The sequence below is a fragment of the Pseudomonas sp. Irchel s3b2 genome, from assembly GCF_900187445.1.
Taxonomy (GTDB): Bacteria; Pseudomonadota; Gammaproteobacteria; order Pseudomonadales; family Pseudomonadaceae; genus Aquipseudomonas.
Genome location: NZ_FYEB01000004.1, coordinates 115,343 through 229,057, shown reverse-complemented (window position 1 = coordinate 229,057; position 113,715 = coordinate 115,343). Strand labels below are relative to the sequence as shown.

Here is a 113,715-nt window from a genome sequence, read left to right as displayed (position 1 = left end):
CCCGACGGCGAAGAGCGCTGTGTAGCCTGCAACCTGTGCGCCGTGGCGTGCCCGGTGGGTTGCATCTCGCTGCAGAAAGCTGAAACCGACGACGGTCGCTGGTACCCGGAGTTTTTCCGTATCAACTTCTCGCGCTGCATTTTCTGCGGCCTCTGCGAGGAAGCCTGCCCGACCACCGCGATCCAGCTGACACCGGATTTCGAGATGGCCGAGTTCAAACGTCAGGACCTGGTGTACGAGAAAGAAGATCTGTTGATCTCCGGCCCCGGCAAAAACCCTGATTACAACTTCTATCGTGTTGCAGGTATGGCGATTGCCGGTAAGCCGAAAGGCTCCGCGCAAAATGAAGCCCAGCCGATCAACGTGAAGAGCTTGCTGCCTTAAGGAAGAAAGATGGAATTCGCTTTCTATTTCGCATCGGGTATCGCTGTTGTGTCCACGCTTCGCGTGATCACCAACACCAACCCCGTGCACGCCCTGCTCTACCTGATCATTTCGCTGATCGCCGTGGCCATGACGTTCTTCGCCCTCGGCGCACCGTTTGCCGGTGTACTGGAAGTGATCGCCTACGCTGGCGCCATCATGGTGCTGTTCGTGTTCGTGGTGATGATGCTGAACCTGGGCCCCGCCTCGGTTCAGCAAGAGCGCGTCTGGCTCAAACCCGGCATCTGGCTGGGCCCGGTCGCACTCGGCACCCTGCTGCTGGTTGAACTGCTGTACGTGTTGTTCAGCGATGCCAGCGGTCAGGCCATCGGCCACACCACCGTAGACGCGAAGGCCGTGGGCATCAGCCTATTCGGTCCTTACCTGCTGGTGGTCGAACTCGCCTCGATGCTGCTGCTCGCCGCAGCCGTCACGGCGTTCCACTTGGGCCGCAACGAAGCCAAGGAGCAATGACGATGCCTGCTATCCCTATGGAGCATGGTCTGGCGGTTGCCGGCATCCTGTTCTGCCTCGGTCTGGTCGGCCTGATGGTCCGGCGCAACATTCTCTTCGTGCTGATGAGCCTGGAGGTCATGATGAATGCCTCCGCGTTGGCGTTCATCGTTGCCGGTAGCCGCTGGGCGCAGCCGGATGGACAGATCATGTTCATTCTGGTGATCAGCCTGGCAGCCGCCGAGGCCAGTATTGGCCTGGCGATTCTGTTGCAGCTGTATCGCCGCTTCCACACTCTCGATATCGACGCTGCCAGCGAGATGCGCGGATGAACCTTCTCTATCTGACTTTCGTATTCCCTCTCATAGGTTTCCTGCTGCTGGCGTTCTCACGCGGTCGCTGGTCGGAAAACCTTTCGGCGCTGATCGGCGTCGGCTCCATTGGCCTGTCGGCAATCGTCACTGCTTACATCATCTGGCAGTTCAACGTTGCGCCACCTGAAGGCGGTCACTACACCCACGTGTTGTGGCAGTGGATGGCGGTAGAAGGCTTCACGCCTAACTTCGCGCTGTACCTGGATGGTCTGTCACTGACCATGCTCGGTGTGGTGGTCGGCGTCGGCTTCCTGATCCACCTGTTCGCGTCCTGGTACATGCGCGGTGAAGCCGGCTACTCGCGCTTCTTCGCCTACACCAACCTGTTTATCGCCAGCATGCTGTTCCTGGTCCTGGCCGATAACCTGCTGTTCGTGTACTTCGGCTGGGAAGGCGTGGGCCTGTGCTCGTACCTGTTGATCGGTTTCTACTACAGCAACCGCAACAACGGTAACGCGGCACTCAAAGCCTTCATCGTGACCCGCGTTGGCGACGTGTTCATGGCCATCGGCCTGTTCATCCTGTTCCAACAGTTGGGCACGCTGAATATCCAGGAGCTGCTGGTCAAGGCGCCTGAGCACTTCAAGGCCGGTGACTTCTGGATCGTTCTGGCGACCCTGATGCTGCTGGGCGGCGCTGTCGGTAAATCCGCGCAACTGCCGCTGCAAACCTGGCTGGCGGATGCGATGGCCGGCCCGACGCCGGTTTCGGCACTGATCCACGCCGCGACCATGGTGACTGCTGGTGTCTACCTGATCGCTCGTACCCACGGTCTGTTCGCCCTGGCGCCGGACATCCTGCACCTGGTGGGTGTTGTGGGTGGCGTGACGCTGGTACTGGCAGGTTTTGCCGCACTGGTTCAGACCGACATCAAACGTATCCTCGCCTACTCGACCATGAGCCAGATCGGCTACATGTTCCTGGCCCTGGGCGTAGGCGCGTGGGACGGCGCGATCTTCCACCTGATGACTCACGCCTTCTTCAAGGCGCTGTTGTTCCTTGCATCGGGTGCGGTGATCGTTGCCTGCCACCACGAGCAGAACATCTTCAAGATGGGTGGCCTGTGGAAGAAACTGCCACTGGCCTACGCCAGCTTCATCGTCGGCGGCGCGGCCCTGGCGGCCTTGCCTCTGGTGACCGCAGGCTTCTACTCCAAGGATGAAATCCTCTGGGAAGCGTTCGCCAGCGGTAACCAGGGTCTGCTTTATGCAGGTCTGGTCGGTGCGTTCATGACCTCGCTGTACACCTTCCGCCTGATCTTCATCGCGTTCCACGGTGAAGCGAAGACCGAAGCGCACGCCGGCCACGGTATCGCTCACTGGCTGCCGCTGTCGGTGCTGATCGTACTGTCGACGTTCGTCGGCGCGATGATCGTTCCGCCGCTGCACGGTGTACTGCCAGAAAGCGTCGGCCATGCCGGCGGCGAAGCCAAGCACAGCCTGGAAATCGCCTCGGGCGCCATCGCCCTGGCCGGTATCCTGCTGGCCGCGCTGCTGTTCCTTGGCAAGCGTCGCTTCGCCACCGCCGTCGCCAACAGCGGCATCGGCCGCGTCCTTTCGGCCTGGTGGTTCGCTGCCTGGGGCTTCGACTGGATCTACGACAAACTGTTCGTCAAGCCTTACCTTGCGATCAGCCATGTACTGCGCAAAGACCCGCTCGACCAGACTATCGGTCTGATCCCGCGTATGGCAAAAGGCGGTCACACCGCCCTGAGCCGCACCGAGACCGGTCAATTGCGTTGGTATGCCGCCTCGATGGCTGCTGGTGCCGTGCTGGTAATCGGCGCCGTCGTGCTGGTAGCGGTCTGATATGAACCTTGCGAACTTGCGAAAGGAAACGAGCCCGTCATGATTCTGCCTTGGCTAATCCTGATCCCCTTCATCGGCGGCCTGCTGTGCTGGATGGGTGAGCGCTTCGGCGCTACCCTCCCGCGCTGGATTGCGCTGATCACCATGTCCCTGCTGCTCTCCCTCGGCCTCTGGCTGTGGGCCAACGGTGACTATTCATTTGCTCCGGCACCTGGTGCCGATCCGACTTGGGTGCTTGAGTTCAAACACGTCTGGATCCAGCGCTTCGGCATCAACGTGCACCTGGCCCTCGACGGCCTGTCGCTGTTGATGATCCTGCTGACCGGCCTGCTGGGTGTCCTCTCGGTACTCTGCTCGTGGAAAGAGATCCAGCGTCACGTGGGCTTCTTCCACTTGAACCTGATGTGGATCCTGGGCGGTGTCGTCGGCGTGTTCCTCGCCCTCGACCTGTTCATGTTCTTCTTCTTCTGGGAAATGATGCTGGTGCCGATGTACTTCCTCATCGCGCTCTGGGGTCACAGTTCTTCGGACGGCAAGAAAACCCGGATCTACGCGGCGACCAAGTTCTTCATCTTCACTCAGGCTTCCGGCCTGATCATGTTGGTGGCGATCCTGGGTCTGGTACTGGTCAACTTCAACGACACCGGCGTGATTACCTTCAACTACGCCGATCTGTTGAAGACCAAGATGTCGATGACCACCGAGTACATCCTGATGCTCGGCTTCTTCATCGCCTTCGCGGTCAAGCTGCCCGTGGTGCCGTTCCACTCCTGGTTGCCTGACGCTCACGCCCAGGCACCGACCGCGGGTTCCGTGGACCTGGCCGGTATCTTGTTGAAGACTGCTGCGTATGGCCTGCTGCGTTTCGCCCTGCCGCTGTTCCCGAATGCCTCGGCCGAGTTCGCGCCGTTCGCCATGACCTTGGGTCTGATCGGGATTTTCTACGGTGCGTTCCTGGCCTTCGCGCAAACCGACATCAAGCGTCTGATTGCCTTCTCGTCCGTTTCCCACATGGGCTTCGTGCTGATCGGCATCTACTCCGGCAGCCAACTGGCGCTGCAGGGCGCAGTGATGCAGATGCTGGCGCACGGTCTGTCGGCCGCGGCACTCTTTATCCTCTCCGGTCAGCTGTACGAGCGTACCCACACCCGCGATATGCGTGAGATGGGTGGCCTGTGGTCGAAGATTGCCTACCTGCCAGCCCTTAGCCTGTTCTTCGCCGCAGCGTCTCTGGGCTTGCCGGCGACCGGTAACTTTGTCGGTGAGTTCCTGATCCTGATCGGTACCTTCGCCAGCGCCCCATGGATCACCGTGATCGCGACGTCCGGGCTGGTGTTCGGCTCGGTTTACTCGCTGATCATGGTCCACCGTGCCTTCTTCGGCCCGTCGAAATCGGACGCGGTTTTGCATGGCATGGACGGTCGCGAACTGATCATGGTGGTTGGACTGGCGGCGTTGCTGATCTACATCGGCGTGTACCCGCAACCGTTCCTCGACACCTCTGCCGCGACGATGCATGGCGTGCAGCAGTGGCTCGGCACCGCCTTCACTCAACTCGCTTCGGCCCGGTAAGAGCGCTATGGAATTCACGACTCAACACTTTATCGCGCTTGCGCCATTGTTGATCACCAGCGCCACGATCATCGTGGTGATGCTGGCTATCGCCTGGCGTCGCAACCACTCACAGACCTTCCTGCTGTCGGTGGCAGGTCTGAACCTGGCCTTGCTGTCGATCCTGCCAGCCCTGAAAGTCGCGCCGCTGGCCGTGACGCCATTGCTGCAGATCGACACCTTCGCTTGCTTGTACATGGCGCTGATCCTGGTCGCCACCCTTGCCTGTGTGACACTCGCCCACGCCTACCTCGGCGATGGCGGTTCGGGTTACCCGGGCAACCGTGAAGAACTTTACCTGCTGATCCTGATGTCCGCCGCCGGTGGCCTGGTACTGGTCAGCGCGCAGCACCTGGCCGGCTTGTTCGTCGGTCTGGAACTGCTCTCGGTACCGGTCTACGGTCTGGTGGCTTACGCTTTCTTCAACAAGCGCTCGCTGGAAGCCGGCATCAAGTACATGGTGCTGTCGGCCGCCGGTTCCGCTTTCCTGTTGTTCGGCATGGCGCTGCTCTACGCCGACGCTGGCAGCCTGAGCTTCAACGGCATCGGTCAGGCCCTGGCGGCCACCGGTCTGCCAAGTTCTCTGGCTCAACTAGGCCTGGGCATGATGCTGATCGGCTTGGCGTTCAAGTTGTCGCTGGTACCGTTCCACCTCTGGACCCCGGACGTTTACGAAGGTGCTCCGGCACCGGTGGCAGCGTTCCTGGCCACCGCGTCGAAAGTCGCTGTATTCGCGGTGATGGTGCGTCTGTTCCAGATCTCGCCAGCGGCGAGCAGTGGCGTACTGAGCGACGTACTGACCATCATCGCCATCGCGTCGATCCTGTTCGGTAACCTGCTGGCACTGACCCAAAGCAACCTCAAGCGTCTGCTGGGTTACTCGTCCATCGCCCACTTCGGCTACCTGCTGATCGCCCTGGTGGCGAGCAAAGGCCTGGCCGTGGAAGCCATCGGCGTGTACCTGGTCACCTACGTGATCACCAGCCTCGGCGCGTTCGGCGTGATCACCCTGATGTCCTCGCCGTACAACGGCCGTGACGCGGATGCCCTGTACGAATACCGCGGCCTGTTCTGGCGCCGTCCGTACCTGACCGCCGTCCTGACCGTGATGATGCTGTCCCTGGCCGGTATCCCGCTGACCGCGGGCTTCATCGGCAAGTTCTACATCATCGCTACCGGTGTCGAATCGCAGCAATGGTGGTTGGTCGGCTCCCTGGTACTGGGCAGCGCCATCGGCGTTTTCTACTACCTGCGTGTGATGGTCACCCTGTACCTGATGGAACCGAACCTGCGTCGCCACGATGCCCAGCTGCACTGGGAACAACGTGCAGGCGGCGTGATGCTGCTGGCGATTGCCGTACTGGCATTCTTCCTCGGTCTGTATCCACAGCCGTTGTTGAACCTGGTTCAGCAGTCGGGGTTGGCGGGTTGATCGCGTAAGCGATACTCGGAAACAAACAAAAACGGCACCTTCGGGTGCCGTTTTTGCGTTTTGGATAAGATCAAAAGATCGCAACCTTCGGCAGTTCCTACAGGGTATTGCGTACGCTTCTGATCCTTATTGCTCGCCCCCATCCTCCCCGATATCCAGAATCGCCTCGCGGGTGAATCAGCCGCGTCCTACATCCCGATCCTGCCTTCGACTTTAACGTAATGACTTGACCGAATTGGGCAGGAACAGAAGCCTTGACCTATTCGATTCTTGTGATAGAAATATACGCAGGTAACGTACAGAACATGGACGCTCTTTTTATCGAATTACCCGTATTTCAAAAGCATCGAAGTGACTATCTGGATGATGATCTGTTTCACCGGTTCCAGCAGGAGCTGCTGCAAAACCCGGAAGCGGGAGATGTCGTCGAAGACACTGGAGGCCTGCGCAAAATTCGAGTGGTGGATGAGCGGCGAAACAAGGGCAAGCGCGGTGGGCTGAGGGTGATTTATTACTGGTGGTCCGGTTTCGACCAATTCTGGCTCTTTACCCTGTATGGCAAAAACGAACAGGACGATCTGACGCCACAACAGAAAAAACTGCTTAAAGAAATACTTTATCGAGAAATCAAAGCGAGAACGAACGATGAAACGTGACATTTTTTCCGAGCTGGTAGAGGGGTTTGAAGCCTTGGCCGATGAGCGCCAAGGTAAAGTCACACTACGCACCCACAAAGTAAAACTGGCCAAGCTGGCTCCGATTACGGCAGAGGAAGTGGTTGGCATCCGCCAGCAATTGAATCTCTCCCGGCCGGTGTTTGCGATGTACTTGCGCACCAATACCCGGACGCTGGAGAACTGGGAGCAAGGACGGGCGAAACCTAATGCTCAGGCGACAACGCTGATCCGGCTGGTTGAGCGCTTTCCGGAGACGGTTCAACAACTGGCGGCGCTGACCTGAAGTGCCCGCGGTGTTTTCAATGACGTCTTCGCGCGCCTGCTCGCGAAGGCAGTGGCACAGATACAAATAAAAACGGCACCTTACGGTGCCGTTCGCGTTTCATATTACAGACGATTACTTACGCGCCGCCTCCCACGATTTCAACAGTTCGGCATAGCTCACGGTTTCGCCTTTAGGCTTCTCGTTCGCCAGTTTCGCTTTCGGTGCACCCGGCTGATCGAACCAGTACTGCGCATCCTTCTCAGGATTCATTTTCGGCCCACAGGTCGGTTGTACCTTGGAGCGCTCCAGACGGGTCATGATCGCATCCTGATCCTTGGCCAGGCCATCCAATGCCTGCTGCGGGGTTTTCTCGCCACTGGCGGCTTCCGCGATGTGGCTCCACCACAGTTGCGCCAAGCGAGGATAGTCCGGCACGTTGGTCCCGGTCGGAGTCCATTGCACGCGGGCCGGGCTGCGATAGAACTCCACCAGACCACCGAGTTTCGGTGCCAGGTCGGTCATGGCTTGCGAGTTGATATCCGACTCGCGGATCGGGGTCAGGCCGACGATGGTTTTCTTCAGCGATACGGTTTTCGAGGTCACGAACTGCGCGTACAGCCAGGCCGCGAGTTTTTGCTTTTCAGGAGTGGACTTGAGGAAGGTCCAGGAACCGGCGTCCTGATAACCGAGTTTCATGCCCTCCTCCCAGTACGGACCTTTCGGCGAAGGTGCCATGCGCCATTTCGGCGTGCCGTCGGCGTTCATCACCGGCAGGCCCGGTTTGGTCATGTCGGCGGTAAACGCGGTGTACCAGAAGATTTGCTGGGCAATGTTGCCCTGAGACGGCACCGGGCCGGACTCGGAGAAGGTCATACCCGCCGCTTCCGGTGGTGCGTACTTTTTCATCCAGTCAACGTACTTGGTGGTCGCATACACCGCCGCCGGGCCGTTGGTGTCGCCGCCGCGGGTCACGCTGGAGCCGACCGGATGACAATCCTCGACGCGGATGCCCCACTCGTCCACCGGCAAGCCATTGGGAATGCCTTTATCGCCAGCGCCGGCCATGGAGAACCAGGCATCGGTGAAACGCCAACCCAGCGATGGATCTTTCTTGCCGTAGTCCATGTGGCCATAGACGCGTTTGCCGTCGATTTCCTTGACGTCTTCGCTGAAGAATTTGGCGATGTCTTCATAGGCTGACCAGTTCACCGGCACGCCTAGTTCATAACCATACTTTTCTTTGAATTTTGCTTTCAAATCCGCCCGCTCGAACCAGTCGGCACGGAACCAGTAGAGGTTGGCGAACTGCTGGTCGGGCAATTGGTAAACCTTGCCGTCCGGCGCGGTGGTGAACGAGATGCCAATGAAGTCTTTGATGTCCAGCGTCGGCGAGGTGTAAGCCTTGCCTTCGTTGGCCATCAGGTCGGTGATCGATTCGGTCTTGCCGTAGCGAAAATGCGTGCCGATCAGGTCCGAGTCGTTGACCCAACCGTCATAGATGTTCTTGTCCGATTGCATCTGGGTCTGCAGCTTTTCCACCACGTCGCCTTCCTGCAGCAAGTCGTGGGTCAGCTTGATCCCGGTGATCTCGGTGAAGGCCTTGGCCAGCACCTTGGATTCATATTCGTGGGTGGCAATGGTTTCCGAAACCACCTTGATGCTCATCCCGCGAAACGGCTCGGATGCCTTAATGAACCACTTCAGTTCTTCCAGCTGCTGTTCAGCAGTCAAGGTGGACGGTTTGAACTCGCTGCCAATCCATTTCTTTGCAGCATCTTCGTAGGCATCGGCCCAGGCAGATGCGCTCAAACCGCTGAGTGCCAGCAGGGCTGCCAATGAAATGCTATGTCGCAGCTTATTGTTTTTATCGAACATAAGACCTCCTGTTTAAGTGGCGGAGCACGATTGCCGAGCGATTCGACTAGCCCCAACGCATCACAGCCAACAGCCACACCAGGGACAACGCGAACGCCACCCAGATGCTCCAGTCGGTGACGCCGATTACCAGCAAATGCAGGTAGGCGCTGCCGAGAAGACCGATAAACAGCCGATCGCCACGGGTGGTGGCAATCGGCAAAAAGCCACGCCGAGGGATACTCGGCGAACGCAACTCCCAGGTCGTCATGCCTGCCAGAGTCAAGGCAATGACGCTGAAGAACGCCGCCGTGGGGCCAGTCCAACTCATCCATTCCATCATCAGTTCCTCATACCCGGCCCAGGGCAAAGCCCTTGGCCACGTGGTTGCGAACAAACCAGATCACCAGCATGCCCGGCAGAATGGTCAACACCCCCGCAGCCGCCAGCACACCCCAGTCGATGCCGGACGCCGAGACCGTGCGGGTCATTACCGCCGCGATGGGTTTGGCGTTCACCGAGGTCAGGGTTCGCGCCAGTAATAGCTCGACCCAGGAAAACATGAAGCAGAAAAACGCTGTGACACCGATCCCGGAGCCGATCAGCGGGACGAAGATCTTCACGAAGAACTTGGGGAAACTGTAGCCGTCGATGTAGGCGGTTTCGTCGATTTCCTTAGGAACGCCGGACATGAAGCCTTCAAGAATCCACACCGCCAACGGCACGTTGAACAGACAGTGAGCCAGCGCCACCGCGATATGGGTGTCGAACAGCCCGATCGAGGAATACAGCTGAAAAAACGGCAGCAGGAACACTGCCGGTGGCGCCATGCGGTTGGTCAACAGCCAGAAGAACAAGTGCTTGTCTCCGAGAAAACGATAGCGCGAAAACGCATACGCCGCCGGCAGCGCCACGCTCAGGGAAATCACGGTGTTCAGGCTCACGTAGTACAGCGAGTTGAGATAACCGGTGTACCAGCTCGGGTCAGTGAAGATCACCTTGTAGTTGGCGAAGGTGAAATCCTGGGGAAACAGCGTCAGGCCACCGAGGATTTCGGTGTTGCTCTTGAAGGACATGTTCAGCAGCCAGTAGATCGGCACCAGCAGGAACAGGATGTAGATCAGCAACGGGATTAGCTTTCTCTTGCTCATGGCAGGCCTCACCGATTGGCGTCAGAGTGAGTCATGGCGGTATAGAACAGCCACGACACCAACAGGATGATCAGGAAGTACACCAGCGAGAAAGCCGCCGCCGGGCCGAGGTCGAATTGCCCGATGGCCATTTGGGTCAGCGTCTGACTCAAGAACGTCGTGGCATTACCCGGACCGCCACCCGTCAGCACGAACGGCTCGGTATAGATCATGAAACTGTCCATGAACCGCAGCATCACCGCGATCAGTAGCACGCTCTTGAGCTTGGGCAACTGGATGTGTCGGAAAACCGCCCAGGCCGATGCCCGATCAATCCGCGCTGCCTGGTAGTACACGTCCGGAATCGCCCGCAAACCGGAGAAACACAACAGCGCCACCAGCGACGTCCAGTGCCAGACGTCCATCACCAACACCGTGACCCAGGCGTCCATGGTGTTGGCCGCATAGTTGTAGCTGATGCCCATGGCATTGAGGCTCGAACCGAGCAAACCGATATCGGCCCGGCCGAAAATCTGCCAGATGGTGCCGACCACGTTCCATGGAATCAGCAATGGAATCGCCAGAATGATCAGCACCACCGACGACCATCGCCCCTTGGTCGGCATGGTCAGGGCGATGGCGATGCCCAAGGGAATTTCAATCAGCAACACGCAGCCGGAGTAAATGAACTGGCGCAGCAGTGAGTCGTGCAGTCGCGGATCGAGCAGCACCTGCCTGTACCAATCGGCACCGACGAAGTAGCGGCTGGACTGGTCGAAAATGTCCTGCACCGAGTAATTGACCACGGTCATCATCGGGATCACCGCACTGAACGCCACCAGCAGAAACACCGGCAACACCAGCCACCAGGCCTTGTTGTTCTGCACCTTGTTCATGGCAGCACCTCCAGCAGGTAATCATCGGCATAGACCATCAGCCATTGCGCCGGAAAGCTGATGTACGCCGTGCCTTCGGGCACCGGTTTGTCTTCGGCCAGGCGTACTTTGAGCGGCGCACCGTCGAGATTCAGGGTCATGATCTTGTAGGTGCCCAGGTCTTCGACGTGTACGACCTGTGCCTGCATCGCGTCATCAAAGGGCTCGTCCCACACATGAACGAACTCCGGACGGATACCGACTTTCAGGGTTTTCCATTCGGACTCGGCGATTCGTTTCTGCATCGCGTCGGACAACGGCAAATGAGTCCCGGCAAAACCGACACCGCCGGCTTGCGGCTGAACCTCGATCAGATTCATCCCCGGGCTGCCGATGAAATAACCGACAAAGGTATGGCTCGGCCGCTCGAACAATTCCCGTGGCGTACCGAATTGCACAATCTGTCCGCCGTACATCACCGCAATCTTGTCGGCGAAAGTCGAAGCTTCGAGCTGATCGTGGGTGACGTAGACCATGGTGATGTTGAACTGCTCGTGGATCTGCTTGAGCTTGCGCCGCAGCTTCCACTTCAGGTGCGGGTCGATCACCGTCAGCGGTTCATCGAAGAGGATCGCCGACACGTCATCGCGCACCAGCCCACGGCCCATGGAGACTTTCTGTTTTTCATCGGCGGTTAGATTGCGTGCCTTCTTGTGCAGCAACGCCTGAAGGTCGAGGACTTCGGCGATTTCATGCACCTTGCTGTAAATCTTCGCTTCATCCATGCCCTGATTGCGTAATGGGAAAGCCAGGTTATCGAACACTGTCATGGTGTCGTAGACCACCGGAAACTGGAAAACCTGGGCGATGTTGCGCTTCTCGGGGGTCAGATCATTGACCGCTTTGCCGTCGAACAGCACATGTCCTTGGGATGGGCTGAGCAACCCGGAAATGATGTTGAGCAAGGTCGACTTGCCGCACCCCGAAGGCCCGAGCAGCGCATAAGCACCGCCCTGCTCCCAGACATGATCCATCTCGCGGATCGCGTAATCCTCAGGGCCGGTCGGCGTTGGGGTATAGCTGTGGGCAAGGTTCTGCAAACGGATTTCGGCCATCAGGCAACCCTCGCAATGCGGCGACCGGGCGCCTGAACCAGCCGCCCCTGCATATCGAACACAAACAGTTTATGGGTCGGGATATAGATGCGAATCGGCGCATCGACGTCGTATTCGTGGACACCCGGCAAGTGCAGCACCAGCAGGAAATACTCGTTGCGCACGTGCAGGAAGGTTTCCGAGCCGCTGATCTCGGCCACCTCGACGGTTACCGCCAGTTCGAGGTCGTCGTCGTTGCTCGGCACCAGCGAGATATGGCTGGGGCGCACGCCGAAACGAAACTCGCCCTCGCCCACCGGCCGCAGATCGACGTTCAACGGGAAGTGCACAAAATTGGCGAAACTGACTTCGTTGCCGGCAATTCGCCCCGGCATCAGGTTGATCGGCGGCTCGGAGAACAACTCCGCCGCCAGCACGGTTTGCGGCTGGTGATACACCTCGGAGGACTTGCCGCTCTGAATCACCCGACCTTCATGAAGAATCGTGGTGGTGCCGCCCAGCGCCAGGGCTTCGTTGGGTTCCGTGGTGGCGTAAATCGCGATGGTGTGCCGGGCCTTGAACAGCTCGCGCATTTCCTGGCGCAGCTCTTCGCGCAGCTTGTAGTCGAGGTTCACCAGCGGCTCGTCAAACAGAATCAGCTCGGCATCCTTGACCAGCGCCCGAGCCATGGCCGTGCGCTGTTGCTGGCCGCCGGAGAGTTCCAGGGGATAGCGCTGGAGGAATTTCTCGATGCGTAGCATCTTCGCGGTTTCCAGCACTTTGCTCTGGATCAGCTCATTGGAAACGCCTGACTGACGCAGCGGCGAGGCGATGTTCTCGAACACCGTCATGGTCGGGTAATTGATGAACTGCTGATAAACCATCGATACGTTGCGCAAACGCACCGGGCGCTGGGTGACGTCGACACCGTTCATCAGAATGCGGCCGCTGTCAGGTTTGTCCAGACCTGCCATCAGGCGCATGAGACTGGTTTTGCCGGACAGCGTGCGACCGAGCAAAACGTTGAACGATCCGGGTTCGAAGTTAAGGCACGCATCGTCGATCCAGGTCTGACCCTCGACGGTACGGCTGACGTGCTCCAGGATTAATGTCATGGCTCGGCCTTTTTATTATTGGAGTCAAGCGACCTGAGCACTACAGCGACATTCGTGCCAGAAATTCCAAGGGGTTGATCTGGCTTGAAATTCCTTCAAATGAGATAAAAACCGCGTTCGTTGCTGAACAGAAATGAACAACCGTGACTGAACAATTGAACAGTTCAAAGATTGACAATGAACAAATGTGAACAACACTCTACAGACGTTTTTAGCCACACATTGCTCCCGTAGGAGCCAGGCTTGCCGGCGAAGGCGTCGTCGAAATCGCCTTCGCCGGCAAGCCTGGCTCCTACGGGTAGGTGGCGTTTGAACGTGATGCAAAAACCAATAAAAACAATAAAAGCTTGCTCAGAGATCGACCGCCATGGCCGCACCTGCCCCACCGCTCTCCCACGACGCCATCATCCAGGACTCCTGGTCCCGCTGCCGCGCGTTCGGGCTCGATCATCAGAGCGCGCCGGCGTTCGATCAGCTACCCGCCGATGGCATCGCCCAGTTGCTGGAAAGCCAGCATTCACTGGTGCAGACCACCCATCAGGAAGTCCTGCCGTATTACGAGAACATCCTCAGCAACTCCAATTGCCTGATCATGCTCGCCGACAATCAAGGCCAGGTGCTGACGTCTTGGGGCACCCAGCGTTTCATCGAACCGAGCCTGACTCGCGGTTTCAGTGCCGGCGCCAGCTGGATAGAACGTTGCAGCGGCACCAACGCAATCGGCACCGCGTTGGCCTGCGAGCAAGCGGTGCATATCGAGCACGATGAACATTTTCTCAAGGCCAACCGTTTCATGACCGGTTCCGCCGCACCGATTTTCGATGCCGAGCGCAAGGTGATCGCGGTGTTGGACGTGTCCAGCGACAGTTATCTGCCGCCGTCCCATACACTGGGCATGGTCAAAATGATGAGCCAGACGGTGGAGAACCGGCTGATTCTCAACCTGTTCCATGGCCAGCATTTCCAACTGACGTTTAACACCGGGCTGAACAACCTCGACAGCCAATGGGCCGGATTGCTGATTTTCGACGAGACCGGTCAGGTGCTGTCCGCCAATCGCCGGGCCGACAATCTGCTGGGGATCAGCCTGTCGCGAGTCAGCGTCGAGAGCCTGTTCAAAGTCTCATTGCTGGAACTGCTGAACCAGCCGGACGGCCTGCCGTTTGCCCTGCAGGCCTCGGGGCGCAACCGTTTTCAATGCCTGTTGAAGCGACCGAAACAAGTGCCGATTCAAGCCCGAGTGTTTGCCGACCCCACCGTGATGACGCCCGCCGCGATCAGCCTCAACACCCTGCATTTTGGCGACAGCCGCGTGGAAAAAGCCGTGCGCCAGGCCGAGCGCTTGCTGGAAAAGGACATTCCGCTGTTGATCCACGGGGAAACCGGGGTCGGCAAGGAAGTCTTCGTCAAAGCCCTGCACCAGGCCAGTTCACGCAGCAAACAGCCGTTCATTGCCGTCAACTGTGCAGCGATCCCCGCCGAACTGGTGGAGTCAGAGCTATTTGGCTATGAGAAAGGCGCATTCACCGGTGCCAATCAGAAAGGCAGCATCGGGCTGATCCGCAAGGCCGATAAAGGCACGCTGTTCCTCGATGAAATCGGCGACATGCCGCTGCCGACCCAAGCTCGGCTGCTGCGGGTGTTGCAGGAGCGTTGCGTGCAACCGGTAGGTAGCAGCGAGTTATTCCCGGTGGACATTCGGATCATTTCAGCGACTAACCGCTCGTTGCGAGAACAAGTTCAACTCGGCCGGTTTCGAGAGGATTTGTATTACCGCATTGGTGGTTTGACACTGGAACTGCCGCCGCTACGGGAACGCAGCGACAAGCAGGCGCTGTTCAAGCGTTTGTGGGAACAGCATCGTGAACCGTCGCAGTGGGCCGGGTTGAGCCCCGAGGTGATGGAACTGTTCAGTCGTCATCCGTGGCCGGGGAACTTGCGTCAGGTCAGCAGTGTAATGCAGGTGGCGCTGGCGATGGCCGAGGAACAACCCGTGCGGCCGGAGCATTTGCCGGATGATTTTTTTGTCGATCTGGAGATGGAACCGGTGGATTCACCGCAGACGTTGGCGGTTGATTTGAATGATGCCGAGCAATTGAATCGGCAGTTGCAGGCGGCTGGGGGGAATATTTCGCATTTAGCCCGGCGGTTGGGGGTTAGCCGGAATACCCTCTACAAGCGATTGCGCCAGGCCGAGTGACGAGTGAGCCGCACTGGCGGCGTTCGACTTGAGAACATTCGCGGGCAAGCCTCGCTCCTACAGGGACCGCGCCATTCGCCAATATCGTGAGCGACGCGATCCCTGTAGGAGCGAGGCTTGCCCGCGAAGACGTCAGCCCAGACACCGCCTCACTACGCTCAACCCACAAACAAAAACCCGCACAAGGCGGGTTTCTGTTTTTGTGAAAGGCGTAGCCAATCAAGCAATCAGTCAGCCAGACGCCAGGTCGTCCCGCCCTTGCCGTCTTCCAGCACCACGCCCATGGCGGTGAGCTGGTCGCGGATGCGGTCGGATTCGGCCCAGTCTTTACCGGCACGAGCTGCCAGACGTGCAGCAATCAGCGCCTCGACTTCGGCTGCGTCCACGCGCCCTTCGGCACCGGCCTGCAGGAAGTCATCGGCCTCGAGTTGCAACACACCCAGCACGCTGGCCAATTCTTTCAAACGAGCCGCCAAACCCGCCGCCGCATCGAGATCGCTCTCGCGCAGGCGGTTGATCTCGCGGACCATCTCAAACAGCACCGCGCAGGCTTCCGGCGTGCCGAAATCGTCGTTCATCACCTGAGTGAAACGCTCGACGAAGGCTTCGCCACCAGCCGGCGCCACATTCGGCAGGCCTTTCAACGCATGGTAGAAACGCTCGAGTGCGCCCTTGGCGTCCTTGAGGTTGTCTTCCGAATAGTTGATTGCGCTGCGGTAGTGGCTCGATACCAGCAGGTAACGCACGACTTCCGGGTGGTACTTTTCCAGCACATCGCGAATGGTGAAGAAGTTGTTCAAGGACTTGGACATCTTCTCGCCATTGATGCGAATCATGCCGCAATGCATCCACGCGTTGGCGTAGGTCTTGCCGGTGGCTGCTTCGCTCTGGGCGATTTCGTTTTCATGGTGCGGAAACTCGAGGTCGCTGCCGCCGCCATGAATGTCGAAGGTCTCACCGAGGCAGCAGGTCGACATCACCGAGCACTCGATGTGCCAGCCCGGACGTCCGTCGCCCCACGGCGAAGGCCAGCTCGGCTCGCCCGGCTTGGCGCCTTTCCACAGTACGAAGTCCAGCGGGTCCTGTTTCGACTCGTCGACTTCGATCCGTGCGCCAATGCGCAGGTCTTCGATCTTCTTGCGCGACAGCTTGCCGTAGCCCATGAACTTGGCGACGCGGTAGTACACGTCGCCATTGCCCGGTGCGTAGGCATAGCCCTTGTCGATCAGGGTCTGGATCATGCTCTGCATGCCAGCGATGTGATCGGTAGCTCGCGGTTCCATGTCCGGCTTGAGGATGTTGAGGCGCGCCTCGTCCTCGTGCATCGCGGTGATCATGCGCTCGGTCAGCGCGTCGAACGGCTCGCCGTTCTCCTTCGCCCGATTGATGATCTTGTCTTCAATGTCGGTGATGTTGCGCACATAAGTCAGGTTATAACCGCTGAACCGCAACCAGCGGGTCACCAGGTCGAACGCGACCATGCTGCGGCCATGGCCAATGTGGCAGTAGTCGTACACGGTCATCCCGCAGACGTACATGCGCACATTGTTGCCATCCAGAGGCTTGAAGACTTCTTTGCTCTTGGTGAGCGTGTTGTAGATCGTAAGCACTTTAGTTTCCTTGAATCACTGGCCCCACGAATCACGCAAGGTCACGGTACGGTTGAACACCGGATGACCGGGCTTCGAGTCCTTGATATCCGCGACGAAGTAACCTTCGCGCTCGAACTGGAAACGGTCTTCCGGCTGTGCATTGCCAAGCGAAGGCTCGGCACGACAACCGGTGAGGACTTGCAGCGAGTCAGGGTTGATGTTGTCCAGGAAACTGGCGCTGTCTTCGGCCTTTTCAGGGTTGGCCGAACGGAACAGGCGATCGTACAGACGCACTTCGCATTCGACGCTGGCCGCGGCCGGCACCCAGTGCACCACGCCTTTGACCTTGCGGCCTTCCGGGTTCTTGCCCAGGGTTTCCGGATCGTAGGAGCAACGCAGTTCGACGATGTTGCCATCGGCGTCCTTGATCGCTTCGTCGGCACGGATCACGTAGCTGCCGCGCAGACGCACTTCGCCGTTCGGTTCCAGGCGCTTGTAGCCTTTTGGCGGCTCTTCCATGAAGTCTTCACGGTCGATGTAGAGCTCACGGGCGAACGGCAGAACGCGCACGCCCATGTCTTCTTTCGGGTGGCACGCCAATTCGAGGTTTTCGACCTGGCCTTCCGGGTAGTTGGTGATCACGACTTTGAGCGGACGCAACACGCACATGGCGCGTGGGGCGCTATGGTCGAGGTCGTCACGGATGCTGAATTCGAGCATGCCGAAATCGACTACGCCGTCGGAACGGTTGGTGCCGATCATTTCGCAGAAGTTGCGGATCGATTTCGGCGTGTAGCCACGGCGGCGGAAGCCCGACAGCGTGGACATGCGCGGATCGTCCCAGCCGTTGACGTGCTTTTCATCGACCAGTTGCTTGAGCTTGCGCTTGCTGGTGATGGTGTAGTTCAGGTTCAGGCGGCTGAACTCGTACTGACGCGGGTGCGCCGGCACTGGCAGGTTGTCGAGGAACCAGTCGTACAGCGGACGGTGGCTTTCGAACTCCAGGGTGCAGATCGAATGGGTGATGCCTTCGATGGCATCCGACTGACCGTGGGTGAAATCGTAGTTCGGGTAGATGCACCACTTGTCACCGGTCTGGTGGTGATGCGCGTGACGGATGCGATACATGATCGGGTCGCGCAGGTTCATGTTCGGCGAGGCCATGTCGATCTTGGCCCGCAGCACGCGTGCGCCGTCCGGGAATTCGCCGGCGCGCATGCGGGCGAACCAGTCGAGGTTTTCTTCCACGGAGCGGTCACGGAATGGGCTGTTTTTGCCCGGTTCGGTCAGCGTGCCGCGATATTCCTTGGCCTGTTCAGGGCTCAGGTCGTCGACATAAGCCTTGCCGGCCTTGATCAGCTCTACCGCCCAGTCGTGCAACTGGTCGAAATACTGCGAGGCATAGCGCACTTCACCGGACCACTCAAAGCCCAGCCATTTGACGTCGCTTTCGATCGCGTCGATGTATTCCTGGTCTTCCTTGGCCGGGTTGGTGTCGTCGAAACGCAGGTGCGTGACGCCGCCGAATTCCTGGGCCAGACCGAAGTTCACACAGATCGACTTGGCGTGACCGATGTGCAGGTAGCCGTTGGGCTCAGGCGGGAAACGAGTGACGATCTGCGTGTGCTTACCCGAGTCCAGGTCCGCCTGGATGATCGGGCGCAGGAAATTGACCGGCACGGCAGGGCCGGTCTTGGAATTCGAGGTAGGGTCGACAGTGGGCTTGCTCATAGGATCCTTGAACGTACAAGTGCGCGGCCAGTTGGCCAAATCAAAGCGGCTGTTATAAATCAAAGGGGCTTATCATAGCCGATGCTGTCAAGTGGCTGACAGAGCAGGCCGGCAATCGGTTGCATTTAATCGGCCGGCAATGAAAAACAGCCTCGAAATTCGCGCCCGGCACGCTAAACTGCGTGCCTTGGCCGCCACTGGCCGGACTGGTTGAGGGCCAGCGCGCCCCGAAACCCACGAATTCATAGAACGAGTACAGATCATGACCCAAGTCAAACTGACTACCAACTTCGGCGACATCGTCCTGGAACTGAACGCTGAGAAAGCCCCGATCACCGTGGCCAACTTCATCGAGTACGTCAAAGCCGGTCACTACGAAAACACCGTTTTCCACCGCGTTATCGGCAACTTCATGATCCAGGGCGGCGGTTTTGAGCCAGGCATGAAAGAAAAGAAAGACAAGCGCCCAAGCATCCAGAACGAAGCCGACAACGGCCTGCCGAACGTGAAGTACAGCGTAGCCATGGCCCGCACCATGGAGCCACATTCGGCTTCCGCCCAGTTCTTCATCAACGTGGCTGACAACAGCTTCCTGAACCACAGCGGCAAAACCACTCAGGGTTGGGGCTATGCTGTATTCGCCAAAGTAGTCGAAGGCACCGACGTGGTCGACAAGATCAAAGGCGTGGCCACCACTTCCAAAGCCGGCCACCAGGACGTACCCGCAGAAGACGTGATCATCGAGAAAGCCGAGATCATTGAGTGATACTGCTGATTTCAGACTTGCATCTGGAAGAGGAGCGCCCGGACATTACCCGGGCGTTTCTGGATTTGCTCGCTAGACGTGCCCGCTCAGCGAGTGCGTTGTACATTTTGGGCGACTTTTTCGAGGCGTGGATTGGCGACGATGCCATGACGCCGTTCCAGCGTTCCATCTGCCAGGCCCTGCGCGAACTTAGCGACAGCGGCACGGCCATTTTTCTGATGCACGGCAATCGCGACTTCATGCTTGGTCAGGCCTTCTGCAAACAGGCGGGCTGTACATTGCTGAAGGACCCGAGTGTCGTGCAGTTTTACGGCGAGCCGGTGCTGTTGATGCACGGCGACAGCCTCTGCACCCGTGACGAAGCGTATATGAAGCTGCGTCGTTATCTGCGCAACCCGATCGCCCTGTTCATCCTGCGACATCTGCCCTTGCGTACTCGCCATAAACTGGCGCGCAAGCTGCGCAATGAAAGCCGCACGCAAACGCGTATGAAGGCCAATGACATTGTCGATGTCACGCTGGAAGAAGTGCCGCGGATCATGCAGCAATATGGCGTGAAAACCTTGATCCACGGGCACACCCATCGCCCCGCCATACACAAATTGCAGATTGGCGAGCAGTCGGCCAAACGCATTGTATTAGGGGATTGGGATCGTCAGGGCTGGGCGTTGCAGGTGGATGAGCAAGGGTTTGCGTTGGCGCCGTTTGATTTCACCCCGCCGCCACAACTGGCAGCACCTTCTGCCTAATCGACCCGATCGTTCCCACGCTCTGCGTGGGAATGCCTCAACGGACGCTCTGCGTTCGGCTTTGAATGGGACGCGGAGCGTCCCGGGCTGCATTCCCACGCGGAGCGTGGGAACGATCTTCCGGGCTCCGGGCCCGCCTTCGCCGCAAACGGCGGTTTCGCCAGCCACACCAGCAGAATCAACCCCATGAATGCCCACCCGAGCAACGTGAAGTAATCCACGGTGGAGAGCATGTACGCCTGACTGGTCAGCACATGATCCAGCTGCGCGTAGGCCGGGTTACCCGCCCCGCCCAGCGTGTTCAAGGCCGGCACCCGTAGGAGCTGGCTTGCCAGCGAATGGAGCGACTCGGTATTAAAGGGGAGACGGGACCTAGAAATCCCGCTTATAGAAGATGTCCAGCGAACTGGCCACGCCGCTGGCGGCTTCGAGGTAGACCTTTTTGCTCAGCTTGTAGCGCAAGGCAATGGTATTGGCCGGCTCGAACACCCCGACGCCATAACGCAGGCTGAGCTTCTCGGTGATGTTGCCACTGGCCACCACCGCGGTGCTGGCGCCGCTGCCTTGGGTATCGAGCTGGAAATCCTGAATACCCAAATTCTTGGCCAAGCCGCTGGTCACTCCGGAACTGCCCATCAAACCCAACCCGAGGGCGGCTTGGGCGAGCATGTTGTTGTCTTCACCGGTGGTACTCAGCGGACGCCCCAGCACCAGATAGGACAACGCCTGCTCCTGACTCATCGCCGGTTCGGAAAAGATCTGCGTGGTCGGCTGCTCGGCGCTGCCGCTCAACCGAATGCCGGCGATCACATCGTCGGTCTGACGAATCGCTTCGATGTCCAGATACGGCTGATCGATCGGCCCCGCAAACAACAAGCGCGCCCGGCGCACCGTCAGTCGCTGGCCATAGGCGCGATAACGCCCGTCGTTGAGCCACAGCTCGCCACGGGTGTCCATGTTGTCGCCAATGTGCACATGACCTTGCAGGTTGGCGGTCAGGCCAAACCCGGTAAAGCTCAGCTTGTCCTCCCCCACCACCACATCGATGTCCATCGCCATGGCCATCGGCGGTTTGCCCTCTTCGGTCTGCTGACCGACGATCACCGTGTCATCGGAGACCTTGACCGTCGACGGCGGTAGCTCGCGCACGGTGATTTCGCCCTTGGGCACCAGCACCTTGCCGACGATCGCCAGTCTGTCGTCTTTCATGGAGATTTTCAGGTCCGGCGCGACTTCCAGCGCAGCATAGGGCTCAACGGTGACCGGCAACTGCGAGCCCTTGAGCGCCAGATCCACCACCAGCGCCTGGCCCCAGGCAATGTTGCCATTAAGGCTGCCCTGCCCGGTCTTGCCGCTTTTCCAGCCGCCGTTCAGTTGCACGGTTTCGCCGGCAATCACGGCTTGAAGTTGCAAGGCTTCGAGCGCCATCGGCAGTTCAGGCCCGGAGATTTCACCGTCGCGCAGCGCAAGGTTGCCGTTGACCAGCGGCGCCAGCAGTCCGCCGGACAATGTTCCGCTGCCGCTCAAATGCCCGGTGAGTTTCTCGACCATCGGCACAAACGGCCGCGCCACCGACAAGTCCAGACCACTGAGGCGGAATGAACCGGTCAGCGGTTTATTCTTTGGCAGCGGGTTGATCTGCGCCTGAACCATCAGTTCACCGAGCTTGCCGCCGACAAAGTTGAGGTCGGTGTCGATGCGCTTTGGTGTGAGTTTGCTGGTGAGCTTCAGGGTCTGGTACGGGAAGTCCAGCCATTGCTCCTTCTCGCGCATACGCAAAGTGCCGCCGCTGGCATCGATGCTGATCTGGCCATTCGGGCCGCTGGCCGGCAAGTCCAGTTGCAGGTCGGCGTTAAGCTTGCCCTTCCAGGCGAAATCCTTTGGCAACCATTGCGCCAGGCTGTCGATAGGAAATTGCTTGAGGTGGTAACGCAGCTTCGGCTCGGGCATCAAGCGCTGATCTTCGCCGCACAGGCTGGCCGGGCCGGACATCCAGCAATGGGCACCAAAGTTGATTTTGCCGTCCGCCAGGCGCTCGAGCTTCGCCGGATTTTGCAGTTTCCAGTCCTGACCGCCAGCCTGGATATTGCCACTGGCCAGACGCCCACGCCAATTGCCCTTGTCCAGCGTGCCGTCGAGACCGAGCGCCAGTTTCAACTTCGGCCCTTGCAGATCGAGGGCAAGTTTCTGGTTTTTGATGTCGCCCTGACCGCTGGCGGTCAAGGTGCCCAGCGACGAATCACCGGTCTGAATGCCGCTGCCCTTGAGGTCGATCTTCGCCCGCTGAGCGCTGTCGAGGGTGGCGTCCAGATTGAGGCTTTGCAGGCGATGGTCTTCGAAGGCCAGTTGCGTGCCTTGCAGGCCGAGTTTGCCTTGTGGCGCTTTGAGCGTGCCGGCGACATCGACCCGGCCATTGAGCTGACCGCGCAGTTGCGGCCAGAGCTGGGCCAGGCGCGGCAGTTTGATGTCAATCTGGCCGGCGAGTTTCTGTTGCAGGCTGCCCTGGCCGTTGATGCTGTTGTCGCCGAGGCGAATCTGCAGTGCACTGAGGTTCCATTGCTCGCCGCCGCCATCGGCTTTGGCTTGCAACACCGCCGGTTGCCCGCGCAGTTTGCCTTTCAGGTCCAGGTCGGCGGTCAGGCTGAGCTTTTCATTCTTCATCTCGCCTTTACTGCGCAAGGGGCCGGCCAAGGTGCCAGGCAACTCCGCGAGCCAGTACGCCGGGTTGATTGCCGAGAGGTCCAGCGCCGTATCCCAGGCGATACCGTCGGCAAACTGCAGGCTCAGGTGCCCTTCGGCCTTGCCCTGCCCGGCTTCAAGTTTGAATTGCGGCAGGTGGATTTTTGTCAGGTCGCCGCTGAACGGGCTGTTCAGACTGAATGCACCGGCCGGGCCATCCAGTGAGGCCTTGAAGTTACCGATGTAGTTGCCGTCGGTGTATGAGATTTCGCCGTTGAAACTGCGCAGTGCCACTTGCGGCTCGTCGATCAACGGATAGAGACGGTGCCACGGGAAATCCAGCCAGTCTATTTTTGCATCAGCGCTCAGGCCTTTGCTCCAGTCCACTTGCCCGGTGAGCTTGAGGCTTTGTTTGTCGTTGGCCGTCAGATCGAGACCGATGATCTGCGCGCCCTTGGCGTCGACCTTGCCTTGTAACAACAGCGCGACCGGGCCTTGCTCTGCGGGTAACGTGGCTTTGCCGAGCAACTGGTAACCGTTTTTCAGGTCTCCGTCGCCGGTGAGTTCCAGTTGATTGAGTTGCAGAGTGTCCGGCAACTCGGCGCTGGGTTTGAAACTGTCGGCAGTGATGCGCATTTTGGCCGGCAGGTTTTCCACCAGCGGTTGCAACTCGCCAGTGAGTTGGCCGTTCAGATAACCGCTGCTGTCGGCTTTCAGGTTCAGGGTTTTCAGCAGATCACCGTCCACCTTCAAGGCCAGTGCCCAGGGTTCGGGGGCCGGCGACGGCAAGGTCAGTTTGCCTTCAGCGGTGAGCGGCCAGTTGCCGCTTGGTTGCAACAGACCGGACAGGTTCAGGCTCAGTTCATCACGCTGCAAGTGCACTGAGTCAATCTGCAAACCTTTCTCGGTCCAGTGCGCCGCCAGTTGCAGCCCCTTGAGTTCTTCGCTGCCATTGAACAACAGGCTGCCAACCTTGACGTCGCCCAATTCGATAGCCAGCGGCAGTTTCAAATCCGGCAGACTGATCGGGCCGCTGCTTTCCTCTTCCACGCCCGGCGGGAATTGCAGGCTGACCTGCTCGGCCTGCAGTTGCTCGATGCACAGCGTCATGCGTGTCAAACACAACGGCGACCAGGCGAAAATCGCTTTGCTCAGCTCAACCCGACTGCTGTCCTGCTGCCACACCAGATGATCGGCGCTCCACTGCCCACCCAAGCGCCCCTGGAAATTCTCCACGGTCAAACCCGGCACAAACCCGAGCGCCCAACGACTGCCCGTCGAAGTGCCCAGCACGGTGACCAGTGTCAGCACGATCAGCACCAGCAGCGCCGGAATTGCCAGCAGCGTTATTTTCAAACCGCGCTTCACAGTTCAGGCCCCATGGAAAAGTGCAGTCGAATGCCGCCGTCGTCGTCCATCGCGTGGGCCAGGTCGAGGCGAATCGGCCCCACCGGCGAGACCCAGCGTACGCCGATACCGACCCCTGTCTTGAGGTTCGGCAATTCGAGTGTGTTGAAGGAGTTGCCTTGGTCGACGAAGGTTGCGACCCGCCATTTTTCGGCGATTGAGTATTGATACTCGACGCTGCCGGCCACCATGTAGCGGCCACCGATGCGGTCGCCATCGGAGTTTTCCGGGGACAGGCTCTGGTAGTCGTAACCGCGCACGCTCTGATCGCCACCGGCGAAGAAGCGCAAGGACGGCGGCACCGATTTGTAGCCGTTGGTGGCGCTGCCGCCGACCTGCACCCGACCGAGCAAGCGGTGTTTGTCGAAAACTGTGGTCAGGCCTTTGACCAGCGCCGTGCCGTAGATCAGGTTGGTGTCCGACCCCAATCCTTCCTTGGCGACTTTGGTGTCGAATTGCAGGCGATAACCGTTGTGCGGGTCGATGCGATTGTCGCTTTTCAGGTACGAATAACTGACGCCGGGCATCAGCAAAGTGCTGAGCCCTGAGTCGTCGCCGAGTGTGTATTCCTCGTGCTGCCACTTGAGCGACACCACCCGCTGCCAGCCACTGGGCAATTTGCTGTGCCACTCGGGGCCGAGGGTCAGCAGTTTGCTGAGGGTATCGGTACCAGCGATTTCTTCATATTGATAACCACCGGCAAAGCGCAGTTTGTCGGTCAATGGTGGGTCCAGCGGAACGTCGTAAAACAGCCCGACGTTCTGCCGTGGCGCCGAAATCTCGGCCTCCCAGCCGTAACTGTGCCCTTGAGGATTTACCCAGTGGCGGGTCCAGTTGGCTTTGACCCGTGGACCGACGTCGGTGGAAAAACCCAGTCCCAGCCCCATGGTCCGTGGCTTGCGGGTTTCGAGTTTGACCGCCACCGGGATCACGTCGTCCTTGGACGCAGTCGGCGCCGCGTCCACGCGCACGCCCTCGAAATAACCGCTCGACTGCAGCGCCTGATTGAGTTCGGCAATCAGTTCGGAGTCATAGGGCGCACCGGCCTTGAACGGTACCATGCGTTGCAGCAGGTCTTCGTCGAACGGCGTGTCGCCTTCAAAACTGACTTTACCCAGCGCATAGCGCGGGCCGCTGTCGTAGATCAATTCGATGTCGGCGACGCCGGCACGCGGGTCCACCAACAGTTTCTGGCGGGTGAAGCGCCCACTGAAAAAACCGTAGCGCGAGGCCTGGTTCTGGATCAGCCGCTTGGCGTCTTCGTAACGACCATGGTTAAGCACCGCGCCGGGTTTCAGCAGGTCGCTTTTCGGTACACGAAAGGATTTGAACGAGGCCGCCGGGCCGTCGATGCGCACCGTAACATTGCGCAAATGGATCGGCTCGCCCGGATCGATGTTCAGCACCAGACGCGGCGTCTTGCCGCCCTTCACGTCGCTGTCGATTTGCGGCTGGTAATAACCCAAGGCCTGGGCGGCCTTGCGCGCCTGTTCTTCGGCGCCACGACTGAAGCGCAGCAAGGCTTCTTCATCGCGATCGCCGAGACTACCGATATAGCCCTCTATATTGGCCTTCAGTTCATCGTTGGACGGTTTGATCCGCACATCCAATTCACTTTGCGCCAGCGCCGCGTAGCTGGAGATCAGCATCAGCACGCCACTGGTAAATCTTCCTGGAAACTTCATAGGCGCGGATGCTATCACGAGCTTGGGAGCGTGATAGAGCCTGGCGTGCCGCGAAAGTTTCACCTTCACGCCGTTGCTGTTTGTAACACCTGCGGGTTGGCGTGGAAAAACACGTGCTCACGAATCGGTCCTACGGCAACTTCGCCGATTTCCTCATAGCCCTGACGCTTATAGAACTCCAGATAACGAGGATTCCCAGTGTCGAGAATCACACCTTGGGAGTGCTCATCGACCGCGCACCAGTTGTGCACCGCTTGCAGCAATTGTTCGCCAAAGTGTTTGCCTTGAAATTGTGGGTGAATCCCCAGCAACGGCAGGACATGCACCGAGTCGGACGGTACACACGCCATCACGGCGGCGTGGTAATCAAGGTAGCGTCGGGTACAGCGAAACCCGGTGCTGAGCACCATCCGCAGGCGCCAGGCCCAGCTTTCGGTGATCCCCAGGCGACGTTGCGGCGGCGCGATCAGGGCGATGCCGATCAAGCGGTCGTTGACCAGCAAGCCAATGGCCGGCAAATCCTGAAAAAAGTGTTGTTTGACCAGTTCGCGCACCGTCGCCCGTACCCGTTGTTCATACCCGGGGCGTTCGGCTTCGAACAGGTAGCCGAACGTCGGCTCGTGCCGGTAAGCCTGGTACAGCAAGGAGCGTGCTTCGCGGGAATAGCCACTGTCGAGCATGTGGATATCGGCAATGGTGGTGGAGGTTTCGGGCATGACGGTAGATCTCCCCTGGGCGCGGCTCAGAAGGCCGCGTTCTTATTGGTACGAGCCTTTGGGTAGCTTCACAGTTCCCCACACAGGTATAGACCAAGCCAGGATCTTCATCGACTGAGCAGACGCCTTCGCGGGCAAACCTCAATGCCAGTCAGTTAAGCGAATTCCTGTAGGAGCGAGCTTGCTCGCGAAAGCGGTAGGTCAGGCGAAATCAATGTTGGCTGTACTGCCGTCTTCGCGAGCAAGCTCGCTCCTACAGGGTTTCGCGGTTTAACTGACAGGCATTGGGGCGAGCCTCGCTCCTACAAGAGCGAGACTTGCCCGCGAAGAGGCCCGATCTGCCAACACATCTCTGACAGAACACAACGAATCCCCTCACCCCAAGGCTGGCCCCATTCCTACATGTCAGCTAGCATCGCACTTTTGCCAGGACTGCCGACCATGAAGATCGTCTCCTTCAACATCAACGGGCTGCGCGCTCGCCCGCATCAGCTGGCAGCGCTGATTGAGAAACATCAACCGGACGTGATCGGCCTGCAGGAAACCAAGGTCCACGACGACCAGTTCCCCCTGGCCGAGGTTCAGGCGCTGGGTTATCACGTGTATTTTCACGGGCAAAAGAGTCACTACGGCGTGGCCCTGCTCTCGCGCAAGGAACCGATCGCGTTGTACAAGGGTTTCACCACTGACGAAGAAGACGCTCAGCGGCGCTTCATATGGGGCACGTTCGCCGACGCCAATGGCGTGCCGGTGACCATCATGAACGGCTATTTCCCACAGGGCGAAAGTCGCGATCACCCGACCAAATTCCCGGCCAAGGAACGTTTCTACAGCGATCTGCAGCAGTTGCTGGAAAACCAGTTCAGCAACGACCAGCCGATTGTGGTGATGGGCGATGTGAACATTTCCCCGGAAGACTGCGACATCGGCATCGGCCCGGACAACATGAAACGCTGGCTGAAAACCGGCAAATGCAGCTTCTTGCCCGAAGAACGCGAATGGATGGCCCGCCTGAAGAATTGGGGCCTGGTGGACAGCTTCCGTCACCTGAACCCGGACGTTGCCGACCGTTTCAGCTGGTTTGACTACCGCAGCCGCGGTTTCGAGGATGAACCCAAGCGCGGGCTGCGGATTGACTTGATCATGGCGTCCCACGGGTTGTTGCCACGGGTGAAGGACGCGGGTGTCGATTACGATCTGCGCGGGATGGAAAAACCTTCCGATCATGCGCCGATCTGGCTTGAGTTGAGCTAAAAGCAAAAGATCGCAACCTTCGGCAGCTCCTACAGGATGTACGCCGACCCAGTGTAGGAGCTGCCGAAGGCTGCGATCTTTTGATCTGTCATCGTTCAGAAACCTTACTGACTTATTCTCCCGGCACTTTCCCAGGCTTATAAGGTGCCGGCATGACGCTGCGCGTGTTGTTTCTGTCGATGCTCGCCGCCCTGCTGCCGTTAACGGTATCGGCCGGCGACTTGCCGACGCCCGAACGTGGTCCGGTGCTGCGCATCCAGGGCTCCAACACCATTGGCGCGGCATTAGGCCCGGCGCTGGTCGAGGGGTTGATGCGTGAACAGGGTCTGCTCAAGGTTCATCGCGAAGCTCCGGACAAAGCCAACGAACAACGCATCGTCGGCGAAACCGTTCAGGGACGCCGAGTCGAAGTGGAAGTCGCGGCCCACGGTTCCAGCACCGGATTCAAAGCCCTGAAAATCGCATCTGCCGATCTCGCGGCCTCCTCACGGCCGATCAAGGACAGCGAACGGCTGGATCTTGAGCCGCTGGGCGACCTGAAAAGCCCGATTGCCGAGCAAGTCATCGCCATCGATGGGCTGGCAATCATCCTTCATCCGCATAATCCGCTGCAGCAACTCAACACCGTACAACTGGCGCGGATCTTCAGCGGCGAAGCGAAAACCTGGGAAGAACTCGGTGGCACCGGTGGGGCGATTCATCTCTATGCGCGGGATGATCAATCGGGCACCTATGACACGTTCAAGGAATTGGTCCTCAGCCCGCGTGGGAAAACGCTGAGCGGCAACGCGAAACGCTTCGAATCCAGCGAGCAATTGTCCGACGCAGTCAGTCTGGACCTGCAAGGCATCGGCTTCATCGGTTTGCCTTATGTACGCCAGGCCAAAGCTGTGGCCATTGTCGATGGTGACTCCCAGGCCATGCTGCCGCTCAATAGCCTGATCGCGACGGAAGATTACCCGCTGTCCCGTCGGCTGTTCTTTTACCTGCCACCGAATGGGAAAAATCCCTGGGCCAAGGCTTTGGTGAAGTTTGCCCAAAGCAGCAAAGGCCAGGCGATCGTCGCAGCCAATGGCTTTATCGCGCAGACCGTTCAGGCCATGGCCGTCACGCCGAATGCGTTGATGCCTGAGGGTTATCAGGCGCTCAGTCGTCATGCCCAGCGGCTCACGGTGAATTTCCGCTTCGAAGAAGGCAGCGCGACGCTGGACAACAAGGCCCGACAGGACTTGTCGCGGGTGCTCGACTATATAAAGCAGCACGACAAAACCAATCGGCAGGTGACGCTGGTAGGGTTTGGCGACGCCAAGAGCGACCCGGTGCGGGCCGACTTGCTGTCGAAACTGCGGGCCATGGCGGTGCGACGAGAATTGGTGAAAAGCGGCGTGGTGTTTCGCGAGATTCGCGGTTTCGGCGCCGAAATGCCGGTGGCGACCAACAGCGGGGATGAGGGGCGGATCAAGAATCGGCGGGTTGAGGTTTGGGTTTACTGAAGTGGCTGTGTTGAATGGGCCGACGCCTTCGCGGGCAAGCCTCGCTCCTACAGGGGATGGTAAATTTCTGTAGGAGCGAGGCTTGCCCGCGAAGAACGATGACGCGGTCTTACTGCCCGCTGCGCATCATCTCTTTCGGTACATATTTGCCAATCTCGAACTTGCCGATCGCCGCGCGGTGCACTTCGTCCGGGCCGTCGGCCAGGCGCAGGGTGCGTTGCATGGCATACATGTAGGCCAGCGGGAAATCATTGGAAACCCCTGCCCCGCCATGGATCTGGATCGCCCGGTCGATCACCCGCAATGCCACGTTCGGCGCGACGACTTTGATCTGCGCGATTTCGCTCTTCGCCACCTTGTTGCCGACGGTGTCCATCATGTACGCCGCTTTCAACGTCAGCAGGCGCGCCATGTCGATCTCCATCCGCGAGTCGGCGATTTTGTCGATGTTGCCGCCCAGACGCGCCAGGGGTTTGCCGAACGCAGTGCGGTTGACCGCACGTTTGCACATCAGCTCCAACGCACGCTCGGCCATGCCGATCGAACGCATGCAGTGGTGAATCCGGCCCGGGCCGAGGCGACCCTGAGCAATTTCAAAGCCGCGTCCTTCACCCAACAGGACATTTTCGTACGGCACCCGGACGTTTTCGAACAGCACTTCGGCGTGGCCATGAGGCGCGTCGTCATAACCGAACACCGGCAGCGGACGCACAATCTTCACGCCCGGGGCATCCACCGGCACCAGAATCATCGAGTGCTGCGCATGGCGCGGTGCATCCGGGTTGCTCAGGCCCATGAAGATCAGGATCTTGCAGCGCGGATCACAGGCACCCGAAGTCCACCATTTCTTGCCGTTGATCACCCATTCGTCGCCATCACGCACCGCGCGGGCGGCCATGTTGGTGGCGTCGGACGAAGCCACGTCCGGTTCGGTCATGGCGAACGCCGAGCGGATCTCGCCGCGCAACAACGGTTCGAGCCAGCGTTGCTTCTGTTCTTCGTTGGCGTAACGCACCAGCACTTCCATGTTGCCGGTGTCTGGCGCGGAGCAGTTGAACGGCTCAGGGCCCAGCAGCGAGCGGCCCATGATTTCCGCCAGTGGCGCATATTCGAGGTTGGTCAGGCCGGCGCCGAGTTCGGATTCAGGCAGAAACAAATTCCACAGGCCTTCAGCCTTGGCCTTGAGTTTGAGTTCTTCCATGATCGCTGTTGGCTGCCAGCGATCGCCCTCGGCGACCTGGCGCTCAAACACCGCTTCAGCGGGATAAACGTAGGTGTCCATGAACGCAGTCACGCGCTCACGCAGTTCTTGCACTTTGGGCGAATAAGCGAAATCCATGGGCAGCTACCTTCTTACTTAAGGGAGGTTGTTCAGGGCATGCAATCGATGCTAGAACAGCGTTGATAATTTACCTAGCCTATTCTCGGCGTGTATTAACATTCATCACCGATATATGATCGACTGATCGAGCCCCCTTCCTATAACAAGAGCAGAGAGCGCAGCGCAATGAATCTGAGCAAGGTCGACCTCAACCTTTTCATCGTCTTCGACGCGATCTACACCGAAGCCAACCTGACTCGCGCCGGGCAGATAGTCGGCATTACTCAACCGGCAGTCTCGAACGCTCTGGCGCGTCTGCGCGAGACCTTCAACGACCCACTCTTCGTGCGCACCGCCCAGGGCATGGTGCCCACGCCGATGGCGCAAAACATCATCGGCCCCGTGCGCAATGCCCTCTCCTTGCTGCGGGTGTCGGTGCAGGAAAGCCGCATCTTCAACCCGTTGCAGGCGGTCAAGACCTACCGCATCAGCATGACCGACCTCACTGAAGCGGTGATTCTGCCGCCGCTGTTCCAGCGCCTGCGACGCCTGGCGCCGACGGTGATCATCGAAAGTTTCCTGTCCAAACGTCGCGAGACCACCAAGGAATTGGCAGCCGGTCGTCTCGATTTCGCGGTGGATGCGCCGCTCAACACTGACCCGCAGGTGCGTCACGTCAAGCTAATGGAGGACCGTTACGTGTGCGCCATGCGTAAGGGCCATCCACTGGCAGGCAAAGACAAATTCACCCTCGACGATTATCTGTCCCTGACCCACATCCATATTTCCAGCCGCCGCAGCGGTTTGGGCTATGTCGATTTGGCCTTGGGCAAAATGGGTATCCAGCGCAAAATCGCCCTGCGCTCCCAGCATTACCTGATGGCGTCCCAGGTGTTGCAGCAGACTGACATGGTCATGACCGTGCCGGAACGCTTCGCCCGTCGCCATGATTTGTACGCGGTTAACCTGCCGGTCAACGACGTACCGCCAGTGGAAACTCACCTTTACTGGCACGAAAGCACTGACCAGGACCCGGCCAACCGCTGGATGCGCGAGCAGATGATCGAGCTGTGCCAGCAAGTTACGGCGCATGAGAAGAAGCTGGATAAGGTGTAGGACATTAATCCGCGTCATCGTTCTTCGCGGGCAAGTCGGATCGCCGCACCGCTCGGTGTCGGTCATTTAATCGTGGCTTGACGCGAACCTTGTAGGAGCGAGGCTTGCCCGCGAAGAGGCCAGTGATACCCATGAAGACCCATGCCCCTTGACGTAAACGTCAACCTGCCATTAGCTTAGCGCCATGACCTTTTTCGAGCGCTTCCATGAGCAGCCAGACCTATAGCATTTCCGACCTCGCCCGCGAGCTCGACATCACCACACGGGCCATTCGCTTCTATGAGGAGCAAGGTCTGCTCAGCCCCGAGCGTCGCGGCCAGGAACGCATTTATTCGCCCCGTGACAAGGTCAGTCTGAAACTGATCCTGCGGGGTAAGCGCATTGGTTTTTCCCTGGCCGAATGCCGCGAGCTGATCGAGCTCTATGACCCCTCCAGTGGTAACACCAAACAACTGCACAGCATGCTGGCGAAAATCGCCGAACGTCGGGAACAACTCGAACAGCAACTGCTGGACATCGAACAGATGAAACTGGAACTCGACACGGCTGAAGAGCGCTGTACTCAGGCGCTGGAACAGACGATCAAGAGCCAGCAGCTCGTGTAGGAGCTGAGCTTGCTCGCGAAAGCGGTATGTCCTTCAACATTGATGTCGACTGACCTGACGCTTTCGCGAGCAAGCTCAGCTCCTACAGGGTTCTGTAAACATTCATACAATTTCAACAGGTCGATTCCCATGTCCCTACCTACCCACGTACGCCTGGTCGAAGTCGGCCCCCGCGACGGTCTGCAAAACGAAGCCCAACCCATCAGCGTCGCGGACAAGGTGCAGCTGGTCGACGCACTGACCGCCGCGGGCCTGGGCTACATAGAAGTCGGTAGTTTCGTCTCGCCCAAATGGGTGCCGCAAATGGCCGGTTCCGCCGAGGTTTTCGCGCAAATCAAGCGCAAACCGGGCGTGACCTATGGCGCCCTCGCCCCCAACCTGCGGGGCTTTGAAGACGCCATCGCCGCCGGGGTCAAGGAAGTCGCCGTATTCGCCGCAGCGTCCGAAGCGTTTTCCCAGCGCAACATCAATTGCTCGATCAGCGAGAGCCTGGAGCGCTTCGTGCCGATCATGGATGCCGCCAAACAACACGGCGTCAGCGTGCGCGGTTACGTGTCCTGTGTGTTGGGCTGCCCTTATGAAGGTGACATTGCACCGGAACAAGTTGCCCGGGTTGCTCGCGAGCTCTATGCCATGGGCTGCTACGAAGTCTCCCTGGGAGACACCATCGGCACCGGCACCGCTGGCGCGACCCGCAAGATGTTCGAAGTGGTCTCGGCCGATGTGCCACGTGAAAAACTGGCTGGGCACTTTCACGATACCTATGGCCAGGCCATGGCCAACATCTACGCCAGCCTGCTGGAAGGCATTGCGGTGTTCGACAGCTCCATCGCCGGCCTTGGCGGCTGCCCGTATGCCAAAGGCGCCAGCGGTAATGTCGCGACCGAAGACGTGGTTTACCTGCTCAACGGCCTGGGCATCGAGACGGGCATCGACCTGGATGCCTTGATTCGGGCCGGCCAACAGATTTGTACAGTGCTGGGGCGCCCTACCGGTTCGCGCGTGGCCAAGGCCCGCAGCGCACAGTGACAGTGTGGATGTGTCCGGGTGTTACCGCGTGTTCTGAAATGTGGGCGGAAACGAGTAACACGGAAACAAATTGTCAGGTTTGGATCGGATGAAAATTCTTATGAAAAACTCAAAGCATTGATTTTAAAGGGTTTTTAAAAGTTGGCACGGCTTCTGCTATCTCTATGGCATAACAAGAATAAAAACTGCAAACCAATAAAAATAAGACGTAACGACTCTGACATAACAAGAACAACACGGCAGAGACGCAGCTAACAGATTTTTTTGGAGAAGATGTGCTTTTCAGGGTGCTTTTCGAAGTAACCCGCAACCGGGCAGAGAACAATAAAACTACCTTCAGGTAGCTCCCGAACTGGTTGGATCGCTTGGCGAAAAAGTAGATCAGCGCTCAAAAAAATACGTTTGCTCTTGATCCCGGATGGGGATCGACAAAAACAGCGGTAAAGGGCCACGGTTGCCAAAAACAACAACAGACCGCCCCTCAATAATAAAAAAAGAGCACGTGCGATAAAATTAAAGGGGAGCTTAGGCTCCCCTTTGTGCTTTCTCGTGTTTGTGTTATCCACCGTCCCTTGTAGGAGCTGGCCTGCCAGCGAAGGCGGTGGGGCATTCAACACCCATGTCGACTGACCTGCCGCCTTCGCTGGCAAGCCAGCTCCTACGGCATCGCTTTGAGCTCCTCGATGCTGATCTCACGCATCCGAAACTTCTGAATCTTGCCGGTCACCGTCATTGGAAACTCCTCGACGAACTTGAAGTAACGCGGCGTCTTGAAGTGTGCGATGCGCTCCTTGCACCAGGCTTGCAGTTCCTGCTCGGTGGCGCTGTGGCCGGGGTGGAATTTGATCCAGGCGACGATCTCCTCCCCGTAGCGGGAGCAAGGAATGCCGATCACCTGCACGTCGGCTACCGCCGGGTGGGTGAAGAAGAACTCTTCCAGCTCCCTTGGGTAAACATTCTCACCGCCGCGGATGATCATGTCCTTGTTGCGCCCGGCGATACACACATAGCCTTCGTCGTTCATGCTCGCCAGATCGCCGGTGTGCATCCAGCCCGCCTCATCGATAGCCTCAGCGGTGCCTTGCGGGTTATTCCAGTAGCCGAGCATCACGCTGTAGCCCCGAGTACACAGCTCGCCGATGGTGCCGCGTGGCACCAGGTTGCCCGCCTCGTCGATGATTTTGCTTTCCAGTTGCGGCTGGGTGCGGCCAACGGTGGTGACACGCAATTCCAGCTCGTCTGAGGGGCCGGTCTGCAAAGACACAGGGCTGGTTTCCGTCATGCCGTAGGCAATCTGCACTTCACTCATGTGCATTTCATTGATAACCCGGCGCATCACCTCGATCGGACAGGTCGCCCCGGCCATGATCCCGGTGCGCAGGCTCGACAAATCAAACTCGGCGCGCTTGGGCTGATCGAGCATGGCGATGAACATGGTCGGCACGCCGTAAAGCGCGGTGGCTTTTTCTTCGGCGACGGTGCTCAGCGTCAGCAATGGATCGAAGGCGTCGTTGGGGTAAATCATGGTGCTGGCGTGGGTGACGCAGCCAAGATTGCCCATGACCATGCCGAAGCAGTGATACAGCGGCACTGGAATCACCAGCCGATCATTGGCCGTCAGCCCGAGGCTTTCGCCGACCATGTAACCGTTGTTGAGAATGTTGTAATGACTGAGGGTCGCGCCCTTGGGGAAACCGGTGGTGCCGGAGGTGTACTGGATGTTCACCGCTTGATCGAAATGCAGGCTGTCCTGGCGTTCGCGCAATTGCTCGACCGACACGCTGGCCGCCAGATCGGTCAGCTGCGACCATGGCAGAAAACCCGATGGCGGTTGCGCAGCCAGGCTGATCACCCCACGCAGTTCCGGCAGGCGTTCGCTCTGCAACTGGCCGATGGATTGCTCCGCCAGTTCCGGTACCAGCCCTTGCAACATGCTGTGATAGTCGGAAGTCTTGAAGGCGCCAGCACAGACCAGCCACTGGCAACCGGACTGCTTCAATACGTATTCGAGTTCGGAACTGCGGTAAGCCGGATTGATGTTGACCAGGATCACGCCGATTTTCGCGCTGGCGAATTGGCTGATGCACCACTGGGCACAATTCGGCGCCCAGATGCCGAGCCGGTCACCGGCCTGCAAGCCCAACGCCAAAAATGCTCTGGCATGTAAGTCGACGGCCTCTGACAGCTGCTGCCAGGTGTAACGCAGCTGTTGATGGCGCACGACCAGCGCCTCCCCGTTCGGGTAGTGCGCGACCGTGTTATCGAAAGCCTGACCGATGGTCATCGCCAGCAAGGCTTTGTCCTGGGAACCACGGGTATAGCTGCGCTGCGGGCTTGCACTGGGTTGATCCATGACGACCCCTATTGTCTTTATTGTAGGAGCGAGGCTTGCCCGCGATAGGAGCGCTGCGGTCTAGCTATAGGACCGCGTCATCGTTCATCGCGAGCAAGCTCAGCTCCTACAGAATCACCTAAGTTGACGTTAACGTAAAGGGTGATTGACAGCCATTCGTCACAGGCTTACGTTAACGTAAAGGTGAGAATCGAATCACTGCCCTCACCACCCTACAAAAAAGCCAAAAGGTGCCCCATGAGCTACCCCTCCCTGAACTTTGCCCTCGGTGAAACCATCGACATGCTGCGCGATCAGGTTCAGTCCTTCGTCGCCAAAGAGATCGCCCCGCGCGCCGCTCAGATCGACATCGACAACCTGTTCCCCGCCGACCTGTGGCGCAAATTCGGCGACATGGGCCTGCTCGGCATTACCGTGCCGGAAGAGTACGGCGGCGCTGGCCTGGGTTACCTGGCGCACGTCGTCGCCATGGAAGAAATCAGCCGCGGTTCGGCCTCGGTCGCTTTGTCTTACGGCGCCCACTCCAACCTCTGCGTCAACCAGATCAACCGCAACGGCACTCACGAACAGAAAAGTAAATACCTGCCGAAACTGATCAGCGGCGAGCACATCGGCGCCTTGGCCATGAGCGAACCGAATGCCGGTTCCGACGTGGTGTCGATGAAACTGCGCGCCGACAAACGCGGCGATCACTACGTGCTCAACGGCAGCAAAACCTGGATCACCAACGGCCCCGACGCCAACACCTATGTGATCTACGCCAAGACCGACCTGGAAAAAGGCCCGCACGGCATCACTGCGTTCATCGTCGAGCGTGACTCCAAAGGCTTCAGCCGCAGCAACAAGTTCGACAAGCTCGGCATGCGCGGTTCCAACACCTGCGAGCTGTTCTTCGATGACGTTGAAGTGCCGGAAGAAAACATCCTCGGCGTGCTCAATGGCGGCGTGAAAGTGCTGATGAGCGGCCTCGACTACGAGCGCGTTGTACTCTCGGGCGGTCCGACCGGGATCATGCAGGCCTGCATGGACCTGATCGTTCCGTACATCCACGACCGCAAACAGTTCGGCCAGAGCATCGGCGAATTCCAGCTGATCCAGGGCAAAGTCGCCGATATGTACACCCAACTCAACGCCAGCCGCGCCTACCTTTATGCAGTGGCCCTGGCCTGCGAGCGCGGCGAAACCGCCCGCAAGGACGCCGCCGGAGTCATCCTCTACAGCGCCGAATGCGCGACCCGAATGGCCCTCGACGCGATCCAGATTCTCGGTGGCAACGGCTACATTAACGAATTCCCGGCCGGTCGTTTGCTGCGTGACGCCAAGCTGTATGAAATCGGCGCCGGCACCAGTGAGATCCGTCGCATGCTGATCGGTCGCGAACTGTTCAACGAAACCCGCTAAACGGAGCTGCACATGGCTATTCTGCATACCCAGCTCAATCCCCGTTCGGCGGAGTTCGCGGCCAACAGCGCGGCGATGCTCAAACAGGTCGACGCCCTGCACACCCTGCTCGCGCAAGTGCAGCAAGGTGGCGGCCCGAAGGCTCAAGAACGCCACACATCGCGAGGCAAACTGCTGCCCCGTGAACGGATCAATCGCTTGCTCGATCCGGGCTCGCCGTTTCTCGAGATCAGCCAACTGGCGGCCTACGCGGTGTATGGCGAAGATGTTCCCGCCGCTGGCGTGATTGCCGGAATCGGTCGGGTGGAAGGCGTCGAATGCATGATCGTCGCCAACGATGCCACCGTGAAAGGTGGCTCGTACTACCCGCTGACCGTGAAAAAACACCTGCGCGCGCAGACCATCGCCCAGCAAAATCGCCTGCCCTGCATTTATCTGGTGGACTCCGGCGGCGCCAACTTGCCGCGTCAGGATGAAGTGTTTCCGGACCGCGAACACTTCGGGCGGATCTTCTTCAACCAGGCCAACATGAGTGCCATGGGCATTCCGCAAATTGCGGTGGTCATGGGCTCGTGCACCGCCGGTGGCGCTTACGTACCGGCGATGGCCGATGAAGCCATCATGGTCCGTCAGCAGGCAACGATTTTCCTCGCCGGCCCACCGCTGGTGAAAGCCGCGACAGGTGAAGTGGTCAGCGCCGAAGACCTCGGCGGGGCCGATGTGCACTGCAAGATTTCCGGGGTCGCCGACCATTATGCCGAGAGCGACGAACACGCCCTCGCCTTGGCCCGACGCAGCATCGCCAACCTCAACTGGCGCAAGCTCGGCGAACTCCAGCAACGTACGCCGATCGCGCCGCTGTACAGCAGCGATGAGTTGTACGGCGTGGTGTCGGCGGACGCCAAGCAACCGTTCGATGTGCGCGAAGTGATCGCGCGACTGGTCGACGGCTCGGTGTTCGATGAATTCAAGGCCTTGTTCGGCACTACGCTGGTGTGCGGATTTGCCCATCTGCATGGTTATCCGATCGCGATCCTCGCCAACAACGGCATCCTGTTCGCCGAAGCCGCGCAGAAAGGCGCGCACTTCATCGAACTGGCCTGCCAGCGCGGCATCCCATTGCTGTTCCTGCAAAACATCACCGGTTTCATGGTCGGCCAGAAATACGAAGCCGGCGGCATCGCCAAGCACGGCGCGAAACTGGTGACCGCCGTGGCTTGCGCCAAGGTACCGAAATTCACCGTGATCATCGGCGGCAGCTTCGGTGCCGGTAACTATGGCATGTGCGGTCGGGCCTACGATCCACGCTTCCTGTGGATGTGGCCGAACGCGCGGATCGGCGTGATGGGTGCCGAACAGGCAGCAGGGGTATTGGTGCAGGTCAAGCGTGAGCAAGCGGAGCGCAGTGGCCATGGTTTCAGCGCCGAGCAGGAAGCCGAGATCAAGCAACCGATCCTCGATCAGTACGAAGAACAGGGGCATCCCTATTATTCCAGCGCCCGACTATGGGACGACGGCGTCATCGACCCGGCGCAGACCCGCGACGTGCTGGCGCTGGCCTTGTCGGCGTCGCTGAACGCGCCAATCGAACCGAGCCGCTTCGGCGTGTTCCGGATGTGATCTGGAGAAAACCATGAGCGACTTCAACACCCTCGAACTGCTGAGCGATCCAAGGGGTTTTGCAACCTTGTGGCTCAGCCGTGAAGAAAAGAACAACGCCTTCAACGCCGAAATGATCCGCGAACTGATCCTCGCCCTGGACAAAGTATCGAGCGATCCCAGCCTGCGCTTTCTGTTGATCCGCGGTCGCGGTAAGCATTTCAGCGCCGGTGCCGATCTGGCGTGGATGCAGCAATCGGCCGAACTCGATTACCACACCAACCTCGATGACGCGCGGGAACTGGCGGAGTTGATGTACAACCTCGCCAAACTGAAAATCCCGACCGTGGCGGTGGTGCAAGGCGCGGCCTATGGCGGCGCTTTGGGCCTGATCAGTTGCTGCGACATGGCCATCGGCGCCGATGACGCACAGTTCTGCCTGTCGGAAGTGCGCATCGGCCTCGCGCCAGCGGTCATCAGTCCGTTCGTGGTGCAAGCCATCGGCGAGCGCGCGGCGAGGCGCTATGCCTTGACCGCCGAACGTTTTGGCGGGCAACGGGCTCGGGAAATCGGCCTGTTGTCGGAGAGCTACCCGATGGCTGAACTGGAGCAGAATGTCGATCAGTGGATCGACAACCTGCTGCTCAACAGCCCGGCGGCCATGCGCGCCAGCAAGGATTTGCTGCGTGAAGTCGGCCACGGCGCGCTGACCCCGGCGTTGCGGCGCTACACCGAGAATGCCATCGCCCGGATCCGCGTCAGTCCCGAAGGCCAGGAAGGCCTGCGCGCCTTCCTGCAAAAACGCCCGCCGAACTGGCAAGCCGAAACCACCCTCAAGGAGCCGCGTTGATGAGCGCACCTGTTCTCACCACCCTGCTGGTGGCCAACCGCGGCGAAATCGCCTGCCGGGTGATGCGCACCGCCAAAACGCTGGGTCTGACCACCGTGGCCGTGCACAGCGCCATCGACCGTGACGCCCGGCACAGTCGCGAAGCCGATATCCGCATCGACCTGGGCGGCAGCAAAGCCGCCGACAGTTACCTGCAAATCGACAAACTGATCGCCGCGGCGAAAGCCAGCGGCGCTCAGGCGATTCATCCCGGTTATGGTTTTCTCTCGGAAAACGCCGGGTTCGCCCGCGCGATCGAAGCGGCCGGCCTGATCTTCCTCGGCCCGCCCGCCTCGGCCATTGACGCCATGGGCAGCAAGTCCGCGGCCAAAGCCTTGATGGAAACCGCCGGCGTGCCGCTGGTGCCGGGCTATCACGGCGAAGCCCAGGACCTCGACACCTTCCGCGACGCCTGCGAACGCATCGGTTATCCGGTGTTGCTCAAAGCCACGGCGGGCGGCGGCGGAAAAGGCATGAAAGTGGTCGAGGAAGTCAGCCAACTGGCCGAAGCCCTGGCCTCGGCTCAGCGTGAAGCGCAGTCGTCGTTCGGCGACTCGCGGATGTTGGTGGAAAAGTACCTGCTCAAGCCGCGTCACGTGGAAATCCAGGTATTCGCCGACCAGCATGGCAACTGTCTGTACCTCAATGAGCGTGATTGCTCGATTCAGCGTCGGCATCAGAAAGTCGTCGAAGAAGCACCCGCTCCAGGGCTGAGCCCGGAACTGCGTCGGGCCATGGGCGAAGCCGCCGTACGCTCGGCACAGGCCATCGGTTACGTCGGCGCCGGCACCGTGGAGTTTTTGCTGGATGCGCGCGGTGAGTTCTTCTTCATGGAGATGAACACGCGCTTGCAAGTTGAACACCCGGTCACCGAAGCCATCACCGGCCTCGATCTGGTGGCCTGGCAGATTCGCGTGGCTCGCGGTGAAGCGTTGCCGATGACTCAAGATCAGGTGCCGCTGATCGGCCATGCGATTGAAGTTCGGCTGTATGCCGAAGACCCGGGCCATGATTTTTTGCCGGCCACCGGGCGTCTGGCGTTGTATCGCGAATCCGCCGAAGGACCGGGCCGTCGCGTGGACAGTGGCGTCGAAGAAGGCGACGAGATTTCGCCGTTCTACGACCCGATGCTCGGCAAGCTGATTGCCTGGGGCGAAGACCGTGAACAGGCGCGGCTGCGACTGCTGAGCATGCTTGACGAGTTTGCCATTGGCGGACTGAAAACCAACATCAACTTCCTGCGCCGGATCATCGGTCACCCGGCGTTTGCCGCGGCTGAACTGGATACCGGGTTCATTCCGCGTTATCAGGAACAACTGTTGCCAGCACCTTCAGACCTCAGCGATGAATTCTGGCAAGCGGCCGCGCAGGCATTTGCCCAGAGCCAGCCGGGCACAACCCGCGCTGATGACCCGAGTTCGCCTTGGGGTATCGGCAACGGATTTCGTGCGGGGCTGCCGACAGAAATCACTCTGCATTTGAGTTGCGAAGGGCAAGACCAGGCACTGACCCTGGGCAATATCGACGCTCATACCGCACAGCTCAAGGGCGAATACCTGCTGACCGAACACAACGGCTTGCGCCGCCAGCACCGGGCAATCCGCCGTGGCGATACGCTGTACCTGCAATGGGACGGCGAGCTGCGCCGCATCGAGGCGTATGACCCGATCAGTGCCGTCGAAGCCAGTCACAGCCATCAGGGCGGGCTCACCGCGCCCATGAACGGCAGCATCGTGCGAGTGCTGGTGGAGGCCGGGCAAACGGTCGACGCCGGGGCGCAATTGGTGGTGCTGGAAGCGATGAAAATGGAGCACAGCATTCGCGCGCCTCACGCCGGGATTATCAAGGCGTTGTATTGCCAGGAAGGCGAGATGGTCAGCGAAGGCAGTGCGTTGGTGGAGTTGGAACAAGCGTGAAATGAAGATCGGTCCTACGCGTTGCGAGGACCGATCTGATTAGAATTTGGCAGTCGCCTGAACCACCACGCCGATGATTCGGCATTCTTCGGTAAAAAGGGCTTTCGGATAGGTCGGATTGAGCGGGACCAGATAACGCTGCCCGCCCTCTTCGATCAGTTTGCGAAAAACCGCCTCGGCGCTGCCGGGCCATTGGGCGATCACCAGTTTGCCAGGCTCCGGCACGATGGCCGGGTCCACCAGAATCAACATGTCCGCGGCAATGCTCACACCCGTGGGTGCGGTCATCGCATCGCCGACCACCACCAGCCAGAACGCTGCGCCCTGTGCATGGTAATCGGACAGTTCGAAGCGCGGTTTGCTGACAGCCGATGAAGCGACGTAGGTCAATAACTCCCCGTCGCGCACCTCCCCGGTTTCCCGCCAGTCACTGACCGGGTAGCGAAAGTACGGGTTGTACTTTTGCGCCAGAGAGATCTCTTCATCCTGTGAGATCTGCGGTTCCCTGATCACCATCGCAACTTCCAGATAGTCCATCCCCAGCGCCTGCAAGACACGGTTCATGTCTTGGATGCCGGGTTGACGACGTTTATTCAGCCAATGGCCGACGCCGCCCTGGGACATTCCGATGCGCTCGGCGAGTATTTCTTGAGTGACTTTGAGTTCACTCATTTTGGCCTTGACCAATTCAATCCATTTATCCATGTGCGGCACGATACGTGGGGTACTCCGACCAACAAAACACAAATTGTAGTATTTAAATTAAAGACACAAATACAGTACGTACTAAGCTGAGCTCACGGATTTGAATCTAATCACGGAGCTTGCCATCGTCATGACCATCCCCAGCAATACCCTGCCCGACATGCAATTCGATACCACCCTCAACTCGCCAAAAGGCTCTGCTGCCGCGCAGCGGGCGCTGGACTATTACTTGAAACCAGCTGTGTCAGAACAGACCAGCGAAGAACGTTTCTTCGATGTGAACCGTAACATCAGCAGCGAAGAGGCACTGGTCCATGCTTCGGATCTGTTGCGATGTGCCGCCGCCACCGCGCATGAATCAGCCAACCAGCTGCAGGGCGCAAGTCGGGATCTGGCATTTTCGACGGTGCACATGATCGACATGGCCAAGGCGATGGTCGACCGGTCCCTGGAGGGCAATCAGAACGATTGACGAGGAAGCGTTTTGGAGAAAGACAGGAAAATTTTCCCAATCGCGCAGATAAAAACATTTGACTTGCAAATGATAATGATTACTATTGCATCGACTGGTCGCGAGATCAGTCGATGGACCAAGAGGCCTTAGGTCGGTCTCCTGGACTATCTCCTCATCAGGCTAATCACGGTTTTTGACCCGGCTTTTTGCCGGGTCTTTTTTTTGCCAGTTATTCTGGCTTTGGCTTCAGGCTAATGAAGTCTGTGGGTGCTGCAAATTCGATTGGCGCGGATGATATCAAAAGAATATCTGTTGGCAAGAGAGGCCCGGTAGCATTGGGCCAAACTAACGCAAAATAGCACTTGAGAATCACTTGTACAGTCTCTAAGCTGCATCGGCGTCAAGGAGGACGCCCCCCTTTTCAACCCCGCAATTTTCCCCCCGGTTTATCTCTCCCTTGCGTGTAAAGTAGCAGCCATAAAAATCATATTCAGGAACTGATTATGGCCGTGGCTAAATCTTCTTTCGACATCAGCGCAAACTTCGACAGCGGCAACATCGAAGTGCTGGACATCAGCAATCCTCTGCAAGCGCTACTGGCGATCAAGCCAGACACCCGCAGCCAGCACTTCCAATGGTTCCATTTCAAAGCCAGTGGTTTGCACGTCGGTCAAGAACATTGGTTTCGTCTGAACAACGCCAGTAAATCCTCATACAACAAAGCCTGGGATGGCTATCAGGCGGTGGCGTCCTATGACCACGTCAACTGGTTCCGGGTGCCGACCATTTTCGAAGGCGACTGCCTGCGTTTCAGCCTCGAAGCCACGGCCACTCATGCCTGGTTCGCCTATTTCGAGCCCTATAGCCGTGGCCGCCATGACTGGCTGATCGAACAGGCACTGACCAAAGCCGGCACCGAACTGCTGGCCACCGGCAAGAGCGTTGAAGGTCGCGACATCCAGTTGTTGCGTAAAGGTTCAGGTGCCGAAGGTCAGCGCAAGGTTTGGATCATCGCCCAGCAACACCCCGGCGAACACATGGCCGAATGGTTCATGGAAGGAGTGATCGAGCGCCTGGAAAAACACGATGACCCCGTGCTGAAAAAACTCCTGGCCAGTGCCGACCTGTATCTGGTGCCGAACATGAACCCGGATGGCGCCTTCCACGGCCATTTGCGCACCAACGCCATGGGCCAGGACCTGAACCGCGCCTGGCAGAACGCCAGTCAGGAAATCAGCCCGGAAGTGCTCTTCGTTCAGCAGCAGATGGAAAAGTATGGCGTCGACCTGTTCCTCGACATCCATGGCGATGAAGAAATCCCCTACGTGTTCACCGCCGGTTGCGAAGGCAATCCGGGCTATACGCCACGGATCGAAAAGCTCGAAGAGCATTTCCGTAGTCATCTGAAACATCAAACCAGGGATTTCCAGACCAAACACGGCTACACCCGCGACTTGCCCGGCAAAGCCAACATGACCCTGGCCTGCAACAGCGTTGGTCAGAAGTTCGACTGCCTGTCACTGACCCTGGAAATGCCTTTCAAGGATAATAACGACGCACCGAACCCGCTGACCGGCTGGTCCGGCAAGCGCTCGAAGCAGTTGGGGAAGGATGTGTTGACGACCATCGCCGACATAGTCGATACCCTGCGCTGATTGCCCTTAAGATCAAAAGATCGCAGGTTTCGCCAACGCCTACCGAAGGCTGCGATCTTTTGACGCTTCACTCGACAGCAATCCGGCATGTTGGGCTGGCTCACAGCCCAACGGGGCGATGCGGCGTTCCGACAAGCCCCCTCGTCACATTTTTCAGCAACCCTGACTCACCCGCGATCCTTACCCCGCAACATACTGTCCAGCACATCATCACGACGCACCCAACCGTGAAACAACGCCGCCGCCAAATGCAGCAGCACAGTCAGAAACAGCAAATACGCCAGATACCCATGCGCCTTGCGCAGGAACGCAAACACCTGCGCATTCGCCGGCAGGATCGACGGCAACTGCAGTGAACTACTGAGCATTACCGGATCGCCGGCCGCGGAAATCATCGCCCAGCCCAGCAGCGGCAAAATCAGCATCAAGGCGTACAACAAGATATGCGAAGCCTTGGCCGCGAACGCTTGCCAACCCGGCAGGTCCGCCGGCAGCGGTGGTTGCCGGGTCGAAAAACGCACGGCCAGGCGCACGATTACCAGTAACAGAATCGCAACGCCCAAAGGTTTATGCAGATGGATCAGCCACTGATGGCGCTCGGACACCGAGGCAGCCATGCCCGCGCCGATAAACAGCATCGAGATGATCATCAGCGCCATCAGCCAGTGCAGCAGCCGCGCCAACGGCGCGAAATGGTTCGGTTGAGCGCTCATTGACGAGACTCCTGTTTATTCGCAGAGGGCAACTGGCTGACTTCGCTGGTGCGGCGCAGGTAGGAACGGGCGTAACCCGCAGAACGAGCGGCAAGCAATGGGTCGTCGGAGCCTTCGATACCGCTAGGCAATACCAGTGGGTCGTAGTTGATGTCACGGCACTCGCCGTTGAGTTGCGGCTGGGTGCTTTCGAGTACCAGCGTGCCGGCGTTCAGCACTTTTCGGCCGTCGGGCCAGGCCTTGCTCGCGTCGTTGACCGGATCTTCAGGGTTCGCCAAGGTGAAGTTCAATTGCCAACGCAGCGGCCCGGCGGACAAGCGCTGTACCAGATCCTTCTCAAGGAAATCACCGCCCTCGGGGGCTGTTGCACCCGCCGCGTCCTGAGCGACCGGCGCCATGCTCCAACGCACCGCCTGCCGTTGCCCGGCGGCGTTCACCAGGTAAAACGCGTTGACGCTGTTATAGGTTTGCGTCGCGTAACTGGCCGAGGGTTTGGCGGTTTTGATCCAGGCCAGAAATGGTGCGGCTTCTGGATGAGAACTGAAGAATGCCGGAACAGCCGCCGGGTTCGGTTTGCCGGTAGCCGGATCCGGTGACTGCGCTTGTTGCAACTGATAGAACGCCTCCGGTGTGCCTACCGGAAACACCGGCATGCTGTTCATCCCTGTGCGCCACTGCTGACCGTTGGCTTGGGTGAAACGCAACGCCAGGCTGCGAATCGGCACACTATTGTCTGGCGCATAAGGATTGCCGGCCGGCAGCGCGAAACGCCCGACCACCGGAGTCCGCGCTTCGCTGAACACTTGGGCACTGGAATACTCGCGCATCTGGCCACTGCTCTCGAAATGCCCGATCACGCATACGCCTTTGGCGTGGTTACGACGAAACCCCGAGTGCACGCCGTTGTTTTTCTCTAGCACATTGATCAGCGCTTTCGGCGTCAGGCGCTGTGGGTCGAGTGTGCCGTTGACGTAGGCAAAAGCCCCGGCCAGCGCGGCGACCACCACGGCAATGCCGGTCAGGCGCAACGTCAGGCTCGCGGCACTCAGCGGTGGCCGGCCAGGCCCCGTTGGCGGTGATGAGCGATCTACCATGAATGACTCCAGGGCCATCGGCCACAAGTGAGAAGAATCAGGCAGACGAACCGCGCCAGGGTTTATTCCATCGCCCGGTGTTTATTTTTCCAAGCGTGGAATAACCTCGAATGCCGACCGTCTACCTAGTCCACAGCGTAGTGACTAGTCAGAACTTCATGAACGATATCGACGAAAAACTCAGGGAAGTCATTCCAAGGCTGCGCCGCTTCGCCGCATCGCTGACGCGCAACCCCAGCAGCGCAGATGATCTGGTGCAGGCCTGTCTTGAACGAGCGCTATCGAGTTGGGGCGGCAAATGCCCCGAGGGTGACTTGCGTGCCTGGCTGTTTTCGATTCTTTATCGGCAGTTTCTAGACGCCCATCGGCGCTCCCGGCGTTATGCGCGGATGCTCGAATTTTTTACCGGACGTGACGATGCGCAGCCTTCCGTGGAACGTACGGTGATCGCCCAATCGACCCTGCAAGCCTTCGACCAACTGACCACCGAACAGCGCGCGCTGCTGCTCTGGGTGTCGGTGGAAGGCTTGAGTTATAAGGAGGTCGCCGGGATTCTCGACGTCCCCATTGGCACCGTGATGTCGCGCCTGTCCCGCGCACGCCAGGCCTTGCGCCAGCTCAGCGACGGCGAAATCACCCGCCCTTCCCTGCGGAGACTCAAATGATCAGCATGCCTCCCAGCGAGCATGACCTGCACGCCTATGTCGATCACCAACTCAACGATGCCGACCGACATCGGGTGGAGACTTATCTGGCCGATAACGCCGAAGTGGCCACGCAAGTACGCGCCTGGCAGCACGATGCCCAACAATTGCGCGCGGCCCTGAGCGGCGCCTTGCGGCAACCGGCCAACCCGGAACTCGAACCGGCAATGATTCGCCAGCGAGTCAAACGCCAATCGCGCCGTCATCTGGCCAGCGCCGCGGTGTTGCTGATCGCGGTTAGCGTTGGCGGTTTGAGCGGTTGGCAGGCACGGGAAATGACCCTGGTCCGCGCCCCACTGCCGATGACCGATGCGATGCAGGCCTACCGGCTGATTGCCCAGCAAGGCATCCTGCCGGCGGATTACAAAGTCAGCGATGACGGCGATATGCAGAGTTGGCTCGACCGCTATTTCAGCCAGGCCCATCGTCTGCCGAACCTGACCGCGTCCGGATACACACCCATCAGCGGGCGACTGCTCAGCACCGAACAAGGGCCGGCGGCGATGGTGGTGTACGAGGATCAGAGCGGCCATAAAGTCAGCTTCTACGTCCGTCCACCCGGGCCGAAAAATACTCTTTTGCCTCGAGGTAGTCGCAGTGATGGTGAACTGCAGGCCGAGTACTGGTCGGGGGCCGGATACAACTACGCAATGGTCAGCCCGAGTGATACACCGGCGGCGCAGATGCTCAAGCAGACGCTGCAGTTCTGATCACCACCGCCAATCCCATAGGGGTCAGTGATTATTTGGAGATTGTGGTCACCCCTGCCCAAACACCTGCGAAGGCCTTCGCAACAGCGGATCAAATGGATTGATCCGCGGCCCGATCAGCGCAGCTTCACGCTTGAGCATCTCCACCACCGTCGGCAAGCGATCCGGCCCCAGGCGATCGCTGACCGTGGCGACACTCAGCGCCGCCACCGCCCGGCCTTCGCGATCGAGGATCGGCACAGCCACACCGGCCATGCCTTGCAACACGCCGGTATTGCGCCCGGCGTAACCAAGGGTGCGTACATTCTCGACTTCCGAGCGCAGGAACACCTCGTCATACAGGTGAAAATCCTTAAGCCGCGGCAAGTTGTAATGGATCACCGTGTCGCGCTCCTCTTCCGGCAGAAACGCCAGAATCGCCAGGCTGCCCTGCCCCACGCCGAGCGCCACCCGCCCGCCGATATCACCGGTAAACGTGCGGATCGGAAACGGCCCTTCACTACGGTCCAGACAGATCGCATCGAAGCCGCTGCGCGCCAGTAAAAACAACGAATCGCCCAACGATGCCGACAACCGCAGCAACGCCGGCCGCGCCAGTTCGCGCAAGTTGCCGGTGTTGCCGGCGCGGGCCGCCAAGGCAAAAAACTCCAGGCTCAGGCGATAGCGTTTGCTGCGCGCGTCCTGCTCGACCATGCCCTCGTCCATCAGGTTGCGCAGCAAGCGGTGGGTGGTCGGTTGCGACAAACCAATGCGTTGCGCCAGTTGGGTAACGCGCTCTCCACCTTCGACGGTGTCACCCAGGCTGCGCAACACTGCAAACAGTCTCGAGACCGCGCCGACACCGACTTCATTTTTGTTTTCATTCCGCTCAATGGAATCAGACATGTAATTTCTCGTCGATAAATTTACTCACTGAATGAAACTGAAAATAGTCATCGCTTCAGTGAAATAGGCCATTGAGCCCATCCTATTCTTCGTCCTACTCTGCGTCCATCAGGGGCGATTCGAACAACAGCGGCAGCCGACAGAAGTCGAGCGCCAACGCACCCCGGCAACATCCTTTTCGTATCTGCCCATACAAAAAAGCGCGCCTTTGGCGACGCATAACAATCTCAGGTGGAGCGCAGTCATGGCCTTCGTGCAACTTGAAAACCTCGGCAAACGTTATGGTGAGATCGACGCGGTCGTCGCCACCAATCTGTCGGTGGAAAAAGGCGAGTTCGTTTCCTTGCTCGGCCCCTCCGGCTGCGGCAAAACCACCACGCTGCAAATGATTGCCGGCTTCGTCGAAGTCAGCAGCGGGCGCATTGTCCTGGACGGTCGCGACATCACCCACGCCAAACCCGCCAGTCGTGGTCTGGGCGTGGTGTTCCAGAGTTACGCGCTGTTCCCGCACATGACCGTGCAAGACAACGTCGCCTTTGGCCTGCGCATGCGCAAAGTGCCCAACGGCGAGCTGCAGCAACGGGTGGATCGGGTGCTGAAACTGGTGCGGCTGAACCTGCACGCCGAACGTTATCCACGGGAGCTTTCCGGCGGCCAACGCCAACGGGTTGCGCTGGCCCGGGCATTGGTGATCGAACCGCCGGTGCTGCTGCTCGACGAGCCGCTGTCCAACCTCGACGCCAATCTGCGCGAAGAGATGCAGTTCGAAATCCGCCGCATCCAGCGCGAAGTCGGCATCACCACGCTGATGGTCACCCACGACCAGTCTGAAGCGCTGTCGATCAGCGACCGGGTGGTGGTGATGCAGGCCGGGCGCATCACTCAGATCGACGCGCCCTACACCCTCTACGAACACCCGCGCACCGAGTTCATTTCCGGCTTCGTCGGCAAGGCCAATCTGCTGCCCGGGGAGCGGGACAGCGCTGGCGTCGTACAGGTCTGCAACCGTGGCGACGGCGAACTGACCCTGAGTCTGCGCCCGGAAAAAATCGACTTGCTGGATAAAGGTCAGGGCCGCCTGCAAGGCAAGATCGTCAGCCGCTTTTTCCTCGGCAGCCAATGGCTGTACGGCGTAGCGACAACCTTGGGCGAACTCTGCGTGGTGCGCCGCAACGACGGCTCGGCACCGCTGGCCGAAGGCACGGCGGTCGGGCTCGATTGGGATGCAACATTGCTGCGGGTACTGAGTGTCGACGAGGTGTCGGCATGAGTACGCTTGCCGTCATCCGTCAGGGAGGTCAGGGTTACTGGTTATCCGCACCGGCCCTGGCGTTGTACTTCGGTCTGCTGGTGATCCCGCTGCTGCTGACGCTGGTACTGTCGTTCAACGTCTTCGACTACAGCTCAGGGATCAACAGCGACGCCTACACCCTCGACCATTACAGCAGCCTGCTGGGTGATCCGTACTTCTACGAGATCTTTCTGCGCACATTCTGGATCAGCGCCCTGACCACCCTTCTCTGTGTGGTGATAGGCGTGCCCGAGGCCTACATCCTCAGCCGCATGGGCGCGCCGTGGCGCTCGATCTTCCTGATTCTGATCCTCACGCCGTTGCTCATTTCGGTGGTGGTGCGCGCTTTCGGCTGGAGCCTGTTGCTCGGCGCCGACGGCCTGGTCAACCAGACCCTGCAAGCCTTCGGTGGTTCGCCGATGAAGTTGCTCTACACGCCGTTCGCGGTGGTGATTGCGCTGGTTCACGTGATGCTGCCGTTCATGATCATTCCGGTCTGGACCTCGCTGCAAAAACTCGACCCGGCCGCCGAACAGGCCGCGCTGTCACTGGGCGCCAGCCACCTCACGGTGATGCGCAAAGTGGTGCTGCCGCAAATCATGCCCGGCGTGCTCTCCGGCACCTTGATCGTATTCGGCCTCGCGGCCAGTTCATTTGCCATCCCCGGACTGCTCGGCGGACGCCGGATAAAGATGGTCGCCACGCTGATCTACGACCAGTACCTGTCGGAGCTCAACTGGCCGATGGGCGCGGCCATCGCTGTCGCGCTGCTGTTGCTCAACCTGCTGATCATGCTGTCGTGGAACCGGATGATCGAAGGCCGCTACAAGAAGTCATTGGGATAACTCGTCATGTCCAGAAACGGTCCTTTCGCCCTGCTGTTCCATACCCTGGTGGTGCTGTTCATGCTCGCGCCGCTGGTGGTGGTGTGCCTCGTCGCCTTCACCCCGGAAAACACCCTGAGCCTGCCGACCACGGAGTTTTCCCTGCGCTGGTTCCGCGCGGTGTTCGAGCGCGCGGACTTTGTCGATGCGTTCTACAACAGCCTGATCCTGGCGTTCTGCGCCGCCACGCTGGCGACGCTGATCGCGGTGCCGGCAGCCCTGGCGATCACGCGTTTTGAGTTCCCCGGACGGGACTTTTTCAACGGTCTGTTCCTGTCGCCGATCATCATTCCGCACCTGGTGCTGGGGGTGGCGTTGCTGCGCTTGTTTGCGCTGATGGGCGTCAACGGCAGCTTCGCCTGGCTGATCTTTGCCCATGTGCTGGTGATCACGCCGTATGTGCTGCGACTGGTGTTGGCCTCGGCCATCGGCCTGGACCGCAGCGCCGAACATGCAGCGCAATCGCTGGGCGCCGGACGCTTCACGCTATTCCGGCAAATCACCTTGCCGATGATTTTGCCGGGGGTCGCCGGTGGCTGGCTGCTGGCGTTCATCAACAGTTTCGATGAGGTCACGTTGTCGATCTTCGTCACCTCCCCGGCCACGCAAACGCTGCCGGTGCGCATGTACGTGTACGCCACCGAATCCATCGATCCGATGATGGCGGCGGTGTCGGCCCTGGTCATCGCGCTGACCGCGCTGACGATGATTCTGCTCGATCGGGTCTACGGCCTGGATCGGGTTCTGGTGGGTACACAATGAGGGCGCCATGGCTCTGCTGAAACGACTGGCCGAAGGCGACCGCCCGGCCCTGGACTTTACCCTCGACGGCAAGCCTGCCAGTGGCCTGCTCGGTGACACCTTGCTGACGGCGGTGTTGACCTGCAGCGAACACTTGCGCGGCAGCGACTTCAGTGCCGAACCCCGCGCCGGTTTCTGCCTGATGGGCGCCTGCCAGGACTGCTGGGTGCGCCTGGGCGATGGGCGCCGGGTGCGGGCCTGTTCGACGCTGCTTGAAGCCGGACAGCACATCAGCCGCGAACCGGGGCGATCGGTATGAACACCAACTTTCCCTGCGGAAACCCAACCCCCTGTGGGAGCCGGTCACAAATAATGCGGCATACCTCAACTAACGGTGGGAGCGGGCTTGCCCGCGATAGCGGTCTATCAGCTACCACCGATGTTGAATGTTCCGCCGTCATCGCGGGAAAGCCCGCTCCCACAGGGGTTCAGTGGCAGTCACAAACAATGTGGGCAACGCCGATGAGGTGGGTATGAAGTCTGTAGTCATCATCGGCGCAGGTCCCGCTGGCATCCGGGCGGCGCAAACCCTCGTTGCCCATGGCGTGGGCCCTGTCCTGCTGGACGAAGCCGCGCGCGGTGGCGGGCAGATTTATCGGCGTCAGCCGGCGAATTTCAAGCGTTCGCCGGTCAAGCTCTATGGCTTCGAAGCACGCAAGGCCAAGGCACTGCATCAGACAATCGACGAACTGCATGAGCAACTCGATTACCGCCCCGACACGCTGGTGTGGAACGCCGAGGCTGGCGCGCTCGACACCTTGCATGAGGGCCGCGCCGCACGATTGGAGTTCTCCCGGGTGATCGTCGCCACGGGCGCCACCGACCGGATTCTGCCGGTGCCAGGCTGGACGTTGCCGGGGGCATACAGCCTCGGCGCGGCGCAGATCGCCTTGAAGTTTCAAGGCTGCGCCATCGGTGAACGTGTGGTGTTCGCCGGCAGCGGACCGTTGCTGTACTTGGTGGCGTACCAATACGCCAAGGCCGGCGCCAACGTGATCGCCGTGCTCGACAGCTCGCCCTTCAGCGCTCAGGCCCGTGCCCTGCCCGGCTTGCTGTCGCAACCCTCCACGCTGGCCAAAGGCATTTATTACCGCACCTGGCTAACCGCCCACGGCATCCCGGTACATCAGGGCGCCACCTTGAAACGCATCGATGGCGAACACCGCGTGCAATCGATCAACTGGCGTAACGCAGCAAGCGAATATCGAATCAAATGCGACGCCGTAGCCTTCGCCCATGGCCTGCGCAGCGAAACCCAACTCGCCGATCTCCTGGGCTGTGAATTCACCTGGAACCCACTCAACCGTGCCTGGCTACCGCAGCGTGACAGCGCCGGTCGCAGCAGCATCGCCGAGGTGTATCTGGCCGGTGACGGCGCCAGCATCATGGGCGCCGACGCGGCGGAAATGGCCGGTGAACGGGCGGCCCTGGCGCTGCTCGAAGACATCGGTTACCTGATCCCGCCACAGCGCGCCACTCAGCTGGAACAGTCGCTGAACACTATCGGCAGATTCCGCCAAGGCCTTGAGCACGCCTTTATCTTTCCCGAAAGCTGGGCCTCCGACGCCGCGGATGACCTGATGATCTGCCGCTGCGAAGAAGTGCGCGCCGGCGACATCCGCCAAGTGGTGCGCGAAGGCCATTGGGAGATCAACCGGGTCAAGGCCCATTGCCGGGTCGGCATGGGTCGCTGCCAAGGGCGAATGTGTGGCGCCGCCGCAGCGGAAATCATTGCCTGCGAAAGCCAGCGCACCGTGGCCGACATCGGCCGGTTGCGGGCACAGGCGCCGATCAAACCCTTGCCGTTCGGTCTGGAGGTCGAGCCATGATCGAGGTCGATGCAATCATCATTGGCGGCGGCATTGTCGGCTCCTCCGCCGCCCTGTTTTTGAGCAAGGCCGGTCAGCGCGTTGCATTGCTGGAGCGGGACTTTTGCGGTTCGCACTCCAGCGGCGTGAACTACGGTGGCGTGCGCCGTCAGGGCCGGCCGCTGTCGCAATTGCCACTGTCACAACGGGCTCACGAGATCTGGGGGCAGCTGCCACAGTTGATCGGCATCGACGGCGAGTACCAGCGCAGCGGTCACCTGAAACTCGCCCGCAGTCTCAATGATCTGCATGCCTTGCAGGACTACGCCGCCAGCAGCCAGGGGTTCGGCCTCGATTTGCAGGTACTCGACCGCAATGAGTTGCGCGCACGTTTCCCGTGGGTCGGTGAGGTGGCGGTCGGTGCCTCGTTGTGCCCGGACGATGGTCACGCCAACCCGCGACTGGTGTCTCCGGCCTTCGCGCAGGCGGCGCGTCGGCACGGTGCGCAGATCCATGAACAATGCGCGGTGACAGCGGTGGAGCATGACGGTCAGCGCTTTCGCGTCAGCACTCAAAGCGGCCTCGAACTGCACGCTCCCTGGCTGCTGAACTGCGCCGGGGCTTGGGCCGGCAGCCTTGCCGCACAATTCGGCGAAACGGTGCCAATGCACGCCGGTCACCCGGCGATGCTGGTTACCGAACCGTTGCCCTTGGTGATGAATGCCAGCACCGGAGTCGAGGGCGGCGGCATCTATGCCCGTCAGGTCGCTCGCGGTAATTGTGTGTTGGGCGGCGGCCAGGGCTTTGCCCTCGATGACGCCCGCGCCCGGCCTGGTCAGAACGCCGTCATCGAGATCCTGCGCCAAGCCGTCGAACTCTACCCGTTTCTTGAAGGCGCCCAGGCGATTCGCACTTGGAGCGGCACCGAAGGTTATCTGCCCGATCGCCAACCGGTGATCGGCCACAGCAGCACCCAACCCGGTCTATTGCACGCGTTCGGCTTTGCCGGCGCGGGATTTCAGATCGGGCCTGCGGTGGGCCAGGCGCTCACCGAAATCATCTGTAGCGGCGCATCAAAGACGCCGCTGGATGCGTTTTCCATCACTCGGTTTCACTCCATCTCCATTGTTTGATAGAGGAAGGTCGCGCCATGAATAACTTCAAACGCAGTGCACTGCTCGGTTTCTCTTGCTTGGGCGCCCTGCTGACGGTCAGCCAGGCCCAGGCCGAACCGACGCTTTACCTGGGCATGAACGGCGGAACCATGGAGCGGCTCTACGCCGACAAGGTGCTGCCAGCTTTCGAGAAAGCCAACAACGTCAAAGTCGTGATCGTGCCGGGGACCTCCGCCGATATTCTGGCCAAGGTCCAGGCCAGCAAAGGCAACCCGCAGATGCACGTGATGTTCCTCGACGACGGCATCATGTACCGCGCCATCGCCATGGGTTTGTGCGACAAACTCGAAGACAGCCCGCCCCTGGCACAGATTCCGGCCAAGGGCCGGATCAAGGATCAAGCCGTGGCAGTCAGCCTCGGCGTCACGGGGCTGGCGTACAACACGAGGCTGTTCAAGGAAAAAGGCTGGAACGCACCGACCTCCTGGATGGACATGGCCGACCCGCGTTTCAAGGACAAACTGGTGTTCCAGTCGATGGCCTCATCAACCTTCGGCCTGCACGGTTTTCTGATGTTCAACCGAATTCAGGGCGGCAGCGAAACCGACGTCGAACCGGGGTTCAAGGCCTGGCCGAACACTGTCGGGCGCAACGTGCTGGAGTACATTCCGAGTTCGGCGAAGATTTCCGAAATGCTCCAGACCGACGAAGCGGCCCTGTTCCCGCTGACCCCGACCCAGGTCACCGCGCTGAAACTCAAGGGCATGCCGGTGGAATATGCGCAGCCGAAGGAAGGCTCCGTGGTGCTCAACGTCGCCGAATGCGCCATCGCCAACAACACCCAACCGGAACTGGCGCAGAAACTCGCAGCTTTCCTGCTGACGCCCGAAGCACAAGCTGCTGCGCTTGAAGATGGCGATCAGATTCCGTCCAACCCGAATACGCCAACCACCGACAAGACCCGCGGTCAGGTCGAGGCGATGAAACAGTATCTGACCACCGCGATCGCCATCGACTGGGATCAGGTCAACGAACAGCGCCCGGCGTGGAATGCCCGATGGAATCGCAGTATCGAGCGCTAACCTCGAAGATCAAAAGATCCATGTGGCGAGGGAGCTTGCTCCCTCGCCACAGGCAAGCCCCCTCACCACAGTAGCTTCACCAACACCAGTGGAAGGAAAATTCCCCATTTGGTTACACTACGCCGCCGCAGCTCGGGGAGCCGGCCTTAAGACTACGGGGTGACTTCACAGTGGCCATTCGACCATCCAACCGTCCGCGACTCACACCACGCTGGCCCGTGCTACGCCGTTTTTTCGGCAAGGCATTAGCGGCACCGACCAGTGGCTGCGCGCAGGGTCGGGTGATCCACGACTTCTTCCACCACAAGGCCCATACCCAGGGCTACACCCTCAGCCATAGCCAGCAACGAGTGATCGACTGCATGGCGCAGCATGCATCGGCGCTGCTAGGCGCATCGGCGCCGACACTCCCCGGTCTTTACCTCTATGGTGCCGTCGGGCGCGGCAAGAGTTGGCTGCTCGACGGTTTTTTCCAGGCCATCCCCATCGCCGAAAAACAGCGCCTGCACTTCCATAATTTTTTTGCGCAACTGCATCAGGGCATGTTCAGCCATCGCGATCAGCCCGATGCACTGGCGGTCACCCTCGACGAACTGCTGCAAGATTGCCGAGTGTTGTGTTTCGATGAGTTCCACGTGCATGACATCGGCGATGCGATGCTCATCACGCGGCTGTTCAAGGCGCTGTTTCGCCGGGGGATTCTATTGCTGGTGACCTCCAACTACCCGCCGGAAGGTTTGCTGCCCAACCCGCTCTACCACGCCCGTTTCAAGCCAGTGATCGACCTGATCAACACATGCATGCGGGTCATGGAGGTCGGCGGCCCGCATGATTACCGCAGTCAGGCGCGCACCCACGCACAGCAGTTGTTCACCCAGGGCCGGTATGTCTGGCCAGCCACGGTGGCGCAGCGTCAGGCATTAAGTCTGCCTGAACACGACGCACCGGCCATCCAACTGCCCGTCGGCACGCGGCACCTGCAAGCCCGATACTGTAAAGGGCGAAGCATCGGCTTCACCTTCGACGACCTGTGTGAGCACCCCACCGCGGTCATGGACTACCTGGAACTGTGCCGGTGTTTCGACCGCTGGATCATCGACAAACTGCCCAGCCTCGCCGACTGTTCAATCGCCGCTCAGCAACGCTTCATCAACCTGATCGACGTCTTGTACGACCAGGACAAGCACCTGACTCTGCTCGGGTACCAGTCATTGCGCGAAAGCCTGGGCGGCGATGCTATCGACCTGGCGCGTACGCGCAGCCGGTTGGGGCAGTTGGTGGAGGTCAAGGGAGAGGTTTGATCAAGACTCTTGTGTTGGGCTACTGGCCTCTTCGCGGGCAAGCCTCGCTCCTACAATGGTTTTGTGTCGTACCTCGATCCCTTGTAGGAGCGAGGCTTGCCCGCGAAGGCGGCCTGACAGATAACACAACTTTCCCGCTATCATGTCGCCCATTTCCAGGGCTCCACGCCCTCCTCCTGATCAATAGCGAACCTGCCAATGGATACCCTCGCACAACTGCGCGCCGGCCAACTGTCGGGCATCACCCGTCTGGATCTGTCCTGCGGCCTGACCGAGTTCCCCCGGGAAATCTTCGACCTGGCGGACTCGCTGGAAGTGCTCAACCTCAGCGGCAACGCCTTACGCAGCCTGCCGGACGACTTGCATCGCCTGACCCGTCTGCGCGTGCTGTTCTGCTCGGACAACCTGTTCACCGAACTGCCGGCCTGCCTTGGCCAGTGCACCGCGCTGACGATGATCGGCTTCAAGGCCAACGTCATCGAAAACGTGCCGGGCGCCGCCCTGCCGCCGCTGTTGCGTTGGCTGATCCTGACAGACAATCGTCTCACGGATCTGCCGACCGAACTGGGTGAGCGCCCGCATCTGCAAAAGCTCATGCTCGCCGGCAACCAGTTACAGGATTTGCCCGAAAGCCTGAGTCATTGTCATCGACTCGAACTGATCCGCATCGCCGCCAATCAACTCACCGAGCTTCCCGAGTGGCTGCTGACCCTGCCGAGCCTGACCTGGCTGGCGTACGCCGGTAACCCGCTGGAAACCGAAGCCGATGCCGCCGCCCTCCAAGCTACGGCGAGCATTCCCTGGTCCCAACTGAGCCTGGAGAGAAAACTCGGCGAAGGCGCGTCGGGGGTCATTCATCAGGGGTTGTGGAAACAGACGAAACAGGTCGCGGTGAAACTCTACAAAGGCGAAATGACCAGCGATGGCTCACCGCTGCACGAAATGAACGCCTGCATCACCGCCGGTATCCACCCTAACCTGATCCGGGTCGAGGGCCGAATTGTCGATCACCCGCAGCAAACGGCCGGGCTGGTGATGCAACTGATCGATCCGAGTTACTGCAACCTCGCCGGTCTGCCGAGCCTGGCGTCCTGCACCCGCGACGTCTATGCCGACGACACCCGGTTCGGCGCTGGCGTGGCGCTGCGCATCGCCAGTGGCATCGCTTCAGTGGCTGAACATTTGCACCGCCAAGGCATCACCCACGGCGACCTCTATGGTCACAACATCATGTGGAACGAGCACGGCGATTGCCTGTTGGGCGACTTTGGCGCGGCGTCTTTCCATGCTACTTCGGACAGCCTTGAAAGCCGTGCGCTGCAACGGATCGAGGTGCGGGCGTTCGGGGTGCTGCTGGGGGAATTGCTGGCGCGGATCGACTCGGGGTTGAGCGATGAAGGTCGTGAGTCGCTAGAGGCATTGCAGCAGCGCTGCTGCCAGCCGGATGTACTGGCGAGACCGGGGTTCAGCGAGGTTGTGCGGGAGTTGGCTGCGTTCAACTAGCGGCAAATATAAAACCTGTGGCGAGGGAGCTTGCTCCCGTTCGGTTGCGCAGCAGCCGTCGCTTTTTGGGGTCGCTTCGCAACCCAACGGGAGCAAGCTCCCTCGCCACAAGTCAGATCACAGACTGTCGGAGCCGCTTAACCCGCCAACCCGACAAACATGTCCTGCACGTCATCATGGTTATCGAGGCCTTCGAGGAACGCTTCGACTTCCGCCATCTGCTCGTCGCTCAGGCCACTGACCGGGTTCTTCGGCTGGTAACCCAACTTGGCCGACAACACCGTGAAACCCTGCTCCGGCAGCGCTTTCTGCACCGCATCCAGGTCCGCAGGTTCGGTCAGGAACAGCGTCGCGCCGTCTTCACCCGGTTCGAAATCCTGGGCACCGGCTTCGATCGCAGCCATTTCCGGATCGGCGTCTGGGCTGTCCGGGGACGCCTCGATCATGCCGACGTGGTTGAAGTCCCAGGCCACTGAACCGGAAGCGCCCAACTGGCCCTTGCGGAACGCGACGCGGATTTCAGCGACGGTGCGGTTGATGTTGTCAGTCACGCATTCAACGATCAGCGGCACCTGATGCGGTGCGAACCCTTCATACGTCACGCGATGGTATTGCACGGTTTCGCCGAGCTGGCCGGAGCCTTTCTTGATCGCGCGTTCCAGGGTTTCGCGGGGCATCGAGGCTTTTTTCGCCTGTTCGACCACCAGACGCAGGTGTGCGTTGGTGGCGGTATCGGCACCGTTGCGCGCAGCGATGGTGATTTCTTTCACCAGTTTGCCGAAGATTTTGCCCTTGGCGTTGGCTGCCGCTTCTTTGTGTTTAACCTTCCACTGTGCGCCCATTACTCACTCTCTTGATCTGTGGCGCCGAGACATCTATTGGCCGACGCATTGCGCCAGTTTATACGGCCTAAAGATGCCAATCGACCAAAAATTCCAACATCTTCATCCCATGACCGATCGACATTTTCACCAGTGCATGTAGGGCGATTCTGAAAAGTCGATTTGCGGTGACGCTTCAGGGCTGTGGTTTCGTACCCTCTGCGCCCATCATCCCTGGCAGAAGCGCGTTCGATGCACAACGACAAGGAAAGCCCCTTCACCCTGACACTCCTCGACGGCGGTTTGAGCCTGCAGGTGTTGCAGTTCAGTGGCCGTGAAGGTCTTAACCAGCCCTATCGATTCGATATCGAGGTGATCGGCCTCGCACCGTCTATGCACCTTGACCGATGGTTGCAACAACCGGCGTTCCTGCGGCTGGCAGATGACCAGGGCATTCACGGCGTGATCCACAGCGTCAGTCGCGAACATCGCGGGCCGCACCGGGTCGGCTACTCTCTGGTGCTCGCGCCCCATCTTCAACAACTTCACCTGCACAGCTCGCGTCGGGTATTTCATCGTCTCAGCGTGCCCGCGATCGTGCGCCAGTTGCTGGACGAGCATCAGTTGCCCGAGCACAGCTACCGCTTCGAACTGGCAAACGGGTGCTACCCGCCCCGGCCTTTTTGCATTCAGTACGATGAGAGCGATCTGGCCTTCCTGCAGCGGTTGTGTGAAGAAGAAGGCATCCACTATCACTTCGAGCATCAGCACGACGGGCATGTGCTGGTGCTCGCCGATGACAGCCTGAGTTTCCCTCAGGAGCCATTGCTGATGCCGTTCCATGACGACGCATTCAACGACTCCGTCTCGCCGGTGATCAGCGAACTGTTCCAGCGCCATGACCCGGACCCCGCCCCTGCACAATGGGAGGCCAGAAACCGCGGCTCGCAGATGATCGGCGACGGAGCAGCTAACCACCCATTCGCCAGAACGGCTCCGGTGGCAACACGCCCCGCGCCCGAACAGCTTCATCACGATCAGCTCAGCCGCCGACGGCTGGAACGCCTGCGTTGTCAGCAACGGCAGATCCACGGCCAAAGCAACCAGAGCGAACTGTGCAGCGGACGGATCCTGCAAGTGGCGCAACACCCGCTCTCAAGTTTCAACGATCAGTGGCTGCTCACCGACATCCGGCACCAAGGACAGCAGCCGTCGATTCTCACCGAGGACCAGCCCGATAGTGCCCGGCGCTACAGCAATCAGTTCACTGCCATTCCCTGGTCAACGGTCTTCAGGCCGGCGCTCAAAGAGGCCCGGCCGAGCATCCCGGGCTATCAGACTGCCCGGGTGCTGGGCTCCGTCGGGCAACCGGCGACGCTCGATGATTTGGGCCGGATACAGGTCATGCTATGGCCGACGCCGACATTCGAGGCGGATGAATCCGCCGGTCTCTGGCTACCGGTAGCCCTCACAGCGCCGGACGGCCGAATCGATCCGGCCAGGCTGCCCATGGCCGGCACCGAAGTGTTGGTCAGTTTTCTCGACAGCGACCCGGACCGACCGGTGCTGTGTGCCGGTATGGGCCATCCCCAGCCTTCCCGGCCCGCTCCGGAGCCACGCCGCGATGGTCGTCTGCTGCTCGATTGGCTGGTCAACCGCTCGGATCTCATGCCGTAACGCCTTCGTCGATCACCGATTGCCCACAGCGGGTGGTGGCAGAGGGTTCGCGAGAGTCTCTGACTGCGCCCTTCAGGTTTGTGAACTGAAACCCCGGCGGCCCTGCAAGCCGCCGGTGTGGATGAAGATCAGCCGCGTGCCCCGGGCAAATCTTCCCGCCTCGACTTGCTGCTTGAGCGCCATTAGCGCTTTACCGGTGTACAGCGGTTCGAAAAGGATGCTGCTGGCCTGCTCGGTCTGCTCGATGAATTCGAGTAACAACGGATCGACTTTGGCAAAACCGCCACGGCTAGCATCGAACAGCTCATAAGCCGGGCCCTGTAAACCCGCCTCGCGGACAATCGATTCGACCTGCTGCGCCACGCCATGATCGTCAGGCACCGCCAACGCGCCATACACCGGATGTTCGCCCGCCTCGGCCAGAACCAGACCGGCCAAGGTGGTGCCCGTTCCGCAGGCCAGCCACCAGCCGTCGTAGTGGCTCCAGCCCAGACTGCTCAACTTTTCGCAGGCCTGAGTCATCAATTGCCGGCAACCTTTCGCCCCAAGCAATCCGCCGCCACCTTCCGGCACTGGATGTAGCTCGGGGTATTGCTCCCGCCATGGCGCCCAGAAGCCTGGTTCGTGCCGTGCTCGATAGCCTCCATAACCCAACCAATGCAAGTGCATGCCGAACGCCTGCAAGTCCTTCACCGTCGGCGTTTCTTGCCGATGCCCGCGCAGCAGGCCAACCGTGGTGAAACCCAAGCGTTTGCCCGCCGCAGCCAGTGCATGAAGATGATTGGAATGAGCGCCACCCAGGCTGATGATGCCTTGGGCGCCATTCTGGTCGGCAGCTTTCAGGTGTTCGACGAGTTTGAACCACTTGTTGCCACTGATCAGCGGGTCGATCTGGTCCAGACGCAGGATCGCGACGTCGATGCCGGCAGTGGTGAGCCAGTCGAGGTGAAGAGGTTCGAGAGGGGCTCGGGGTAGCCAGTCCGTTAGTGGGGAAAGCATTGATGCCGACTCGGGGTAAAGAGCCGGCATCTTAGCAGCAGACAGGATGCCTTCGCGGGCAAGCCTCGCTCCTACAGGGTTTCGAGTTAAAGCACCATTGGGTGAATAACCTGAAACCTGTAGGAGCGAGGCTTGCCCGCGAAGGCCATTGGCAAGCTAAGCCTGCCTACACCATTACAACTGAGCCGCCAACCGCGAACCCTGATTGATCGCACGCTTGGCATCCAGCTCCGCCGCCACGTCCGCCCCGCCGATCAAGTGCACATTCTGCCCGGCCGCGACCAGACCATCCTGCAACTCACGCAATGGATCCTGCCCGGCGCAGATCACGATGTTATCCACCGGCAGCACCTGCGGTTCGCCGCTTTCGCCGATGCGGATGTGCAGGCCTTCGTCGTCGATCTTCAGGTACTCGACGCTGTTGAGCATCTGCACCTGCTTGTTCTTCAGACCGGTGCGGTGAATCCAGCCGGTGGTTTTGCCCAGGCCGTCACCGACCTTGGACGTCTTGCGTTGCAGCAGGAACACTTCACGGGCCGGCGCATGCGGCTCAGCCTTGATACCTGCAACACCGCCGCGCGCTTCGAGATGTGTATCGATGCCCCACTCCTTCCAGAACGCTTCGCGGTCCTGACTGGTGGCCACACCCTCGTGAACGAGGAATTCCGACACGTCGAAACCGATACCACCGGCGCCGATCACCGCGACGCGCTTGCCCACCGGCTTGCGCTCCAGAATCACGTCCAGGTAGCTCAGCACCTTGGCATGCTCAACGCCCGGAATCCCCGGCACACGTGGCGCAATGCCGGTCGCCAGGATGATTTCGTCGTAGCCGCCCTCAACCAGCTGCGCCACGTTCACGCGGGTGTTCAGGCACAGCTCGACATTGGTGGTCTGCAGTTTTCGGTTGAAATAACGCAGGGTTTCGAAGAACTCTTCCTTGCCCGGTACACGCTTGGCGATGTTGAACTGGCCGCCGATTTCACTGGCCGAATCGAACAACGTCACCTGATGGCCACGCTCGGCGGCTACGGTCGCGGCCGACAAACCTGCAGGGCCGGCGCCGACCACGGCGATTTTCTTGATCTGCTGCACCGGCAGGTAATTGAGTTCGGTTTCATGGCAGGCCCGCGGGTTCACCAGGCAACTGGTCAACTTGCCGCCAAAGGTGTGGTCCAGGCACGCCTGGTTGCACCCGATGCAAGTGTTGATTTCATCGCCACGACCGGCCGCAGCCTTGTTGACGAAATCCGGGTCGGCGAGGAACGGCCGCGCCATGGACACCATGTCGGCATCGCCTTCGGCCAGGATCTGTTCGGCGACTTCCGGGGTGTTGATGCGGTTGGTGGTGATCAGCGGAATGCCTACCTCCCCACGCAACTTGGCCGTGACTTTGCTGAACGCCGCACGGGGCACTTTGGTGGCGATGGTCGGAATCCGCGCTTCGTGCCAGCCGATGCCGGTGTTGATGATCGTCGCACCCGCCTGCTCGATGGCCTTGGCCAATTGCACGATTTCTTCCCAAGAGCTGCCGCCTTCCACCAGGTCGAGCATCGACAGGCGGAAGATAATGATGAAATTCGGACCGACTGCTTCGCGCACCCGGCGGACGATTTCTACCGGCAAGCGCATGCGATTTTCGTAAGCGCCGCCCCAGCGGTCGGTGCGATGGTTGGTGTGGGCTGCGAGGAACTGGTTAATGAAATACCCTTCGGAGCCCATGATCTCGACGCCGTCGTACTCAGCTTTTTGCGCAAGCGCCGAGCAGGTAACGAAATCACTGATCTGCTTCTCGATGCCTTCCTCGTCCAGCTCTTTAGGCTTGAATGGATTGATCGGCGCCTGAATCGCACTCGGTGCCACCTGTTTCGGGCTGTAGGCATAACGCCCGGCATGGAGAATCTGCATGCAGATCTTGCCACCCGCCTCGTGCACCGCACGGGTGACGATCAGGTGCTTGAGCGCTTCCTCTTCGTTGGTCAGCTTGGCCGCGCCGGAGTAAACCCCGCCCTCATCGTTCGGGCCGATACCGCCGGTGACCATCAGACCAACGCCGCCACGGGCACGCTCAGCAAAGTAGGCGGCCATGCGCTCGAAACCGCCGGGCTTTTCCTCAAGGCCCGTGTGCATCGAGCCCATCAGGGTGCGGTTGCGCAACGTGGTAAAACCCAGGTCTAGCGGGGCCAACAGGTGCGGGTAATGAGCGGCGGCCATCGGTAACTCCACAACGAGCGATCACTGAAAAAATGCAGGAGCTCTTCGGCCCCGTCAGTCATGTTCGACAGACTAAGAGTCGCACTGCCGTCACTCAATGACCGTAACTGACAACTTATTGATCCAAATGCGCAGCGCCCCTTGGCAAGCGCGGGCGTGAGCCCTACCCTAGTCGCGAACCCTGCACGCGGCCGTTGACTGTTTCCACATGCGCAAACTTTTGTACTTGATCCTTTCCATGGCATTGATCGCCGCCCTCACGACCTACGCGATATGGGCCGCGGATCGTCCGGTGGGTCACTACCTGTCGGACCTGCGCATCAGTCTCGCGGTTGATCAAGGCACCCCCGCCGATCGCGGCAATCTGCTGGGTATCCAGCCCGAGTTGTTCCCCACCGATTATCAAAGCCCCGAACGCCTGCACCGCAAGCTCGCGGCTTACTTGCAGAAGGCTCAGGATCAGGGCCTGCTTAATGAAAAGACCATCGTCGTACTGCCCGAACATGTCGGCACCTGGCTGATGATCAGCGACGAAAAAGACGAGTTGTACCAGGCCACTACGCTCAAGGAAGCCATGAACTGGCTGGCGGTGAGCAACCCATTGCAGTTCATCCGCGCCCTGATCAGTGCCGAGGGCGGCAACCGTCTCGACGACGCGCATTTGCGGATGAAAGCCAAGAAAATGGCCAAGAGTTACCAAGCGCTGTTCGGCGGCTTGGCGAAAGAATTCCAGATCACTCTGGTGGCGGGTTCCATCGTGTTGCCCGAGCCGAGCGTCAGCGACGGCACCCTGAAGATTGGCCACGGCGCGCTGTACAACAGCAGCGTAGTGTTCGGTCGCGACGGCTTGCCGATCGGCCAGCCCCAGCGGCAAATACACCCGACTTTCGCTGGACGCGACACTGTCGAAGCCAATTCCGAGCATACGATCAACGTCGTCGATACACCGGCCGGACGGCTGGGCGTGCTGATCGGCAGCGACAGTTGGTACCCCGACAACTATCGCAAACTCGACGATCAAGGCGCGCAACTGGTGGCGGTCCCGGCATTCGTCGTCGGGCGGGGGTCCTGGGATCAACCGTGGCGCGGCTACAAAGGCCAGTCCGCACCGAGTTCTGTGAGCCTCAAGGCTGGCGAACTCAGTGAAGGTCAGGCCTGGCATCGGCTGACGCTGATTGCCCAACCGGCCGGCAGCCAGACCATCGCCGGCATGAGCGTGTTCCTGCGTGGCCAGTTCTGGGACAAGGGCAGCGCCGGTCAAAGCTTCCTCAGCAGCAACGGGCAACACTTCGCCGACGGCGATGCCCGGGGCGCGCGTTTGCTGAATCTCTGGCTGTAAGCGATGAAACCGCAGCCGATGCGCCTCGGAGATTTGTCGGTGGGCTTCGTCCATAGCCTGGCCGACGCCGTGCGCAGCCATGGCCTGGACCCACAACCGTTGCTCGAACAGTACGGCCTCGACGCCGCGCGACTGGCCGAGGCCGGCGCCCGTCTCTCGATCCCACGCTACATGCGCCTGGGTCACGGCGCCATTCAACTGACTGACGATCCGGCACTGGGTTTGCGCATGGGCCAGCTCAGTCGCCTGAGCCAGGCCGGCCTGGCCGGAGTCACCGCCGCCCAGGCCCCCACCGTGCGGGAAGCGGCGCGCTGCCTGATTCGCTTCGAAGCACTGTACGGCTCCAACTATCGCGGCCAGTCGAGCTTTCACGAAGACGCCCAAGGCGCCTGGCTGCGGTTCTATTCCATCAGCCCCTACAACGCCTACAACCGCTTCGTGGTGGATTCAATCATCGCCGGCTGGTTGCAGCAATTATCCAGCGTAAGCCCTGCCCCGCTACGCGCCGAACGGATCGAGATCGAATTCCAGGCGCCGGATTACCGCGAGGCATACGCCGTGCTGGGGGATTGTCCGATTCAGTTTGGCGCCGAACAGAATCAACTGCGCCTGAGCCTGGACAGCCTCGCCCAGCGCAACCCGCAGCACTGCCCGAGCACCTGGCGGCACCTGCTGCAACTGTGTGAACGGGAACTGGAGCAACTGACACGCACCCGCAGCCTGCGTGAACGCATCACTCAGTTACTGGGGCCGTTGCTCAATGGTGGTCGGGAACCCGACCTGGAAGAAGTGGCGGCACGCCTGAAGCTGCCAACCTGGACCTTACGTCGCAAACTCGCCGAGGAAGGCACGCAATTTCGTGCAATTCTCAACGATACACGCCGCGACCTCGCCATGACCTACATCCGCGACACCGAACTGGCGTTCGGGGAAATCGCTTATCTGCTGGGGTTTGCTTCAGCCGAAGCCTTTCAACGGGCCTTCAAACGCTGGAACGGCCAGACCCCCGGCGAGTTCCGCCGCAGTCATCGCCAATCCGCGTAAGGTTAGGGGACGTTCTCAATTAGTTTCCCCACCGCGTTGTCGCCTTAAAGCTCGGTAGCGTCTTCGGCCGGTTCCAGCGGGTCCAGTTCAAACGCCTGATACTCGAGCAGTTCTTCTTGATAATCGTCCATTATTAAACCCCCATCGCTTGTTGAAAAAATCGTCTGAATAAATGACCAGCGCCCCGAGCATAAAGTGCCCGCATGAAAGAAAAATGACACTGGCACGACACTACGTCGCTACTGAATAAACGTAGCAGGTGGTCAGGAATTTATCACAGGATTTTTCGATACGAGCCGTAGGAATATAGCTCGATTTGATGTGGATCAATCTTGGAAGGTGTTACGGGATCGGAGTCGTCTGACCCGATCCGTAACATCAGCCTATTACTGGCCGGAGACAGGCATGGCTGAAATTGGCTCGGTCGGTGCCGGCATGGCGCCGGAATCCGACAGAGGAGTGACCGTTTCCGTGGACGAAGTCGGCTCGGTGTTCTCGGCTGGGGTAATCGGTGCCGTTTCAGCGGGTGGCACAACAGGCTCCGAAGCGGCTGGAGCAGGTTCGACTACCGGCGCTGGAGCAGGAGCAGGTTCTGCCGCCGGGACCGGGGTTGGCGCCAACTCAGCCGGCGCAGCCTTGGCCTCAGGCACACCCAGGTCGGTTTTCGGCTTCTCGGGGATGTGCGCGGCCTTCTTCGCTTCCGGCGGCAAGAACAACTCGACCAGGGCAAAGAAACGTTCGTAGAACTTGGCTGAAGATACGGTTTCGCTGGCAACCTTGACCATCGAGTCGTCGGACGAACCGATCGGCATCGATACCGAGCCCAACACACCGACACCGAGGCTGGCGGAGTTGTTGGTCTTTTTCAGCGCATAACGGTCCTGCAAGGCGTTGGCGAACATCGTCGCGTGATGCCCTTCGCTGCCGTCATCGGCACAGACCACGTTGAAGCTGATCTCCATGTGGGTCTCGCCGGTCTGCTGGAAGCTTTTGTGCCCACTGACCAGTTTCGAATCGGCGCTGGTGATGATGTAACCCTGGCTGAGCAAAGCCCGACGGGCGGCCTCGCAGGTCTGCGCATCGGTCACCGGGTAGTTGCGCGAAAACGTTCCGGAGTCGTCGAAGTTCTCATGCTCATAGATGGCGGCTTTCTTCGACGAACAACCGGCAGCGGCGGCCAGCACCAAGGCCAGCCCGACAACACGCATGGGAATTGATCTAAACATTGAACATCCTGAGGAAAACGGTTCGGGGCGTATTGTGCAACAGATCGATGCTTAGCGGAGCATCGATTATGTCTTAAAACGGTTACATGTTTGTTGAGCCAGGTTCTAAGGAGAAGTCACACAAACACATTGCGTAGGCTTAAAAAAAAACCCCAGCCTTTCGGCCGGGGTCTTTTGTGTCGCGCAACACTCAGTCAGGCATCAGAAACGCTTGATGTCCGCTTCGCTTTCCAGCTGTTTGCGGTAGGCCGCAAAGTCTTGCTGGCCAATGCGCGAGGCGAGGTAGCGACGGTATTGAACCTTCTCTTCTTCGGTCGGCGCCGCGGCTTCGTTCACGCCGTCCAGACGCACGATCACCAGGCTACCATCGGCCAGGGTCACGCTGCTGAAGGTCGGCTTGTCTTTGGAGACTGGCTTGGGCATGCGGAACAACGCTTGCAGCACAGTTGGGTCGACCCCTTCCTGAGCACGAGTCGCCACTTGAGTCACCTTCCAGTTCTGACCATCGATCGCCTTGTCCAGTGCAGTCTTGCCATCGCGCAGACCGACGATCAGTTGATCAGCCTTGGTCTTGGCGGCAGCACTGGCATGCTCCTTGGTCAACTGCGCACGAATGCTGGCAGCCACGCTTTCCAGCGGCAGTTGCTCAGGCTTGCGGTGTTCCTTGGCGCGCAGAACGATCACGGTTTCCGGGTCCAGCTCGATGGCGGTGCTGTTGGCACCCTCATCCAGCACTTCAGGACTGAACGCAGCGGTCACCACGGCACGGTTGGCCGCAACACCTTCGCCACCTTCCCGGCCGAATGGCGCGGAGGTCTGGACGGTCAACTTCAGGTCCTGTGCTGGCTGGGCCAGATCGGAGGCTTCGAACGACGAGTCTTCCAATTGCTTGGTCGCCTCGACGAAACGCTGCTCGACCTGCTGGGTTTTCAGCTCGCGGGTCAGCTTGTCTTTCAGGCTGGCGAACGTTGGCACTTCAGGGGCTTCAACGCCCAGCAACTTGATCAGGTGGAAACCGAAGTCCGTGCGAACCGGCTCTGATACCTGATCCTTGGCCAACGAATACAGGGCTTTTTCAAACGCTGGATCGTAGACACCTGGACCTGCAAAACCGAGGTCACCGCCGTTGTTCGCCGAGCCTGGATCCTGGGAGAACTCCTTGGCCAGGGCCTCGAACTTCTCACCTTTGGCCAGACGCGCCTGCACTTCTTCGACTTTGGCCTTGGCTTGCGCCTCGGTCACCTTATCGTTCACTTCGATCAGAATATGCGCAGCCCGGCGTTGCTCGGACAGGTTTGCGGTTTCTTTCTGATACGCCGCTTGCAGGTCTTCGTCCTTGACGCTGACCTGATCAAAGAAGGACGCCTTCTTCAATTCGAGGTAGTCGATGACCACCTGATCCGGCGTCATGAATTCCTTGGCGTGTTCGTCGTAGTAAGCCTTGACCTCATCGTCGGTCAGTTTCACCGCCGCAGGATCTGCCTTGATGTTCAGGGTGGCGAAATCGCGGGTCTGTTTTTCCAGACGGGCAAAGGCCAGAACCTGTGCATCGGTGACAAAGCCGCTACCGGCCAGGCCAGCGCGCAGCTGACCGATCAGCATTTCCTGAGCCAGCATCTGGCGGAATTGCAGACGGCTGTAGCCGAGTTGACGGATCACCTGATCGAAGCGTTCGGCACTGAACTTGCCATCCACCTGGAATTCAGGCGTTTGCAGGATCACCTGATCCAAAGCCGCTTCGGAGAAAGCGAATTTCGATTTTTCTGCGCCTTGCAGCAGCAGTTTGCGATCGATCAGGCCTTTGAGGGCCGATTCGCGCAGCATTTTTTCGTCGAGCAAGGAAGCATCGAAATCCTTGCCCAGCTGTTGCATGAGCTGACGGCGTTGCATATCGACCGCCTGGTTCAGCTCGTTTTGACTGATTTCTTCACCATTGACCTTGGCCGCATCCTGGCTGTTGGTCGTCGCCTGGAAAATGGCCTCGATACCGGTGAAAGCCATCAGTACAACGATGATCCCGATAATGGTCTTGGCAATCCAGCCTTGTGAATTGTCCCTGATATTCTGCAGCATGCGTCCCCCAGAAACGGTTGAACTTCAAAATTAGGCAACCGTGGAGCGTGGGTAGAATCCGAATAGAAGAAAGGCGCATCCGAGGATGCGCCTTCTCGTAACTGGCGGAGCGGACGGGACTCGAACCCGCGACCCCCGGCGTGACAGGCCGGTATTCTAACCGACTGAACTACCGCTCCGCTGCCAAGTCAGGAATGACCCCGACCCGGATGGGCAAAAACCTGAATCGAACTTAGTTGACAGCTTCTTTCAGTGCTTTACCAGCTTTGAAACCTGGTTTTTTGGCGGCGGCGATTTCCAGCGTCTTACCGGTCTGTGGGTTACGACCGATGCGAGCTGGACGATCGGTCACGGAGAAGGTACCGAAACCAACCAGAACAACAGAGTCGCCAGCCTTCAGAGCGCCAGTGACGGATTCGATTACAGCGTCCAGCGCACGGCCAGCAGCAGCTTTCGGGATATCAGCGGATGCAGCGATAGCATCAATCAGTTCCGACTTGTTCACTCTAAGTCCCCTTATATCTATTTGAGTTTGATTCTAAGTTTTTTGGTGAAAGCAAAAAAACGAGTGCTGAATGGCCTACAGACACTTAAGAGCCGCTTTATAACAAGGGCTCTAAAAAACTGTCAACAAGCCCCCCCAGGCAAATGCGTACTAATGCGTGCTAATTCTTTCCTTAGAGTCAGACTCGCGTTTTTCATCCTTTGCAACGATCTCCGGAACCACATCCGGCAAGGGCTCCGGCGCGTATTGCAGCGCAATTTGCAGGACCTCGTCAATCCATTTAACGGGTTTAATCTGTAGATCTTGCTTGATATTGTCAGGAATTTCCTTCAGATCGCGTACGTTCTCTTCAGGAATGATCACTGTCTTGATTCCGCCACGGTGAGCAGCCAACAGTTTTTCTTTCAAGCCACCGATCGCCAGCACCTGACCACGCAAGGTAATTTCGCCAGTCATGGCGACGTCCGCTCGTACAGGTATGCCAGTCAATGCCGACACCAGGGCCGTGCACATGCCTACACCGGCGCTAGGGCCATCCTTCGGCGTCGCCCCTTCAGGCATGTGGATGTGCGTGTCGCGCTTCTCATGGAAGTCCAGGGGAATCCCCAGGCTCTTCGCACGACTGCGGACAACGGTCAGGGCTGCGGTGATCGATTCGACCATCACGTCACCCAGGGACCCCGTCTTGATCAACTGGCCTTTACCCGGTACGACCGCGGCTTCGATGGTCAGCAATTCGCCGCCCACCTGGGTCCACGCCAAGCCAGTTACCTGGCCGATCTGATCCTGCGACTCAGCCAGACCATAGCGGAATTTACGCACACCCAGGAAGTGCTCGAGCATGTCGGCAGTGACCTTCACCGAGAAGCGTTTTTCCATTGCATGCTCTTTGACTGCCTTGCGGCAAACCTTGGCAATCTGGCGCTCCAGCCCACGTACACCGGCTTCGCGGGTGTAATAGCGGATGATGTCGCGGATCGCTTCGGCGTCGAATTCCAGCTCGCCTTTCTTCAGACCGTTGGCGGTAATCTGCTTCGGCGAAAGGTATTTGACGGCGATGTTGATCTTCTCGTCTTCGGTGTAACCCGGCAGACGAATCACTTCCATCCGGTCCAGAAGTGCCGGCGGAATATTCATGGAGTTGGAGGTGCACAGGAACATCACATCGGACAGGTCGTAATCGACTTCCAGATAGTGATCGTTGAAGTTGTGGTTCTGCTCGGGATCGAGCACTTCCAGCAACGCCGACGCCGGATCGCCACGCATGTCGCTGCCCATTTTGTCGATTTCATCGAGCAGGAACAGCGGATTGCGGACGCCCACTTTCGTCATCTTTTGAATCAATCTTCCTGGCATCGAACCGATATAAGTCCGGCGATGACCACGAATTTCCGCCTCATCGCGCACGCCACCGAGGGCCATGCGCACGAATTTGCGGTTGGTGGCGTGAGCGATCGACTCCGCCAGAGAGGTTTTACCCACCCCAGGAGGACCGACCAGGCACAGCACCGGGCCACGAATCTTCTTCACGCGCTTCTGTACAGCGAGGTATTCGAGGATCCGCTCTTTGACTTCTTCCAGGCCATAGTGGTCGGCATCAAGAATATCTTCGGCACGGGCCAGGTCCAGACGCACCTTGCTCTGAGCTTTCCACGGCACTTGAACCAGCCAGTCGATGTACGAACGCACCACCGTCGCTTCCGCAGACATTGGCGACATTTGCTTGAGCTTGTTCAGTTCGGCCTGAGCCTTGGCCAACGCGTCTTTCGGTAGACCGGCGGCATCGATGCGCTTTTTCAGCTCTTCGATTTCGTTGTGGCCTTCGTCGCTGTCGCCCAGTTCTTTCTGAATGGCCTTCATCTGCTCATTCAGGTAGTACTCGCGCTGGCTGCGCTCCATTTGCTTTTTAACGCGGCCACGAATGCGTTTTTCGACTTGCAGCAGATCGATCTCGGCATCCAGCAACGCCAGAACGTGCTCGACCCGGGCCGACAAATCGATGATTTCGAGGATTTCCTGCTTCTGCTCGATCTTCAGGGCCATGTGCGCGGCCATGGTGTCTACCAGGCGGCCTGGCTCGTCGATGCTGTTAAGCGACGACAGGACTTCAGCGGGGACCTTCTTGCCCAGCTGCACATATTGTTCGAACTGAGCCAGCAGGCTGCGGACAAACACTTCCGACTCGCGCTCAGGCGCGTCGGCTTCGTCGATCAGCGAAACTTCGGCGCGGCAGTGGCCGTCGACTTCGCTGAAGCGCTCCACGGCGCCTCGCTGCTCGCCCTCGACAAGAACCTTGACCGTGCCGTCAGGCAGCTTGAGCAGCTGCAGAACGGTAGCGATGGTGCCTACGCGATAAAGTGCTTCTTCACCGGGATCGTCGTCAGCAGGATTTCGCTGAGCCAACAGAAGGATTTGCTTGTCGCCCGTCATCGCTGCCTCGAGGGCTTCGATGGATTTCTCGCGCCCCACGAACAGCGGGATAACCATGTGCGGATAAACCACGACATCACGCAATGGCAGGAGAGGCAATTCGATGGTTGTCTTCATGATTTCGCCTCTACGGCGGCCATAAGGCCGTAAACAGATGGAAGTAAGCTTGAAACCAAGATGGGGGCTGTTTTGGAAAAAAACAAGCTGATAAAAGTACCAGTTAAACGATTGCTGCTTGCGATGGCCCGAGCACAACCGAAAACAGGCAGCCTTCGCCGGCCAGCCAGCTCCTACAAGCCAGCACCTACTATGGGGCCCATAATAGCAAAGGGGCCCGAAGGCCCCTTCTTTATTCCAGCAGTGTGACGCTTAGGCGTCCGGCGCTGCCTTGGCAGTCGGCTCACTGTTTTCGTAGATATACAGTGGCTTGGACTTGCCTTCTATAACGCTTTCATCGATCACTACTTTACTCACCTCGGACTGCGAGGGGATTTCATACATAGTGTCGAGCAATACACCCTCGAGAATCGAGCGCAGTCCACGGGCACCGGTTTTGCGTTCCAGAGCACGTTTGGCGACTGATTTCAGCGCATCGGCCCGGAATTCCAGGTCCACGCCTTCCATCTCGAACAGCTTGGCATACTGCTTGGTCAGAGCATTTTTCGGCTCGGTGAGAATCTGCATCAATGCAGCCTCATCGAGCTCGTCCAGCGTGGCAAGTACCGGCAGACGACCGACGAATTCCGGGATCAGACCGAACTTGACCAAATCGTCAGGCTCGACTTCACGCAGGGACTCACCGACTTTCTTGCCTTCTTCCTTGCTGCGCACTTCCGCGTTGAAACCAATGCCGCCCTTGGTGGAACGGTTTTGAATAACCTTTTCCAGACCGGAGAACGCACCACCGCAGATGAACAGGATGTTACGGGTGTCGACCTGAAGGAATTCCTGCTGCGGGTGCTTGCGACCGCCCTGAGGCGGAACGGAGGCAACCGTGCCTTCGATCAACTTGAGCAGGGCCTGCTGCACGCCTTCACCGGAAACGTCCCGGGTGATCGACGGGTTGTCAGACTTGCGCGAGATTTTGTCGATCTCATCGATGTAGACAATGCCCATCTGGGCTTTTTCTACGTCGTAATCGCACTTCTGCAGCAGCTTCTGAATGATGTTCTCAACATCTTCACCGACATAACCCGCCTCGGTGAGAGTGGTTGCGTCGGCGATGGTGAACGGAACGTTCAGCAAGCGGGCCAGTGTTTCGGCAAGCAGGGTTTTACCCGAGCCTGTCGGGCCGATCAGCAAGATGTTGCTTTTGCCGAGTTCGACGTCGTCATTCTTTTTGTCACGCTGGTTCAGACGCTTGTAGTGGTTGTACACCGCTACGGCCAGAACCTTTTTCGCACGCTCCTGACCAATCACGTACTGATCAAGGATGCCGCTGATTTCTTTAGGCGAAGGCAATTTATGCGCGCTGCTTTCGGCCTGGGCTTCCTGCACCTCCTCACGGATGATGTCATTGCACAGGTCGACGCATTCGTCGCAGATAAAGACCGAGGGGCCGGCAATCAATTTGCGCACTTCATGCTGGCTTTTGCCACAGAAGGAGCAATAGAGCAGCTTGCCGTTGTCCTCGCCGTTGCGGGTGTCAGTCATTCGTTCGATCCAAATCCGATAGGCTTGCAACACAAGATGAAGGCTATTGCGGGCTTTTTCAAGCCCGCTGGTGATCGGACCCGCCGACCAACCTTATTTTGAGCTGCTTATTTTAAGCGGGGCGCTGGTTGATCACTTCATCGATCAACCCGTATTCACGCGCTGCTTCTGCACTCATGAAATTATCGCGGTTGGTATCGCGCTCGATTTCTTCAAGAGTGCGCCCGCTATGCTTGGCCATCAGCGTGTTGAGACGCTCACGAATGAAGAGGATTTCCTTGGCATGGATTTCGATATCCGAGGCCTGGCCCTGGAAACCGCCCAGTGGCTGGTGAATCATCACACGCGAGTTCGGCAGGCAGTAACGCTTGCCTTGGGCACCGGCCGTGAGTAGAAACGCACCCATGCTGCACGCTTGACCGATACAGGTGGTCGACACGTTTGGCTTGATGAACTGCATGGTGTCATAGATCGACATGCCCGCCGTCACCGAACCGCCCGGCGAGTTGATATAGAGATGGATGTCCTTGTCCGGGTTTTCCGCTTCAAGGAACAGCAGTTGCGCACAGATCAGGTTGGCCATGTAGTCCTCTACCGGACCAACCAGAAAGATCACTCGCTCCTTGAGAAGGCGCGAGTAGATGTCATAGGCGCGTTCGCCACGAGCAGACTGCTCGACAACCATCGGGACCAGGCCGCCTGCGGCCTGGATATCAGAGTTCTGCTGAATATACGAATTACGGAACATGCTCTGCAGTCACTCCCAAATAGTTATGTCTTGAATACGCATAAGCCAGCACGAAGGCTGGCTTATGGTGTGTGCTTCTTACCGCAAAAACAATCAGTCGGCTTGTGGAGCTTCTACCGGCTTGACCGCTTCTTCGTAAGAGACCGATTTGTCGGTCACGCTAGCTTTCTGCAGAACAGTATCCACAACTTGTTCTTCCAGCACAACCGAACGGACTTCGTTCAATTGCTGGTCGTTCTTGTAGTACCAAGACACAACCTGCTCAGGCTCCTGGTAAGCCGAAGCCATTTCCTGAATCATCTCGCGAACGCGGGCTTCGTCAGGCTTGAGGTCGAATTGCTTAACTACTTCAGCCACGATCAGACCCAGCACAACGCGGCGCTTGGCTTGCTCTTCGAACAGCTCGGCCGGCAGTTGGTCAGGCTTGATGTTGCCGCCGAACTGCTGAACAGCCTGCACGCGCAGACGGTCAACTTCGTTGGACAGCAGAGCCTTTGGCACTTCGATCGGGTTGGTGGCCAGCAGACCATCCATCACCTGATTCTTGACCTTGGATTTGATCGCCTGACGCAGTTCGCGCTCCATGTTCTTGCGAACTTCGGTGCGGAAGCCTTCCAGGCCGGTTTCCTTGATGCCGAATTGAGCGAAGAACTCTTCAGTCAGCTCTGGCAGCTTAGGCTCGGAAACGGTGTTCACGGTCACGGTGAACTCAGCGGTTTTGCCTGCCAGATCGAGGTTCTGATAGTCCTCTGGGAAGGTCAGGTTCAGAACGCGCTCTTCGCCGGCTTTAGCGCCAACCAGACCGTCTTCGAAACCAGGAATCATGCGGCCGGAACCCAGCACCAGCTGGGTGCCTTTGGCGGAACCACCAGCGAACACTTCACCGTCGACCTTGCCAACGAAATCGATGTTCAGTTGGTCTTCGTTCTGAGCAGCGCGATCGGCGACTTCAAAACGGGTGTTCTGCTTGCGCAGGACTTCCAGCATCTTGTCCAGATCGGCATCAGCCACGTCAGCGCTCAGGCGCTCTACGGTGATACCTTCGAAACCGGCAACGGTGAACTCAGGGAACACCTCGAAAACAGCGACGTATTCCAGGTCCTTGCCAGCTTCCAGGGATTTTGGCTCGATCGACGGCGAACCAGCCGGGTTCAGCTTCTGCTCAACCACAGCCTCATAGAAGGAAGACTGGATCACGTCGCCTACAGCTTCCTGGCGAGCGTCAGCACCGAAACGGCGCTTGATTTCGCTCATTGGCACTTTGCCTGGACGGAAGCCAGCAATCTTGGCCTTTTGGGCAGTCTGCTGCAGACGCTTGTTGACTTGGCTCTCAATGCGCTCAGCCGGCACGGTGACGCTCATGCGGCGCTCAAGAGCAGTAGTATTTTCAACAGAAACTTGCATGGATATTCCTCGTTGCACAGACGTTAGCCGGCCGTTTCCGACCCCAGAATCAAGGGCATGCATTCTAGTGGGTCAAACTCAAGAAGTCACCCTACTGAAAACGGGTAAAAAAGCAGCAGGCAATTTATAGGCGGGGACAAACGGTTGTGCCTCGCCCTGTTAGCAAATACAGCCAGTCATGCCGGGGCTCTGCACCAACCCTTCTATATATAGAAGAGACTGCCAACAATCTCCCTGACAGCCGATCTTGCGAGCAAGGCCGGCGGGCAGCGCGGCATCATCGAGAAACATAAATACGACGAAACGCCCCGCCGCTGCGACCCAGAACCTGCGGCCACTGAAACAAAAAAGGCGCCAGACTGTTAAATCTGGCGCCTTTCGAAATATGGGGTGGACGATGGGGATCGAACCCACGACAACGGGAGTCACAATCCCGTGCTCTACCAACTGAGCTACGCCCACCATATTGCATTACAAAGAATGAACGACTTCTTTGTTGAACCCCAATCATGCCACCGGCATGAGCGAAGCTTTATTTGGTGCGGATGAAGAGACTCGAACTCTTACGCCTCGCGGCGCTGGAACCTAAATCCAGTGTGTCTACCAATTCCACCACATCCGCGGATTGAAGCTGTTAAAGCAAAGGCGCCAGACCGTTAAATCTGGCGCCTTTCGAAATATGGGGTGGACGATGGGGATCGAACCCACGACAACGGGAGTCACAATCCCGTGCTCTACCAACTGAGCTACGCCCACCATATCGCGTTACTTGTGCCAAAGCTGCCTAATGGCGCACCCGGCAGGACTCGAACCTGCGACCATCCGCTTAGAAGGCGGATGCTCTATCCAGCTGAGCTACGGGCGCCTTGTTAGCTGTAACCTTGAAGGACTACAAACTAAGTGCTTTTCAGCCTTGCAGAACCTTGATTCCGCTCGACCTTCTCAACCAGTGCTAGGCTGTGCCCGACAAGTGCGACGAATAGTATAGAGCCCCCCAGAGGGCGTCAAATCCTTTTTATAAAAAATTCATTTAATTAAAGGGGTTAGGGGAATTTGCAGACCAAGCGCCTTTGCCCTCACCTCATGACATGCGAGAATGCGCTCTCTTTTTTTCCCCTCTCGATGGTTAATCACGCGCAATGACTGCACAACTAATCGACGGCAAATCGATCGCCGCCAGCCTGCGCCAGCAGATCGCCAAACGAGTCGCCGAGCGTCGCCAGCAAGGTCTGCGCACGCCCGGCCTCGCAGTGATCCTGGTCGGCAGCGATCCTGCCTCTCAGGTTTATGTCTCGCACAAGCGTAAAGACTGTGAAGAGGTCGGCTTCCTTTCCCAAGCCTATGACCTGCCTGCCGAAACCACTCAAGAAGCACTGACCGATCTGATCGATCGCCTGAACGACGACCCGGCGATTGACGGCGTTCTGCTTCAGCTGCCTTTACCTGAACACCTGGACGCCTCCAAATTGCTGGAGCGCATTCGTCCTGACAAGGACGTCGACGGTTTCCACCCTTATAACGTCGGCCGCCTGGCCCAGCGCATTCCGCTGCTGCGCCCGTGCACGCCCAAAGGCATCATGACGTTGCTGGAAAGCACCGGTGCCGATCTATACGGGATGGACGCGGTCATTGTCGGGGCTTCCAATATTGTTGGCCGCCCGATGGCGATGGAACTGCTGCTGGCCGGTTGCACCGTGACCGTTACCCACCGCTTCACCAAGGATCTGGCGGGCCATGTCGGTCGCGCCGATCTGGTGGTGGTTGCCGCCGGCAAGCCGGGCCTGGTCAAAGGTGAATGGATCAAGGAAGGCGCGATCGTGATCGACGTCGGCATCAATCGTCAGGAAGACGGCAAGCTGGTCGGCGACGTGACCTACGAAGCCGCCCTGCCCCGCGCCGGCTGGATCACTCCGGTACCGGGTGGCGTGGGTCCGATGACTCGCGCCTGCCTGCTGGAAAACACGCTGTACGCCGCAGAAACACTGCACGACTGAGTTCACGCTTGCTTGCAGCGCCGCATAAAAGAACCCCGCCAATCGCGGGGTTTTTTTCGCCCACGAAGAAAGCTCGACCATCCGCCGGAAAAGCCTGCTTTTCTCAGGTTCCGAGACACTTTCACCTGAACATTGAACAACCATCGACAGTTCTTCAGCCATACTCCTAAAATGCGTCGTTTTAAAGAAACAGCCCGTTACAAAACGGTATATCCACCCTTTATGAGTTCGCCAGCGTGAAAATCCGTATTTCAATCCTGAGCCTATTTTTTGCATTTACAGGGACTTTCACCACGCCAACGGTCAACGCCGCAGAAACCACCGCGGCACCCCGAGACATTTCACAACTGAAGATCGCTTCCGGCAGCGCTTTGCTGATGGACATGCAAACCAACAAAGTCATCTATGCCAGCAACCCTGACGTCGTAGTGCCAATCGCGTCCGTCAGCAAACTGATGACCGGCCTGGTGGTGGTAGAAGCCCGGCAAAACATGGATGAATACCTTTCCGTCAACATCAGCGACACCCCGGAAATGAAAGGCGTGTTTTCCCGAGTCAAACTCAAAAGCGAATTGCCGCGCCGGGAAATGCTGCTGATTGCCCTGATGTCATCGGAAAACCGTGCTGCCGCAACGCTGGCTCATCACTATCCGGGCGGTTATGTCGCGTTCATTGCTGCAATGAACGCCAAAGCCAAAGCGCTGGGAATGACCAGTACCCACTTTGTCGAGCCGACGGGCCTCTCTCCGCGCAATGTGTCCACCGCCCGCGACCTGAGCAAATTGCTGATCGCCGCACACAAGTACCCGCTATTGACTCAACTGAGCACCACCAAGGAAAAAACCGTCAGATTCCGTAAACCCAACTACAGCCTGGGCTTTCGCAATACCGATCATTTGGTCAATAAGCCCAACTGGGACATCCGGCTGACCAAGACCGGATTCACTAACGCAGCGGGCCATTGTCTGGTATTGGTCACCCACATGGGCGACCGTCCGGTTGCACTGGTGATCCTCGATGCCTTCGGCAAGTACACGCACTTTGCCGATGCGAACCGGATTCGTAGCTGGATGGAAACCGGCAAGAGCGCCAACGTGCCGTCCGTTGCCCTGCAGTACAAGTCTGACAAGAACCTCAAACATCGCCAGAGCGGTGTGGTTGAAGCGTCGAAGTAAGATCAAAATCTCTGCAAACGAAAAGCCCCGAATAGTCGGGGCTTTTTTTGTCCAGAGTTAATCATTGGGCAATGGCATCTGATCGTCATCCGGAATGCCATCCCCGGCACTGGGGTCTTTCCAACCCTGCGGATGCTTTGTCGGCACCACTGTCGGTCTGGCCAAGGGGTCCCTTAACGGGCTATCCGGATCCATCACCGGATCCACATCCGCTTCGGGGGTTGTTGGAACACTGTCTGGAGGATCTGGACGTTTGTCGTCAAAGCTCGAATCGGTAGACATATGCACCTCTGACTAGAACTTGGGTTTCAGATCGCCAAGTGGATCGTAAGGTTTCGCCGGGGCTTTCTTGCCTTCCTCACCCGGTTTTATATCCCTGGGCGCCTTGGCGGGGCCGATGGGATCGACCTGAGGATCGGCAACGTCCGGAGAATCGGGGTCGAACCCCAACTCGTTATCGGACGAATGCTCAGACGAGTGCGGGCCGGTGGGGGTATTGGAATGTGCCATGGGTGCCTCCTGGTCAAGACCCGGCGATTATTCGGGTCCTTTACATGAGAGGCCAATAACGTTGAGTGGTGCCCTACAGATGACAAACGGGAACTACTGCGCGCCCAACGCTTTCTTCGCCCTGGCTGCCGCCTGCTCCTGACCTGACTGGGCAAGATCGCTCGCCGCTTTCAGCCAGCGCGGCTGATCGACGTTGGCCGGAATCTGGTCCGGTTTCTGGATCAATACGGCCCAACCGCCGGCATTCTCGAATGCCGATTCAAAGGCACTGAACCCCATCAGCAACCGACGATCCATCCCGGCGCGCAGCAATACAGTCTGCTTCTGGCGGTTGTAACCGGCGAGAATGGCGTACCGGGGCTCTGCCCAGAACGCCGAACCTTCGGTGAAGCGCACCATTACCGGATAACCGGCCGCAACCTGGGCCAGCAGCGCCGGCAAATGACTGTCGAGGGGATAAACCACCATCCCGTACTCGCGCGCGAGGTTTTGCATATTCTGCGGCAAGCGGTCTTCGGCACCCGGCAAATGCAGCGGTTTGTCGAGCAACCCCGGGGTTATCACGATGCCTTGCTGGGACAGCAGGCTGGCCAGTACCTGAGGCCCGCTTTGATAACTTTGCCCACGGTAGAACGTACCGCTGAGTTCGACCCGTTCTGGCAGGCGCTTGATCTCAGGCGCCACGCTCCCCGCACAGCCAGCCAGGCCGGCCACGCAGCCAACGATCAGCATTAAAGACCGAATTCGCGAAAATACCCGCACCATCATCACTCTCTTGTTCAGACGCCAGGTATCCACACTCCCGGCTTGGCCGTCGATCATAGGATGCCGCGCGACAGCGGTATAGCCTTAACCGGCAGCTGATTGCATTCGATAGAGCGAACTGGTTGGTGACAGGCGACCTTTGGTCAATTGTCTGAAATACAGCAGCGGCTAGACTGTCATTTACCAAGGAAGAGCGTGCGCCCGATGCAGGGCAAAAAGGAGGCACTGATGAGCCTGACAATGACCATTGTAATGTTGATTTCCGGCTGGCTGGCCGTGGCCGCCGCCATGCTGTGGGGAGTGTTGCGTATTACCCGACGGCATCATCACCACCCGGCTCCATCGGCGCCCGTGGCGAAAAACGATCAACCGACTGCACGCCCCGCCACTGCCCACTGATTGAAGCGCTTTTCAAGCGTACAAACAAAAACGGCCGCCTGGACTCTTGCGAGTTCAGGCGGCCGTTTTTGTTTAACGAAAGTTAAACTTCAGCAGCGATGCGCTTCTGCCTGGCCCGACGCGACAACATGTTCAAGCCTTCGATCGTGGCCGAGAACGCCATGGCCGCATAGACATAGCCTTTCGGTACGTGGGCGCCGAAGCCTTCGGCAATCAACGTCATGCCGATCATGATCAGGAAGCCCAGCGCCAGCATCACCACCGTCGGGTTGTCGTTGATGAACTTGGCCAGAGGATCAGCCGCCAACAACATCACCAGTACCGACACCACCACCGCGATGATCATGATCGGCAAATGCTCGGTCATGCCGACAGCGGTAATAATGCTGTCGATGGAGAACACCATGTCCAGCATCAGGATCTGCCCGATCGCAGCGGCAAAGCCCAAGGTCACTGTCGAGGTGGCCGACGTCGGATCATCCGGGGCCGGGTCCATACTGTGATGGATCTCGGTGGTCGCCTTCCACAACAGGAACAAGCCACCGGCAATCAGGATCATGTCCTTCCAGGAGAACGCATGGCCGAGAATCTCGATCACAGGCTCGGTCAGCTGGACGATGAATGCGATGGTGCTCAACAGCGCCAGACGCAGGATCAACGCCATGCCGATACCGATGCGTCGCGCCTTCTGGCGATGCTGTTCGGGCAGCTTGTTGGTGAGGATCGAAATGAAGATCAGGTTATCGATACCGAGCACGATTTCCATCACCACCAATGTGGCCAGGGCGACCCAGGCAGTGGGGCTTGCAGCAAGTTCTAAAAGGTATTCCATGGGTCAGTCCTGACTCGTTGTAGACGGTTTAGATTTCCTGGGACGTAGATTCGGTTTTGTACGTCTCTTTGGCCGGTTGTTCTTTCTTGCTGATCAAACCGCCCGTGGCATCGCTCAACGCTTGCTCGGCGGCTTTATGGGTATCGTCAATCGCCTGTTTGGCGGATTCAGCAGCCTTGCCCATCAATTGCTGAGCACTTTTCTCGGCCTGGTCGCAACCGGCCAACACCAGTAAAGACGCAATCAGCAGTGCCGTCGTTTTAAGCTTCATGATGCTTTCCTCGATAGAACAGACAGAATCGAAAAGGCGATCCGTCGATAGCGAGGCATTCTAAGGAAGCAAACACTTCAGGAAAATTCGTATTTTTAGCGGTTATACTTCGTCTTTAACGAATCCAGACACCGTATTTGTATGTGCCTGCGGATGATGTGAACAAGGGGATTTTCACCAACATGTTGAATTATCGACAGCTGCACTACTTCTGGGTGGTGGCCAAGACCGGCAGCATCGTGCGTGCCTGCGAGCAACTGAACCTGACGCCACAAACCATCAGCGGGCAGATTTCCTTGCTCGAGCAGACCTATGGCATCGAGTTGTTTCGCCGGGTCGGCCGGCAATTGGAACTCACCGAAGCCGGACGTCAGACCCTGCCTTACGCCGAGCAGATGTTTCAACTCGGTGGCGAGCTGGAATTGATGCTCCGCGCACAACCCAATGAGCAACAAATTCTGTTTCGGGTAGGCGTCGCCGATGTGGTGCCCAAATCCATCGTCTATCGCCTGATCGCGCCGACCATGGAGTTGAACGAACCGCTGCGTATTACCTGTCGCGAAGACAAACTGGAACGCTTGCTTGCTGACTTGGCGATTCAACGCCTCGATCTGGTGATTTCCGACAGCCCGATGCCCTCGCATCTGGACATCAAGGGCTACAGCCAGAAACTCGGCGAATGCGGCATCAGCTTCTTCGCAACCGTTGAGCTGGCGGCGCGTTACGGCCAGAATTTCCCCCGCAGCCTGCACGGCGCGCCGCTGCTGATTCCCGGGCCGGAAACCGTGGTGCGCAGTCGCTTGCAACGCTGGTTTGCCGAACAACAGATCCAGCCGCAGATCGTCGGCGAGTTCGACGACAGCGCCTTGATGCAGGCTTTCGGCCAATCCGGCAGCGGGATATTCATCGGCCCGAGCGTGATTGCCGACGAGGTGAAACGCCAATATGGCGTGGAAGTGATTGGGCAGACCGACGCGGTGCGCGAGTCGTTCTACGCCATCTCGGTGGAACGCAAGGTCAAGCACCCCGGCATTGTCGCCATTACCGAAGGTGCTCGCCGCGAGCTATTCACCGCGATGTGAGCGTCAGGCGCAGATTTCTCGAGGTTTGAAGGTCATCAATGCCATCGCCAACAGGATCGAGACAAGGATAAAACCGGCTGCCGCAAAACCCAGGCCGCCCAAGCCAACACTGTCGATCACCCGCCCACCGATCATCGCGCCCAGACCGATTCCGAGGTTGGCCCCGGCGATGTTCAGCGATGCCGCAAAGGCCGGAGCCTCAGGCGCAGCCTTCATCAGGCGCACGTGGCTGACCAGGAACAGTGCGGCCTGAGTCACGCCCCAAATCCCCATCGCTGCCGCCAGACCGAGGGGTGAATGGATGTTCGGCACCAACGCCACCATGCCGGCGATCATGAAGGCACAGAACGTCACTGAAGCGATGAGCGGATGCCGATCCACCGCGCGACCGCCCAATGAATTGCCGATCAAGCCGACCGCACCGAAGCCCATCAGGCACCAGCCGACCACCGTGCCGTTGAAACCGGCGAGGCGCTCAAGGATGTCGGCCAGGTAGGTGTAAGCGGTGAACATGCCGCTGAACACCAGAATCGATAACAGCACATGCCCCAGCATCAATGGGCTGCGCAGGATTTTGAATTGCGAACGGAAGCTCACCTGATGTTGGTGCAGATTGGTTTTCGGCAAGTAAATGAACAGCAACAACGCCTTGGCAAACGCGATTACCGCCAGAATGGCAAAGGCACTGCGCCAACCGAACGCATCGGAGATCAGCGTACCCACCGGAATGCCGAACACCGTGGCGCAGACGATGCCAAAACCGATCTTGGCAATGGCACGCCCGGCGTAGTCCGGCCCCACGATGTCCACCGCAGTTTCACTGGCCAATGCCCAGAACACCGGCAACCCCAGCGCCGGAATCAATCGCGCAATGGCCATCACCCCGATGTTCGGCGCCAGCGCCGCCAGCGTGTTGGCCAGGCCGAACATGATCAGCACGCTGATAAACAGTTTCCTGCGTTCAAACCTGGCGAAGTAGGCGGTCAGAAACGGCCCGAACGCGGCCACGGTGAACGCAAACAAGGTCACCAATAAACCCGCTTGGGGGATGCTGACGTCCAGGTCACGGGCGATTGCCGGTAACAGGCCAACGATGATGAATTCCGTGGTCAGCACCGTAAAACCGGCGGCGGACAACAGAAGAATGGGCAACAGCATGCAGAACTCCAGGAAAACGACGACACCAGCGACAGCCCGAAGGCTCACTGGCAGAACTTGAAAATGAGGATGGCGAAGCTTAACAGAGTGTTTCCGGGCAAGGTTGCACGAACCTGCAAATCGCGTTTAGCAATCGGGTGGCAGATCGTCACAGGTCTGAAGGATCGCGGCTACGCTGTGATAAAGTCCGCGGCCTGCGGTACTTACACTTTGCTCATCGGCCATTCATTGGCATTGATGTAGCGACCCTTCGGTTCCCTCCATGTGGCCTGCCCGGCTTTTTGCTGCATGAGCAGAACCCTGCACCCTAATAATCAGAGATGCCGTTATGACCGCTTCATCCCCTTCTCTTTTGCAACGCCTGAAACGCAGCAGCTTGGTCACGCAAATCATCATCGGCCTGATCGCCGGGATTGCCTTGGCGCTGTTCGCGCCTGAGCTGGCCAAGTCCACCGCCTTCATTGGCAAAGTGTTCGTGTCGGCACTCAAGGCTGTCGCGCCGATTCTGGTGTTCGTGTTGGTCATGGCCTCAATTGCCAACCATAAGCACGGCCAGGAAACCCATATCCGGCCGATTCTGTTTCTGTATCTTCTGGGCACCTTCGCGGCAGCCGTGGTAGCGGTGGTCGCCAGCACACTGTTTCCGTCGAGTCTGGTGCTGGCTACCCAGGATGTGGCAGTGAGCGCACCGGGCGGCATCAGTGAAGTGCTGCAAAGCCTGGCACTGAGCGTGGTTGATAACCCGGTCAGTGCATTGATGAACGCCAACTTCATCGGCATTCTCGCTTGGGCGATCGGCATGGGCATCGCGATTCGCCATGCCGGTGCGACCACCCGTGAGGTGCTGGGGGATTTGTCCAATGGCGTGACGGTTATCGTACGGGTGGTGATTCGCTTTGCGCCGCTGGGGATCTTCGGCCTGGTAGCCTCGACCCTTGCCACTTCCGGTTTCGGTGCCTTGATCGGTTACATGCACCTGCTGGCCGTATTGCTGGGCTGCATGCTGTTCGTGGCGCTGGTGATGAACCCGGCCATTGTGTTCTGGAAGCTGCGTCGCAACCCGTATCCGCTGGTACTCACTTGCCTGCGCGAGAGCGGCATCACCGCCTTCTTCACCCGCAGTTCGGCGGCGAACATTCCGGTCAACCTGGAGTTGAGCAAGCGTCTGGGCCTGCATGAAGACACCTATTCGGTGTCGATCCCGCTCGGCGCCACCATCAACATGGCCGGCGCCGCGATCACCATCACCGTGCTGACCCTGGCCGCCGTGCACACCCTGGGCATCGCCGTGGATATTCCGACGGCCATTCTGCTCAGCATCGTCGCGGCGATCTGTGCCTGTGGCGCCTCGGGCGTGGCCGGCGGCTCGTTGCTGCTGATTCCACTGGCGTGCAGCTTGTTTGGCATCCCGAGCGAAATCGCCATGCAAGTGGTAGCAGTCGGCTTCATCATTGGCGTGTTGCAGGACTCGGCGGAAACCGCGCTGAACTCCTCCACCGACGTGCTATTCACTGCGGCGGCGTGCCAGGGTGAGGAGCAGAAGACCCAGAAAGCCCGGGAAGCCCAACGTATGGCGTAACAACGCACCGCTGGCTCCTACAGAAGGCACAATGAAAAAGCCCGCCAAGGCGTAAACCTTGGCGGGCTTTTTTGCACCTGGGTGGTTTAGAACGCGCCCATGTAATCGCGCTTGCCAACTTCCACACCGTTATGACGCAGCAATGCGTAAGCGGTGGTGATGTGGAAGAAGAACTGTGGCAGACCGTAGCTCAGCAGGTAAGCCTGGCCAGTGAAGCGCTTCTCTTTAGGGGTGCCTGGACGGGTAACGATTTCGATGCCTTCCTTGCCGTCAATCTGCTCGGGTTTGATCTCGCCGATGAAGGCCAGGACCTTGGCGATCAGCGCTTGCAGTTCGGCGAAGGTGGTTTCGGTGTCGTCATATTTCGGCAATTCGACTTCAGCCAGACGCGCCGAAACGCCTTTGGCGAAATCAACGGCGATCTGCACCTGACGTACCAGCGGGAACATGTCCGGGTACAGACGGGCTTGCAGGAACGCGTTCGGATCAATGTTTTTCGCGGTAGCGTGGGCTTCGGCCTTGCTCAGGTTGTTGCTCAGGGCATTGAGCATTTGCTGGAAAACCGGAACGGAAGCGGCGTACAGGGAAATAGTCATGATGGTCTCGTGTGGTGACAGGAGTAAAAACGTGGAGCGATTATAGCCATGCCCGACCGCCCTGCGGCTTGTCTTTTATCCTGCAAGGATTAGGCTAGGCGGCTTCGACTGCATGCTTCGACTGCATAGGGAAAAGCGCGATGAGCACTGAGCAAGAAACGACCTCCGACGAACCGCGGCTTAACAGCACGGAAATTCGCATTCTGGGCTCGTTGATCGAGAAACAGGCCACCAGCCCGGAAACCTATCCGCTGACGCTCAATGCGCTGGTGATTGCCTGCAACCAGAAAACCAGCCGTGAACCGGTGATGAATCTCAGCCAGGGCCAGGTCGGCCAGAGCCTGCGCGTGCTGGAAGGTCGCGGCTTCACCCGACTGGTGATGGGCAGCCGCGCCGACCGCTGGGAGCATCGGGTCGACAAGGCGCTGGAACTGGTGCCGGCGCAGGTGATTCTGACGGGGTTGTTGTTCCTGCGCGGCCCGCAGACGGTCAATGAGCTGCTGACCCGCAGCGGCCGCATGCATGACTTCGAAGATGCCGAGCAGGTGGTGCACCAGCTGGAACGTTTGATCGCCAGGGGTCTGGCGCTGTTGATCCCGCGCCAGGCCGGCCAGCGCGAAGACCGTTACATGCATGCACTGGGCGATCCGGCGGATATTGAAGCGATCCTGGCGGCTCGGCAGAATCCGGTGGAACGTGGCACCAGTGGCGGCGTGTCGGTTGAGCGGATCGAAGAACTTGAAGCACGGATTGCGGCGCTGGAAGAGCGACTGGCACGTCTCGAATAACGGGGCTGGCTGGAGACCGAATCGCGGCAATCGCGAGCAGCCTCGCTCCCACAGGTTCAGCGCTGAACCTGTAGGAGCCGGCTTGCCGGCGAAGGAGCCGGTACAGCCAACAAAAAATTGAGGTAATCAGCCCCGGGCAAACGCCACGGCCTTCTGGAACTGCTCATCGGTCGGCCGTACGCCGGTGTACAGCACGAACTGTTCCAGCGCCTGGATCGCAATCACCTCCAGTCCGGTGATCACCCGCTTACCTTCGGCACGACCGCGCACAATCAACGGTGTTTCCGAGGGGATCGCTACTACATCGAAGACAGTTTCGGCCGAAGCGATAGCGTCAGGCTCGAACGCCAAGTGATCGGCCTCCGGCCCGCCCGTCATGCCGATGGGTGTGACGTTGATCAGCATCTGCGGGCGTTGGTCCCCCAGTTCTGCCTGCCATGAATAACCCAACGATTCAGCCAAGGCACGCCCGGCGCGCTCGTTACGGGCCACGATCAGGCCGTTTTTGTAACCGCCATCGCGCAAGGCACTGGCTACAGCCTTGGCCATGCCGCCACTGCCGCGCAGGGCAAAGGTCGAATCCTTGGGAACCTGATGGGTTTCGAGCAACTGGGCGATGGCAATGTAATCGGTGTTGTAGGCTTTGAGATGACCGTTGGTGTTGACGATAGTATTGATCGATTGAATAGCCTCAGCCGATGCGTCCAGCTCATCGACCAACGGGATACAAGCTTCCTTGAATGGCATCGACACTCCGCAGCCCCGAATACCTAGGGCGCGGATGCCGCCAACGGCGCCCGGCAAATCCTGGCTGCTAAAGGCTTTGTAGTAGAAATTCAGGCCCAGTTGTTCGTACAGATGGTTATGAAATCGCAGGCCAAAATTGCCGGGCCGCCCCGAGAGTGACATGCACAGTTGAGTGTCTCTGTTGGGGTTCATCTGCATTGGAATCTCCTTCAATAGCACTTTCAGATGGACGGGATTAGCCACTCCACCGGTTCTGATCGATCATAAAGGCCTGTCTGCACCCGGCACACAGCCGTAAAGAAGCCGGTACAGACCTTACACAAAATTTACCCAACGGCTGTGCTGATTTTCAAAAAAAACTGTCTTAGAAGTATCCCCGCGACAACTTGTGTCTATTGCAGACGCAAGCGCCGGGTCGAAGAACCGAGGACTTATCATGATCCGTAAAATCCCCACAGTAGCCTTGCTGATCGGTGCTCTCGCTATCGCAGGGCAGGCAGAAGCAGGTGGTCGTGGTCATGGCGGCTGGGAAGGTCCAGCTGTGTTTGGTGCGATCGTCGGCTCGGCAATCATCGGCTCAGCAATAATCGGCCGCGACCGACCCGTGTATGTGGAACAACCGGTCTACGTTCAGCCACAACCGGTGTACGTGCAGCCACCTCCTGTTTATTACCAACCGGCGCCGGTCTATGTTCAACAACCGATGTACTACCGCCCGGCACCGATCTATTACGGTCCGCCACGCGGGTATGGCCCACCACGCGGCTATTACGGCCCTCCCCATGGTTATTATCGTGGTGACCGCTGGTAATACATTCCTCAGGCCCCGCTTTAAAAGCGGGGCTTTTTTTGTGACCACCGGTGGGACGAAGTCTGAATAAATCTCGCCAAGGTCGCTGTCGGGACAATACCGACAGGTAAAGTTGGCATGATTGACGCTGACCGCCCTACTCCGACTTTGGTGATAACGGTCATATTTATGTCATGTCAGGTCCGCAAGCTTGGATCTGTCCGTAAACAACAGGTTGATAAAAACAAGGACGACCTCCATGCCCACACAAAACCCGCATCGCATTGTCGGCTTGTGCACTTCCGGCAAGGTGTACAACGCACTGACCGAACTCAAACACCTGGAAGGTCATCGCAGCGCAAAGTTTCTCTCGCTGCTGGCGGAAAACCTGGTGCGCAAAGGCCTGCTCAATGAGCAGGAAGTGATGCACATGCTCGACCAAGTGGTGGACTGACCACAGAACTCATCGGCATCAATGACGACTATCGAAAGCGTTGATTGTCCGTTCAAGCGTCCGATCCGTAAGGTAGCTCCATAGATTAATGGAGGTACTTATGGCTCAGGTTCAGATCATGTCCGTTATTGGCAGCGCCGTTCCCGCACAACTCAGAGCGCGGGGGTTGCTAGCCTGTTGGTATCTGGTGCAGGACGGCGAACCGATCAGCGGCCCGCTCACCTCGCTTCCCGCCGCCCAAGCCTTGTCGCAACGTATCGACTCAGGCCAGCTCAGCGCTTAAGGCAGCTGAACCTTGGGCTTGGAATCGATGAAAATCGCCCAGCTCGACACAAACAACGCGGCGATCAACGGCCCGATGACAAAACCGTTCAGGCCAAAAAGCGCCAGGCCGCCCAGGGTCGAGATGAGGATCAAGTAGTCCGGCATTTTGGTGTCCTTGCCCACCAGGATCGGTCGCAGGACGTTATCCACCAAGCCGATCACGAACACACCGAACAAGGTCAGCACCGTGGCCTGCCAGATCGCACCGCTGAACAGGAAATACGCCGCCACCGGTATCCAGACGATACCCGCCCCCACCGCTGGCAACAGCGACAGAAACGCCATCAACACCGCCCAGAGCAGCACGCTCGGGATGTCCAGAAACCAGAAAATAAAACCACCCAATACCCCTTGCGTGATTGCCACCAGCAGGTTGCCTTTCACTGTGGCCCGCACCACGCGATTGAACTTCAGTTGCAAGCGACGTTTCTGGTTATCTTCCAGCGGTATCGCCGCACGTACTTTGCGCGCCAGTTCTGACCCGTCCCGCAGGAAGAAAAACAGCAGGTACAGCATGACGAAAAAGCTCACCACGAATTCGAACGTCCCCTGACCAAAACTGAATGCCTGGGTCGCGACAAACTGGCTGCCTTGCATCGTGCTCTTGATGATTTTTTCTCGTAGCCCGCTCAGCTCGCCCATGCCGAAACGATCGAGCAAGTTCTGAACGTAGGGCGGCAGGCTGTGTTTGAACTGCGACACATACCCGGCAATGTCCAGTTCGCCGCTTTCGATCCGGTTGTACAGCGCCGCGCCTTCCTGAACCAGCAAGGTACTGATGGTGATCACCGGCAGGATCGCGATCACCACACAGAGACTCAAGGTGAACAGGGCCGTCAGGTTGCGTGGCCAGCCAAACCTCTGTTGCAACTGATGCTGCAAGGGCGAAAACAGAATGCCGAGGATGACCGCCCAAAACACCGCACCATAGAGCGGCAGCAGAATCCAGACGAAGGCAATGCTCACCACGGTCAGCAAGACCATTAGCGATGTGTTTTGCAGTTTCGTTTCGTTCATGTCCGATCCATATCAGTGCGCAGGGAGCGCCGTTGCGCGTACTGATATTTAGTCCGCCATGGTTCGCGCGAGTGCCATCTGTTTGTTCACCAAGCATAGATCCAGATCAATGAACCCCGCGGGTAAGTGGATTACCTTCGCCAGCTTTTGCGATCGACACTGCCATGACCTGCGCCATGACGCTTATCCCCCCGGAACTACTCGCCCCTGCCGGCACCCTGAAAAACATGCGTTATGCCTTCGCCTATGGCGCCGACGCGGTATACGCCGGCCAGCCGCGCTACAGCCTGCGGGTGCGCAACAACGAATTCGATCACGCCAACCTCGCGCTCGGCATCGCCGAGGCCCAGGCTCAGGGCAAGCGCTTCTATGTGGTGGTGAACATCGCCCCGCACAACGCCAAGCTCAAAACGTTCTTGAAGGACCTGGAACCGGTGATCGCCATGGCGCCGGACGCGCTGATCATGTCCGACCCGGGCCTGATCATGCTGGTGCGCCGGCATTTCCCGCAGATGCCGATCCACCTCTCAGTGCAGGCCAACACGGTGAACTGGGCCAGCGTCGAGTTCTGGCAGCAACAGGGCTTGAGCCGGATCATCCTGTCCCGCGAACTGTCGCTGGAAGAGATCGCCGAAATCCGCCAGCACGTCCCGGCGATGGAGCTGGAAGTGTTCGTCCACGGCGCGTTATGCATGGCCTATTCCGGGCGCTGCCTGTTGTCGGGCTACATGAACAAGCGCGACGCCAATCAGGGCAGCTGCACCAACGCCTGTCGCTGGAAATACTCGGCAACGCCGGCCAGCGAAAATCAGCTCGGCGAAATCGTTCAGCAGTTCCGACCCGAACCGACGCTGGGCATCGGTGCGCCGACCGATCAAGTGTTCCTGCTGCAAGAAGCCAATCGCCCTGACGAACTGATGCCGGCATTCGAGGATGAACACGGCACGTACATCATGAACGCCAAGGACCTGCGCGCCGTCCAGCACGTCGAACGCCTGACGCAGATGGGCGTGCATTCACTGAAGATTGAAGGCCGGACCAAATCACATTTCTATTGCGCGCGCACCACCCAGGTGTATCGCCGCGCGATCGATGATGCAGTGGCTGGCCGGGCGTTTGATCGCAGCTTGATGACCGATCTGGAGTCCCTGGCCCAGCGTGGCTACACCGAAGGTTTTCTGCGGCGGCATGTGCATGACGAATACCAGAACTACCAGAACGGCAGCTCGGTTTCAGAGCGCCAGCAGTTCGTGGGCGAGTTGACCGGCGAACGCCGGGATCGGCTGGCCGAGGTGCGGGTGAAGAATCGCTTTGGTCTGGGCGATCACATGGAACTGATGACACCCAAGGGCAACTTCCACTTCGATTTGCATCAACTGCAGAACAGCAAAGGCGAGGCAATTGAAGTGGCGCCAGGGGATGGGCACATGGTGTATTTGCCGATACCGGACGCGGTGGATTTGCAGTTTGGGTTGTTGATGCGGGATGTCAGTGTGAGTTAAAGCCCATCACGAACACGACACCAAACCTGTGGGAGCGGGCTTGCTCGCGAAGAGGCCGTGTCAGTCGACATTGATGCAACCTGATACATCGCCTTCGCGAGCAAGCCCGCTCCCACATGGATTGCGCTCGACTGACTGGCATTGGAGCAAGCCTTGAGTAATCACACAAACTCTTCGCGCAACATCCCCACAAACGCCTCTCGCGCCGGATGAACCCCAGCGTTTTCATGCCAGTAAAACAGGTTATCGATCGCCGTCAGCTCGGGGAATTCGTACCCCGCGCACCCCGCCCCTTTGGCGTACTGATCGAAGATCCCTTTGGGCACCAGTGCGACGCCGGCCCCGGCGCTGACGCAGCCGACAATCGCGCCATAACTGGCCAGGCTGACAATCGGCAACGCCTGGCCCTGACGCAACAACCAATGTTCCAGCGCCGCCCGGTAAGGACAACCCTGAGGCCACATGAACACGGTCTTGTCCTGCAAATCCGCGATATCGCGCACCGGTCCCAACGACGTCGAAGCAATCAGCAGCAGCTCTTCGCGGTACATCGGCGTGCGCTTGAGGTGTGAGCGCTCGACATCCACCGCGACGATCGCGCCGTCGAGCCGGTGATTGAGCGTGTCATCGAGCAATTGGCCCCAGCTGCCGGTGGTCAGTTCCAGCGCAACGCCCGGATAGCGCTTGTGAAACTTGGCCAGCAGACGCGGCAATCGACCGGTCGCCGACGATTCGATAGCACCAATGCGCAGCGGTCCGGATGGCTCGGCCGAAGGGTCCAATGCGCGTTTGGCTTCAGCCGTCAGCGCGAGAATTTTCGAGGCGTAAGCCAGAAAGGTCTGCCCCGCCGGGCTGATGCGCAACCCTCGTCCCTCACGCAGAAACAGCGCGACACCCAGTTCGGTTTCCAGCAACTTGATGCGGGCCGTGATGTTCGACGGCACACAATGCAGCAACTCGGCCGCCCGAGCGATGCTGCCGACGTCGGCGACGGTCTTGAACATGCGAATCTGCGCCAGCTCCATACATCACCAAAAGTGAACAATTTACACAGTATAAGTCAGTTGTGGCGAACGGTCAGACTTCCAATACTCGGTGCATACGCCCACAGGTGCCGACCATGAAGCCACTCACACCCTCCTCTCATCTCTCCGTCAAAATCATTCTGGCGATGGCGTTTGTCGTCGCCTGCTGGGGGTATTCCCCGACCGGTATTCATATCGGTTTGCAGGCCTATGACCCGGGTCATCTGGCGCTGCTGCGGTTTCTGGTGGCCTCGGTGTTCATGGCGGTGGTCGCTGTGTTCCAAGGCATCCGCCTGCCGAACATTCGCGACTGGCCGCTGCTGATCGTGCTCGGTTTCTTTGCCGTGAGCCTGCATCACGTCGCGCTGAATTTTGGCCAGCAAGGGGTCAGCGCCGGGGCGTCCAGTGTGCTGGCGCAAACCACGCCGTTGTTCAGCACGCTGCTGGCGCGTTTCGTATTCAAGGACCGGGTGAGTGTGTGGCGCTGGTGCTGCGTGTTTCTGGGTTTGACTGGCGTGATGATTGTGGTGGCCGGTGATCATGGATTGGGGAGCATCGACGCTCACGGCTTGCTGATTTTGCTGGCGGCGGTGTCCTGGAGTTTCTACTTTGCGTTGCAGAAGCATCAGTCCGGGCGCTACGACGGGTTGACGCTGGTCTGCTACACCGTCTGGTCGGGAACGGCGTTGTTGCTGGTTTATCTGCCAGGACTGGCCAGCGAAATCGTCAGCGCGCCGCTTCATGTGCAATGGGCAGTGGTTGCATTGGGCGTGTTTCCCAGCGCCCTCGCCTACCTGGCCTGGGCGTTTGTGTTGGCTCATGTGGATTTGAGCCGTGCGACGATGACGATGTATTTGATTCCGCCGACGGCTATGGCCATTGCGTCTTTTGCCTTGGGCGAGCAGCCGACGTTGATGGTGGTGGTGGGTGCCGTGGTGGTGCTGGTCAGTGTGTTGGCGTTGAATCTGGAGCGGCGGTTTTTTGGGATTCAGGTGGCCAGTGTCTGAGCACGGATTTGTGGTGCTGCGTCTGGCGCCTTCGCGGGCAAGCCTCGCTCCTACAGGGGGCGACGGTGCTTTTGTAGGAGCGAGGCTTACCCGCGAAGAACGATGACGCGGTAAACCTGCAACCACAAAAAACCCGGCGCATCGGCCGGGTTTCGTTTATCGCCTGTCGTCGGACAATGGCGTTTCTTCATCCGGCGCCGGAATGTCGTCATCCAGATCCGGGTCCAGATCCGGGTCCCTCCAGTCTTCAGGTCGATCAACGTCCGTATCGGCCGGGTCTCGCGAAGGGTCCATGCCGGGTGGTGCGTCGTGATCCATCGACGGATCGCCCATATCGGGAATGGGTCTGACAGGGTCGTTATCGGAAATTCCACCTTGAAGAATTAGAGCGTTAGCCATGACGCACCTCACTGATGAGGTCCAGCGAATCTGGGCCGTACAGGTTGGAAACGAGCCTGCAAACGGGGTGCTATCGAGGAGACAAACGGCGGCTACCGATCAGCCGAAAAGCGGTCGCGGCTGTTAGTCAGGTGCAACCACATCGCCGCCCGCGCCGCGTCCGGGTCCTGGCGTCTGATGGCGTTGAGAATCGCCTCGTGTTCGAGGTTGGCGAGTTGCCCGAGCTTGCTCAAATCCGCCGACCCGCGCTCGGCGGCATTGACGCGGGTCCGGGGGATCATGGCGCTGCCCAGGTGTTGCATGATCTCGGTGAAGCACACGTTGCCGGTGGCTTCGGCGATCAGTAGATGGAAGCGTTTGTCCGCCTCGACGCAACTGTCGTTGTTGGCCAACAGGCTTTGATAGTCATCCAGCGCTTCACGCATCTGCGCCAACTGCTGGTCTGTGCGACGAACCGCTGCCAGCGCCGCCGCCTGGGTTTCCAGGCCCATGCGCAACTCCAGAATACTGCGCACGCCCAGCGCGGTATCGACATTCAGCCGCAGCCCCTGATCCGGTGCTCGCTCGAGAACAAAGGTGCCGATGCCGTGACGGGTTTCCACCAGCCCCGAAGCCTGCAACTTCGAGATTGCCTCGCGCACCACCGTGCGACTGACCCCATGCTCCTGAACAATCGAGTTCTCCGACGGCAGCTTGTCCCCCGGCACCATCTGGCCGAGCAGGATGCTCTGGGTCAGTTTGCTCACCAGATCATGGGCCAGGTTGTGGGCACGCTTGCGGGCGGGTGCGTCGATGTCTTCTTGCATGGTGATTTATCCGTAAAGCGGGTATCCGGATCGTAGCACTGCGCTCGCTTCCCGGTGACGGGAATCTCAACAAAATGCCGCTAAACTTGTATGACAACACTCAACTATCATGCTGAAACAGACGATTTAAACCTATTAAATAAAGGTTCCTCGTCGCGACAAAGAGAACATCACCGACTGAACAGACTCCAACACAACCCAGCAAATACGCCACAAAAAACCAAAAAAAAGAATAAAAACCCGCCCACCTAACGCCATTTTGTTGAAAGACAGCCCTTGTCGGCCTGAAAAATCTAGTTGTATGATGTCTATCAACAACGCTACACCCAGCCACACCCCGCATAAAAATAACGAGTGGGAGAAAAAGAAGTGAATACATCCATATCCGGGATGAACGATGGCGCCGATTCGGTCCTGAAGTCCGCCATCTCGAAAGTGAAACGCCACGTCCTGCCGCTGTTCGTGATCATGTTCATCGTCAATTACATCGACCGTGTGAACATCGGCTTCGTCCGCGCCCATATGGAACATGACTTAGGGATTGGCGCTGCCGCCTACGGCCTCGGTGCCGGTCTGTTTTTTATTGGTTACGCGCTGTTCGAAGTCCCCTCCAACATCCTCCTGCAAAAAGTCGGCGCGCGAATCTGGCTGACCCGCATCATGCTGACCTGGGGTCTGGTGGCCGCCTGCATGGCGTTCATCCAGAACGAAACCCACTTCTACATCCTGCGATTTCTACTGGGCGTGGCCGAAGCCGGTTTCTTCCCCGGGGTGATTTATTACTTCACTCGCTGGTTGCCCGGTGTCGAACGCGGCAAGGCGATTGCGATCTTCCTCAGCGGCTCGGCCATTGCGTCACTGATCTCCGGTCCGCTGTCCGGGTTGCTGCTGCAAATCAGCGGTTTTGGCATGCACGGCTGGCAGTGGATGTACTTCATTGAAGGGATGTTCTCGGTCGGCCTGTGCGTGTTCGTCTGGTTCTGGCTGGACTCCAAACCCCACGATGCCAAATGGCTGACCCGTCCCGAGCAGGACGCGCTGGTCAAAGCTATCGATGACGAACAACTGGCCCGCGAAGCCGCGACGCCGATCAAACCGTCGCTGGGCACGCTGCTCAAGGATCGTCAGATCATCCTGTTTTGCCTGATCTACTTCTTTATCCAGTTGACCATCTACGCCGCGACCTTCTGGCTGCCGAGCATCATCAAGAAGATGGGCGACCTGAGCGACATTCAGGTGGGGTTGTTCAACTCGATTCCGTGGTTGCTGTCGATCGTCGGCATGTACGCCTTCGCCACGTTGTCGGCCAAATGGAAGCATCAGCAAGCCTGGGTCGCCGCTGCGCTGCTGATCGCTGCCGCCGGGATGTTCATGTCCACCACCGGCGGGCCGATCTTCGCCTTCGTCGCCATCTGCTTCGCCGCGCTGGGTTTCAAATCGGCATCGTCGCTGTTCTGGCCGATTCCCCAGGCGTATCTGGATGCGCGGATTGCTGCTGGCGTGATCGCACTGATCAACTCGGTGGGCAACCTCGGTGGCTTCGTTGCGCCGACCACCTTCGGTCTGCTGGAAGAACACACCGGGTCGATTCAGGGCGGGCTGTACGGCCTGGCCGCCACCTCGATCATCGCCGCGATCATCGTCTTCGCCGCGCGCAATAAACCGAAACCCGCACCTGTGGCTGCCTTGGGCAAACCTGCGCCCCGTCACGCCTGAATACCTGCTTTTTAAGGACATAAAAATGAACGCACAAGAAACCGCAAAAGCCCCGATCATCACCAGCATGCAGGTTGTGCCGGTGGCCGGCCACGATGGCATGCTGCTCAATCTGAGTGGCGCTCACGGCCCGTTTTTCACCCGCAACATCGTGATCCTCAAGGACAACGCCGGTCACACTGGCGTCGGCGAAGTGCCGGGTGGCGAGCGTATTCGCCAGACGCTGGAAGATGCGCGCGCACTGGTGGTCGGCAGCCCGATCGGCACTTACCAGAAGATCCTCAATCAAGTGCGCCAGACCTTTGCCGATCGCGATGCCGGTGGTCGCGGCCTGCAGACCTTCGACCTGCGCATCACCATTCACGCGGTCACCGGCCTGGAAGCCGCCCTGCTCGACTTGCTCGGTCAGCACCTGGATGTGCCAGTCGCGGCCCTGCTCGGCGAAGGCCAGCAGCGCGACGAAGTGAAGATGCTCGGTTATCTGTTTTATGTCGGTGATCGCAACGAAACCGATCTGGCCTACCGCAGTGAACCGGACGCCGACAACGACTGGTTCCGTGTGCGTCACGAAAAAGCCATGAGCGCCGACGCCGTGGTGCGCCTGGCGGAAGCCGCCCACGCCCGTTATGGCTTCAAGGACTTCAAACTCAAGGGCGGCGTGTTGAGTGGCGACGAGGAAATCGAAGCGGTCACTGCCCTCGCCGAACGTTTTCCCAACGCGCGCATCACCCTTGATCCGAATGGCGCCTGGTCGCTCAAAGAAGCGATCCGCCTGTGCCGGGATCAGCATCACGTTCTGGCTTACGCCGAAGACCCGTGCGGTGCGGAAAACGGTTACTCCGGCCGCGAAGTCATGGCCGAGTTCCGTCGTGCCACGGGCCTGAAAACCGCGACCAACATGATCGCCACCGACTGGCGGGAAATGGGCCATGCGATCCAGTTGCAATCGGTGGACATCCCTTTGGCGGACCCACACTTCTGGACCATGCAGGGCTCGGTTCGAGTCGCGCAGATGTGCCACGAATGGGGCCTGACCTGGGGCTCGCATTCCAACAACCACTTCGATATTTCCCTGGCCATGTTCACCCACGTCGCGGCCGCCGCGCCGGGTGAAATCACCGCCATCGACACCCACTGGATCTGGCAGGACGGCCAACGCCTGACCAAAGCGCCGCTGCAAATCGTCGATGGCTGTGTGCAGGTGCCGAAAAAACCTGGCCTGGGGGTTGAGCTGGACATCGATCAACTGGCCAAGGCCCATGAGCTGTACAAAGGCATGGGGCTGGGTGCGCGGGACGACAGCGTGGCGATGCAGTTTCTGATTCCGGGGTGGAAGTTCGATAACAAGCGGCCGTGTCTGGTGCGGTAACCCTCGAGGACAATGCAATCCATGTGGGAGCGAGCCTGCTCGCGATGAGGCCGTAACAGCCAATATCATCATTGACTGTCACACCGCCATCGCGAGCAGGCTCGCTCCCACAGGGAAGGCACTCACACTAATTCTGCTGCGCCGCTTGCAGCAACCAGTCCTTGAACGCGGCCATCGCCGACGTTTCAGGGCGCGACTGCAAGCGGGTCAGCCAGTAGCTGCCCGTGGTGATTCCGATAGTGAAAGGTTGCTGGATGGTGTCCGCGGCCAGTTGCCGGGAAAACATCAAGGGCGGCGCCAATGCTACGCCCGCCCCTTGCAGCGCCGCTTCCATCATCGCCAGCGACGAGTCGAAGACAATGCTTCTCGGCGGTGCCGCATGGATTGAGAGCCCGGCCGCCTGAAACCACTCCGGCCACTCATCCGTTCGATAGGAGCGCAACAACGTTTGCTGCAACAGATCGGCCGGTGTGTGCAATTGTCGCGCAATCTCGGGAACGCAGAGCACCGACAGCGGCGCCTCGATCAACCGTACCGCTTCGATCCCATGCCACGCCCCCGCGCCAAAACGAATGGCGTAATCCAGACCTTCAGCGGCTACGTCCACACGGTTGTTGTTGGTTGAAAGGCGCAAATCTATGAACGGATGTTTCGTCTGAAAATCACTCAGCCGCGGTAACAGCCAACCGACCGCAAACGTCCCCACAGCTCCCACCGTCAACACCTCGCGAAAATGCCCACCCTCGAAACGCTCCAGGGTTTCGGCAATCCGGTCGAAGGATTCGCGCAACACCGGCAACAGGGTTTCACCTTCGTTAGTCAGCATCAGGCCTCGGGGCAGGCGCTTGAACAAGGTCACGCCAAGCTGGGCTTCAAGGCTTTTGACCTGATGACTCACCGCCGCCTGCGTGACACACAACTCCACCGCCGCCCGTGTGAAACTCAAATGACGTGCCGAAGCCTCGAAAGCGCGCAGCGCATTCAGGGGTAATTGCGGTCGGATCATGCCCACTCCCAAATTTTTCTAATGGCTCGTGCAAGATATCGTCGTTTGTCGGCGCTCGACAAACTGCATAGATTTGGCTCGCCCAGCAACGGACCGGCTTGAAAAACCGCTCGGAGTGTAGCGGTTAACACCACAGAAACTCATGGAAAGTAATTCAATCATGCCTAAAAAGAATCAGAGAAAACTCGCGTCTTACAGCGCTTTCGCACTTCTACTCGGCGTTAGCCACAGCTTTGCTGACGACCGCGTCGAAGCCATCGTCAAGGCCGCCATTGAACCGGTGATGCAGCAACAGCAGATCCCCGGTGTCGCGGTCGCGATTACCGTTAATGGCCAACCTCATTACTTTAACTACGGCGTGGCTTCAAAAGAAAACGGTAAAGCCGTCACCGAAGACACCCTGTTCGAGATCGGTTCGGTGAGCAAAACCTTCACCGCCACCCTCGCCGCCTACGCCCAGGCGAGCGGAAAACTGTCCCTGTCGGACAACGCCAGTCAGGTTCTGCCGACATTGCGTGGCAGCGCGTTCGACAACATTAGTGTGCTGCAACTGGGCACCTACACCGCCGGTGGCCTGCCGCTGCAATTCCCCGGTGATGCAGATCATCCCGACAAGATGCTCGATTATTTCAAGCAATGGAAACCGACCTATGCCGTCGGCACTCATCGCCAGTATTCAAACCCCAGCCTGGGGTTATTCGGCTATCTGGCAGCCCACAGCATGGGGGCGCCATTCGATGCACTGATGGAAAAAACCTTGCTGCCGAAACTCGGCCTCAAGCACAGCTACCTAAAGGTGCCGCAGGACCAGATGGCGCTTTACGCCCAGGGTTACAACAAAGACGACAAGCCCGTGCGAGTCGGGCCGGGTGCATTGGATTCCGAAGCGTATGGCGTGAAAACCAGTGCCTCGGATCTGCTTCGCTATGTTGAAGCGAACATGAATCCGACTTCGCTGGAAAAACCCTTGCAGCAAGCCATCGCCACCACACATACCGGTTATTACACCGTCGGCGAGATGACTCAAGGGCTGGGTTGGGAGCTCTACAACTATCCGGTAACGCTCGATACATTACTGGCGGGTAACTCGTCGCAGATGGCGATGGAGGCCCATGAAGTCCAACCGCTGAACCCACCGCAACCGCCACACGACACCGTGCTGATCAACAAAACCGGCTCAACCAGCGGCTTTGGCGCCTATGTCGCCTTTATCCCGGCGAAGGATATCGGCATCGTGATCCTGGCCAACAAAAACTACCCGAACCCGGAGCGAGTCAAAATCGCTCACAAAATATTGAGTGCGCTGACCGAATAGCCGGGGCTCCGTAGCAGCTGCGTTCGGCTGCGTAGCAGTCGTATTCCCGCGGATGCCGTTTACCTGAAAGAGCGCGGTGGCAGATTTCGCGACTGCTGCGTAGCCGAACGCAGCCTCGCGGGCTCGGCAGCTGCTACGGGTATCGGATGGCAAACAAATGGGCGACCTCTTGAGGTCGCCCATTTTCGTTTACCGGGGATTGGGGCCTGCTTTGCAGGCCAACGGGAGCAAGCTCCCTCGCCACACAAACCCCATCATCACAAGGGCTCAGCAGAACTCAATCATCCGGCTGCTCAGGCGGCTTGGCAGGTTTCGCCGGTTTGCCTTTTGCGCCCTTGACCGGCGCGGTTTCGGTGACCGGCGGAGGTAGTGGCACCGTGGCTTCTTTCTCGGCTGCAGGCAACTGGTCGATGGTGGCGAAAATTTCTTTCAGCTCGACCACATCCTTTTCAAGCTTCTTTTCACCGTCCTTGCCGACCAGGATGATTTTGCTCTTCGCCCCGGCGCCCAGCTTGAGCGAGCGAATCAAGGCCATTGTCGTTTGCGGGTCGAGGTCTTTGCCGTCACGCTGCCCCATCGTGTTGATCACGGTGTACAGCACCATGTTTCGCTCGGTGAAGCCCTTGCGGCTGGCGGGTTCATCCAGGGATTTTTTCAGGCTGACCCAGGTGGGATCGACCGAACTGGGCGCGATGACAATCAGGGGACGGGCCCTGCCCACGTCTTTAACCAGAGGGGAATCGTCATCGGCGGCGAACAGGGGGCCGACGAAAGCCAGCAGAGTAGCCAGGGTCAAAGACCTGATGAGCATGCGCATCTCCTTTTGATATCCACGCTCTAATGATTGCGCATCGCGGCGAACGTTCCGGGTGACGCACTGCAATTGTGTTTCGCCTTGCCCCAAGCTTAGGTCAGGGCGGTCATTGCGCAACAGCCTGAGCTAATCTCATAGCACCACTTGCACGACCTGATTCGCCGTGAGGATTTTTCCATGAGCGCTCAGCTGAACCACACCATCGTCTGGTGCCGTGACAAACAGGTGTCGGCCCGCTACCTGACAGACCTCCTCGGCCTGCCCGATGCCGAGCCGTTCGGGCCAATGCTGGTGGTCAAATTCGATAACGGTGTGTCGCTGGACTTCTACAACAATGACCCGCCGATTGCCTCCCAGCATTATGCGTTCCTGATTGGCGACGAAGACTTCGATGCGGCCTTCGCTCACCTGCAAGCGCGCAAGCAGCCCTGGTGGGCCGATCCGGGCAAACAACGGCCGAATGAGATCAATGATTACGGCGGGGGCCGGCGAGTGTATTTCGACGACCCGGACGGGCATCTGCTGGAGATTTTTACCCGGGAATAGATGCCCGTCACTTGCATGTCATATACCGAACGGAAAGGTGTCTTCCTCGTGCTCCATGAATTCAGGCGCCGGCAATGGCGAGACCGCATGGGTTTTTTCGATCCAGACAAACGCGTCGAACTGCTCCGCCAGTACTGCCTGAAAGTAATGGCTCTGGCGCTCGGTCCTGGGGCGATAGATGACGCCGATGGCGCGCTCGAGCAATGGCTCGGCCAGTACGTCCAGCAACTCATCGCTTGGTGACGTCCGCCAGTCGAGCAGCGCTGCGGGAACTCCGGCCTGGAGAAACAGTTGTTCCCAGCTGTCGGCCAATGCCGGGTTCACCTGTTTGACCTGCATCGGCTCATCCCAGTCATCGGCGGCAGCGACGGTGCCGTGGTCGGTGCCCATGCCGATCAGCACCGCTTGTGAGCCGTAGGCCGTGCGGCACAACTGACCGATGTTGAACTGCCCCTCCCAACCCATTTGCGTGGCGGCGGCGTTGCCGATGTGTGAGTTATGCGCCCACACCACCGCTTTGGCGCCTGCCCCGCGATGCGCCATCAGGGTTTGCAAGGTATCGAACATGTGCAGGTCACGCAGGTTCCACGAGGCGGTCGAGCCGCGATACATGGCGCGGTAATACTGCTCGGCAGCCCGCACGACGCGAGCGTTCTGGGTGGCACTGAAAAACGCTTCGTCGTCGGCGACCATCGGATCAAGCCGTTCGCCCAGCAGCACATTCAATTGCTCGACCACTGCGTCCTCGCACGTGGCCATATTGCCCCGTTCGGCGAAATGACCGTACAGCGCCGGGTCGTCATGCCACGGCGTCAGGCAGCTGTAGCGATGGCGGGCCTCTTTCGCCAACTGCGGGTCGGTCTTATCGAGATAGCCCAGCACTTCGTCGATGGAGTGACGCATGCTGTAAACATCCAGCCCCCGAAACTCCACCCGCTGCTCGAGCGTCAGCCCGCGATTATGGTGGTGCAGCCAGCGGGTAAAGGTCTGCACGGCCGTGTTGCGCCACATCCAGGTGGGGAATCGGGCGAAGGCCTGTTTTTTCCAGGCGGAGCGGCCCAGGTCGCGGACACATCGGTCGATCTGGCCGGCATCGGGCCAGTCGGCTTCGACCGCAACGATGCCGAAGCCGTGCTGCTCGATCAGGCGGCGGGTGATCGCCGCTCGGGTCTGGTAGAAGTCCTGAGTGCCATGGCTGGCTTCGCCGATCAGCACCACGCTGGCATCGCCAAAGCGGTCAAACAGTTCGCCGAATTCAGGTGAGTCGAGTGCAGGCAACGGCTCGGCATGACGGCGCAGCACTTCGGCCGCGTTGCCGGGTGATTCGCCACGGGGGCGGCGGAACCGTCGTAGAAGATCGTTTACGGGGCTGTTCATGGACGTCATGACCTCATCTGAACGTGGTCATAGTTTTGACTACGTCAGCGAGGGCATGATTCCGCTAAATTCAGTGATGTATACGGTGCCGGATCAGAACGCCAGTTTGTAGCCGATCAGCACCAGCATCGTGGCCAGGCACGGACGCAGCAGTTCGTCGGAGATACGCCCGGTCAAATGGCTGCCCAGGTAAATCCCCGGCAGCGAACCGACCAGCAAGTAGCCCAAAATGTGCCAATCCATGTTGCCCATGCTCGCATGGCCCAGGCCGGCGACCAGGGTCAGGGGCACCGCGTGAGCGATTTCGGTGCCGACCAGGCGGCGGGTAGCCAGCATCGGGTACAGAATGAATAGCGCTACCGTGCCCAGAGCGCCAGCGCCGATGGAGGTCAGGGCCACCATGGTGCCCAGGACCAGACCGGTAATGACGGTCAGCACATTCAACCGCGAGCCGCTGGGGTTGTAGTGACCGCCCGCCCGTTTGTGGGCGAAATCGAGCAAGCGTTTCTTGAAGAAAATCGCCAGCGCCGTGGCGAACAGTACGAAGCCCAGCGCCTGTTTGATGACGGCGTTCATCGCGTCGGGTGAGGTCTGCAAAGTGCTGAGGAACCATAGTGTCAGCGCCACCGCCGGCACACTGCCGAGGGTCAGCCAACCGGTGATCGCCCAGTCGATATTTTTGTTCTTGCGATGAACCAGCACGCCGCTGGATTTGGTAATGGCCGCGTACAGCAAGTCCGTGCCCACCGCCGTAGCCGGGTTGACGCCGAACCACAACAGAATGGGAGTCATCAACGAACCGCCCCCAACGCCGGTCATGCCGACGATAAAGCCGACCACCAGACCTGCAACGACCAACCCGAAATTACCGAATTCCATTAATACGCCCAGAAAATCGCAGGAAATAACCGGCTCGCAGCATAGCGATTTTTCTTATAACCAGTTATATCGATGCGGTCTATCGTTATGCCCACTCGCTGATCGGAATATCGCCCCTACCCCCAACCCCTATCGCCCTGTAGGAGCGGGCTTGCCCGCGAAATGGCGGTACAGTCAACATTGATGTCGCCTGATATACCGCTTTCGCGAGCAAGCTCGCTCCTACAGCGGGCTAGGTTTTATCTCACTGCACCGGCAAGAAATTCAAAAACAGCAAACTCTGGGCGTAGTTGAGGCCGATCCGTCGGTAGCGCTCGTCGAGCATCTGGGTCAGCAGGTCCAGGCGCGCGACGATTTTGCCAAACTCCACGGCAAAACTCAGGTTGCTGCCCTCTTCCGAGATTTCGTTGGAAAACAGCAAAGGCTCGCCCTGCTGGTTTTGCCGCTGGCTCAAGATCCAGGTGGCTTTCTCGATGTTACGCGCGGCATTGCTGACGAAGGTCGGGTTGATCGCGTCCGTCATGTAGAACTCCAGCCGATTGCCATGGGCCGTCACCAGCATGCTGCCGATGGCATAGATGAAGGCACCGACTCGATCGCCGAGGAATTCCGGGCTCATGGCGTAGCTCAGCGCGGCGAGGTCTTTTTTACCGCCGAGGGTGGGTAACGGCTGTTGCTGTTCGATGGCCAAGCGCACTTGTTTTCCCGCGGTGCCAACATTGAGGAAGCCGGATTTTTTCAGCTCATCCGGGTTGCGCAGGTAGAGCTTGTTCATCAGCAGGTAGAGGCTTTCGAGGTTGTCGCGCATCGTCAGGGTCGCCATACGGTCGACGCTGGTCTGGAGGAATTCCTGAGGTTGGCCGTTGCGAAACTGGCTGACGATATCGTTGCCCGGCTGATGGCTGCAGCCACTGGCGAAGAGCATCGACAAGCTAATCAGCAGCAAGCAATGACGGCGAATGTGCAGGTTAAAGCGGGGTAAAACTCGAGCCATGGGTTCTTGAACTTGGGCATGGGCCGGCGGTGGGGATCGCCGCGGGCTGGCCAAGGATAGAACCGTGAAAGCCGAAAAAGTGCAGTGCCGGTGGTCCGTAAGCGCTGACTAACGTGAAGGCGACCTCATATTAGTCATACTTTATAATTGCAACCTTCCATAAACAAGCTATAAATCCTGCCATGATCTCGTTAAAACTCGATCATTAGTATGACTACTTCTAATAGAACAACAAAAAGGAAGGTCAACCATGCTTCAATCTCGATACCTGCTCTCCGGCCTCGGACTGTCCCTGATGATCGCCACCCTCCCCGCTCATGCCGCCGGCTTGTCCAGCGAACATAAAGCCTTCGGCAAAACCAATGACGGCACGCCCGTCGAGCAATACATTTTGCGCAACAGCCATGGTCTGCAAGCCACGATCATTACCTACGGCGGGATTCTGCAGTCGCTGAAAGTGCCGGACAAGAACGGCAAGCTTGACGACGTGGTGCTCGGTTTCGACGATGTGCAGGGTTATCAAAGCGGCACCGCGTACTTCGGCGCGACCATCGGCCGCTTCGGCAATCGCTTGGCCAACGGCGCCTTCGAACTGGACGGCAAGCGCTATCAGGTGCCACTCAACGACGGCAGCAATTCGCTGCACGGCGGGGCTCAAGGTTTCGACAAACGGGTGTGGAAAGCTGAACCGAACAAGGGCAAGGATTCGGTGGGCGTGACCCTGACGTACCTGTCGGCGGACGGTGAAATGGGCTTTCCCGGTAACCTGAAAACCGAGGTCACCTACAGCCTCACCGAGAACAATGAACTGCGCATCGAGTACAAAGCCAGCACTGACAAACCCACGGTGCTCAACCTGACCAATCACAGCTATTTCAACCTGGCCGGCGCCGGTAACGGTGACGTACTGAAGCAACTCGCCACCCTGCACGCAGCCCGCTATACGCCAGTCACCGGCAAACTGATCCCCACCGGTGAACTGGCCCCGGTCGCCGGCACGCCCATGGACTTCACCCAACCGACCGCCATCGGTCAACACATCAAAGCCGATCATCCGCAGTTGAAATTCGCCGAAACGAAACACGGCGGTTTCGACTTCAACTGGGTGTTGGACGCCAAGGGTGATCTGGGCAAACTCGCCGCCGATGTCAGCGATCCGCAATCCGGGCGCCGGTTGCAGCTCTACACGACCGAACCTGGCGTACAGTTCTATACCAGCAACTTCCTCGATGGCACGGTCGTGGGCAAGGCCGGGAAGATGTATCCGCATTGGGGGGCGTTTACTTTAGAGACTCAGCATTATCCGGATTCGCCGAATCAGCCGAACTTCCCGTCCACACGGCTGGCCCCGGGCAAGCGTTATGCCCAGACAACGGTGTACAAGTTTTCTACCCTGTAGATCTTTTGACCGAACGGAACCACCGGGCTATTTTGCTGCCAACTGAAGTATCGATCGCACTTCGCAAAGGAGGATCCATGCGTACTCTTGAGCTGGCCGGCGTCCATGTGCCGGTCATCGGCCAAGGAACCTGGCGCATGGGAGAGGAACGCTCCCGACACACAAAGGAAGTTGCAGCGTTGCGTTTGGGCATCGAATTGGGCATGACCCTGATCGACACCGCTGAAATGTACGCCGAAGGAGGCGCTGAAGAGGTGGTGGGTGAGGCCATCGCAGGCAGGCGCGACCAGGTTTTTCTGGTCAGCAAGGTCTACCCCCACAACGCCAGCTGCCTGGGCATCCCCCAGGCCTGCGAACGTAGCCTGCGGCGGTTGAATGCCGATTACATCGATCTTTACCTGTTGCACTGGCGTGGCGAGTATCCCCTTGAGGAAACCGTCGAAGCCTTCGAACGCCTGCGTGAAAGCGGCAAAATCGACCGTTGGGGCGTGTCCAACTTCGATCTGGGCGACCTGGACGAATTGGCCTCGCCTGCCTGCACCACCAATCAGGTGCTGTACAACCTGGAAGAACGCGGCATCGAATTCGATTTGCTCCCCTGGAGTCAACATCAAAGGATGCCGGTGATGGCCTATTGTCCGATCGGCCAGGGCGGGAGCATGCTGAACAATTCGACGCTCAAGCAGGTTGCCGCCCGTCACGAGGCGACACCGGCGCAGGTAGCGCTGGCATGGATTCTGCGTCAGAACGGCGTGATCGCCATCCCCAAAGCGATCCGTCCCGAACATGTGCAGCTCAATGCGCAAGCGGCGCAATTGCGGCTTGAAGTTGGGGATCTGGAGGCGCTGGACCAAGCTTTTCGCGCGCCACAACGCAAGCAGCGGTTGGCCATGGTCTGAGCCATCGCGATTCTGTCAGAGGGCATCGGCATGAGAAGTACCGATCAGCTCGATTCTTTCAACTTGCCACGCTTCGTCCAGGCGCAGGACCCTGTGTTCGAGTGGGTGCAGGAGGAGCTGCGCGCCGGACAAAAACGCCGGCACTGGATGTGGTTTATTTTTCCGCAGTTTTCCGGGTTGGGCGACAGCGAGATGTCCCGCTACTTTGCCATTCGCTCCAGTGAAGAAGCCACCGCGTATCTGGAGCATCCGTTACTGGGTCCACGCTTGCGTGCCTGCACGCAATTGGTCCTGGACGTTCCTCATCAGTCGATCACCAAGATTTTCGGTCACCCCGACAACCTCAAGTTCCACTCATCAATGACGCTGTTCGCCCAGGTTTCGCCAAAAGGCAGCCTGTTCCATCAGGCGCTGGATCAGTATTTTCATGGCATACCGGATGACTGGACACTGTCGCTGCTGGACTCAAAACAGGCCCAGTTGCCCCCCAACCAGCGTTGAGAAATCATCATCCACGAACGGCAGAATCGCATCCGCCACCGGTTGCAACTGCCGGGTGACGTAATGGTCGTAATCGATGGGCGCGCTGCGGATTTCCAGCGGCTCGGGGCCGGCGACCGTGATGACATAACTGATCCAGCCGCCGTTCTGATATTGCCGCGGGCGTCCCTGCTGGTCGTTGTAGTCGTCGGCGATCCGCGCGGCCCGCACATGGGGCGGCACGTTACGTTGATAGTCGTCGAGAGTACGGCGCAGGCGTTTGCGATAGATCAGGCGCTCGTCGAATTCACCGGCCAATGTCTTGCGCACATAATCACGCACGTAATCCTGATAGGGCTTGCGATTGAAGATGCGCAGGTACAGCTCCTGCTGGAATTGCCGGGCCAACGGCGACCAGTCGGTGCGCACGGTTTCCAGGCCCTTGTAGACCATTTCATCGGTGCCGTCCGCGCGGGTGACCAATCCGGCATAGCGCTTCTTGCTGCCCTCCTCGGCGCCGCGAATGGTCGGCATCAGAAAGCGCTTGTAGTGGGTTTCGAACTGCAACTCCAGGGCACTTTCCAGCCCGTATTCCTGCTTCACATGCTCGCGCCACCACTGGTTGACGTGGTCTACCAGTGTGTGGCCGATCTGCGCGGCTTCTGCCTGACCGTGGGGGCGGCGCAGCCAGACGAAGGTCGAGTCGGTGTCGCCATAGATCACCGCGTGGCCCTGCGCTTCGATTAATTGGCGGGTACGCAACATGATCTCGTGCCCGCGCAAGGTGATGGACGAGGCCAGCCGTGTATCGAAGAAGCGGCAACCGCTGGAGCCCAGCACGCCGTAGAAGGCATTCATGATGATCTTCAGCGCCTGGGACAGCGGCGCGTTGTGTTCGCGCTTGGCGGTTTCGCGACCTTCGGCAACCCGAGCGACGATGGCCGGCAGACAATGCCGGGTTCTTGAGAAACGTGCACCGCGAAAGCCCGGCACCGACTCGCTGTCGTCAGGATGCTTGAGCCCTTCGATCAAGCCCACCGGGTCGATCAGAAAGGTGCGGATGATCGACGGATAGAGGCTTTTGTAGTCGAGCACCAGCACCGATTCGTACAACCCGGGTTGCGAGTCCATGACAAAACCGCCGGGGCTGGCCTCTGGTGGTTTGCCGCCGAGGTTCGGCGCGACGAAGCCCTGCCGGTGCATCAACGGCATATACAGATGAGTGAACGCCGCCACCGAGCCACCGCTACGGTCCGCCGGCAAACCGGTGACGCTGGCGCGCTCGAGCAGGAAGGTCAGCAATTCGGTCTTGGCGAAGATCCGCGTCACCAACTCGCAGTCCTTGAGGTTGTACTTCGCCAGGGCCGGTTTGTCCTCGGCGAACATACGATTGATTTCGTCCATGCGCTGGTACGGGTTGTCGATCGACTTACCCTCGCCCAACAGGGTTTGCGCGACGTTTTCCAGGCTGAACGAGGGGAAGCTCCAGGTCGCCGAGCGCAGCGATTCGATGCCGTCGATGATCAACCGGCCGGCGGCCGAGGCGAAGTAATGGTTACGGCTGCCGTGCTCGCGCCACTGCATCTCTTCGCCGCCACGCCCCAGCTTCAACGGCACCGCCAGGCGGCGAGCATGTTCGTGCAGTACGCGCAGATCGAATTGCACAACGTTCCAGCCGATGATGGCATCGGGGTCGTGCCGGGCGAACCATTCATTGAGTTTTTTCAGCAGCAGGGTTCGCGAGTCGCAGTATTCGAGCTGGAAATCCACCCCACTGTCATCGCCATTGGGCGGCCCGAGCATGTACACCTGACGCTCGCCGCAGCCTTCCAGGGCAATTGAATACAACTCGCCCTGAGCGGTGGTTTCAATATCCAGCGAGACCAGCCTGAGCTTCGGCCGGTAGCCGGGGTCGGGTTTCATCTGCGCATCGAGCAGCAGGCCCTCGTCGCTGGGCGTGCCGCCGAACACAACGGGCGCGGTGATGAAACGCTCCATCATGTAGCGTTCCGGCGGGCGGATGTCGGCTTCGAAGACATCAATGCCTGATTTGCGCAGTGCGGTTTCCAGGCGCATCAACTGACCGTGCTGCTGGCAATACAGGCCGAGCACCGGGCGATGTTCGAAGTCCAGAAGTGCCAAGGGCTTCAGCTCGACGTTTTTCTCGCCACGCAAAACCGTTTCGACCTGCTCACGCTGGACCGCCGGAATGAACGCGACCGACGGTTGATACGGCAGGCGGATGTGCCTTGGACCGGCATCGGTCGCCAGCCAGAACTCGACTTCCGTGCCGGCCGGTGTATCGCGCCAATGCCGGGTCAGGACGAAGCCCTGCTGTAAATCCACCACTGCAACCTCAACGATCTGATTCAAGGGGTCATTCTACGCGTGATCGGCGGTGTGGTGAGGGGGCTTGCGAGTGAACGCTTTTCGTAGGAGCCAGGCTTGCCGGCGAAGCGTCCTTAAGAGCGCTTTCGCCGGTAAGCCTGGCTCCTACGTGTCCGTTTTGCGTTTAACTGACTGGTATTGGGGCAAGCTCCCTCGCCACAAAATCAAAGAAAAATCGCTGAATGACGCTTTTTGCGCGATATGTGCCGCTTTCTGCCTTGCTCTGTGAGCGCGTCTCTACGATTCTTCAAGAACAACGACAACACCCGAGAATCCGTCATGAAAACCGTCGCCCAACTGCTCAAGTTAAAGGCCCAACAGAATCAGGAAGTCCACACCATTGCGCCTCATCAGATGGTGCTGGAAGCACTGATGGTGATGGCTTCAAAAAACGTCGGCGCGTTACCGGTGCTGAAAGAGGGAAAGGTTGTCGGCATCATCAGCGAGCGTGACTATGCGCGCAAACTGGTGCTCAAGGGGCGCTCCTCCGTCGGCACCCCGGTCAGCGACATCATGGTGGCGCCGGTGATTACCGTAGACACCCACCAAACCGTCGAAACCTGCATGGGCATCATGTCCGAAAAACGCCTGCGGCACTTGCCAGTGGTGGAAAACGGCGAGTTGATAGGATTGCTGTCCATCGGCGACCTGGTCAAGGAAGCCATTGCCGAACAGGCTGAACTGATTCGTCAGTTGGAGCAGTACATTCGCGGCGAATAAAACGCGGCAATCCCGATGCAGCGAAAATCTCCTGTAGGAGCGAGGCTTGCCCGCGAAAGCTGTTATGCGGTGGAACTGATGAACCGTGTCATCGTTCTTCGCGGGCAAGTCGGATCGCCGCACCGCTCGCTCCTACATTGGACTGGCGGTGTTCCTATGGCCAATGCCGCGCGAAAACCGGCGCCAATGCCGGGTGCCGGTCGAAGCGTTCGAGCCAGGCAGAGAACCCCGGCCGCGCGGTGCGCAAGTGCTCCCGGGTACCCGCCCAGCGCGTCACCACCGCCGCCAGAATATCCAGCGCGCCCGGTGTTCCCTCGCCCAGGTACAACTTGCCGGCGAACTGATCGGCAAACACCTCCCAACTCCAGTGCAGGCGCTGACGGGCACCGGCCATGAGGTTTTCCCTGGATGATTCGTCCGCCTCGGCCAGCCAGCGCTCGGGATAATCGATAATGCCGATGGCGGCATAGCAATTGCTGACGATGTACACCAGGCCACGAATCACCTGATCACGCTTGAGCGGGTTCTCCGGCAGCAGGTTCGACTTCGGGAACGTGAGACCCAGATGGATCAGGATGGCCGCACTCTCGGTGAGTACGCCGCCATCGGGCAGTTGCAGAGTGGGAATCTGCTTGAGCGGATTGAGCTTCTCCAACGCCTGAACCGCCTCCGGGGACGATGAAACATCGATGAAGCGATAAGGAACCTCGCACAACTCCAACGCGGCTTCGATGGCAGCCGCACCCGAGTTCTGATGTCCGTAAAGCTGGTACATGACTAAATCTCCTCTGCGACTCTCTCTTTGTAGCAGCTGCTGAAGATTGCGTTCGGTTGTCTCATCAGCGCCCGTCGCCCCTGTGGGAGCGGCGGGTCAGCCAATATTGATGCTGAATATACCGCCGTCATCGTCGGAACGCCGCCCGGAGCCGGCTCGCTCCCACAACATTTTCTGGCTCGTTCACATCCCCGCGCGCTTCATACAGCGCTGATAACGCTCATCGACCCGCTTGGCGAACCACGCCGTGGTGAGTTTTCGGGTGATTTTCGGGCTTTGTAGCAGGATTCCCGGCAACACCGCACGGGGTAATGGTCGGCCTTCAGCCTGCTCGGCCAAGGCGAACACGCGCCGATACAGCTTGGTGTCCTCGAATTCGAGACTGTTACCCTGCTCCAATTGATCCCGAATGGTCAGGTTGCGCATGTCCAATTGCTTGCCGAGCGTACGCACCGCCAATTCCGTAGTGCCAGGCATGATCGAGCCGTAGCGCACCAGATCGCCATCCAGCGCCAGCGGAATGCCCGTCGCCCGACTTACCGCATTTTGAAATGCCGCATTGCGGCTGGCGTACCAACCGGCGTTGAAATCGGCGAAGCGATACAGCGGCTGCTTGTAGCTCACCGGATAGCCGAGCAAGTGGGCAATGCCAAAATACAGACCACCGCGACGCGTGAACACTTCGCGGCGAATCGAGCGGTCCACCGGGTAGGGATAATCCCGCGCCTGCTGCTCGGCAAAATCGATGCTGACCTGCATCGGCCCGCCGGTGTGCACCGGGTTGAAACCATCGAACAGTGTCCGGCCCATGGGCACCATGCCGATGAAATCATCGAAAATCGCGCTGAGTTCTTTTTCGCTGCGCGCGGCATTCAGCCGGTCGCTGTAACTTTTGCCATTGGGTGAATTTACCTGCAAGGCACCGCTCACCAGCAGGCCGGGGATGTGGGCCTTGCCGGCGCGGCGGTCGATCTCGTCCCGGGCGATCTTGCCCAGGCCTGGTACCGGCGGATCAGCCTGAAACGTCGATTCCTGCTCGGTGACCGCCAGTACCGAACACAGGTTTTGCGTGGTCGGTGAAATTTTTTGCGCGGCAAACGCAGCGTAGATGTCCGTGGCCCAGCCCTGGCGGTCGACTGTTTTGGCCGGCAGCAGACGCATGATCTCTGCCTTGACCTCGGCAGGCTTGCGGGCCGGCGGTTCTTGAGTGCGCTGGGAACCGCAACCGGCCAGCACCAACAGTGCCGCGACGCTCATGATCAATCGATTGGCTTGCATGGTGCTCCATCAAAGTCCGTTGGGCCGGGTTAACCATACGATCAATGCATGGCGCAGGCTATGACTGTGACGGTGGGGGACTGTTCCCCT

The 113,715-nt window shown here is 59.0% G+C and carries 102 protein-coding genes, 5 tRNA genes and 1 pseudogene (1 of these 108 running past the window's edge); 55 read left to right on the top strand and 53 right to left on the bottom strand.

Going from position 1 to position 113,715, the window contains the following annotated elements:
* The 8 genes from nuoI to CKW20_RS12420 form a co-directional block, all read left to right on the top strand.
* On the top strand, positions 1–384 hold the 3' portion of the coding sequence (gene nuoI / locus CKW20_RS12455) for an NADH-quinone oxidoreductase subunit NuoI (RefSeq protein WP_198044941.1). It extends 162 nt beyond the left edge of the window; only the last 384 of its 546 coding nucleotides appear in the window; the start codon falls outside the window, past its left edge; the stop codon is at positions 382–384.
* Positions 385–393: 9 nt separating this feature from the next.
* Complete coding sequence (gene nuoJ, locus CKW20_RS12450) at positions 394–897, top strand: NADH-quinone oxidoreductase subunit J (RefSeq protein ID WP_007905076.1); 504 nt, start codon at positions 394–396, stop codon at positions 895–897.
* A gap of 2 nt (positions 898–899) precedes the next feature.
* Positions 900–1,208, top strand: coding sequence for an NADH-quinone oxidoreductase subunit NuoK (nuoK, locus tag CKW20_RS12445; protein WP_007946416.1), 309 nt, complete (start codon positions 900–902; stop codon positions 1,206–1,208).
* Positions 1,205–3,058 carry an NADH-quinone oxidoreductase subunit L gene (gene nuoL / locus CKW20_RS12440; protein ID WP_095053164.1) on the top strand — a complete coding sequence of 618 codons (1,854 nt, stop codon included), beginning with the start codon at positions 1,205–1,207 and terminating at the stop codon, positions 3,056–3,058. Before nuoK ends, nuoL begins: the two co-directional genes overlap by 4 nt.
* 39 nt (positions 3,059–3,097) lie before the next feature.
* A complete protein-coding gene (gene nuoM, locus CKW20_RS12435) occupies positions 3,098–4,630 on the top strand; it encodes an NADH-quinone oxidoreductase subunit M (protein ID WP_095053163.1) in 1,533 nt (510 codons plus the stop codon).
* Positions 4,631–4,637: 7 nt separating this feature from the next.
* Positions 4,638–6,101 carry an NADH-quinone oxidoreductase subunit NuoN gene (gene nuoN, locus CKW20_RS12430; protein ID WP_095053162.1) on the top strand — a complete coding sequence of 488 codons (1,464 nt, stop codon included), beginning with the start codon at positions 4,638–4,640 and terminating at the stop codon, positions 6,099–6,101.
* A gap of 305 nt (positions 6,102–6,406) precedes the next feature.
* Positions 6,407–6,757 carry a toxin gene (locus tag CKW20_RS12425; protein WP_095053161.1) on the top strand — a complete coding sequence of 117 codons (351 nt, stop codon included), beginning with the start codon at positions 6,407–6,409 and terminating at the stop codon, positions 6,755–6,757.
* On the top strand, positions 6,747–7,061 hold the full coding sequence (locus CKW20_RS12420) for a DNA-binding transcriptional regulator (RefSeq protein WP_030130910.1): 315 nt from the start codon (positions 6,747–6,749) through the stop codon (positions 7,059–7,061). Before CKW20_RS12425 ends, CKW20_RS12420 begins: the two co-directional genes overlap by 11 nt.
* 114 nt (positions 7,062–7,175) lie before the next feature.
* On the opposite strand, the gene CKW20_RS12415 is transcribed toward CKW20_RS12420, so the two are convergent.
* Genes CKW20_RS12415 through CKW20_RS12390 form a run of 6 tightly spaced genes read right to left on the bottom strand, consistent with a single transcriptional unit; the run spans position 7,176 to position 13,111 of the window.
* Positions 7,176–8,918: an ABC transporter substrate-binding protein gene (locus tag CKW20_RS12415; protein ID WP_095053160.1), complete on the bottom strand. Its 1,743-nt coding sequence runs from the start codon at positions 8,916–8,918 to the stop codon at positions 7,176–7,178.
* A gap of 46 nt (positions 8,919–8,964) precedes the next feature.
* Positions 8,965–9,237 carry a DUF2160 domain-containing protein gene (locus tag CKW20_RS12410; RefSeq protein WP_038983664.1) on the bottom strand — a complete coding sequence of 91 codons (273 nt, stop codon included), beginning with the start codon at positions 9,235–9,237 and terminating at the stop codon, positions 8,965–8,967.
* A 10-nt stretch (positions 9,238–9,247) separates the two neighbouring features.
* Entirely contained in the window at positions 9,248–10,048 is an 801-nt protein-coding gene (locus tag CKW20_RS12405; RefSeq protein WP_007896138.1) for a carbohydrate ABC transporter permease, read from the bottom strand.
* An 8-nt stretch (positions 10,049–10,056) separates the two neighbouring features.
* Positions 10,057–10,923 (bottom strand): carbohydrate ABC transporter permease, encoded by an 867-nt coding sequence (locus tag CKW20_RS12400; RefSeq protein WP_095053159.1) that lies wholly within the window; start codon positions 10,921–10,923, stop codon positions 10,057–10,059.
* Positions 10,920–12,017, bottom strand: a complete 1,098-nt coding sequence (locus tag CKW20_RS12395; protein WP_095053158.1) for an ABC transporter ATP-binding protein — start codon at positions 12,015–12,017, stop codon at positions 10,920–10,922. The genes CKW20_RS12400 and CKW20_RS12395 overlap by 4 nt, the downstream gene beginning before the upstream one ends.
* Positions 12,017–13,111, bottom strand: coding sequence for an ABC transporter ATP-binding protein (locus tag CKW20_RS12390; protein WP_095053157.1), 1,095 nt, complete (start codon positions 13,109–13,111; stop codon positions 12,017–12,019). The genes CKW20_RS12395 and CKW20_RS12390 overlap by 1 nt, the downstream gene beginning before the upstream one ends.
* Before the next feature lie 367 nt (positions 13,112–13,478).
* Between CKW20_RS12390 and CKW20_RS12385 the strand changes: the two genes are divergently transcribed.
* Positions 13,479–15,311, top strand: coding sequence for a sigma-54-dependent Fis family transcriptional regulator (locus CKW20_RS12385; RefSeq protein WP_095053156.1), 1,833 nt, complete (start codon positions 13,479–13,481; stop codon positions 15,309–15,311).
* Positions 15,312–15,538: 227 nt separating this feature from the next.
* Here the strand turns inward: CKW20_RS12385 and cysS are convergent, their stop codons facing one another.
* Together cysS and CKW20_RS12375 are read right to left on the bottom strand one after the other, a co-directional pair.
* Positions 15,539–16,921, bottom strand: coding sequence for a cysteine--tRNA ligase (cysS, locus tag CKW20_RS12380; RefSeq protein ID WP_095053155.1), 1,383 nt, complete (start codon positions 16,919–16,921; stop codon positions 15,539–15,541).
* 15 nt (positions 16,922–16,936) lie between these two features.
* Positions 16,937–18,634, bottom strand: coding sequence for a glutamine--tRNA ligase/YqeY domain fusion protein (locus CKW20_RS12375; RefSeq protein WP_095053154.1), 1,698 nt, complete (start codon positions 18,632–18,634; stop codon positions 16,937–16,939).
* A gap of 262 nt (positions 18,635–18,896) precedes the next feature.
* Here CKW20_RS12375 and CKW20_RS12370 point away from each other — a divergent pair, with 262 nt between their 5' ends.
* On the top strand, positions 18,897–19,400 hold the full coding sequence (locus tag CKW20_RS12370; RefSeq protein WP_095053153.1) for a peptidylprolyl isomerase: 504 nt from the start codon (positions 18,897–18,899) through the stop codon (positions 19,398–19,400).
* Positions 19,397–20,149: a UDP-2,3-diacylglucosamine diphosphatase gene (gene lpxH, locus CKW20_RS12365; RefSeq protein ID WP_095053152.1), complete on the top strand. Its 753-nt coding sequence runs from the start codon at positions 19,397–19,399 to the stop codon at positions 20,147–20,149. The genes CKW20_RS12370 and lpxH overlap by 4 nt, the downstream gene beginning before the upstream one ends.
* 128 nt (positions 20,150–20,277) lie before the next feature.
* Here the strand turns inward: lpxH and CKW20_RS12360 are convergent.
* The 4 genes and pseudogenes from CKW20_RS12360 to CKW20_RS12345 form a co-directional block, all read right to left on the bottom strand.
* Positions 20,278–20,457 (bottom strand): annotated as a pseudogene (locus CKW20_RS12360) (MFS transporter); the annotation flags it as partial.
* A gap of 64 nt (positions 20,458–20,521) precedes the next feature.
* Positions 20,522–24,196, bottom strand: coding sequence for a translocation/assembly module TamB domain-containing protein (locus tag CKW20_RS12355; RefSeq protein WP_095053151.1), 3,675 nt, complete (start codon positions 24,194–24,196; stop codon positions 20,522–20,524).
* Positions 24,193–25,920, bottom strand: coding sequence for an autotransporter assembly complex family protein (locus CKW20_RS12350; protein ID WP_095053150.1), 1,728 nt, complete (start codon positions 25,918–25,920; stop codon positions 24,193–24,195). Before CKW20_RS12350 ends, CKW20_RS12355 begins: the two co-directional genes overlap by 4 nt.
* 65 nt (positions 25,921–25,985) lie before the next feature.
* Positions 25,986–26,636 (bottom strand): N-acetyltransferase, encoded by a 651-nt coding sequence (locus CKW20_RS12345; RefSeq protein WP_095053149.1) that lies wholly within the window; start codon positions 26,634–26,636, stop codon positions 25,986–25,988.
* Positions 26,637–27,077: 441 nt separating this feature from the next.
* Between CKW20_RS12345 and xthA the strand changes: the two genes are divergently transcribed.
* Complete coding sequence (gene xthA, locus CKW20_RS12340; protein ID WP_095053148.1) at positions 27,078–27,890, top strand: exodeoxyribonuclease III; 813 nt, start codon at positions 27,078–27,080, stop codon at positions 27,888–27,890.
* A gap of 152 nt (positions 27,891–28,042) precedes the next feature.
* A complete protein-coding gene (locus CKW20_RS12335; protein WP_095053147.1) occupies positions 28,043–29,383 on the top strand; it encodes a substrate-binding domain-containing protein in 1,341 nt (446 codons plus the stop codon).
* A 109-nt stretch (positions 29,384–29,492) separates the two neighbouring features.
* On the opposite strand, the gene CKW20_RS12330 is transcribed toward CKW20_RS12335, so the two are convergent.
* The gene (locus CKW20_RS12330; protein WP_095053146.1) at positions 29,493–30,722 is read right to left on the bottom strand and encodes an acyl-CoA dehydrogenase; all 1,230 of its coding nucleotides are present in this window, start codon (positions 30,720–30,722) and stop codon (positions 29,493–29,495) included.
* Between the two features lie 168 nt (positions 30,723–30,890).
* On the opposite strand from CKW20_RS12330, the gene CKW20_RS12325 reads away from it, so the two are divergent.
* From CKW20_RS12325 to CKW20_RS12315, 3 genes are all read left to right on the top strand, one after another.
* Positions 30,891–31,820 carry a LysR family transcriptional regulator gene (locus CKW20_RS12325; protein ID WP_095053145.1) on the top strand — a complete coding sequence of 310 codons (930 nt, stop codon included), beginning with the start codon at positions 30,891–30,893 and terminating at the stop codon, positions 31,818–31,820.
* Between the two features lie 206 nt (positions 31,821–32,026).
* On the top strand, positions 32,027–32,425 hold the full coding sequence (locus CKW20_RS12320; RefSeq protein WP_007904077.1) for a MerR family DNA-binding transcriptional regulator: 399 nt from the start codon (positions 32,027–32,029) through the stop codon (positions 32,423–32,425).
* A gap of 129 nt (positions 32,426–32,554) precedes the next feature.
* Positions 32,555–33,454, top strand: a complete 900-nt coding sequence (locus CKW20_RS12315; RefSeq protein WP_095053144.1) for a hydroxymethylglutaryl-CoA lyase — start codon at positions 32,555–32,557, stop codon at positions 33,452–33,454.
* A 658-nt stretch (positions 33,455–34,112) separates the two neighbouring features.
* Here the strand turns inward: CKW20_RS12315 and CKW20_RS12310 are convergent.
* A complete protein-coding gene (locus CKW20_RS12310) occupies positions 34,113–35,807 on the bottom strand; it encodes an AMP-binding protein (RefSeq protein ID WP_095053143.1) in 1,695 nt (564 codons plus the stop codon).
* Between the two features lie 237 nt (positions 35,808–36,044).
* On the opposite strand from CKW20_RS12310, the gene CKW20_RS12305 reads away from it, so the two are divergent.
* The 4 genes from CKW20_RS12305 to CKW20_RS12290 are packed head-to-tail and all read left to right on the top strand — an operon-like array spanning position 36,045 to position 41,612.
* Positions 36,045–37,208, top strand: a complete 1,164-nt coding sequence (locus tag CKW20_RS12305; protein ID WP_095053142.1) for an isovaleryl-CoA dehydrogenase — start codon at positions 36,045–36,047, stop codon at positions 37,206–37,208.
* 12 nt (positions 37,209–37,220) lie between these two features.
* Entirely contained in the window at positions 37,221–38,828 is a 1,608-nt protein-coding gene (locus CKW20_RS12300) for a carboxyl transferase domain-containing protein (protein ID WP_095053141.1), read from the top strand.
* Positions 38,829–38,841: 13 nt separating this feature from the next.
* The gene (locus tag CKW20_RS12295) at positions 38,842–39,657 is read left to right on the top strand and encodes a gamma-carboxygeranoyl-CoA hydratase (protein ID WP_095053140.1); all 816 of its coding nucleotides are present in this window, start codon (positions 38,842–38,844) and stop codon (positions 39,655–39,657) included.
* On the top strand, positions 39,657–41,612 hold the full coding sequence (locus CKW20_RS12290; protein WP_095053139.1) for an acetyl/propionyl/methylcrotonyl-CoA carboxylase subunit alpha: 1,956 nt from the start codon (positions 39,657–39,659) through the stop codon (positions 41,610–41,612). Before CKW20_RS12295 ends, CKW20_RS12290 begins: the two co-directional genes overlap by 1 nt.
* Positions 41,613–41,651: 39 nt before the next feature.
* On the opposite strand, the gene CKW20_RS12285 is transcribed toward CKW20_RS12290, so the two are convergent.
* Positions 41,652–42,317, bottom strand: coding sequence for a LexA family transcriptional regulator (locus CKW20_RS12285; RefSeq protein ID WP_095053138.1), 666 nt, complete (start codon positions 42,315–42,317; stop codon positions 41,652–41,654).
* 130 nt (positions 42,318–42,447) lie between these two features.
* Between CKW20_RS12285 and CKW20_RS12280 the strand changes: the two genes are divergently transcribed.
* Positions 42,448–42,789: a DUF6124 family protein gene (locus CKW20_RS12280; protein WP_095053137.1), complete on the top strand. Its 342-nt coding sequence runs from the start codon at positions 42,448–42,450 to the stop codon at positions 42,787–42,789.
* Between the two features lie 485 nt (positions 42,790–43,274).
* On the top strand, positions 43,275–44,426 hold the full coding sequence (locus tag CKW20_RS12275) for a M14-type cytosolic carboxypeptidase (protein WP_095053136.1): 1,152 nt from the start codon (positions 43,275–43,277) through the stop codon (positions 44,424–44,426).
* A gap of 167 nt (positions 44,427–44,593) precedes the next feature.
* Here the strand turns inward: CKW20_RS12275 and CKW20_RS12270 are convergent, their stop codons facing one another.
* Complete coding sequence (locus tag CKW20_RS12270) at positions 44,594–45,139, bottom strand: cytochrome b (RefSeq protein WP_095053135.1); 546 nt, start codon at positions 45,137–45,139, stop codon at positions 44,594–44,596.
* Complete coding sequence (locus tag CKW20_RS12265; RefSeq protein ID WP_095053134.1) at positions 45,136–46,233, bottom strand: catalase family peroxidase; 1,098 nt, start codon at positions 46,231–46,233, stop codon at positions 45,136–45,138. Before CKW20_RS12265 ends, CKW20_RS12270 begins: the two co-directional genes overlap by 4 nt.
* A 158-nt stretch (positions 46,234–46,391) precedes the next feature.
* Here CKW20_RS12265 and CKW20_RS12260 point away from each other — a divergent pair, with 158 nt between their 5' ends.
* Positions 46,392–46,898 carry an RNA polymerase sigma factor gene (locus CKW20_RS12260; RefSeq protein WP_095053319.1) on the top strand — a complete coding sequence of 169 codons (507 nt, stop codon included), beginning with the start codon at positions 46,392–46,394 and terminating at the stop codon, positions 46,896–46,898.
* Positions 46,895–47,647, top strand: a complete 753-nt coding sequence (locus tag CKW20_RS12255; RefSeq protein WP_095053133.1) for an anti-sigma factor — start codon at positions 46,895–46,897, stop codon at positions 47,645–47,647. The genes CKW20_RS12260 and CKW20_RS12255 overlap by 4 nt, the downstream gene beginning before the upstream one ends.
* Positions 47,648–47,695: 48 nt before the next feature.
* Here the strand turns inward: CKW20_RS12255 and CKW20_RS12250 are convergent, their stop codons facing one another.
* The gene (locus tag CKW20_RS12250; RefSeq protein ID WP_095053132.1) at positions 47,696–48,532 is read right to left on the bottom strand and encodes an IclR family transcriptional regulator; all 837 of its coding nucleotides are present in this window, start codon (positions 48,530–48,532) and stop codon (positions 47,696–47,698) included.
* A 244-nt stretch (positions 48,533–48,776) separates the two neighbouring features.
* Here CKW20_RS12250 and CKW20_RS12245 point away from each other — a divergent pair, with 244 nt between their 5' ends.
* From CKW20_RS12245 to CKW20_RS12205, 9 genes are all read left to right on the top strand, one after another.
* Entirely contained in the window at positions 48,777–49,802 is a 1,026-nt protein-coding gene (locus CKW20_RS12245; RefSeq protein WP_095053131.1) for an ABC transporter ATP-binding protein, read from the top strand.
* Positions 49,799–50,668: an ABC transporter permease gene (locus CKW20_RS12240; protein ID WP_095053130.1), complete on the top strand. Its 870-nt coding sequence runs from the start codon at positions 49,799–49,801 to the stop codon at positions 50,666–50,668. The genes CKW20_RS12245 and CKW20_RS12240 overlap by 4 nt, the downstream gene beginning before the upstream one ends.
* Before the next feature lie 6 nt (positions 50,669–50,674).
* Positions 50,675–51,469 (top strand): ABC transporter permease, encoded by a 795-nt coding sequence (locus tag CKW20_RS12235; RefSeq protein WP_095053129.1) that lies wholly within the window; start codon positions 50,675–50,677, stop codon positions 51,467–51,469.
* Between the two features lie 7 nt (positions 51,470–51,476).
* Complete coding sequence (locus tag CKW20_RS12230; protein ID WP_095053128.1) at positions 51,477–51,767, top strand: (2Fe-2S)-binding protein; 291 nt, start codon at positions 51,477–51,479, stop codon at positions 51,765–51,767.
* A gap of 214 nt (positions 51,768–51,981) precedes the next feature.
* On the top strand, positions 51,982–53,337 hold the full coding sequence (locus tag CKW20_RS12225; protein ID WP_095053127.1) for an NAD(P)/FAD-dependent oxidoreductase: 1,356 nt from the start codon (positions 51,982–51,984) through the stop codon (positions 53,335–53,337).
* On the top strand, positions 53,334–54,449 hold the full coding sequence (locus CKW20_RS12220) for an FAD-binding oxidoreductase (protein WP_095053126.1): 1,116 nt from the start codon (positions 53,334–53,336) through the stop codon (positions 54,447–54,449). Before CKW20_RS12225 ends, CKW20_RS12220 begins: the two co-directional genes overlap by 4 nt.
* Before the next feature lie 17 nt (positions 54,450–54,466).
* Complete coding sequence (locus tag CKW20_RS12215; protein WP_095053125.1) at positions 54,467–55,513, top strand: ABC transporter substrate-binding protein; 1,047 nt, start codon at positions 54,467–54,469, stop codon at positions 55,511–55,513.
* A gap of 170 nt (positions 55,514–55,683) precedes the next feature.
* Positions 55,684–56,814, top strand: coding sequence for a cell division protein ZapE (zapE, locus tag CKW20_RS12210; RefSeq protein WP_095053124.1), 1,131 nt, complete (start codon positions 55,684–55,686; stop codon positions 56,812–56,814).
* Positions 56,815–57,012: 198 nt separating this feature from the next.
* On the top strand, positions 57,013–58,317 hold the full coding sequence (locus CKW20_RS12205) for a leucine-rich repeat-containing protein kinase family protein (protein ID WP_095053123.1): 1,305 nt from the start codon (positions 57,013–57,015) through the stop codon (positions 58,315–58,317).
* A 137-nt stretch (positions 58,318–58,454) separates the two neighbouring features.
* Here the strand turns inward: CKW20_RS12205 and CKW20_RS12200 are convergent, their stop codons facing one another.
* Positions 58,455–59,159: a YebC/PmpR family DNA-binding transcriptional regulator gene (locus tag CKW20_RS12200; protein WP_095053122.1), complete on the bottom strand. Its 705-nt coding sequence runs from the start codon at positions 59,157–59,159 to the stop codon at positions 58,455–58,457.
* A gap of 231 nt (positions 59,160–59,390) precedes the next feature.
* Here CKW20_RS12200 and CKW20_RS12195 point away from each other — a divergent pair, with 231 nt between their 5' ends.
* The gene (locus tag CKW20_RS12195; RefSeq protein WP_095053121.1) at positions 59,391–60,815 is read left to right on the top strand and encodes a type VI secretion system Vgr family protein; all 1,425 of its coding nucleotides are present in this window, start codon (positions 59,391–59,393) and stop codon (positions 60,813–60,815) included.
* A 72-nt stretch (positions 60,816–60,887) separates the two neighbouring features.
* On the opposite strand, the gene CKW20_RS12190 is transcribed toward CKW20_RS12195, so the two are convergent.
* A complete protein-coding gene (locus CKW20_RS12190) occupies positions 60,888–61,814 on the bottom strand; it encodes a 1-aminocyclopropane-1-carboxylate deaminase/D-cysteine desulfhydrase (RefSeq protein ID WP_095053120.1) in 927 nt (308 codons plus the stop codon).
* A 174-nt stretch (positions 61,815–61,988) separates the two neighbouring features.
* On the bottom strand, positions 61,989–64,028 hold the full coding sequence (locus CKW20_RS12185; protein ID WP_095053119.1) for an NADPH-dependent 2,4-dienoyl-CoA reductase: 2,040 nt from the start codon (positions 64,026–64,028) through the stop codon (positions 61,989–61,991).
* Positions 64,029–64,236: 208 nt separating this feature from the next.
* Between CKW20_RS12185 and CKW20_RS12180 the strand changes: the two genes are divergently transcribed.
* Together CKW20_RS12180 and CKW20_RS12175 are read left to right on the top strand one after the other, a co-directional pair.
* Positions 64,237–65,367 (top strand): carbon-nitrogen hydrolase family protein, encoded by a 1,131-nt coding sequence (locus tag CKW20_RS12180; RefSeq protein ID WP_095053118.1) that lies wholly within the window; start codon positions 64,237–64,239, stop codon positions 65,365–65,367.
* A gap of 3 nt (positions 65,368–65,370) precedes the next feature.
* Positions 65,371–66,411 (top strand): AraC family transcriptional regulator, encoded by a 1,041-nt coding sequence (locus CKW20_RS12175; RefSeq protein WP_095053117.1) that lies wholly within the window; start codon positions 65,371–65,373, stop codon positions 66,409–66,411.
* 386 nt (positions 66,412–66,797) lie between these two features.
* On the opposite strand, the gene CKW20_RS12165 is transcribed toward CKW20_RS12175, so the two are convergent.
* The 12 genes from CKW20_RS12165 to CKW20_RS12110 all read right to left on the bottom strand — a co-directional run bounded on the left by CKW20_RS12165 (position 66,798) and on the right by CKW20_RS12110 (position 77,315).
* Positions 66,798–67,637 carry a DUF2242 domain-containing protein gene (locus CKW20_RS12165; protein ID WP_095053115.1) on the bottom strand — a complete coding sequence of 280 codons (840 nt, stop codon included), beginning with the start codon at positions 67,635–67,637 and terminating at the stop codon, positions 66,798–66,800.
* A 201-nt stretch (positions 67,638–67,838) separates the two neighbouring features.
* Positions 67,839–69,710 carry a SurA N-terminal domain-containing protein gene (locus CKW20_RS12160; protein ID WP_095053114.1) on the bottom strand — a complete coding sequence of 624 codons (1,872 nt, stop codon included), beginning with the start codon at positions 69,708–69,710 and terminating at the stop codon, positions 67,839–67,841.
* A gap of 102 nt (positions 69,711–69,812) precedes the next feature.
* Positions 69,813–69,889 (bottom strand) — tRNA-Asp (locus CKW20_RS12155).
* 53 nt (positions 69,890–69,942) lie between these two features.
* Positions 69,943–70,215, bottom strand: a complete 273-nt coding sequence (locus CKW20_RS12150; protein WP_002552737.1) for an HU family DNA-binding protein — start codon at positions 70,213–70,215, stop codon at positions 69,943–69,945.
* Positions 70,216–70,365: 150 nt separating this feature from the next.
* A complete protein-coding gene (gene lon, locus CKW20_RS12145) occupies positions 70,366–72,762 on the bottom strand; it encodes an endopeptidase La (protein WP_030130871.1) in 2,397 nt (798 codons plus the stop codon).
* A gap of 252 nt (positions 72,763–73,014) precedes the next feature.
* Positions 73,015–74,298, bottom strand: coding sequence for an ATP-dependent Clp protease ATP-binding subunit ClpX (gene clpX, locus CKW20_RS12140; protein WP_007901798.1), 1,284 nt, complete (start codon positions 74,296–74,298; stop codon positions 73,015–73,017).
* Positions 74,299–74,410: 112 nt separating this feature from the next.
* Positions 74,411–75,046, bottom strand: coding sequence for an ATP-dependent Clp endopeptidase proteolytic subunit ClpP (clpP, locus tag CKW20_RS12135; protein WP_007901795.1), 636 nt, complete (start codon positions 75,044–75,046; stop codon positions 74,411–74,413).
* Positions 75,047–75,139: 93 nt separating this feature from the next.
* The gene (gene tig, locus CKW20_RS12130; RefSeq protein ID WP_030130870.1) at positions 75,140–76,450 is read right to left on the bottom strand and encodes a trigger factor; all 1,311 of its coding nucleotides are present in this window, start codon (positions 76,448–76,450) and stop codon (positions 75,140–75,142) included.
* 386 nt (positions 76,451–76,836) lie between these two features.
* A tRNA-His gene (locus CKW20_RS12125) sits at positions 76,837–76,912 on the bottom strand.
* A 75-nt stretch (positions 76,913–76,987) separates the two neighbouring features.
* Positions 76,988–77,072 (bottom strand) — tRNA-Leu (locus CKW20_RS12120).
* A gap of 58 nt (positions 77,073–77,130) precedes the next feature.
* Positions 77,131–77,206 (bottom strand) — tRNA-His (locus CKW20_RS12115).
* 32 nt (positions 77,207–77,238) lie between these two features.
* Positions 77,239–77,315 (bottom strand) — tRNA-Arg (locus tag CKW20_RS12110).
* A gap of 274 nt (positions 77,316–77,589) precedes the next feature.
* Here CKW20_RS12110 and folD point away from each other — a divergent pair.
* Together folD and pbpG are read left to right on the top strand one after the other, a co-directional pair.
* Positions 77,590–78,444 (top strand): bifunctional methylenetetrahydrofolate dehydrogenase/methenyltetrahydrofolate cyclohydrolase FolD, encoded by an 855-nt coding sequence (gene folD / locus CKW20_RS12105; RefSeq protein ID WP_095053113.1) that lies wholly within the window; start codon positions 77,590–77,592, stop codon positions 78,442–78,444.
* Between the two features lie 236 nt (positions 78,445–78,680).
* On the top strand, positions 78,681–79,619 hold the full coding sequence (gene pbpG, locus CKW20_RS12100; RefSeq protein WP_095053112.1) for a D-alanyl-D-alanine endopeptidase: 939 nt from the start codon (positions 78,681–78,683) through the stop codon (positions 79,617–79,619).
* A gap of 57 nt (positions 79,620–79,676) precedes the next feature.
* Here the strand turns inward: pbpG and CKW20_RS12095 are convergent, their stop codons facing one another.
* From CKW20_RS12095 to CKW20_RS12085, 3 genes are all read right to left on the bottom strand, one after another.
* Positions 79,677–79,901, bottom strand: coding sequence for a hypothetical protein (locus CKW20_RS12095; RefSeq protein WP_080772108.1), 225 nt, complete (start codon positions 79,899–79,901; stop codon positions 79,677–79,679).
* A 12-nt stretch (positions 79,902–79,913) separates the two neighbouring features.
* Positions 79,914–80,129 carry a DUF6021 family protein gene (locus CKW20_RS12090; protein ID WP_030130813.1) on the bottom strand — a complete coding sequence of 72 codons (216 nt, stop codon included), beginning with the start codon at positions 80,127–80,129 and terminating at the stop codon, positions 79,914–79,916.
* 93 nt (positions 80,130–80,222) lie between these two features.
* The gene (locus tag CKW20_RS12085) at positions 80,223–80,951 is read right to left on the bottom strand and encodes a hypothetical protein (protein ID WP_095053111.1); all 729 of its coding nucleotides are present in this window, start codon (positions 80,949–80,951) and stop codon (positions 80,223–80,225) included.
* 171 nt (positions 80,952–81,122) lie between these two features.
* Between CKW20_RS12085 and CKW20_RS12080 the strand changes: the two genes are divergently transcribed.
* A complete protein-coding gene (locus tag CKW20_RS12080; RefSeq protein ID WP_256585035.1) occupies positions 81,123–81,293 on the top strand; it encodes a hypothetical protein in 171 nt (56 codons plus the stop codon).
* 82 nt (positions 81,294–81,375) lie between these two features.
* Here the strand turns inward: CKW20_RS12080 and CKW20_RS12075 are convergent, their stop codons facing one another.
* Together CKW20_RS12075 and CKW20_RS12070 are read right to left on the bottom strand one after the other, a co-directional pair.
* Positions 81,376–82,125 carry a TerC family protein gene (locus tag CKW20_RS12075; protein ID WP_095053109.1) on the bottom strand — a complete coding sequence of 250 codons (750 nt, stop codon included), beginning with the start codon at positions 82,123–82,125 and terminating at the stop codon, positions 81,376–81,378.
* A gap of 28 nt (positions 82,126–82,153) precedes the next feature.
* Entirely contained in the window at positions 82,154–82,396 is a 243-nt protein-coding gene (locus CKW20_RS12070) for a hypothetical protein (protein WP_095053108.1), read from the bottom strand.
* 182 nt (positions 82,397–82,578) lie between these two features.
* Here CKW20_RS12070 and nhaR point away from each other — a divergent pair, with 182 nt between their 5' ends.
* On the top strand, positions 82,579–83,478 hold the full coding sequence (gene nhaR, locus CKW20_RS12065) for a transcriptional activator NhaR (RefSeq protein ID WP_095053318.1): 900 nt from the start codon (positions 82,579–82,581) through the stop codon (positions 83,476–83,478).
* Positions 83,479–83,481: 3 nt separating this feature from the next.
* Here nhaR and CKW20_RS12060 read toward each other — a convergent pair whose 3' ends face one another.
* On the bottom strand, positions 83,482–84,636 hold the full coding sequence (locus CKW20_RS12060) for an MFS transporter (protein WP_095053107.1): 1,155 nt from the start codon (positions 84,634–84,636) through the stop codon (positions 83,482–83,484).
* Between the two features lie 328 nt (positions 84,637–84,964).
* Between CKW20_RS12060 and sstT the strand changes: the two genes are divergently transcribed.
* On the top strand, positions 84,965–86,215 hold the full coding sequence (sstT, locus tag CKW20_RS12055) for a serine/threonine transporter SstT (protein WP_095053106.1): 1,251 nt from the start codon (positions 84,965–84,967) through the stop codon (positions 86,213–86,215).
* A gap of 86 nt (positions 86,216–86,301) precedes the next feature.
* Here the strand turns inward: sstT and CKW20_RS12050 are convergent, their stop codons facing one another.
* The gene (locus tag CKW20_RS12050) at positions 86,302–86,811 is read right to left on the bottom strand and encodes a DUF1993 family protein (RefSeq protein ID WP_030130806.1); all 510 of its coding nucleotides are present in this window, start codon (positions 86,809–86,811) and stop codon (positions 86,302–86,304) included.
* 140 nt (positions 86,812–86,951) lie between these two features.
* Between CKW20_RS12050 and CKW20_RS12045 the strand changes: the two genes are divergently transcribed.
* On the top strand, positions 86,952–87,599 hold the full coding sequence (locus CKW20_RS12045) for a YceH family protein (RefSeq protein WP_095053105.1): 648 nt from the start codon (positions 86,952–86,954) through the stop codon (positions 87,597–87,599).
* 126 nt (positions 87,600–87,725) lie between these two features.
* Here the strand turns inward: CKW20_RS12045 and CKW20_RS12040 are convergent, their stop codons facing one another.
* Positions 87,726–88,544 carry a shikimate 5-dehydrogenase gene (locus CKW20_RS12040; protein ID WP_095053104.1) on the bottom strand — a complete coding sequence of 273 codons (819 nt, stop codon included), beginning with the start codon at positions 88,542–88,544 and terminating at the stop codon, positions 87,726–87,728.
* A 238-nt stretch (positions 88,545–88,782) separates the two neighbouring features.
* Here CKW20_RS12040 and CKW20_RS12035 point away from each other — a divergent pair, with 238 nt between their 5' ends.
* The 3 genes from CKW20_RS12035 (at position 88,783) to CKW20_RS12025 (ending at position 89,873) form a co-directional block, all read left to right on the top strand.
* Positions 88,783–89,157, top strand: coding sequence for a hypothetical protein (locus CKW20_RS12035; protein ID WP_052967274.1), 375 nt, complete (start codon positions 88,783–88,785; stop codon positions 89,155–89,157).
* Between the two features lie 238 nt (positions 89,158–89,395).
* A complete protein-coding gene (locus tag CKW20_RS12030; protein WP_095053103.1) occupies positions 89,396–89,590 on the top strand; it encodes a hypothetical protein in 195 nt (64 codons plus the stop codon).
* A gap of 100 nt (positions 89,591–89,690) precedes the next feature.
* A complete protein-coding gene (locus tag CKW20_RS12025; protein WP_007901757.1) occupies positions 89,691–89,873 on the top strand; it encodes a hypothetical protein in 183 nt (60 codons plus the stop codon).
* On the opposite strand, the gene CKW20_RS12020 is transcribed toward CKW20_RS12025, so the two are convergent.
* Positions 89,870–90,931: an AI-2E family transporter gene (locus CKW20_RS12020; protein ID WP_095053102.1), complete on the bottom strand. Its 1,062-nt coding sequence runs from the start codon at positions 90,929–90,931 to the stop codon at positions 89,870–89,872. The genes CKW20_RS12025 and CKW20_RS12020 overlap by 4 nt on opposite strands.
* Positions 90,932–91,107: 176 nt before the next feature.
* Here CKW20_RS12020 and yegQ point away from each other — a divergent pair, with 176 nt between their 5' ends.
* The gene (yegQ, locus tag CKW20_RS12015; protein ID WP_095053101.1) at positions 91,108–92,433 is read left to right on the top strand and encodes a tRNA 5-hydroxyuridine modification protein YegQ; all 1,326 of its coding nucleotides are present in this window, start codon (positions 91,108–91,110) and stop codon (positions 92,431–92,433) included.
* A gap of 161 nt (positions 92,434–92,594) precedes the next feature.
* Here the strand turns inward: yegQ and CKW20_RS12010 are convergent, their stop codons facing one another.
* On the bottom strand, positions 92,595–93,458 hold the full coding sequence (locus CKW20_RS12010; protein WP_095053100.1) for a LysR substrate-binding domain-containing protein: 864 nt from the start codon (positions 93,456–93,458) through the stop codon (positions 92,595–92,597).
* A 95-nt stretch (positions 93,459–93,553) separates the two neighbouring features.
* Here CKW20_RS12010 and CKW20_RS12005 point away from each other — a divergent pair, with 95 nt between their 5' ends.
* On the top strand, positions 93,554–94,465 hold the full coding sequence (locus tag CKW20_RS12005; RefSeq protein WP_095053099.1) for a DMT family transporter: 912 nt from the start codon (positions 93,554–93,556) through the stop codon (positions 94,463–94,465).
* A 156-nt stretch (positions 94,466–94,621) separates the two neighbouring features.
* Here CKW20_RS12005 and CKW20_RS12000 read toward each other — a convergent pair whose 3' ends face one another.
* Positions 94,622–94,864 carry a hypothetical protein gene (locus CKW20_RS12000; RefSeq protein ID WP_095053098.1) on the bottom strand — a complete coding sequence of 81 codons (243 nt, stop codon included), beginning with the start codon at positions 94,862–94,864 and terminating at the stop codon, positions 94,622–94,624.
* Between the two features lie 92 nt (positions 94,865–94,956).
* Positions 94,957–95,670 (bottom strand): FadR/GntR family transcriptional regulator, encoded by a 714-nt coding sequence (locus CKW20_RS11995; protein WP_007901747.1) that lies wholly within the window; start codon positions 95,668–95,670, stop codon positions 94,957–94,959.
* A gap of 369 nt (positions 95,671–96,039) precedes the next feature.
* Here CKW20_RS11995 and CKW20_RS11990 point away from each other — a divergent pair, with 369 nt between their 5' ends.
* Together CKW20_RS11990 and gudD are read left to right on the top strand one after the other, a co-directional pair.
* Positions 96,040–97,386 (top strand): MFS transporter, encoded by a 1,347-nt coding sequence (locus CKW20_RS11990; RefSeq protein ID WP_095053097.1) that lies wholly within the window; start codon positions 96,040–96,042, stop codon positions 97,384–97,386.
* Positions 97,387–97,411: 25 nt separating this feature from the next.
* Positions 97,412–98,755 carry a glucarate dehydratase gene (gene gudD, locus CKW20_RS11985; RefSeq protein WP_095053096.1) on the top strand — a complete coding sequence of 448 codons (1,344 nt, stop codon included), beginning with the start codon at positions 97,412–97,414 and terminating at the stop codon, positions 98,753–98,755.
* Positions 98,756–98,882: 127 nt separating this feature from the next.
* On the opposite strand, the gene CKW20_RS11980 is transcribed toward gudD, so the two are convergent.
* Positions 98,883–99,761, bottom strand: a complete 879-nt coding sequence (locus tag CKW20_RS11980; RefSeq protein ID WP_095053095.1) for a LysR family transcriptional regulator — start codon at positions 99,759–99,761, stop codon at positions 98,883–98,885.
* A gap of 160 nt (positions 99,762–99,921) precedes the next feature.
* Here CKW20_RS11980 and ampC point away from each other — a divergent pair, with 160 nt between their 5' ends.
* Positions 99,922–101,076: a class C beta-lactamase gene (ampC, locus tag CKW20_RS11975; protein WP_305883068.1), complete on the top strand. Its 1,155-nt coding sequence runs from the start codon at positions 99,922–99,924 to the stop codon at positions 101,074–101,076.
* Positions 101,077–101,353: 277 nt separating this feature from the next.
* On the opposite strand, the gene CKW20_RS11970 is transcribed toward ampC, so the two are convergent.
* On the bottom strand, positions 101,354–101,887 hold the full coding sequence (locus CKW20_RS11970; protein ID WP_095053093.1) for a DUF4174 domain-containing protein: 534 nt from the start codon (positions 101,885–101,887) through the stop codon (positions 101,354–101,356).
* Positions 101,888–102,067: 180 nt separating this feature from the next.
* Here CKW20_RS11970 and CKW20_RS11965 point away from each other — a divergent pair, with 180 nt between their 5' ends.
* Complete coding sequence (locus tag CKW20_RS11965) at positions 102,068–102,436, top strand: VOC family protein (RefSeq protein WP_095053092.1); 369 nt, start codon at positions 102,068–102,070, stop codon at positions 102,434–102,436.
* Positions 102,437–102,454: 18 nt separating this feature from the next.
* Here CKW20_RS11965 and CKW20_RS11960 read toward each other — a convergent pair whose 3' ends face one another.
* The 3 genes from CKW20_RS11960 to CKW20_RS11950 all read right to left on the bottom strand — a co-directional run bounded on the left by CKW20_RS11960 (position 102,455) and on the right by CKW20_RS11950 (position 105,686).
* Positions 102,455–103,813: an erythromycin esterase family protein gene (locus CKW20_RS11960; protein WP_095053091.1), complete on the bottom strand. Its 1,359-nt coding sequence runs from the start codon at positions 103,811–103,813 to the stop codon at positions 102,455–102,457.
* Positions 103,814–103,906: 93 nt separating this feature from the next.
* A complete protein-coding gene (locus CKW20_RS11955) occupies positions 103,907–104,692 on the bottom strand; it encodes a sulfite exporter TauE/SafE family protein (protein ID WP_095053090.1) in 786 nt (261 codons plus the stop codon).
* Between the two features lie 244 nt (positions 104,693–104,936).
* Positions 104,937–105,686, bottom strand: coding sequence for a hypothetical protein (locus CKW20_RS11950; protein ID WP_095053089.1), 750 nt, complete (start codon positions 105,684–105,686; stop codon positions 104,937–104,939).
* Positions 105,687–105,936: 250 nt separating this feature from the next.
* Between CKW20_RS11950 and CKW20_RS11945 the strand changes: the two genes are divergently transcribed.
* The 3 genes from CKW20_RS11945 (at position 105,937) to CKW20_RS11935 (ending at position 108,485) form a co-directional block, all read left to right on the top strand.
* Complete coding sequence (locus CKW20_RS11945) at positions 105,937–107,085, top strand: aldose epimerase family protein (RefSeq protein ID WP_095053088.1); 1,149 nt, start codon at positions 105,937–105,939, stop codon at positions 107,083–107,085.
* A gap of 77 nt (positions 107,086–107,162) precedes the next feature.
* Positions 107,163–107,984 (top strand): aldo/keto reductase, encoded by an 822-nt coding sequence (locus tag CKW20_RS11940; protein WP_095053087.1) that lies wholly within the window; start codon positions 107,163–107,165, stop codon positions 107,982–107,984.
* 30 nt (positions 107,985–108,014) lie between these two features.
* The gene (locus CKW20_RS11935) at positions 108,015–108,485 is read left to right on the top strand and encodes a DUF1810 domain-containing protein (RefSeq protein ID WP_095053086.1); all 471 of its coding nucleotides are present in this window, start codon (positions 108,015–108,017) and stop codon (positions 108,483–108,485) included.
* Here the strand turns inward: CKW20_RS11935 and CKW20_RS11930 are convergent.
* Entirely contained in the window at positions 108,450–110,810 is a 2,361-nt protein-coding gene (locus CKW20_RS11930; RefSeq protein ID WP_176466891.1) for a DNA polymerase II, read from the bottom strand. The two genes, CKW20_RS11935 and CKW20_RS11930, sit on opposite strands and share 36 nt — an antisense overlap.
* 321 nt (positions 110,811–111,131) lie before the next feature.
* On the opposite strand from CKW20_RS11930, the gene CKW20_RS11925 reads away from it, so the two are divergent.
* Entirely contained in the window at positions 111,132–111,572 is a 441-nt protein-coding gene (locus CKW20_RS11925) for a CBS domain-containing protein (protein ID WP_095053085.1), read from the top strand.
* Between the two features lie 154 nt (positions 111,573–111,726).
* Here CKW20_RS11925 and CKW20_RS11920 read toward each other — a convergent pair whose 3' ends face one another.
* The gene (locus CKW20_RS11920; RefSeq protein WP_095053084.1) at positions 111,727–112,347 is read right to left on the bottom strand and encodes a glutathione S-transferase N-terminal domain-containing protein; all 621 of its coding nucleotides are present in this window, start codon (positions 112,345–112,347) and stop codon (positions 111,727–111,729) included.
* A 183-nt stretch (positions 112,348–112,530) separates the two neighbouring features.
* Positions 112,531–113,625, bottom strand: a complete 1,095-nt coding sequence (locus tag CKW20_RS11915) for a DUF1615 domain-containing protein (RefSeq protein ID WP_095053083.1) — start codon at positions 113,623–113,625, stop codon at positions 112,531–112,533.
* Positions 113,626–113,715 lie beyond the last annotated feature (90 nt).

What these genes read in the sequence shown, in the direction of transcription:
- nuoJ (WP_007905076.1), top strand. Translation starts at nt 394, where the DNA reads ATGGAATTCGCTTTCTATTTCGCATCGGGTATCGCTGTTGTGTCCACG.
- nuoK (WP_007946416.1), top strand. Translation starts at nt 900, where the DNA reads ATGCCTGCTATCCCTATGGAGCATGGTCTGGCGGTTGCCGGCATCCTG.
- nuoL (WP_095053164.1), top strand. Translation starts at nt 1,205, where the DNA reads ATGAACCTTCTCTATCTGACTTTCGTATTCCCTCTCATAGGTTTCCTG.
- nuoM (WP_095053163.1), top strand. Translation starts at nt 3,098, where the DNA reads ATGATTCTGCCTTGGCTAATCCTGATCCCCTTCATCGGCGGCCTGCTG.
- nuoN (WP_095053162.1), top strand. Translation starts at nt 4,638, where the DNA reads ATGGAATTCACGACTCAACACTTTATCGCGCTTGCGCCATTGTTGATC.
- CKW20_RS12425 (WP_095053161.1), top strand. Translation starts at nt 6,407, where the DNA reads ATGGACGCTCTTTTTATCGAATTACCCGTATTTCAAAAGCATCGAAGT.
- CKW20_RS12420 (WP_030130910.1), top strand. Translation starts at nt 6,747, where the DNA reads ATGAAACGTGACATTTTTTCCGAGCTGGTAGAGGGGTTTGAAGCCTTG.
- CKW20_RS12415 (WP_095053160.1), bottom strand. Translation starts at nt 8,918, where the DNA reads ATGTTCGATAAAAACAATAAGCTGCGACATAGCATTTCATTGGCAGCC.
- CKW20_RS12410 (WP_038983664.1), bottom strand. Translation starts at nt 9,237, where the DNA reads ATGGAATGGATGAGTTGGACTGGCCCCACGGCGGCGTTCTTCAGCGTC.
- CKW20_RS12405 (WP_007896138.1), bottom strand. Translation starts at nt 10,048, where the DNA reads ATGAGCAAGAGAAAGCTAATCCCGTTGCTGATCTACATCCTGTTCCTG.
- CKW20_RS12400 (WP_095053159.1), bottom strand. Translation starts at nt 10,923, where the DNA reads ATGAACAAGGTGCAGAACAACAAGGCCTGGTGGCTGGTGTTGCCGGTG.
- CKW20_RS12395 (WP_095053158.1), bottom strand. Translation starts at nt 12,017, where the DNA reads ATGGCCGAAATCCGTTTGCAGAACCTTGCCCACAGCTATACCCCAACG.
- CKW20_RS12390 (WP_095053157.1), bottom strand. Translation starts at nt 13,111, where the DNA reads ATGACATTAATCCTGGAGCACGTCAGCCGTACCGTCGAGGGTCAGACC.
- CKW20_RS12385 (WP_095053156.1), top strand. Translation starts at nt 13,479, where the DNA reads ATGGCCGCACCTGCCCCACCGCTCTCCCACGACGCCATCATCCAGGAC.
- CKW20_RS12375 (WP_095053154.1), bottom strand. Translation starts at nt 18,634, where the DNA reads ATGAGCAAGCCCACTGTCGACCCTACCTCGAATTCCAAGACCGGCCCT.
- CKW20_RS12370 (WP_095053153.1), top strand. Translation starts at nt 18,897, where the DNA reads ATGACCCAAGTCAAACTGACTACCAACTTCGGCGACATCGTCCTGGAA.
- CKW20_RS12350 (WP_095053150.1), bottom strand. Translation starts at nt 25,920, where the DNA reads ATGAAGTTTCCAGGAAGATTTACCAGTGGCGTGCTGATGCTGATCTCC.
- CKW20_RS12345 (WP_095053149.1), bottom strand. Translation starts at nt 26,636, where the DNA reads ATGCCCGAAACCTCCACCACCATTGCCGATATCCACATGCTCGACAGT.
- xthA (WP_095053148.1), top strand. Translation starts at nt 27,078, where the DNA reads ATGAAGATCGTCTCCTTCAACATCAACGGGCTGCGCGCTCGCCCGCAT.
- CKW20_RS12335 (WP_095053147.1), top strand. Translation starts at nt 28,043, where the DNA reads ATGACGCTGCGCGTGTTGTTTCTGTCGATGCTCGCCGCCCTGCTGCCG.
- CKW20_RS12330 (WP_095053146.1), bottom strand. Translation starts at nt 30,722, where the DNA reads ATGGATTTCGCTTATTCGCCCAAAGTGCAAGAACTGCGTGAGCGCGTG.
- CKW20_RS12325 (WP_095053145.1), top strand. Translation starts at nt 30,891, where the DNA reads ATGAATCTGAGCAAGGTCGACCTCAACCTTTTCATCGTCTTCGACGCG.
- CKW20_RS12320 (WP_007904077.1), top strand. Translation starts at nt 32,027, where the DNA reads ATGAGCAGCCAGACCTATAGCATTTCCGACCTCGCCCGCGAGCTCGAC.
- CKW20_RS12315 (WP_095053144.1), top strand. Translation starts at nt 32,555, where the DNA reads ATGTCCCTACCTACCCACGTACGCCTGGTCGAAGTCGGCCCCCGCGAC.
- CKW20_RS12310 (WP_095053143.1), bottom strand. Translation starts at nt 35,807, where the DNA reads ATGGATCAACCCAGTGCAAGCCCGCAGCGCAGCTATACCCGTGGTTCC.
- CKW20_RS12305 (WP_095053142.1), top strand. Translation starts at nt 36,045, where the DNA reads ATGAGCTACCCCTCCCTGAACTTTGCCCTCGGTGAAACCATCGACATG.
- CKW20_RS12300 (WP_095053141.1), top strand. Translation starts at nt 37,221, where the DNA reads ATGGCTATTCTGCATACCCAGCTCAATCCCCGTTCGGCGGAGTTCGCG.
- CKW20_RS12295 (WP_095053140.1), top strand. Translation starts at nt 38,842, where the DNA reads ATGAGCGACTTCAACACCCTCGAACTGCTGAGCGATCCAAGGGGTTTT.
- CKW20_RS12290 (WP_095053139.1), top strand. Translation starts at nt 39,657, where the DNA reads ATGAGCGCACCTGTTCTCACCACCCTGCTGGTGGCCAACCGCGGCGAA.
- CKW20_RS12285 (WP_095053138.1), bottom strand. Translation starts at nt 42,317, where the DNA reads ATGGATAAATGGATTGAATTGGTCAAGGCCAAAATGAGTGAACTCAAA.
- CKW20_RS12280 (WP_095053137.1), top strand. Translation starts at nt 42,448, where the DNA reads ATGACCATCCCCAGCAATACCCTGCCCGACATGCAATTCGATACCACC.
- CKW20_RS12275 (WP_095053136.1), top strand. Translation starts at nt 43,275, where the DNA reads ATGGCCGTGGCTAAATCTTCTTTCGACATCAGCGCAAACTTCGACAGC.
- CKW20_RS12270 (WP_095053135.1), bottom strand. Translation starts at nt 45,139, where the DNA reads ATGAGCGCTCAACCGAACCATTTCGCGCCGTTGGCGCGGCTGCTGCAC.
- CKW20_RS12265 (WP_095053134.1), bottom strand. Translation starts at nt 46,233, where the DNA reads ATGGTAGATCGCTCATCACCGCCAACGGGGCCTGGCCGGCCACCGCTG.
- CKW20_RS12260 (WP_095053319.1), top strand. Translation starts at nt 46,392, where the DNA reads ATGAACGATATCGACGAAAAACTCAGGGAAGTCATTCCAAGGCTGCGC.
- CKW20_RS12255 (WP_095053133.1), top strand. Translation starts at nt 46,895, where the DNA reads ATGATCAGCATGCCTCCCAGCGAGCATGACCTGCACGCCTATGTCGAT.
- CKW20_RS12250 (WP_095053132.1), bottom strand. Translation starts at nt 48,532, where the DNA reads ATGTCTGATTCCATTGAGCGGAATGAAAACAAAAATGAAGTCGGTGTC.
- CKW20_RS12245 (WP_095053131.1), top strand. Translation starts at nt 48,777, where the DNA reads ATGGCCTTCGTGCAACTTGAAAACCTCGGCAAACGTTATGGTGAGATC.
- CKW20_RS12240 (WP_095053130.1), top strand. Translation starts at nt 49,799, where the DNA reads ATGAGTACGCTTGCCGTCATCCGTCAGGGAGGTCAGGGTTACTGGTTA.
- CKW20_RS12235 (WP_095053129.1), top strand. Translation starts at nt 50,675, where the DNA reads ATGTCCAGAAACGGTCCTTTCGCCCTGCTGTTCCATACCCTGGTGGTG.
- CKW20_RS12230 (WP_095053128.1), top strand. Translation starts at nt 51,477, where the DNA reads ATGGCTCTGCTGAAACGACTGGCCGAAGGCGACCGCCCGGCCCTGGAC.
- CKW20_RS12225 (WP_095053127.1), top strand. Translation starts at nt 51,982, where the DNA reads ATGAAGTCTGTAGTCATCATCGGCGCAGGTCCCGCTGGCATCCGGGCG.
- CKW20_RS12220 (WP_095053126.1), top strand. Translation starts at nt 53,334, where the DNA reads ATGATCGAGGTCGATGCAATCATCATTGGCGGCGGCATTGTCGGCTCC.
- CKW20_RS12215 (WP_095053125.1), top strand. Translation starts at nt 54,467, where the DNA reads ATGAATAACTTCAAACGCAGTGCACTGCTCGGTTTCTCTTGCTTGGGC.
- CKW20_RS12205 (WP_095053123.1), top strand. Translation starts at nt 57,013, where the DNA reads ATGGATACCCTCGCACAACTGCGCGCCGGCCAACTGTCGGGCATCACC.
- CKW20_RS12200 (WP_095053122.1), bottom strand. Translation starts at nt 59,159, where the DNA reads ATGGGCGCACAGTGGAAGGTTAAACACAAAGAAGCGGCAGCCAACGCC.
- CKW20_RS12195 (WP_095053121.1), top strand. Translation starts at nt 59,391, where the DNA reads ATGCACAACGACAAGGAAAGCCCCTTCACCCTGACACTCCTCGACGGC.
- CKW20_RS12190 (WP_095053120.1), bottom strand. Translation starts at nt 61,814, where the DNA reads ATGCTTTCCCCACTAACGGACTGGCTACCCCGAGCCCCTCTCGAACCT.
- CKW20_RS12185 (WP_095053119.1), bottom strand. Translation starts at nt 64,028, where the DNA reads ATGGCCGCCGCTCATTACCCGCACCTGTTGGCCCCGCTAGACCTGGGT.
- CKW20_RS12180 (WP_095053118.1), top strand. Translation starts at nt 64,237, where the DNA reads ATGCGCAAACTTTTGTACTTGATCCTTTCCATGGCATTGATCGCCGCC.
- CKW20_RS12175 (WP_095053117.1), top strand. Translation starts at nt 65,371, where the DNA reads ATGAAACCGCAGCCGATGCGCCTCGGAGATTTGTCGGTGGGCTTCGTC.
- CKW20_RS12165 (WP_095053115.1), bottom strand. Translation starts at nt 67,637, where the DNA reads ATGTTTAGATCAATTCCCATGCGTGTTGTCGGGCTGGCCTTGGTGCTG.
- CKW20_RS12160 (WP_095053114.1), bottom strand. Translation starts at nt 69,710, where the DNA reads ATGCTGCAGAATATCAGGGACAATTCACAAGGCTGGATTGCCAAGACC.
- lon (WP_030130871.1), bottom strand. Translation starts at nt 72,762, where the DNA reads ATGAAGACAACCATCGAATTGCCTCTCCTGCCATTGCGTGATGTCGTG.
- clpX (WP_007901798.1), bottom strand. Translation starts at nt 74,298, where the DNA reads ATGACTGACACCCGCAACGGCGAGGACAACGGCAAGCTGCTCTATTGC.
- clpP (WP_007901795.1), bottom strand. Translation starts at nt 75,046, where the DNA reads ATGTTCCGTAATTCGTATATTCAGCAGAACTCTGATATCCAGGCCGCA.
- tig (WP_030130870.1), bottom strand. Translation starts at nt 76,450, where the DNA reads ATGCAAGTTTCTGTTGAAAATACTACTGCTCTTGAGCGCCGCATGAGC.
- folD (WP_095053113.1), top strand. Translation starts at nt 77,590, where the DNA reads ATGACTGCACAACTAATCGACGGCAAATCGATCGCCGCCAGCCTGCGC.
- CKW20_RS12095 (WP_080772108.1), bottom strand. Translation starts at nt 79,901, where the DNA reads ATGTCTACCGATTCGAGCTTTGACGACAAACGTCCAGATCCTCCAGAC.
- CKW20_RS12090 (WP_030130813.1), bottom strand. Translation starts at nt 80,129, where the DNA reads ATGGCACATTCCAATACCCCCACCGGCCCGCACTCGTCTGAGCATTCG.
- CKW20_RS12085 (WP_095053111.1), bottom strand. Translation starts at nt 80,951, where the DNA reads ATGATCGACGGCCAAGCCGGGAGTGTGGATACCTGGCGTCTGAACAAG.
- CKW20_RS12080 (WP_256585035.1), top strand. Translation starts at nt 81,123, where the DNA reads ATGAGCCTGACAATGACCATTGTAATGTTGATTTCCGGCTGGCTGGCC.
- CKW20_RS12075 (WP_095053109.1), bottom strand. Translation starts at nt 82,125, where the DNA reads ATGGAATACCTTTTAGAACTTGCTGCAAGCCCCACTGCCTGGGTCGCC.
- CKW20_RS12070 (WP_095053108.1), bottom strand. Translation starts at nt 82,396, where the DNA reads ATGAAGCTTAAAACGACGGCACTGCTGATTGCGTCTTTACTGGTGTTG.
- nhaR (WP_095053318.1), top strand. Translation starts at nt 82,579, where the DNA reads ATGTTGAATTATCGACAGCTGCACTACTTCTGGGTGGTGGCCAAGACC.
- CKW20_RS12060 (WP_095053107.1), bottom strand. Translation starts at nt 84,636, where the DNA reads ATGCTGTTGCCCATTCTTCTGTTGTCCGCCGCCGGTTTTACGGTGCTG.
- sstT (WP_095053106.1), top strand. Translation starts at nt 84,965, where the DNA reads ATGACCGCTTCATCCCCTTCTCTTTTGCAACGCCTGAAACGCAGCAGC.
- CKW20_RS12050 (WP_030130806.1), bottom strand. Translation starts at nt 86,811, where the DNA reads ATGACTATTTCCCTGTACGCCGCTTCCGTTCCGGTTTTCCAGCAAATG.
- CKW20_RS12045 (WP_095053105.1), top strand. Translation starts at nt 86,952, where the DNA reads ATGAGCACTGAGCAAGAAACGACCTCCGACGAACCGCGGCTTAACAGC.
- CKW20_RS12040 (WP_095053104.1), bottom strand. Translation starts at nt 88,544, where the DNA reads ATGCAGATGAACCCCAACAGAGACACTCAACTGTGCATGTCACTCTCG.
- CKW20_RS12035 (WP_052967274.1), top strand. Translation starts at nt 88,783, where the DNA reads ATGATCCGTAAAATCCCCACAGTAGCCTTGCTGATCGGTGCTCTCGCT.
- CKW20_RS12030 (WP_095053103.1), top strand. Translation starts at nt 89,396, where the DNA reads ATGCCCACACAAAACCCGCATCGCATTGTCGGCTTGTGCACTTCCGGC.
- CKW20_RS12025 (WP_007901757.1), top strand. Translation starts at nt 89,691, where the DNA reads ATGGCTCAGGTTCAGATCATGTCCGTTATTGGCAGCGCCGTTCCCGCA.
- CKW20_RS12020 (WP_095053102.1), bottom strand. Translation starts at nt 90,931, where the DNA reads ATGAACGAAACGAAACTGCAAAACACATCGCTAATGGTCTTGCTGACC.
- yegQ (WP_095053101.1), top strand. Translation starts at nt 91,108, where the DNA reads ATGACGCTTATCCCCCCGGAACTACTCGCCCCTGCCGGCACCCTGAAA.
- CKW20_RS12010 (WP_095053100.1), bottom strand. Translation starts at nt 93,458, where the DNA reads ATGGAGCTGGCGCAGATTCGCATGTTCAAGACCGTCGCCGACGTCGGC.
- CKW20_RS12005 (WP_095053099.1), top strand. Translation starts at nt 93,554, where the DNA reads ATGAAGCCACTCACACCCTCCTCTCATCTCTCCGTCAAAATCATTCTG.
- CKW20_RS12000 (WP_095053098.1), bottom strand. Translation starts at nt 94,864, where the DNA reads ATGGCTAACGCTCTAATTCTTCAAGGTGGAATTTCCGATAACGACCCT.
- CKW20_RS11995 (WP_007901747.1), bottom strand. Translation starts at nt 95,670, where the DNA reads ATGCAAGAAGACATCGACGCACCCGCCCGCAAGCGTGCCCACAACCTG.
- gudD (WP_095053096.1), top strand. Translation starts at nt 97,412, where the DNA reads ATGAACGCACAAGAAACCGCAAAAGCCCCGATCATCACCAGCATGCAG.
- CKW20_RS11980 (WP_095053095.1), bottom strand. Translation starts at nt 99,761, where the DNA reads ATGATCCGACCGCAATTACCCCTGAATGCGCTGCGCGCTTTCGAGGCT.
- ampC (WP_305883068.1), top strand. Translation starts at nt 99,922, where the DNA reads ATGCCTAAAAAGAATCAGAGAAAACTCGCGTCTTACAGCGCTTTCGCA.
- CKW20_RS11970 (WP_095053093.1), bottom strand. Translation starts at nt 101,887, where the DNA reads ATGCTCATCAGGTCTTTGACCCTGGCTACTCTGCTGGCTTTCGTCGGC.
- CKW20_RS11965 (WP_095053092.1), top strand. Translation starts at nt 102,068, where the DNA reads ATGAGCGCTCAGCTGAACCACACCATCGTCTGGTGCCGTGACAAACAG.
- CKW20_RS11960 (WP_095053091.1), bottom strand. Translation starts at nt 103,813, where the DNA reads ATGAACAGCCCCGTAAACGATCTTCTACGACGGTTCCGCCGCCCCCGT.
- CKW20_RS11955 (WP_095053090.1), bottom strand. Translation starts at nt 104,692, where the DNA reads ATGGAATTCGGTAATTTCGGGTTGGTCGTTGCAGGTCTGGTGGTCGGC.
- CKW20_RS11950 (WP_095053089.1), bottom strand. Translation starts at nt 105,686, where the DNA reads ATGGCTCGAGTTTTACCCCGCTTTAACCTGCACATTCGCCGTCATTGC.
- CKW20_RS11945 (WP_095053088.1), top strand. Translation starts at nt 105,937, where the DNA reads ATGCTTCAATCTCGATACCTGCTCTCCGGCCTCGGACTGTCCCTGATG.
- CKW20_RS11940 (WP_095053087.1), top strand. Translation starts at nt 107,163, where the DNA reads ATGCGTACTCTTGAGCTGGCCGGCGTCCATGTGCCGGTCATCGGCCAA.
- CKW20_RS11935 (WP_095053086.1), top strand. Translation starts at nt 108,015, where the DNA reads ATGAGAAGTACCGATCAGCTCGATTCTTTCAACTTGCCACGCTTCGTC.
- CKW20_RS11925 (WP_095053085.1), top strand. Translation starts at nt 111,132, where the DNA reads ATGAAAACCGTCGCCCAACTGCTCAAGTTAAAGGCCCAACAGAATCAG.
- CKW20_RS11920 (WP_095053084.1), bottom strand. Translation starts at nt 112,347, where the DNA reads ATGTACCAGCTTTACGGACATCAGAACTCGGGTGCGGCTGCCATCGAA.
- CKW20_RS11915 (WP_095053083.1), bottom strand. Translation starts at nt 113,625, where the DNA reads ATGCAAGCCAATCGATTGATCATGAGCGTCGCGGCACTGTTGGTGCTG.